This window comes from Saccharothrix longispora (genome assembly GCF_030852425.1).
Classification (GTDB): Bacteria; Actinomycetota; Actinomycetes; order Mycobacteriales; family Pseudonocardiaceae; genus Actinosynnema; species Actinosynnema longispora.
Map to the genome: position 1 here is coordinate 112,317 of NZ_NSDM01000007.1, position 112,589 is coordinate 224,905.

114 protein-coding genes, 1 tRNA gene, 1 pseudogene and 1 riboswitch (2 of these 117 cut by a window edge) are annotated in these 112,589 nt (G+C 73.3%); of the genes and pseudogenes, 57 read left to right on the forward strand and 59 right to left on the reverse strand.

Features of this window, described 5'->3' with window-relative positions; translation table 11 throughout:
• Positions 1-146, forward strand: partial view of a bifunctional 4-hydroxy-2-oxoglutarate aldolase/2-dehydro-3-deoxy-phosphogluconate aldolase gene (gene eda, locus CKY47_RS17625; RefSeq protein WP_306746934.1) — the final stretch only. 475 nt of this gene lie to the left of the window's left edge; 146 of the gene's 621 nt are visible here — the last part of the coding sequence; the start codon falls outside the window, past its left edge; the stop codon is at positions 144-146.
• Between the two features lie 134 nt (positions 147-280).
• On the opposite strand, the gene CKY47_RS17630 is transcribed toward eda, so the two are convergent.
• Positions 281-928, reverse strand: coding sequence for an HAD family hydrolase (locus tag CKY47_RS17630; RefSeq protein WP_306746935.1), 648 nt, complete (start codon positions 926-928; stop codon positions 281-283).
• A gap of 53 nt (positions 929-981) precedes the next feature.
• On the opposite strand from CKY47_RS17630, the gene CKY47_RS17635 reads away from it, so the two are divergent.
• Positions 982-1,668 (forward strand): YqeB family protein, encoded by a 687-nt coding sequence (locus CKY47_RS17635; RefSeq protein WP_306746936.1) that lies wholly within the window; start codon positions 982-984, stop codon positions 1,666-1,668.
• Positions 1,669-1,725: 57 nt separating this feature from the next.
• Here CKY47_RS17635 and CKY47_RS17640 read toward each other — a convergent pair whose 3' ends face one another.
• The 4 genes from CKY47_RS17640 to CKY47_RS17655 form a co-directional block, all read right to left on the reverse strand.
• Complete coding sequence (locus tag CKY47_RS17640; protein WP_306747218.1) at positions 1,726-2,202, reverse strand: regulatory protein RecX; 477 nt, start codon at positions 2,200-2,202, stop codon at positions 1,726-1,728.
• A gap of 143 nt (positions 2,203-2,345) precedes the next feature.
• Positions 2,346-3,389, reverse strand: a complete 1,044-nt coding sequence (gene recA, locus CKY47_RS17645; protein ID WP_306746937.1) for a recombinase RecA — start codon at positions 3,387-3,389, stop codon at positions 2,346-2,348.
• 181 nt (positions 3,390-3,570) lie between these two features.
• Positions 3,571-3,765, reverse strand: a complete 195-nt coding sequence (locus CKY47_RS17650) for a DUF3046 domain-containing protein (RefSeq protein ID WP_306746938.1) — start codon at positions 3,763-3,765, stop codon at positions 3,571-3,573.
• 10 nt (positions 3,766-3,775) lie between these two features.
• Positions 3,776-4,237 (reverse strand): cupin domain-containing protein, encoded by a 462-nt coding sequence (locus CKY47_RS17655; RefSeq protein ID WP_306746939.1) that lies wholly within the window; start codon positions 4,235-4,237, stop codon positions 3,776-3,778.
• Positions 4,238-4,308: 71 nt separating this feature from the next.
• On the opposite strand from CKY47_RS17655, the gene CKY47_RS17660 reads away from it, so the two are divergent.
• On the forward strand, positions 4,309-5,151 hold the full coding sequence (locus tag CKY47_RS17660; RefSeq protein ID WP_306746940.1) for a LysR family transcriptional regulator: 843 nt from the start codon (positions 4,309-4,311) through the stop codon (positions 5,149-5,151).
• Between the two features lie 10 nt (positions 5,152-5,161).
• Positions 5,162-5,287 (forward strand): hypothetical protein, encoded by a 126-nt coding sequence (locus CKY47_RS17665; protein ID WP_306746941.1) that lies wholly within the window; start codon positions 5,162-5,164, stop codon positions 5,285-5,287.
• A gap of 21 nt (positions 5,288-5,308) precedes the next feature.
• On the opposite strand, the gene CKY47_RS17670 is transcribed toward CKY47_RS17665, so the two are convergent.
• The gene (locus tag CKY47_RS17670) at positions 5,309-6,547 is read right to left on the reverse strand and encodes an MFS transporter (protein ID WP_306746942.1); all 1,239 of its coding nucleotides are present in this window, start codon (positions 6,545-6,547) and stop codon (positions 5,309-5,311) included.
• 61 nt (positions 6,548-6,608) lie between these two features.
• On the reverse strand, positions 6,609-8,489 hold the full coding sequence (locus CKY47_RS17675) for an Hsp70 family protein (protein WP_306746943.1): 1,881 nt from the start codon (positions 8,487-8,489) through the stop codon (positions 6,609-6,611).
• A gap of 69 nt (positions 8,490-8,558) precedes the next feature.
• Here CKY47_RS17675 and CKY47_RS17680 point away from each other — a divergent pair, with 69 nt between their 5' ends.
• Positions 8,559-13,154, forward strand: coding sequence for an ATP-dependent helicase (locus CKY47_RS17680; protein WP_306747219.1), 4,596 nt, complete (start codon positions 8,559-8,561; stop codon positions 13,152-13,154).
• A gap of 34 nt (positions 13,155-13,188) precedes the next feature.
• Here CKY47_RS17680 and CKY47_RS17685 read toward each other — a convergent pair whose 3' ends face one another.
• The 3 genes from CKY47_RS17685 to CKY47_RS17695 all read right to left on the reverse strand — a co-directional run bounded on the left by CKY47_RS17685 (position 13,189) and on the right by CKY47_RS17695 (position 15,603).
• On the reverse strand, positions 13,189-14,184 hold the full coding sequence (locus tag CKY47_RS17685) for a 1-aminocyclopropane-1-carboxylate deaminase (RefSeq protein ID WP_306746944.1): 996 nt from the start codon (positions 14,182-14,184) through the stop codon (positions 13,189-13,191).
• A 1-nt stretch (position 14,185) separates the two neighbouring features.
• Positions 14,186-14,824 carry a GntR family transcriptional regulator gene (locus CKY47_RS17690; protein WP_306746945.1) on the reverse strand — a complete coding sequence of 213 codons (639 nt, stop codon included), beginning with the start codon at positions 14,822-14,824 and terminating at the stop codon, positions 14,186-14,188.
• Between the two features lie 68 nt (positions 14,825-14,892).
• Complete coding sequence (locus CKY47_RS17695) at positions 14,893-15,603, reverse strand: VOC family protein (protein ID WP_306746946.1); 711 nt, start codon at positions 15,601-15,603, stop codon at positions 14,893-14,895.
• 23 nt (positions 15,604-15,626) lie between these two features.
• Here CKY47_RS17695 and CKY47_RS17700 point away from each other — a divergent pair, with 23 nt between their 5' ends.
• Positions 15,627-17,210, forward strand: a complete 1,584-nt coding sequence (locus tag CKY47_RS17700; protein ID WP_306746947.1) for an alkaline phosphatase D family protein — start codon at positions 15,627-15,629, stop codon at positions 17,208-17,210.
• Between the two features lie 46 nt (positions 17,211-17,256).
• On the opposite strand, the gene CKY47_RS17705 is transcribed toward CKY47_RS17700, so the two are convergent.
• Complete coding sequence (locus CKY47_RS17705; RefSeq protein ID WP_306746948.1) at positions 17,257-18,021, reverse strand: maleylpyruvate isomerase family mycothiol-dependent enzyme; 765 nt, start codon at positions 18,019-18,021, stop codon at positions 17,257-17,259.
• Positions 18,018-18,425: an SAV_6107 family HEPN domain-containing protein gene (locus CKY47_RS17710; protein ID WP_306746949.1), complete on the reverse strand. Its 408-nt coding sequence runs from the start codon at positions 18,423-18,425 to the stop codon at positions 18,018-18,020. The genes CKY47_RS17705 and CKY47_RS17710 overlap by 4 nt, the downstream gene beginning before the upstream one ends.
• 182 nt (positions 18,426-18,607) lie before the next feature.
• On the opposite strand from CKY47_RS17710, the gene CKY47_RS17715 reads away from it, so the two are divergent.
• Both CKY47_RS17715 and CKY47_RS17720 read left to right on the forward strand, forming a co-directional pair.
• Positions 18,608-19,108 carry a YbaK/EbsC family protein gene (locus CKY47_RS17715; protein ID WP_306746950.1) on the forward strand — a complete coding sequence of 167 codons (501 nt, stop codon included), beginning with the start codon at positions 18,608-18,610 and terminating at the stop codon, positions 19,106-19,108.
• A complete protein-coding gene (locus CKY47_RS17720) occupies positions 19,105-19,674 on the forward strand; it encodes a GNAT family N-acetyltransferase (protein ID WP_306746951.1) in 570 nt (189 codons plus the stop codon). Before CKY47_RS17715 ends, CKY47_RS17720 begins: the two co-directional genes overlap by 4 nt.
• A 21-nt stretch (positions 19,675-19,695) precedes the next feature.
• Here CKY47_RS17720 and CKY47_RS17725 read toward each other — a convergent pair whose 3' ends face one another.
• A complete protein-coding gene (locus CKY47_RS17725; RefSeq protein WP_306746952.1) occupies positions 19,696-20,319 on the reverse strand; it encodes a CHAP domain-containing protein in 624 nt (207 codons plus the stop codon).
• Between the two features lie 87 nt (positions 20,320-20,406).
• Entirely contained in the window at positions 20,407-22,086 is a 1,680-nt protein-coding gene (locus CKY47_RS17730) for a DUF885 domain-containing protein (protein WP_306746953.1), read from the reverse strand.
• 105 nt (positions 22,087-22,191) lie between these two features.
• Here CKY47_RS17730 and CKY47_RS17735 point away from each other — a divergent pair, with 105 nt between their 5' ends.
• Positions 22,192-22,842 (forward strand): DUF3153 domain-containing protein, encoded by a 651-nt coding sequence (locus tag CKY47_RS17735; RefSeq protein WP_306746954.1) that lies wholly within the window; start codon positions 22,192-22,194, stop codon positions 22,840-22,842.
• Positions 22,843-22,888: 46 nt separating this feature from the next.
• Complete coding sequence (locus CKY47_RS17740; RefSeq protein ID WP_306746955.1) at positions 22,889-23,332, forward strand: carboxymuconolactone decarboxylase family protein; 444 nt, start codon at positions 22,889-22,891, stop codon at positions 23,330-23,332.
• 79 nt (positions 23,333-23,411) lie between these two features.
• Here CKY47_RS17740 and CKY47_RS17745 read toward each other — a convergent pair whose 3' ends face one another.
• Complete coding sequence (locus CKY47_RS17745) at positions 23,412-24,296, reverse strand: methylenetetrahydrofolate reductase (protein WP_306746956.1); 885 nt, start codon at positions 24,294-24,296, stop codon at positions 23,412-23,414.
• A gap of 138 nt (positions 24,297-24,434) precedes the next feature.
• On the opposite strand from CKY47_RS17745, the gene CKY47_RS17750 reads away from it, so the two are divergent.
• The 3 genes from CKY47_RS17750 to mptB all read left to right on the forward strand — a co-directional run bounded on the left by CKY47_RS17750 (position 24,435) and on the right by mptB (position 28,723).
• Complete coding sequence (locus tag CKY47_RS17750; RefSeq protein WP_306746957.1) at positions 24,435-25,502, forward strand: polyprenyl synthetase family protein; 1,068 nt, start codon at positions 24,435-24,437, stop codon at positions 25,500-25,502.
• 3 nt (positions 25,503-25,505) lie between these two features.
• Complete coding sequence (gene crtI, locus CKY47_RS17755) at positions 25,506-27,026, forward strand: phytoene desaturase family protein (RefSeq protein WP_306746958.1); 1,521 nt, start codon at positions 25,506-25,508, stop codon at positions 27,024-27,026.
• A 299-nt stretch (positions 27,027-27,325) separates the two neighbouring features.
• On the forward strand, positions 27,326-28,723 hold the full coding sequence (gene mptB, locus CKY47_RS17760) for a polyprenol phosphomannose-dependent alpha 1,6 mannosyltransferase MptB (RefSeq protein ID WP_306746959.1): 1,398 nt from the start codon (positions 27,326-27,328) through the stop codon (positions 28,721-28,723).
• Positions 28,724-28,817: 94 nt separating this feature from the next.
• Here mptB and CKY47_RS17765 read toward each other — a convergent pair whose 3' ends face one another.
• Complete coding sequence (locus CKY47_RS17765; protein ID WP_306746960.1) at positions 28,818-29,183, reverse strand: Rv2175c family DNA-binding protein; 366 nt, start codon at positions 29,181-29,183, stop codon at positions 28,818-28,820.
• A 185-nt stretch (positions 29,184-29,368) separates the two neighbouring features.
• Between CKY47_RS17765 and CKY47_RS17770 the strand changes: the two genes are divergently transcribed.
• Positions 29,369-31,507, forward strand: coding sequence for a Stk1 family PASTA domain-containing Ser/Thr kinase (locus CKY47_RS17770; RefSeq protein WP_306746961.1), 2,139 nt, complete (start codon positions 29,369-29,371; stop codon positions 31,505-31,507).
• Between the two features lie 70 nt (positions 31,508-31,577).
• On the opposite strand, the gene CKY47_RS17775 is transcribed toward CKY47_RS17770, so the two are convergent.
• The gene (locus CKY47_RS17775; protein WP_306746962.1) at positions 31,578-32,969 is read right to left on the reverse strand and encodes a class II 3-deoxy-7-phosphoheptulonate synthase; all 1,392 of its coding nucleotides are present in this window, start codon (positions 32,967-32,969) and stop codon (positions 31,578-31,580) included.
• A 63-nt stretch (positions 32,970-33,032) separates the two neighbouring features.
• Between CKY47_RS17775 and CKY47_RS17780 the strand changes: the two genes are divergently transcribed.
• Positions 33,033-34,049, forward strand: coding sequence for a DUF2891 domain-containing protein (locus tag CKY47_RS17780; protein WP_306746963.1), 1,017 nt, complete (start codon positions 33,033-33,035; stop codon positions 34,047-34,049).
• Positions 34,050-34,217: 168 nt separating this feature from the next.
• Here CKY47_RS17780 and CKY47_RS17785 read toward each other — a convergent pair whose 3' ends face one another.
• From CKY47_RS17785 to CKY47_RS17795, 3 genes are all read right to left on the reverse strand, one after another.
• A complete protein-coding gene (locus tag CKY47_RS17785) occupies positions 34,218-35,243 on the reverse strand; it encodes a 6-phosphofructokinase (RefSeq protein ID WP_306746964.1) in 1,026 nt (341 codons plus the stop codon).
• 111 nt (positions 35,244-35,354) lie between these two features.
• Positions 35,355-35,867 (reverse strand): polyadenylate-specific 3'-exoribonuclease AS, encoded by a 513-nt coding sequence (locus tag CKY47_RS17790; RefSeq protein WP_306746965.1) that lies wholly within the window; start codon positions 35,865-35,867, stop codon positions 35,355-35,357.
• A 37-nt stretch (positions 35,868-35,904) separates the two neighbouring features.
• Positions 35,905-36,648, reverse strand: coding sequence for a lysophospholipid acyltransferase family protein (locus CKY47_RS17795; RefSeq protein WP_306747220.1), 744 nt, complete (start codon positions 36,646-36,648; stop codon positions 35,905-35,907).
• Between the two features lie 196 nt (positions 36,649-36,844).
• Between CKY47_RS17795 and CKY47_RS17800 the strand changes: the two genes are divergently transcribed.
• Positions 36,845-37,312, forward strand: a complete 468-nt coding sequence (locus tag CKY47_RS17800; protein WP_306746966.1) for a hypothetical protein — start codon at positions 36,845-36,847, stop codon at positions 37,310-37,312.
• Between the two features lie 70 nt (positions 37,313-37,382).
• Here the strand turns inward: CKY47_RS17800 and CKY47_RS17805 are convergent, their stop codons facing one another.
• The 7 genes from CKY47_RS17805 to CKY47_RS17835 all read right to left on the reverse strand — a co-directional run bounded on the left by CKY47_RS17805 (position 37,383) and on the right by CKY47_RS17835 (position 42,570).
• Positions 37,383-38,315, reverse strand: a complete 933-nt coding sequence (locus tag CKY47_RS17805; RefSeq protein WP_306746967.1) for an anti-sigma factor RsbA family regulatory protein — start codon at positions 38,313-38,315, stop codon at positions 37,383-37,385.
• Between the two features lie 91 nt (positions 38,316-38,406).
• Positions 38,407-39,378, reverse strand: coding sequence for an ROK family glucokinase (locus CKY47_RS17810; protein WP_306746968.1), 972 nt, complete (start codon positions 39,376-39,378; stop codon positions 38,407-38,409).
• Complete coding sequence (locus CKY47_RS17815) at positions 39,372-39,728, reverse strand: hypothetical protein (RefSeq protein ID WP_306746969.1); 357 nt, start codon at positions 39,726-39,728, stop codon at positions 39,372-39,374. Before CKY47_RS17815 ends, CKY47_RS17810 begins: the two co-directional genes overlap by 7 nt.
• Positions 39,729-39,733: 5 nt before the next feature.
• Positions 39,734-40,927, reverse strand: a complete 1,194-nt coding sequence (locus CKY47_RS17820; protein WP_306746970.1) for an ArsA family ATPase — start codon at positions 40,925-40,927, stop codon at positions 39,734-39,736.
• Complete coding sequence (locus CKY47_RS17825) at positions 40,928-41,362, reverse strand: SRPBCC family protein (RefSeq protein WP_306746971.1); 435 nt, start codon at positions 41,360-41,362, stop codon at positions 40,928-40,930.
• Positions 41,363-41,389: 27 nt separating this feature from the next.
• Positions 41,390-42,178 carry a metallophosphoesterase family protein gene (locus CKY47_RS17830; RefSeq protein ID WP_306746972.1) on the reverse strand — a complete coding sequence of 263 codons (789 nt, stop codon included), beginning with the start codon at positions 42,176-42,178 and terminating at the stop codon, positions 41,390-41,392.
• Between the two features lie 11 nt (positions 42,179-42,189).
• Positions 42,190-42,570 (reverse strand): polyketide cyclase / dehydrase and lipid transport, encoded by a 381-nt coding sequence (locus CKY47_RS17835; RefSeq protein ID WP_371320690.1) that lies wholly within the window; start codon positions 42,568-42,570, stop codon positions 42,190-42,192.
• 111 nt (positions 42,571-42,681) lie between these two features.
• Between CKY47_RS17835 and CKY47_RS17840 the strand changes: the two genes are divergently transcribed.
• On the forward strand, positions 42,682-44,490 hold the full coding sequence (locus CKY47_RS17840; protein WP_306746973.1) for an AMP-dependent synthetase/ligase: 1,809 nt from the start codon (positions 42,682-42,684) through the stop codon (positions 44,488-44,490).
• A 338-nt stretch (positions 44,491-44,828) separates the two neighbouring features.
• On the opposite strand, the gene CKY47_RS17845 is transcribed toward CKY47_RS17840, so the two are convergent.
• The 4 genes from CKY47_RS17845 to CKY47_RS17860 all read right to left on the reverse strand — a co-directional run bounded on the left by CKY47_RS17845 (position 44,829) and on the right by CKY47_RS17860 (position 50,078).
• Positions 44,829-45,959 carry a glycosyltransferase family 4 protein gene (locus tag CKY47_RS17845; protein ID WP_306746974.1) on the reverse strand — a complete coding sequence of 377 codons (1,131 nt, stop codon included), beginning with the start codon at positions 45,957-45,959 and terminating at the stop codon, positions 44,829-44,831.
• A gap of 9 nt (positions 45,960-45,968) precedes the next feature.
• Positions 45,969-47,273, reverse strand: a complete 1,305-nt coding sequence (locus CKY47_RS17850) for a hypothetical protein (RefSeq protein WP_306746976.1) — start codon at positions 47,271-47,273, stop codon at positions 45,969-45,971.
• A 117-nt stretch (positions 47,274-47,390) separates the two neighbouring features.
• The gene (locus CKY47_RS17855; RefSeq protein WP_306746977.1) at positions 47,391-48,431 is read right to left on the reverse strand and encodes a C40 family peptidase; all 1,041 of its coding nucleotides are present in this window, start codon (positions 48,429-48,431) and stop codon (positions 47,391-47,393) included.
• Between the two features lie 297 nt (positions 48,432-48,728).
• Positions 48,729-50,078: an NYN domain-containing protein gene (locus tag CKY47_RS17860; protein WP_371320691.1), complete on the reverse strand. Its 1,350-nt coding sequence runs from the start codon at positions 50,076-50,078 to the stop codon at positions 48,729-48,731.
• A 94-nt stretch (positions 50,079-50,172) separates the two neighbouring features.
• On the opposite strand from CKY47_RS17860, the gene CKY47_RS17865 reads away from it, so the two are divergent.
• Positions 50,173-51,873: a DEDD exonuclease domain-containing protein gene (locus CKY47_RS17865; protein WP_306746978.1), complete on the forward strand. Its 1,701-nt coding sequence runs from the start codon at positions 50,173-50,175 to the stop codon at positions 51,871-51,873.
• Between the two features lie 87 nt (positions 51,874-51,960).
• Positions 51,961-52,245, forward strand: a complete 285-nt coding sequence (locus CKY47_RS17870) for an Lrp/AsnC family transcriptional regulator (RefSeq protein ID WP_306746979.1) — start codon at positions 51,961-51,963, stop codon at positions 52,243-52,245.
• Between the two features lie 72 nt (positions 52,246-52,317).
• Here the strand turns inward: CKY47_RS17870 and qcrB are convergent, their stop codons facing one another.
• The 4 genes from qcrB to ctaE are packed head-to-tail and all read right to left on the reverse strand — an operon-like array spanning position 52,318 to position 56,571.
• Positions 52,318-53,991, reverse strand: coding sequence for a cytochrome bc1 complex cytochrome b subunit (qcrB, locus tag CKY47_RS17875; protein WP_306746980.1), 1,674 nt, complete (start codon positions 53,989-53,991; stop codon positions 52,318-52,320).
• The gene (gene qcrA, locus CKY47_RS17880) at positions 53,988-55,112 is read right to left on the reverse strand and encodes a cytochrome bc1 complex Rieske iron-sulfur subunit (RefSeq protein WP_306746981.1); all 1,125 of its coding nucleotides are present in this window, start codon (positions 55,110-55,112) and stop codon (positions 53,988-53,990) included. The genes qcrB and qcrA overlap by 4 nt, the downstream gene beginning before the upstream one ends.
• Positions 55,109-55,918, reverse strand: a complete 810-nt coding sequence (qcrC, locus tag CKY47_RS17885; protein ID WP_306746982.1) for a cytochrome bc1 complex diheme cytochrome c subunit — start codon at positions 55,916-55,918, stop codon at positions 55,109-55,111. The genes qcrA and qcrC overlap by 4 nt, the downstream gene beginning before the upstream one ends.
• Before the next feature lie 44 nt (positions 55,919-55,962).
• The gene (ctaE, locus tag CKY47_RS17890; RefSeq protein ID WP_306746983.1) at positions 55,963-56,571 is read right to left on the reverse strand and encodes an aa3-type cytochrome oxidase subunit III; all 609 of its coding nucleotides are present in this window, start codon (positions 56,569-56,571) and stop codon (positions 55,963-55,965) included.
• Positions 56,572-56,655: 84 nt separating this feature from the next.
• Between ctaE and CKY47_RS17895 the strand changes: the two genes are divergently transcribed.
• The 4 genes from CKY47_RS17895 (at position 56,656) to CKY47_RS17910 (ending at position 59,489) form a co-directional block, all read left to right on the forward strand.
• The gene (locus CKY47_RS17895; RefSeq protein WP_306746984.1) at positions 56,656-57,048 is read left to right on the forward strand and encodes a hypothetical protein; all 393 of its coding nucleotides are present in this window, start codon (positions 56,656-56,658) and stop codon (positions 57,046-57,048) included.
• Positions 57,049-57,100: 52 nt separating this feature from the next.
• On the forward strand, positions 57,101-57,511 hold the full coding sequence (locus tag CKY47_RS17900) for a hypothetical protein (protein WP_306746985.1): 411 nt from the start codon (positions 57,101-57,103) through the stop codon (positions 57,509-57,511).
• Positions 57,512-57,516: 5 nt separating this feature from the next.
• Positions 57,517-58,572 (forward strand): anthranilate phosphoribosyltransferase, encoded by a 1,056-nt coding sequence (trpD, locus tag CKY47_RS17905; protein WP_306746986.1) that lies wholly within the window; start codon positions 57,517-57,519, stop codon positions 58,570-58,572.
• Between the two features lie 233 nt (positions 58,573-58,805).
• The gene (locus CKY47_RS17910) at positions 58,806-59,489 is read left to right on the forward strand and encodes a lysophospholipid acyltransferase family protein (RefSeq protein WP_306746987.1); all 684 of its coding nucleotides are present in this window, start codon (positions 58,806-58,808) and stop codon (positions 59,487-59,489) included.
• A gap of 72 nt (positions 59,490-59,561) precedes the next feature.
• Here CKY47_RS17910 and CKY47_RS17915 read toward each other — a convergent pair whose 3' ends face one another.
• Together CKY47_RS17915 and ctaC are read right to left on the reverse strand one after the other, a co-directional pair.
• Complete coding sequence (locus CKY47_RS17915; RefSeq protein ID WP_306746988.1) at positions 59,562-59,978, reverse strand: cytochrome c oxidase subunit 4; 417 nt, start codon at positions 59,976-59,978, stop codon at positions 59,562-59,564.
• Positions 59,979-59,990: 12 nt separating this feature from the next.
• Entirely contained in the window at positions 59,991-60,926 is a 936-nt protein-coding gene (gene ctaC, locus CKY47_RS17920; RefSeq protein ID WP_306746989.1) for an aa3-type cytochrome oxidase subunit II, read from the reverse strand.
• 195 nt (positions 60,927-61,121) lie between these two features.
• On the opposite strand from ctaC, the gene asnB reads away from it, so the two are divergent.
• Positions 61,122-63,050 (forward strand): asparagine synthase (glutamine-hydrolyzing), encoded by a 1,929-nt coding sequence (gene asnB, locus CKY47_RS17925; RefSeq protein WP_306746990.1) that lies wholly within the window; start codon positions 61,122-61,124, stop codon positions 63,048-63,050.
• 100 nt (positions 63,051-63,150) lie between these two features.
• On the forward strand, positions 63,151-63,318 hold the full coding sequence (locus tag CKY47_RS17930; protein WP_306746991.1) for a hypothetical protein: 168 nt from the start codon (positions 63,151-63,153) through the stop codon (positions 63,316-63,318).
• Positions 63,319-63,637: 319 nt separating this feature from the next.
• Here CKY47_RS17930 and CKY47_RS17935 read toward each other — a convergent pair whose 3' ends face one another.
• From CKY47_RS17935 to CKY47_RS17945, 3 genes are all read right to left on the reverse strand, one after another.
• The gene (locus CKY47_RS17935) at positions 63,638-63,898 is read right to left on the reverse strand and encodes a hypothetical protein (protein ID WP_306746992.1); all 261 of its coding nucleotides are present in this window, start codon (positions 63,896-63,898) and stop codon (positions 63,638-63,640) included.
• Between the two features lie 90 nt (positions 63,899-63,988).
• Positions 63,989-64,360, reverse strand: a complete 372-nt coding sequence (locus CKY47_RS17940; protein WP_306746993.1) for a HesB/IscA family protein — start codon at positions 64,358-64,360, stop codon at positions 63,989-63,991.
• A gap of 87 nt (positions 64,361-64,447) precedes the next feature.
• On the reverse strand, positions 64,448-65,464 hold the full coding sequence (locus CKY47_RS17945; RefSeq protein WP_306746994.1) for a glycerate kinase family protein: 1,017 nt from the start codon (positions 65,462-65,464) through the stop codon (positions 64,448-64,450).
• 42 nt (positions 65,465-65,506) lie between these two features.
• On the opposite strand from CKY47_RS17945, the gene CKY47_RS17950 reads away from it, so the two are divergent.
• Entirely contained in the window at positions 65,507-66,145 is a 639-nt protein-coding gene (locus tag CKY47_RS17950; protein WP_306746995.1) for a DUF3043 domain-containing protein, read from the forward strand.
• A gap of 196 nt (positions 66,146-66,341) precedes the next feature.
• Positions 66,342-66,551 carry a hypothetical protein gene (locus tag CKY47_RS17955; RefSeq protein WP_306746996.1) on the forward strand — a complete coding sequence of 70 codons (210 nt, stop codon included), beginning with the start codon at positions 66,342-66,344 and terminating at the stop codon, positions 66,549-66,551.
• Positions 66,552-66,743: 192 nt separating this feature from the next.
• On the opposite strand, the gene CKY47_RS17960 is transcribed toward CKY47_RS17955, so the two are convergent.
• From CKY47_RS17960 to CKY47_RS17965, 3 genes and pseudogenes are all read right to left on the reverse strand, one after another.
• On the reverse strand, positions 66,744-66,944 hold the full coding sequence (locus CKY47_RS17960; RefSeq protein ID WP_306746997.1) for a DUF397 domain-containing protein: 201 nt from the start codon (positions 66,942-66,944) through the stop codon (positions 66,744-66,746).
• A 104-nt stretch (positions 66,945-67,048) separates the two neighbouring features.
• A pseudogene (locus CKY47_RS36935) lies at positions 67,049-67,213 on the reverse strand (hypothetical protein); the annotation flags it as partial.
• Positions 67,150-67,503, reverse strand: coding sequence for a Scr1 family TA system antitoxin-like transcriptional regulator (locus CKY47_RS17965; RefSeq protein ID WP_306746998.1), 354 nt, complete (start codon positions 67,501-67,503; stop codon positions 67,150-67,152). The gene CKY47_RS17965 and the pseudogene CKY47_RS36935, both read right to left, overlap by 64 nt.
• A 150-nt stretch (positions 67,504-67,653) precedes the next feature.
• On the opposite strand from CKY47_RS17965, the gene CKY47_RS17970 reads away from it, so the two are divergent.
• Complete coding sequence (locus CKY47_RS17970; protein ID WP_306746999.1) at positions 67,654-67,923, forward strand: hypothetical protein; 270 nt, start codon at positions 67,654-67,656, stop codon at positions 67,921-67,923.
• A 10-nt stretch (positions 67,924-67,933) separates the two neighbouring features.
• Positions 67,934-68,920: an aldo/keto reductase family protein gene (locus CKY47_RS17975; RefSeq protein WP_306747000.1), complete on the forward strand. Its 987-nt coding sequence runs from the start codon at positions 67,934-67,936 to the stop codon at positions 68,918-68,920.
• A gap of 21 nt (positions 68,921-68,941) precedes the next feature.
• Here the strand turns inward: CKY47_RS17975 and CKY47_RS17980 are convergent, their stop codons facing one another.
• The gene (locus CKY47_RS17980) at positions 68,942-69,157 is read right to left on the reverse strand and encodes a hypothetical protein (protein WP_306747001.1); all 216 of its coding nucleotides are present in this window, start codon (positions 69,155-69,157) and stop codon (positions 68,942-68,944) included.
• Between the two features lie 77 nt (positions 69,158-69,234).
• Between CKY47_RS17980 and cobU the strand changes: the two genes are divergently transcribed.
• Genes cobU through CKY47_RS17995 form a run of 3 tightly spaced genes read left to right on the forward strand, consistent with a single transcriptional unit; the run spans position 69,235 to position 71,559 of the window.
• A complete protein-coding gene (cobU, locus tag CKY47_RS17985) occupies positions 69,235-69,795 on the forward strand; it encodes a bifunctional adenosylcobinamide kinase/adenosylcobinamide-phosphate guanylyltransferase (RefSeq protein ID WP_306747002.1) in 561 nt (186 codons plus the stop codon).
• A complete protein-coding gene (gene cobT / locus CKY47_RS17990; RefSeq protein WP_306747003.1) occupies positions 69,792-70,829 on the forward strand; it encodes a nicotinate-nucleotide--dimethylbenzimidazole phosphoribosyltransferase in 1,038 nt (345 codons plus the stop codon). The genes cobU and cobT overlap by 4 nt, the downstream gene beginning before the upstream one ends.
• A gap of 28 nt (positions 70,830-70,857) precedes the next feature.
• Positions 70,858-71,559, forward strand: coding sequence for an adenosylcobinamide-GDP ribazoletransferase (locus CKY47_RS17995; RefSeq protein WP_306747004.1), 702 nt, complete (start codon positions 70,858-70,860; stop codon positions 71,557-71,559).
• A gap of 12 nt (positions 71,560-71,571) precedes the next feature.
• Here CKY47_RS17995 and CKY47_RS18000 read toward each other — a convergent pair whose 3' ends face one another.
• Complete coding sequence (locus CKY47_RS18000) at positions 71,572-72,672, reverse strand: branched-chain amino acid aminotransferase (RefSeq protein WP_306747005.1); 1,101 nt, start codon at positions 72,670-72,672, stop codon at positions 71,572-71,574.
• A gap of 75 nt (positions 72,673-72,747) precedes the next feature.
• Positions 72,748-73,956, reverse strand: a complete 1,209-nt coding sequence (locus CKY47_RS18005) for an APC family permease (RefSeq protein WP_306747006.1) — start codon at positions 73,954-73,956, stop codon at positions 72,748-72,750.
• A gap of 198 nt (positions 73,957-74,154) precedes the next feature.
• Here CKY47_RS18005 and CKY47_RS18010 point away from each other — a divergent pair, with 198 nt between their 5' ends.
• Positions 74,155-75,651: a leucyl aminopeptidase gene (locus CKY47_RS18010; protein WP_306747007.1), complete on the forward strand. Its 1,497-nt coding sequence runs from the start codon at positions 74,155-74,157 to the stop codon at positions 75,649-75,651.
• Between the two features lie 153 nt (positions 75,652-75,804).
• On the opposite strand, the gene CKY47_RS18015 is transcribed toward CKY47_RS18010, so the two are convergent.
• Entirely contained in the window at positions 75,805-76,122 is a 318-nt protein-coding gene (locus CKY47_RS18015; RefSeq protein WP_306747008.1) for an oxidoreductase, read from the reverse strand.
• A gap of 175 nt (positions 76,123-76,297) precedes the next feature.
• Between CKY47_RS18015 and lpdA the strand changes: the two genes are divergently transcribed.
• The 10 genes from lpdA to CKY47_RS18065 all read left to right on the forward strand — a co-directional run bounded on the left by lpdA (position 76,298) and on the right by CKY47_RS18065 (position 85,182).
• The gene (gene lpdA, locus CKY47_RS18020) at positions 76,298-77,668 is read left to right on the forward strand and encodes a dihydrolipoyl dehydrogenase (protein WP_306747009.1); all 1,371 of its coding nucleotides are present in this window, start codon (positions 76,298-76,300) and stop codon (positions 77,666-77,668) included.
• A gap of 55 nt (positions 77,669-77,723) precedes the next feature.
• Complete coding sequence (gene sucB, locus CKY47_RS18025; RefSeq protein WP_306747010.1) at positions 77,724-79,466, forward strand: 2-oxoglutarate dehydrogenase, E2 component, dihydrolipoamide succinyltransferase; 1,743 nt, start codon at positions 77,724-77,726, stop codon at positions 79,464-79,466.
• 52 nt (positions 79,467-79,518) lie between these two features.
• The gene (locus CKY47_RS18030) at positions 79,519-80,427 is read left to right on the forward strand and encodes a hypothetical protein (RefSeq protein WP_306747011.1); all 909 of its coding nucleotides are present in this window, start codon (positions 79,519-79,521) and stop codon (positions 80,425-80,427) included.
• On the forward strand, positions 80,424-80,960 hold the full coding sequence (locus CKY47_RS18035) for a hypothetical protein (RefSeq protein ID WP_306747012.1): 537 nt from the start codon (positions 80,424-80,426) through the stop codon (positions 80,958-80,960). The genes CKY47_RS18030 and CKY47_RS18035 overlap by 4 nt, the downstream gene beginning before the upstream one ends.
• 94 nt (positions 80,961-81,054) lie before the next feature.
• Positions 81,055-81,312, forward strand: a complete 258-nt coding sequence (locus tag CKY47_RS18040) for a hypothetical protein (RefSeq protein WP_306747013.1) — start codon at positions 81,055-81,057, stop codon at positions 81,310-81,312.
• An 87-nt stretch (positions 81,313-81,399) separates the two neighbouring features.
• Positions 81,400-82,287 (forward strand): TIGR01777 family oxidoreductase, encoded by an 888-nt coding sequence (locus CKY47_RS18045; protein ID WP_306747014.1) that lies wholly within the window; start codon positions 81,400-81,402, stop codon positions 82,285-82,287.
• A complete protein-coding gene (locus tag CKY47_RS18050; protein ID WP_306747015.1) occupies positions 82,284-82,883 on the forward strand; it encodes a phosphatase PAP2 family protein in 600 nt (199 codons plus the stop codon). The genes CKY47_RS18045 and CKY47_RS18050 overlap by 4 nt, the downstream gene beginning before the upstream one ends.
• On the forward strand, positions 82,870-83,613 hold the full coding sequence (lipB, locus tag CKY47_RS18055) for a lipoyl(octanoyl) transferase LipB (protein ID WP_306747016.1): 744 nt from the start codon (positions 82,870-82,872) through the stop codon (positions 83,611-83,613). The genes CKY47_RS18050 and lipB overlap by 14 nt, the downstream gene beginning before the upstream one ends.
• 59 nt (positions 83,614-83,672) lie before the next feature.
• Entirely contained in the window at positions 83,673-84,686 is a 1,014-nt protein-coding gene (locus CKY47_RS18060; RefSeq protein WP_306747017.1) for a serine hydrolase, read from the forward strand.
• A 1-nt stretch (position 84,687) separates the two neighbouring features.
• On the forward strand, positions 84,688-85,182 hold the full coding sequence (locus CKY47_RS18065; protein WP_306747018.1) for an ArsR/SmtB family transcription factor: 495 nt from the start codon (positions 84,688-84,690) through the stop codon (positions 85,180-85,182).
• Between the two features lie 24 nt (positions 85,183-85,206).
• Here the strand turns inward: CKY47_RS18065 and CKY47_RS18070 are convergent, their stop codons facing one another.
• Positions 85,207-86,133: an LLM class F420-dependent oxidoreductase gene (locus tag CKY47_RS18070; protein WP_306747019.1), complete on the reverse strand. Its 927-nt coding sequence runs from the start codon at positions 86,131-86,133 to the stop codon at positions 85,207-85,209.
• A gap of 70 nt (positions 86,134-86,203) precedes the next feature.
• Positions 86,204-86,869 carry a TetR/AcrR family transcriptional regulator gene (locus tag CKY47_RS18075; RefSeq protein WP_306747223.1) on the reverse strand — a complete coding sequence of 222 codons (666 nt, stop codon included), beginning with the start codon at positions 86,867-86,869 and terminating at the stop codon, positions 86,204-86,206.
• 132 nt (positions 86,870-87,001) lie between these two features.
• Between CKY47_RS18075 and CKY47_RS18080 the strand changes: the two genes are divergently transcribed.
• The 3 genes from CKY47_RS18080 to lipA are packed head-to-tail and all read left to right on the forward strand — an operon-like array spanning position 87,002 to position 89,438.
• A complete protein-coding gene (locus CKY47_RS18080) occupies positions 87,002-87,469 on the forward strand; it encodes a hypothetical protein (protein ID WP_306747020.1) in 468 nt (155 codons plus the stop codon).
• 19 nt (positions 87,470-87,488) lie between these two features.
• On the forward strand, positions 87,489-88,415 hold the full coding sequence (locus CKY47_RS18085; protein WP_306747021.1) for an oxidoreductase: 927 nt from the start codon (positions 87,489-87,491) through the stop codon (positions 88,413-88,415).
• A gap of 15 nt (positions 88,416-88,430) precedes the next feature.
• Positions 88,431-89,438: a lipoyl synthase gene (lipA, locus tag CKY47_RS18090; RefSeq protein ID WP_306747022.1), complete on the forward strand. Its 1,008-nt coding sequence runs from the start codon at positions 88,431-88,433 to the stop codon at positions 89,436-89,438.
• Here the strand turns inward: lipA and CKY47_RS18095 are convergent.
• The 6 genes from CKY47_RS18095 to CKY47_RS18120 form a co-directional block, all read right to left on the reverse strand.
• Positions 89,410-90,444 carry a saccharopine dehydrogenase family protein gene (locus tag CKY47_RS18095; protein ID WP_306747224.1) on the reverse strand — a complete coding sequence of 345 codons (1,035 nt, stop codon included), beginning with the start codon at positions 90,442-90,444 and terminating at the stop codon, positions 89,410-89,412. The two genes, lipA and CKY47_RS18095, sit on opposite strands and share 29 nt — an antisense overlap.
• A gap of 266 nt (positions 90,445-90,710) precedes the next feature.
• Positions 90,711-91,148 carry a hypothetical protein gene (locus CKY47_RS18100; protein ID WP_306747023.1) on the reverse strand — a complete coding sequence of 146 codons (438 nt, stop codon included), beginning with the start codon at positions 91,146-91,148 and terminating at the stop codon, positions 90,711-90,713.
• On the reverse strand, positions 91,145-91,327 hold the full coding sequence (locus CKY47_RS18105) for a hypothetical protein (protein WP_306747024.1): 183 nt from the start codon (positions 91,325-91,327) through the stop codon (positions 91,145-91,147). The genes CKY47_RS18100 and CKY47_RS18105 overlap by 4 nt, the downstream gene beginning before the upstream one ends.
• A 454-nt stretch (positions 91,328-91,781) precedes the next feature.
• Positions 91,782-91,853, reverse strand: a tRNA-Val gene (locus CKY47_RS18110).
• 37 nt (positions 91,854-91,890) lie between these two features.
• A complete protein-coding gene (locus tag CKY47_RS18115; protein ID WP_306747025.1) occupies positions 91,891-92,349 on the reverse strand; it encodes a peroxiredoxin in 459 nt (152 codons plus the stop codon).
• 84 nt (positions 92,350-92,433) lie between these two features.
• The gene (locus CKY47_RS18120) at positions 92,434-92,865 is read right to left on the reverse strand and encodes a DUF3052 domain-containing protein (protein WP_306747026.1); all 432 of its coding nucleotides are present in this window, start codon (positions 92,863-92,865) and stop codon (positions 92,434-92,436) included.
• 262 nt (positions 92,866-93,127) lie between these two features.
• On the opposite strand from CKY47_RS18120, the gene aceE reads away from it, so the two are divergent.
• The 3 genes from aceE to CKY47_RS18135 all read left to right on the forward strand — a co-directional run bounded on the left by aceE (position 93,128) and on the right by CKY47_RS18135 (position 99,311).
• Positions 93,128-95,914: a pyruvate dehydrogenase (acetyl-transferring), homodimeric type gene (aceE, locus tag CKY47_RS18125; RefSeq protein ID WP_306747027.1), complete on the forward strand. Its 2,787-nt coding sequence runs from the start codon at positions 93,128-93,130 to the stop codon at positions 95,912-95,914.
• Positions 95,915-96,087: 173 nt separating this feature from the next.
• Complete coding sequence (locus CKY47_RS18130; RefSeq protein ID WP_306747028.1) at positions 96,088-98,094, forward strand: nucleotidyl cyclase domain-containing protein; 2,007 nt, start codon at positions 96,088-96,090, stop codon at positions 98,092-98,094.
• Positions 98,091-99,311: an extracellular solute-binding protein gene (locus CKY47_RS18135; RefSeq protein WP_306747029.1), complete on the forward strand. Its 1,221-nt coding sequence runs from the start codon at positions 98,091-98,093 to the stop codon at positions 99,309-99,311. Before CKY47_RS18130 ends, CKY47_RS18135 begins: the two co-directional genes overlap by 4 nt.
• Here the strand turns inward: CKY47_RS18135 and pnuC are convergent.
• Positions 99,308-99,937, reverse strand: coding sequence for a nicotinamide riboside transporter PnuC (gene pnuC, locus CKY47_RS18140; RefSeq protein WP_306747030.1), 630 nt, complete (start codon positions 99,935-99,937; stop codon positions 99,308-99,310). The genes CKY47_RS18135 and pnuC overlap by 4 nt on opposite strands.
• 59 nt (positions 99,938-99,996) lie before the next feature.
• Positions 99,997-100,119, reverse strand: a riboswitch (FMN riboswitch).
• A 121-nt stretch (positions 100,120-100,240) separates the two neighbouring features.
• On the opposite strand from pnuC, the gene CKY47_RS18145 reads away from it, so the two are divergent.
• A complete protein-coding gene (locus CKY47_RS18145; RefSeq protein ID WP_306747031.1) occupies positions 100,241-101,509 on the forward strand; it encodes a phytase in 1,269 nt (422 codons plus the stop codon).
• 49 nt (positions 101,510-101,558) lie between these two features.
• Here CKY47_RS18145 and CKY47_RS18150 read toward each other — a convergent pair whose 3' ends face one another.
• Both CKY47_RS18150 and CKY47_RS18155 read right to left on the reverse strand, forming a co-directional pair.
• Positions 101,559-102,338 carry a mechanosensitive ion channel family protein gene (locus tag CKY47_RS18150; protein WP_306747032.1) on the reverse strand — a complete coding sequence of 260 codons (780 nt, stop codon included), beginning with the start codon at positions 102,336-102,338 and terminating at the stop codon, positions 101,559-101,561.
• A 197-nt stretch (positions 102,339-102,535) separates the two neighbouring features.
• Positions 102,536-104,080 (reverse strand): alpha/beta hydrolase, encoded by a 1,545-nt coding sequence (locus CKY47_RS18155; protein ID WP_306747033.1) that lies wholly within the window; start codon positions 104,078-104,080, stop codon positions 102,536-102,538.
• A 116-nt stretch (positions 104,081-104,196) separates the two neighbouring features.
• Between CKY47_RS18155 and CKY47_RS18160 the strand changes: the two genes are divergently transcribed.
• From CKY47_RS18160 to CKY47_RS18185, 6 genes are all read left to right on the forward strand, one after another.
• Entirely contained in the window at positions 104,197-105,372 is a 1,176-nt protein-coding gene (locus CKY47_RS18160) for a PucR family transcriptional regulator (protein WP_306747034.1), read from the forward strand.
• A 185-nt stretch (positions 105,373-105,557) separates the two neighbouring features.
• The gene (locus CKY47_RS18165; protein ID WP_306747035.1) at positions 105,558-106,502 is read left to right on the forward strand and encodes an ACP S-malonyltransferase; all 945 of its coding nucleotides are present in this window, start codon (positions 105,558-105,560) and stop codon (positions 106,500-106,502) included.
• Positions 106,499-107,476 (forward strand): beta-ketoacyl-ACP synthase III, encoded by a 978-nt coding sequence (locus CKY47_RS18170; protein ID WP_306747036.1) that lies wholly within the window; start codon positions 106,499-106,501, stop codon positions 107,474-107,476. Before CKY47_RS18165 ends, CKY47_RS18170 begins: the two co-directional genes overlap by 4 nt.
• A 62-nt stretch (positions 107,477-107,538) precedes the next feature.
• On the forward strand, positions 107,539-107,778 hold the full coding sequence (locus CKY47_RS18175) for an acyl carrier protein (RefSeq protein ID WP_204841757.1): 240 nt from the start codon (positions 107,539-107,541) through the stop codon (positions 107,776-107,778).
• Positions 107,775-109,010 (forward strand): beta-ketoacyl-[acyl-carrier-protein] synthase family protein, encoded by a 1,236-nt coding sequence (locus CKY47_RS18180; protein WP_306747037.1) that lies wholly within the window; start codon positions 107,775-107,777, stop codon positions 109,008-109,010. The genes CKY47_RS18175 and CKY47_RS18180 overlap by 4 nt, the downstream gene beginning before the upstream one ends.
• Positions 109,011-109,049: 39 nt before the next feature.
• The gene (locus tag CKY47_RS18185; protein ID WP_306747038.1) at positions 109,050-110,474 is read left to right on the forward strand and encodes an acyl-CoA carboxylase subunit beta; all 1,425 of its coding nucleotides are present in this window, start codon (positions 109,050-109,052) and stop codon (positions 110,472-110,474) included.
• 90 nt (positions 110,475-110,564) lie between these two features.
• Here CKY47_RS18185 and CKY47_RS18190 read toward each other — a convergent pair whose 3' ends face one another.
• Positions 110,565-111,143, reverse strand: a complete 579-nt coding sequence (locus CKY47_RS18190; RefSeq protein WP_306747039.1) for a hypothetical protein — start codon at positions 111,141-111,143, stop codon at positions 110,565-110,567.
• A gap of 514 nt (positions 111,144-111,657) precedes the next feature.
• Here CKY47_RS18190 and lanKC point away from each other — a divergent pair.
• Positions 111,658-112,589, forward strand: partial view of a class III lanthionine synthetase LanKC gene (gene lanKC / locus CKY47_RS18195; protein ID WP_306747040.1) — the beginning only. It continues 1,603 nt past the right edge of the window; only the first 932 of its 2,535 coding nucleotides appear in the window; its start codon is at positions 111,658-111,660; its stop codon lies beyond the right edge, outside the window.

A 112,589-nucleotide genomic window follows, 5' to 3' on the forward strand; every position in this document is an offset into this window, starting at 1 on the left:
GCATCACGCCCGAGTCGGCCCCCCGCTACCTGGCCCTGCCGAACGTCGGCTGCGTGGGTGGCTCCTGGCTGGCCCCGAAGGACGCCCTCGTCGCGGGCGACTACGCCCGCGTCGAAGCCCTGGCCCGAGCCGCAACCACCCTGTAACCCCTCCTGAACCGACGACACACCGGGCGCGAACGTACGACATACCGGGGCTGGGCTTACGACTCGCCGACACACCCGCGAGTCGTAAGCCCGCGCACCGCGTGTCGTCGGTTCGCGCACCGCGTGTCGTCGGTTCAGGTCAGGTGGGTCAGGGCTTCGGGGATCGAGTCGGCCACCGGGACGCCCGCGGAGCGCAGGACCCGGCGTGAGCTGGTGCCGGTGGCGACCAGGACGACCTGTGCGCCCACCGCGCGGGCGGCGTCGGCGTCGTCGAGCACGTCGCCGACGACCAGGACGTCCCGCGGGCGCAGGCGTTGGGCATCGAGGTGCGCGGCCAGGTGCTCGGCCTTCGAGTTGCCGCCCGGGTCGGGGGCGCGCAGGCCGTCGACCCGGGTGAACAGGTCGTGCAGGCCGAACCCCGCGACGAGCGGCACCAGTTCGTCGTGGAACCACATCGAGAGCAGCGACTGGGTCTGGCGCAGGGGCACCAGGAGGTCGGGCACGCCGTGCGCGAGGCCCACGCCGTGCAGCAGCGAGCGGTACTCGTGGTGGTACAGCAGGTCCACGCGCGCCCAGTCCGCCGCGGACAGCGGGCGGCCCAGGAGGCGTTCGTAGCAGTCCTTGACCGGCCGGGCGAACACCTCGCGCCACTGGTCGAGCGTGACGGCGGTGGTGTGCCCGAAGTCCGCGCACACCCGGTTCACGGCGGCGAGGACCGCGTCGTTGTCGGCGAGGAGCGTGCCGTTCCAGTCCCACACCACGTGCTCGGCCCTGATGCCCACGCGCGGAGCGTACGGCGGTAGGTTGAGCGCTCACTTCGGGGAGGGAGTGGGGGATGGACGTGCGTCGAGCCACGGTGGTCGCGGAACCCGGCCGGCAGGTCGGCCTGGTGTGGGCCGGTTTCCCGCTGGCGGGCGCGGGTGTGCTGTTCGGGTTGAAGTCGATCGCGGGCTGGGTGGCCGGGCTGTCGTGGGCGCCGATGCAGGGGCCGTTCCGACTCGTCGCGTCGATCCCCGAGCCGTGGGGGACGGTCGGCTCGCTCGGCGCGGGCCTGGTGCTGGGCCTGGTGGTGTCGGCGATCGCCGCGCACGAGCGGCTCACCGTCGAGGTGTTCAACGAGGGCGTGGAACTGGAGCGCGGCGGCAAGACCCGGAACTTCGACCGCACGCTGGTGTCCGGGGTGTTCCTGGACGGCAAGAAGCTCGTGCTGCTGGGCGTGGACACCGGCGAGCTGGTCCGCGAGAGCCACGACCTGGACGCCGGGGCGCTGGCCGACGCCTTCCAGACCCACGGCTACCAGTGGCTCGACGGCGACCCGTACGCGGCCGACTACCGGCGCTGGGTGTCGGGCACGCCGGATCTGCCGCCGGGGGCCGACGCGCTGCTCAAGGTGCGCGCCGACGCGCTGCGCAAGGACGACGGGGAGGACGCCGCCCAGCTGCGCGAGGAACTCGCGAGGTTGGGCGTGGTGGTCCGGGAGGACAAGAAGAAGCGTCAGTTCTGGCGCCTCACCCGACCCTAGGCCGCGATCCGCGGAGCCGCGGGTTCCGGGCGACGCGGAGGACGAGGGGGCGGGTGGTCAGTCCTGGGGCAGGTGCTCCAGGGCCTCGGCGTCCTCGCCCGCCCGGCGCAGCTCGTCCTTCACCACGCGGTAGGCGAGGCCCTCCGCGTAGCCCTTGCGCGCCAGTGCCGCGACCAGCCGGCGAATCCTGGTCGTGTCGTCCAGGCCGGACATCGTGCGCAGCTTCTTGCGCACCAGGTCGCGGGCCCGGTCCTCCTCGGCCTCGTCGTCGACCGCCGCGATGGCCTCGGCGGCCACCTCGTCGGCGACGCCCTTGCGGCGCAGCTCCAGGGCCAGCGCCCGCCGGCCCAGGCCCTGGTGGGTGTGCCGCGAGCGCACCCAGACCTCGGCGAACGCGGCGTCGTCGATCAGGCCCGCCCGGTCGAACTTGCCGAGCACGAGGTCGGCCGTCTCCTCGCGGATGCCCTTGCGCAGCAGCGCGTCGCGCAACTCCACGCGCGTGCGGGCACGGGCGGTGAGCAGCGCGTAGCAGATGTCCGTCGCCTTGCGCTGCTCCTTCGCCGGGTCGACCGGTGGCGGCTGCTCCCCGTCGACCTCGCCGTCGACGCCGAAACCGGGGTCGGCCGAAGGGTCGCGGGGCGTCCCGCGACCACGGCCACCTCGTCGTGCCACGAAACTCAGAACTCGACCGGCGCGGGCGCGGTCTCGTCGGCGTCGAGGGTGGCCCCGATGCCGAGCTTGTCCTTGATCCGCTTCTCGATCTCGTTCGCCACGTCCGGGTTCTCGCGCAGGAACTTCCGCGCGTTCTCCTTGCCCTGGCCCAGCTGGTCGCCCTCGTAGGTGTACCAGGCGCCCGACTTGCGCAGGATGCCCTGGTCCACGCCCATGTCGATGAGCGAGCCCTCGCGGCTGATGCCCTGGCCGTAGAGGATGTCGAACTCGGCCTGCTTGAACGGCGGGGCCACCTTGTTCTTCACGACCTTGACCCGGGTGCGGTTGCCGACCGGCTCGCCGCCGTCCTTGAGGGTCTCGATCCGCCGCACGTCGAGGCGCACGGACGCGTAGAACTTCAGCGCCTTGCCGCCGGTCGTGGTCTCGGGCGAGCCGAACATCACGCCGATCTTCTCGCGCAGCTGGTTGATGAAGATCGCGGTGGTGTTCGACGAGCTGAGCGCACCGGTGATCTTCCGCAGCGCCTGGCTCATCAGGCGGGCCTGGAGGCCGACGTGGTTGTCGCCCATCTCGCCCTCGATCTCGGCGCGGGGCACCAGGGCCGCCACCGAGTCGATGACCAGGATGTCGAGCGCGCCGGAGCGGACCAGCATGTCCGCGATCTCCAGCGCCTGCTCACCGGTGTCGGGCTGGGACACCAGCAGCGCGTCGGTGTCGACGCCCAGCTTCTTCGCGTAGTCGGGGTCGAGCGCGTGCTCCGCGTCGATGAACGCGGCGATGCCGCCGTTGCGCTGGGCGTTGGCCACGGCGTGCAGCGCGACGGTCGTCTTACCGGAGGACTCCGGGCCGTAGATCTCGACGACGCGGCCGCGCGGCAGGCCGCCGATGCCGAGCGCCACGTCCAGCGCGATGGCGCCGGTCGGGATCACCTCGATCGGCGCGCGCCCCTCCTCGCCCAGCCGCATGACCGAGCCCTTGCCGAACTGCTTGTCGATCTGGGCCAGGGCCAGTTCGAGGGCCTTGTCCCGGTCGGGAGCCTGGGGTGCCATCTGGGGTCCACCTCGGTTTGTCTTGGTTCTCTGTGCCATGTCGGGACCGACGGTACGGGTGGGGTCCGACATTTTCGGCCGGGGACCGAGTCACCCGCGGGGATGTGTCACCCGGTCGTGACGCGCAGCATAGCCGAACAGGTGTTCGACCACCGGGTCGACACGCCGCGTGACCGGCACGTCACCGGCGCTGTTCCGGCACGTCGAACGCGTCGCAGACGGCCAACCAGACCTCCTTCGGCGGGAAGCCCGCCTCCAGCGCCTCGTCCGCGGTGCGGCCGCCCAGCGCCGACATCACGTGCTCCCGGGCCACCATCTCCGCCCGGACCTGGCCGAACTCGTCCGCCATCAACTTGCGGAAGACCGTGTTGCGCATCGCACCCAGGCTAGCGCGCCGCCGCCCAGGCCCGGCTGTCGACGTAGTGGTTGTCGAACCGGTCCCGCGAGGCCCCGATCTCCGCCGGGTCCGCCTCGCCCCGCCCCACGCGGTCGAGCAGCCGGTAGTAGTCGAACCGGCCCATCCCCGGCGTGAAGACGCACAGCACGTCGGCGTCGGCGCCGCGGGCCGCGCCGAACGCGTGCGGCACGCGCGGCGGCACGACGAGCAGGTCGCCGCGCTCCAGGGTCGTCACGTCGCGGTCGAGCAGCACCTGGAGCGTCCCGTCGAGCACGAAGAGCAGCTCGGAGGCGCGGGTGTGGAAGTGCGGCGGCGCCCCGTCCGCGCCGTCGAGGAAGGTGGACCGGTTGGCGGTGAGCACGTCGAGGTCGGCCAGCAGGGCGACCGCGGCGGCGGGATCGGCGATGAGGCGTTCGGCCTGGTCGGCCCGGACGATCAGGGTGTTCTCCACGTCGACGACGATCGCCCGCCGGGCCGCCCGGAACAACGACGCGATCCGGCACGATCGATAACCTGGGTGTTATGGAACGGCGTGACCTGGAGGTCTTCCTCACCCTCGCCGAGGAGCTGCACTTCAGCCGCACCGCCGAGCGCCTGCACGTCTCGCAGGCCCTGGTCAGCCAGACCGTCAAGCGGCTGGAGCGGCACATCGGCGCGCCCCTGTTCGACCGCACGAGCCGCCGCGTCGCGCTCACCCCGATCGGCCGGGGGCTGCGCGACGACCTCGCCCCCGCGTACCGCCGGATCGCGGAGGGCGTCGCCCGCGCCCGCGAGTCCGCCCGGGGCACGGCCCTGCTGCGCGTCGGCTTCGAGGCGCCCGCGCTGGCCGACCTGGTGGCCCCGGTCCTGGACGCGTTCCGCACCCGCCACCCGGGCAGCGCGGTGCGGGTCCGCGAGGCCGCGTTCCGCGATCCGCTCGCGCTGCTCAGGGACGGCGAGGTCGACGTGCTGGTGACCCTGTTCCCGGTGGTCGAGCCGGACCTGGCGAGCGGTCCCGTGCTGCACGAGGAGCCCCTGGTCCTCGCGGTGGCCGACGGGCACCCGTTCACCAGGCAGCGCGAGGTCACCCTGGACGACCTCGCCCGCGACACGGTCTTCAAGGCCGCCTACTGGCGCGACGCGACCCCCGCCGGCCTGCCGGTCGCCAGGGGGCGGGACCACGCGACGTTCCAGGAGCTGCTCACGGCGGTCGCGGACGGCGAGGGCGTGTGCCCGCTGGGCGAGCACGCCGTCGGCTACTTCACCCGGCCCCGGATCGCGTTCCTGCCGATCCGCGACGCGCCCCGCCTGAGCTGGGGCGCGGTGTGGCCCAAGTCGGGTGAAACGGGCGTGGTGCGCGAATTCGCCGCCGCCGCCGCGCGGTAACCTCGGGGGTGTGCTGCTGCTCCAGGTGGACACCACCGGCCTGTCCTCGCCCATCGGCGCCATCGCGGTGATCGCCGCCCTCGTCGCGGCGATCGTGGTCGGCGTGCGCGCGCTCTGGCACAACCGCAAGCGCTGAGCCCGCCACCCCCGGTCCGACTCAGCGCACCCGCTGCAACGACGAGTGCAGGCACGCCGCCAGCAGCGGCAGCGCGGCGACCCCCAGGACCAGGCCCAGCGCGCCGTAGGACCACACCGTGACCACGATGCCCGCCGCCACGCCGCCGATCGCGCCGCCCGCGTTCATGCACAGGTCGGACAGGCCCTGGGCGGCCGTCCGGTCCACGGGCGCGACCGACTCGGTGAGCAGCGCGGACCCCGACACCACCCCCGCCGACCAGCCGAAGCTCAGCAGCACCAGCCCGACGGCGAGCTGCGGGGTGTCGTGCGCGGGCGCCATGCCCACGATCGCGGAGGCGGCGACCACCAGGGCCGCGCCGACCGCCAGCACGGGCACCCTGCCCACCCGGTCGGCCATCCACCCGAACAGGGGGCTGGCCGCGTACATCGCGGCCACGTGCAGGCTGATGACGACGCCCACCACGCGCAGCGACGAGCCCGCGTGGTCCATGTGCACGGGGGTCATGGACATCAGGCCGACCATCGCCGTGTGCGACAGCGCGACGCCGCCGAGGGCGAGCTTCGCGGTGGGCGACAGCGACCGCCACAGCGCGACGGAGCCGCGCGCGGCTCCCACCCCGCGACGCTCGGGCGGCGGGGTGGGCGCGGCGGACCGGGCGACGACCAGCGGGTCGGGCCGCAGGAACCGCAGCACGACCAGCGCGGTGGCGGCGAACAGCGCGGCGGACAGCAGGTAGGGGCCCGCGCCGACGGGCAGACCGGCCCCGGTGGCCGCGCGGCCGGCCGGGTCGGCGAGGTTGGGTCCGGCGACCGCGCCGATCGTGGCCGCCCACACCACCAGCGCGAGCGAGCGCGCCCGGCGGTGCGGGTGGGCGAGGTCGGTGCCCGCGTACCGGGAGGCGAGGTTCGCGCTGGACGCCGCGCCGAACAGCACGAGCGCGACCAGCAGCAGCGGCCACGCGCCGAGGACGACGGCGCACGCCGCCACCGCCGCGCCGACCGCGCCCGCGCCGTAGCCCAGCACCAGGGCCGGGCGGCGTCCGCGTCGACCGGCCAGCCGGGCCACGGGCAGGGCGAACAGGGCCGCGCCGAGCACCGCGCTCGTCTGCGCCAGGCCGCCGATCGCGTCGGAACCGGCCAGGGAGGCCGCGACGAGCGTGCTCACGGCGAGCCCGATGGTGGTCCCCGCCGACCCCAGCACCTGGGTCGCGACCAGCACCCGGAGCACCTTGCGCTGCAGGGCCTCCACGACGGTCATGATCATGATCGTGCCAGGGGACCACCCCGCCGACCAGCCACCGTCCGGGTTGCTCCCCTGGTCAGGCGCCGGGCTGGACCGAGGACTCGAAGAAGTCCGCGACCTCGTCGGCGGTCAGCTCCTCGCCACCGCTCTTGGTCACGATGCCCAGCAGCGGGCGGCCCTCGACGGTGAACACCAGCAGTCCCAGGCCGCCGTCGGCGGACGCCTGGTACTTGCCCGCGAACCCGTTGCCCGCCCACCTGGCCTCGACCACGTCGCTCTTGAGCGACCGGACGACGGCCACCGCGCCCTGCTCCGCGCCCGTGGTCGTCTCGGTCAGCACGTACTGCACCGAGTAGTCGTCCTGGACCGCGCAACTCACCACGGTGCCCTTGATGCCGTCGACGCCGCCCACGCCCGGCGTGCCACCGGCCTTGCAGGTGCCGGTGTCCGGGACCGTCCCCGCCAGCCGCCGCAGGCACTTGGTGAAGCCCCTGTCGTCCTGCGCGGTGTCGTTCTTGCAGTCCTGGGCGGTGGGGACGCCCTCCCCGCCGAACGCGAACCAGCCGCCGACGCCCGCCAGCGCCACCGCGAGGGCCGCGCCCACCGCGATCAGCACGTTCCTGCTCGGCTTCTTCCTCGCGGTCCTCGCGCGCGGGGAGGTGCTGGGGAAGTTGAACTGCTGCGGGCCGCTCAGCGCCGGGTTGACGGGGTACGGCCCGCTGACCGCCGGGTTCACCGCGTACGGGCCGCTGTGCACGGGGTTGGGCCCGCTCAGCGCCGGGTTCGGCCCGCTCAGCGCCGGGTTGACCTGGTACGGGCCGCTGTGCACGGGGTTCACCGGCCCGGTGACGACCGTGTCCGGCTCCTGCGGCCTCGCCGGTTCCTGCGAGCGCGGCGTGACGCCGTCCTTGGGCACGTGGTGCGCGCCGAGCGCGACGGCGGTCTCCGGCTGGTCCAGGCTCGTCGGCACCACCCGCACCTGCTCGGCGATCATGGTCGCGACCAGCGGGATGCGGCTGGAGCCGCCCACGAGGTAGATGCCCGCGAGCTGGTTCGGCGCGAGGCCGGTGGACCGGATCGTGGACGCCAGCAGCTCGACGCTGCGCAGCATGCTCGGCCGGACCAGCGCCTCCAGGTCGGACCGGTTGACCAGCACGTCCTCGAACGGCTCGGGCATCGGCACCTCGGTGTGCGCGTGCCTCGACAGCGACTCCTTGGCGGCCCGCACGTCCTCCTGCAGCGCACGGCGGGCGCGGCGGTCCGCGGTGGACACCGGGCGCAGCAGCCGCTGCCACGCCGCCGGGTCGCGGTGCGACACCTGCCGGCCGACGTGCTCCAGCAGCGCCTGGTCCACGTCGAGGCCGCCCAGGTCGGGCAGGCCGTCCTCGGCGAGCACGGTGAAGCCGTTCTGGGTGGCGCCGACGATGGCCACGTCGAACGTGCCCGCGCCCAGGTCGTACACGGCCAGGGCCTGGCCGACGGCCAGCGACGCGTAGTGCGAGGCGGCGGCGACCGGCTCCGGGACCAGCACGACCTCGCCCGTGACGCCCGCCAGCCGGGCCGCGGACAGCAGCACGTTGCGGCGCGTCGGGCCCCACTGGGCGGGGTGCGTGAGGCGGATCTCGTCGACGGGCTCGCCGCCGAGCTGGCGGGTGGTCTCGTCGAGCACGCGGCGCAGCACGGCGGCCAGCGCGTCGCTGACCGGCACGACGTTGTCGCCCAGCAGCAGCGCGCCGTCGTCCACTCGGCGCTTGGGGTTGGGCTCGAAGCGGGACGGGTCCAGGCGGGCGCGGCGCTCGGCGTCGCGGCCGACGACCAGCGTGCCGTCCTCCTCGCAGTAGACGGCGGACGGCATGGTGGCCGACCCGTCCACCTCCACGACCCGGGGCGGCCTGCCGTGCGCGGCGAGCACCGCGACGGTGTTGGAAGTGCCCAGGTCCACGGACAGGACGCGCACGGTTTCACCCTTTCGGTTCGAACGGGGTGATCGTGCCACAACCGGAAATTGTCGGACCGCTGGTTCAGGATGGTCGTCATGGACGTGCTCGACCGCTTCTCCCCCGCGACCCGGCAGTGGTTCGCCGGCGCCTTCGCCGCGCCCACCGCGGCGCAGGCGGGCGCGTGGGAGGCGGCGGCCGAGGGGGAGCACGCGCTGGTCATCGCCCCGACCGGCTCGGGCAAGACGCTGGCGGCGTTCCTGTGGGCCCTGGACAAGCTCGCGTCGACGCCGCCGCCGGACGACCCGAAGCGCCGGTGCCGGGTGCTGTACGTCTCACCGCTCAAGGCGCTGGCGGTCGACGTCGAGCGCAACCTGAGGGCGCCGCTGGCGGGCATCCGGCAGGCCGCGCACCGGCTGTCGCTGCCCGAACCGGGCACCACGGTGGGCATGCGCACCGGCGACACCCCGGCGGACGCGCGGCGCGCGTTCGCCAGGACACCGCCGGACGTGCTGGTCACCACCCCCGAGTCGCTGTTCCTGGTGCTCACCTCGGCGGCGCGGGAGTCGCTGCGCGGGGTGGAGACGGTGATCGTCGACGAGGTGCACGCGGTGGCGGGCACGAAGCGCGGCGCGCACCTGGCGCTGTCGCTGGAGCGGCTCGACGCGCTGCTGGAACGCCCGGCGCAGCGCATCGGCCTGTCCGCGACGGTGCGGCCGGTCGAGGAGGTGGCCGCGTTCCTCGCGGGCGGGCGGGCCGTGCGGGTCGTGCAGCCGAGGACGGCGAAGACGATCGAGGTGCGCGTCGAGGTCCCGGTCGAGGACATGTCGGTGCTGGGCGAGCCCACCGGCGAGGTGTCCGGGTCGGCGGCGGGCGCGGAGCAGCGGGCGTCGATCTGGCCGGCGGTGGAGCGGCGGGTGCTGGAGCTGGTGCGGCGGCACCGGTCGACGATCGTGTTCGCCAACTCGCGACGGCTCGCGGAGCGGCTCACCTCCCGGTTGAACGAGCTCGCCGAGGAGGAGGCGGAGCTGTCGGGCGCGCCCGACCTCGACGGCGCGCCCGGCGCCGACCCCGGCCGGTTCCCGGCCGAGGCGGTCGGCCAGTCCGGCGTCACCGTGCAGCGCGCCGCCACGATCGCGCGCGCCCACCACGGCTCGATGTCGCGTGAGCAGCGCGTCGTGGTCGAGGAGGAGCTGAAGTCCGGGCGGCTGCCGTGCGTGGTGGCCACCTCGTCGCTGGAGCTGGGCATCGACATGGGCGCGGTCGACCTGGTGGTGCAGGTGGAGGCGCCGCCCACTGTGGCGTCCGGCTTGCAGCGCGTCGGCCGCGCGGGTCACCAGGTGGGCGCGGTGTCGCGCGGGGTGGTGTTCCCCAAGTTCCGGGGCGACCTGGTGTCGTGCGCGGTGGTCGCGGAGCGGATGCGGGACGGCGCGATCGAGGCCGTGCGGTACCCGCGCAACCCGCTCGACGTGCTCGCGCAGCACGTCGTGGCCATGGTGGCGATGGAGACGTGGACGGTCGGGGCGCTGGCGGGGCTGGTGCGGCGGGCGGCCCCGTTCTCGGCGCTGCCCGAGTCGGCGCTGCACGCCGTGCTCGACATGCTGTCCGGCCGGTACCCGAGCGAGGAGTTCGGCGAGCTGCGCCCGCGCATCACGTGGGACCGGGTCGGCGGCGAGCTGCGCGGCCGGCCCGGGTCGCAGCGGCTGGCGGTGACCTCGGGTGGCACCATCCCCGACCGGGGGCTGTTCGCGGTGATGACGCCGGCGTCCGAGCGCGGCCCCGGCTCGCGGGTGGGCGAGCTGGACGAGGAGATGGTGTACGAGTCGCGGGTCGGCGACACGTTCCTGCTCGGCACGTCGTCGTGGCGCGTCGAGGACATCACCCACGACCGCGTGGTCGTGGTGCCCGCGCCCGGCCAGCCCGCGCGGATGCCGTTCTGGAAGGGCGACGCGCCGGGCCGCCCGCTGGAGCTGGGCCGCGCGCTGGGGAAGTTCCTGCGCGAGGTGTCCGCGCTGGACCGGGCCGAGGCGGAGGAGCGCACCGCCGCCGCGGGCCTGGACGCGTGGGCGACGTCGAACCTGCTGGCGTACCTGGGCGAGCAGCGCGAGGCGACCAGGCACGTGCCGAACGACCGCACCGTCCTGGTCGAGCGGTTCCGCGACGAGCTGGGCGACTGGCGGCTCGTCGTGCACTCGCCGTTCGGCGCGCAGGTCAACGCGCCGTGGGCGCTGGCCATCGCGGCGCGGCTGCGCGAGCGGCGCGGCATCGAGGTGCAGGCGGCGCACTCCGACGACGGCATCGTGGTGCGGCTGCCGGACGCGGTCGACCTCGACGGCTCGCCGGTGGTCGCGGGCGCCGAGGACGTGCTGCTCGACCCGGAGGAGGTCGACCGGGTCGTCGTCGCGGAGGTGGGCGGTTCGGCGTTGTTCGCGGCCCGGTTCCGCGAGTGCGCGGCCCGGTCCCTGCTGCTGCCCCGCCGCGACCCGAGGCGGCGCACCCCGCTGTGGCAGCAGCGGCAGAAGGCCGCGCAGCTGCTGTCGGTGGCGGCGAAGTACGAGAGCTTCCCGGTGGTGCTCGAAGCGATGCGCGAGTGCCTCCAGGACGTCTACGACGTGCCGGGGCTGCGGGAGCTGATGACGGACGTCCGGGCGCGCCGGGTCCGCGTGGTCGAGGTGGAGACGCCGTCGCCCTCGCCGTTCGCGCGCAGCCTGCTGTTCGGCTACGTCGGCATGTTCCTGTACGAGGCGGACGCGCCGCTGGCCGAGCGGCGGGCCGCCGCGCTGTCGCTGGACTCGACGCTGCTGGCCGAGCTGCTGGGCTCCGAGGCGATCCGCGAGCTGCTCGACCCGGAGGTCGTGGAGGAGGTCGAGCGCACCCTCCAGCGCCTCGTCCCCGACCGGCGCGCGCGCGACGCGGAGGACGCCGCCGACCTGCTGCGGTTCCTGGGCGACCTCACCGAGGCGGAGGCCGCCGAGCGCGGCGTGCGGCCGGAGTGGCTGGCGGACCTGGTGGCGCAGCGCCGGGCGATCCGCGTCCGCGTCGCGGGCGAGGACCGGGTGATCGGCATCGAGGACGCGGGCCGGGTGCGCGACGCGCTGGGCGTGGCGCTGCCCGTGGGCGTGCCCGAGGCGTTCACCGAACCGGTCGCCGACCCGCTGGGCGACCTGCTGTCCCGCTACGCCCGCACCCGGGGCCCGTTCCCGGCGGCGCGGGCGGCCGAGCGGTTCGGCCTGGGCGTCGCGGTCGTCACAGGCGTGCTGGAGCGGATGGCGGCGGCCGGTCGCCTGGTGCGCGGCGAGCTGAGGCCGGGTGGCACGCACACCGAGTACTGCGACTCCGAGGTGCTGCGCAGGCTGCGCCGGGCGTCCCTGGCCCGGCTGCGGGCCGAGGTGGAGCCGGTGGAGCCCGCCGCCCTGGGCCGGTTCCTGCCGACCTGGCACGGCGTGGGCCGCCGGCTGCGCGCCGCGCCCACCGTGGACGACGTCTACGCGGTGGTGGAGCAGCTGGCCGGCGCGCCGCTGCCCGCCAGTGCCGTCGAATCCCTCCTGCTGCCCGCCCGCCTGCCCGGCTACAGCCCGGCGCTGCTGGACGAGCTGACCGCGTCCGGCGAGGTCACGTGGACGGGCTGCGGCTCCCTCGCCGGTGGCGACGGCTGGATCGCCCTGGCGCCGACGGACGTGGCCGACCTCCTGCTGCCGGACCTGGTCCCCGAGGCCGCGCCCGACTCGCCGCTGCACACCGCCGTGGTCGAGACCCTCGCCGGCGGCGCGCTGTTCTTCCGCCAGGTGGTGGACCGCGTCTCCCTCCAGGGCCCGACGACCGACGGCGAGGTCGTGGGCGCGCTGTGGGACCTGGTGTGGGCGGGCACCGTCACCAACGACACCCTGGCCCCGCTGCGCGCCCTCGTCGCCGGTGGCGGCACGGCCCACACACCGCGTCGCGCCGCACCGCGCGGCCGCTACGCCCGGATGCGCTCGGGCAGGCCGGACATGCCCAGCCGCACCGGTCCGCCCACGGTCGCCGGCCGCTGGTCCCTCGCCGTCGTCCCGGCCACCGACCCGACCCGCCGGGCGCACGCCCGCGCCGAGGCGTTCCTGGAGCGCCACGGCGTGCTGACCCGGGGCGCCCTGGACACCGAGCGCGTCACCGGCGGGTTCAGCGGCGTGTACCGGGTGCTGCGGGCGATGGAGGAGTCCGGCCAGGTGGTGCGCGGCTACGTCGTCGAGGGCCTGGGCGCGGCCCAGTTCGCCGCGCGCGGCGCCGTGGACCGCCTGCGCGCCCTGTCCCGCCCTCCCGGCCAGGAGCACGCGGGCACGCCCGACGCCGTCGTGCTGGCCGCCGCCGACCCGGCCCAGCCGTACGGCGCGGCCCTGTCCTGGCCGGCCCCGGTGGGCGAGGGCAGGCACCGGCCGGGCCGCAAGTCCGGCGCCCTGGTCGTCCTGGTCGACGGGGTGGCGGCGCTGTACGTCGAGCGGGGCGGCCGGTCGCTGCTGTCGTTCACCGAGGACGAGGACGCCCTGCACGCCGCCGCGCGGGCGCTCGGCCGCGCCGTGCGCGACGGGTGGTTGGGCCACCTGGCCGTGCAGCGGGCGGACGGCGAGGTGGCGCTGGGCTCGCGACTGGCGGACGTGCTCCAGGAGGCCGGGTTCCGCGCCACCCCGAAGGGGTTGCGACTGCGGGCGTGACGCCGGGCGCGTCCGTGGGCACGCCCGCGCCCCGTCAGCGGAACAGCGAGCTGTAGGCGTTGAGGGCGGGCTGGCCGCCCAGGTGCGCGTACAGCACCGTCGAGTCCCGGGGGATCTCCCCGGTCTCCACCAGCCGGACCAGACCGGCCAGGGACTTGCCCTCGTAGACCGGGTCCGTGATCATCCCCTCCAGCCTGGCGCCGAGCCGCATGGCGTCCACTGTGGACTCTCCGGGCACGCCGTAGACGCCCTCGTGGAACCGGTCGTCCAGGACCACCTCGGACTCGGCCACCTCCACCTCCAGCAGCCCGGCCGTGTTCCGCGCGATGCGCAGCACCTGGTCGCGGGTGGCGTCCGGCTTGGCCGACGCGTCGATGCCGACGACCCGCCGGCCGCTCCCGGCGAAGCCGGCGACCATCCCGGCCTGCGTGCTGCCGGTCACCGAGCACACGACGATCGTGTCGAAGCGCACACCCAGCTCCGCCTCCTGCCGCTCGACCTCGGCCGCCCAGCCGGCGAAGCCCAGCCCGCCCAGCCGGTGGTCGGAACCGCCCGCCGGGATCGGGTACGGCGTGCCGCCCGCCGCCCGGACGCCCTCGACGGCCTCCTCCCACGCGGGCTTCACGCCGATGCCGAACCCGGCCTCCACCAACCGGACCTCGGCGCCCATGAGGCGCGACAGCAGGATGTTGCCCACCCTGTCGTACACCGCGTCCGGCCAGTCGACCCAGCTCTCCTGCACCAGCACGCACTTCAACCCGGCGCGCGCCGCCGCCGCCGCGACCTGGCGGGTGTGGTTGGACTGCACGCCGCCGATGGAGACGAGCGTGTCGCAGCCGGTGGCCAGGGCGTCGGCGACGAGGTACTCCAGCTTGCGGGTCTTGTTGCCGCCGAAGGCGAGGCCGGAGTTGCAGTCCTCGCGCTTGGCCCACACCGACGCGCCGCCGAGGTGCCGGGTGAGCCGTTCCAGCGGGTGCACCGGCGACGGGCCGAACGTCAGCGGGTACCGGGGGAAGTCGGACAGCGCCATCTCAGTTCTCCTCCAGCAGTTCGAGCAGGGTCGCCCAGTTGCGCTCGACGAGCCGGGACGCCAGGTCGGCGTCCCGGGCGGCGCAGGCGGTGGTGATCTCGTCGTGCATGGCCACCGAGTGGCGGCCGGTGGGCGCGGCGAAGCGCAGGCGTTCCAGGCGGCGCACGAGCGGCGTGTAGCGCTCGATCGTGGCGATCACCGCGAAGTTGCCGCTGCGCCGCACGGCCACGGCGTGGAAGTCGTCGTCCGCGGCCAGGGCGGCGGGCACGTCCCCGGTGGCGAGCGCCTGGGCGAACGCCGCGTTGGCCGCGCGCATCCCGTCGAGGTCGGCGGCCGTCAGCGCGGGCACGGCGAGGCGCGCGGCCAGGGCGTGCATGCTCTGGATGACGACCTGAGCGTCGCGCACGGCGGTGGTGTCGAGCGGCGTGACGCGGGTGTAGCTGTGCGGCTTGGTCTCGACCAGGCCCTCGTCGGTCAGCCGGGCCAGCGCCTCGCGCACGGGGGTGCGGGACAGGCCGAGGCGTTCGGCCAGCTCGACGTCCTTGATCGGCGTGCCGGGTGCCAGGTCGCCGCCCAGGATGGCCTCGCGGATCGCGGTCAGCGCCTGGTCCCGGTACAGCGCCCGACTGATATATTGCATATCGGCACTGTAGACGACGGCACCCCGGAGTCACAGGGCGCCGACCGGAATCGCCTGCCGGCGGGCGGTCAGCGGGGCGTCAGCACGCAGAACTCGTTGCCCTCGGGGTCCGCCAGCACCACCCACGGCACGTCGCGCTGCCCGACGTCCACGCGCACCGCGCCCGCCGCCTCCAGTCGCGCCACCTCGGTCGCGATGTCGCCGTCGGCGAACGGCGCCGCGTCGAGGTGCACGCGGTTCTTGCCCGTCTTCGGCTCGGCCACGCGGACGAACTCCAGCCACGGTCCGCTGTCCCGCCGCAGCGACGCGCAGTCGTCGTGCTCCCGCACCACCGGCAGCCCGCTCACACCGGCCCAGAAGGCGGCCTGCGCGGTCGGGTCCAGCGCGTCCACGACCACCGCGGCGACCGGCCCGATCCCGGTGTACTCCGCACGCGGCTCCAGCACGCAGAACTCGTTGCCCTCCGGGTCCGCCAGCACCACCCACGGCACGTCGCGCTGCCCGACGTCCGCCCGCACCGCGCCCAGTTCCAGCGCGCGCGCCACGATCTCCGCCTGCTCCTCCGCCGACGACGACGCGAGGTCGAGGTGCACGCGGTTCTTGCCCACCTTCGGGTCGGCCACCGGCACGATCACCAGCTCCTGCCCGTCCGCCACCGCCACGTCCACCTCGTCGGGGCTCTCGTCGACGACCTCCGTGCGCAGCAGCGACGCCCAGAACCGGCCGAGCGCTACGGGATCGCGGGAGTCCATGACGACATCGGTCCACCTCGTGGTCATGGACCGAAGGTAACGTCTGCCCCATGGCGGAGTTGGTGCTCGGTCCGGTGCTCAGGCACGTCGACCCCAGGTCGGCCACGCTCTGGGTGGAGACGGACACGGCGTGTGAGGTCGAGATCGCGGGACACCGCGCGGCCACGTTCCAGGTGGGCGAGCAGCACTTCGCCCTGGTGGTGGTGGAGGACCTCGAACCCGGCACGACGATCCCCTACGACGTGCGGATCGGCGGCGACGTGGTGTGGCCACCGGCGGAGTCGCCGTTCCCCGCGCCGGTGATCCGCACGGGTCCGGTGCGGCGCATGCTGTTCGGCTCGTGCCGCGCGGCGAAGGCGATCCCCAACCCCACCAAGGCCGACAAGCTCGGCGTGGACGCGCTGGACTCGTACGCGCTGCGGATGAAGGACGAGCCGGTCGAGCGGTGGCCGGACGCGCTCGTGCTGCTGGGCGACCAGGTGTACGCCGACGAGCCGACGCCGCGGATCACGGAGTGGTTGGCGGAGCGGCGGCCGGAGCCCGTGGGCGAGGTCGTGTCGTTCCGCGAGTACGCCGAGCTGTACCACGAGTCGTGGGCCGACCCGGAGATCCGCTGGCTGATGTCGGTGGTGCCGACGTCGATGATCTTCGACGACCACGACGTGCGCGACGACTGGAACACCTCCCGCACCTGGCGGGAGCAGATGGCGACCAAGAAGTGGTGGCCCGAGCGCATCCGCGCGGGGTTGGCGTCGTACTGGGTCTACCAGCACCTGGGCAACCTGTCGCCGGACGAGCTGGCGCGCGACCCGCTGTACCAGAAGGTGCGCACGACGGGCGGCGACGTGCAGCAGCTCCTGGAGGACTTCGCCGAGGAGGCCGACCGGGAGGTCGACGGCCACAAGTCGACGCGGTGGAGCTACAAGCGCGACTTCGGGCCGATCCGGCTGCTGGTGATCGACACCCGCAGCGGGCGCATCCTGTCCGGGCCGGAGCGGCTGATGGTCGGCAACGGCGAGTTCGAGTGGATCGAGGAGAACGCCACCGGCGACTTCGAGCACCTGCTGATCGGGTCCTCGCTGCCGTGGCTCATGCCGCACGGGTTGAGCCACCTCCAGTCGTTGAACGAGCGCATGGCGGGCCTGCCGGGCCTGCGCGGCCGGATCGGCGAGACGGTGCGCCAGGTGTCGGACCTGGAGCACTGGCCCGCGTTCCGCGCGTCGTTCGAGCGGTTGGCGAGGCTGCTGGAGCGCGTCTCGAAGGCCGAGGACGCGCCGGGCACGGTGTGCGTGCTGTCGGGCGACGTGCACCACAGCTACGCGGCGCGCGCGTCGTTCGCCTCGAAGGTCGACGCCAAGGTCTACCAACTCGTGTGCTCGCCGGTGCACAACGACCCGCCGTGGATCTTCCGCCCCGCGTTCCGCCTGTCGTGGTCGAAGCCGATCGCGCGGTTCCTGCGCTGGTTGGCCGACCGCCGCGGCATCTCGCCGGACCCGGTGGCGTGGCACAAGCTGAGCGGTCCGCACTTCGGCAACTCGGTCGGCATCCTGGAGTTCGAGGGCCGCGAGTCCCGCTTCCGCCTGGAGACCGCGAAGACCGACGGCCTGCACGAGGTGGCGTCGCTCACCCTGTAGCGACGAGGGGTCCTCCCGGGACGGCGCCCGCCCCGGGAGGACCGGCCTACTTCGTGGCCAGCCTCAGCAACGCCCACAGCTGCGCGATCGCGTCGTGGTCACCGCTCGCCGGCGGCAGCTCGCGGTCCGGGATGCGGCCCCACAACCAGCGGTAGACCTGCATCGGCGTGCCACCGACCCGACCGTCCGCCACCGCTTCCCCGCCGGGCGGCACCAGCCGCGCCGTCGCCGGTTCCGGCCCCGCGACGGCGATCCACGTCCGCTCCCCCGCCCGCACCGCCACCGACCCGGGCCGCGTGCCGCGCACGCCGAGGACGTCCAGCCGGTGCCCCAGCCACAGGGTCAGCACCTCGTCCACGCCGTCCTCGGCGATGTCGTCGTCCACCGGGTCGATCGGCAGCCCGGCCGCCGACTGCACGTCCATGCGGTGCACGGTGGACTCGTGCGCGAGCCGCCTCGCCCAGAACGCGGCCGTCCGCTCGGCGGGCCACCACGTCTCGCAGAAGTCGTCCGGGTCGCGCACCCGCAGCGCCCGCACCAACGCGGGCACGCCGGCGCGCACGTACTCCTCCAGGGGCTGCCCGCGCCCCGGGTCCTGCTGCCACACCAGCGGCTGCCTGCCCTCCCTCAACCAGGTCGACACCATCCGGTAGGTGCTGCCGACGTGCCGCGCCGTCTCCCCCAGGTTCAGGCCGGGGCACGCGGGCACCTGGCGTTCCGGGCGCTGCCCGGCCACCGAGGCGGCCAGGCGTTCGGCCTCCAGCTCGACGACGTCGATCAGGCGGTCGTAGTCGACCAGTCCCCTGCTCACAGTGTTCTGTCCTCGTACATGATCTCGTCGACCAGTTCGGTGAACTGCGCCGCTTGGCGCACGAGGTCGTCGGCCGCTCTCGGCGTGACCCGCCCGGTGATGCCCGCCAGGACGGCCGCGCGCGTCGCCGAGCACTCGGCGAAGTACGCGGCCCACTCGCGCAGCTCCGGCGCGAGCCGGGGCAGCAGGACCCAGACGCTGGTCGGCTTGGCGCGTCCCCGGTGGGGACGGCCCCGCGCCGCCAGCACGGCCGCCGCCGCGCGCATCGCGGCCAGGTACGCCTCCGCGAAACGAGCGGCCGGGTCGGCCTCCCGCCCGGCCTGCGCGAGGCAGGAACGGGCCTGGGCGAGCAGGTGCACCGCCGACGCCGGCGGGAGTGGGAGGCGGGGGAAGGTCGAAGTCATCTCGCGGCCTCCTCGCGGCGTCGGGACGGCGACGACCGCCGCGGGGAGACGGCGGCACTTGGTGGTGGGGCGCTTCCCCCGCCCCACCACCAAGGCATTGCTCGAACAGACGTTCGAGCAGACCAAGACTATCCTGCCGGCCCGGCACTCCTCAACCCGACCGCGCGTGGTCTCATGAACGGGTGAGCGCACTCGACCACCCCGGCATCCGCAAGGTCTCCGCCGCCCTGGCCGAAGCAGGGCACCACGACGCGGCGAACGGCATCCGCGTGCTGGCCGACGCCGTCCGCACCGCCGCCGCGGCGGCCGAGGCGGTCGGCGTGCCGGTCGGCGCGATCGCCAACAGCCTCGTGTTCGCCGCCGTCCGGGGCGACGAGGCGACACCCCTGCTCGTGCTCACCTCCGGCGCGCACCGCGCCGACACCGCCACGCTGGCCGCCCTGGCCGGGGCGGACCGCATCGAGCGCGCCACCCCGGACTTCGTCCGGCAGCACACCGGCCAGGTGATCGGCGGCGTCTCGCCGGTCGGCCACCCCGCGCCCATCCGCACCTTCGTGGACGTGGCCCTGGAGCAGTACGACGTGGTGTGGGCCGCCGCGGGCCACCCGCACGCCGTCTACCCCACCACCTACGCCGGCCTGGTCGAGCTGACCGGCGGCACACCCGCCGAGGTGGCGCGGTGACCGCGGCACCGTCGCAACGGCTGGTCGAGCTGTCCCCCCGCGAGCTCAACGCCCGCCTCGGCGAGGCCCTGGCGCTGTACGTGAGCGCCATGGGCTACCCGCCCGGCACGGCGGAGCAGCGCGCCCCCATGTGGTTGGCGCACATGCTGCGCGAGGGCTGGCGGTGCGTGGTGGCCCTGGGCGAGGAGGACGAGCTGATCGGCATCGGCTACGGCTACCGCGGCTCGGTGGGCCAGTGGTGGCACGAGCAGGTGCGCCACGGCCTGACCACCGTCGCCGGGCCGAACGCGGTCGAGGAGTGGATGCGCGACTACTTCGAGCTCACCGAGCTGCACGTCCTGCCGCGCGCCCAGGGCCGCGGCGTCGGCGAGCAGCTGCTGCGCAACCTGCTGGCGGGCGTGCCGACGTCACGCGTCCTGCTGTCCACCCCCGAGGGTCCGAGCAAGGCGTGGCGCCTCTACCGGCGCATGGGCTTCGCGGACGTGCTGCGGCACTACCAGTTCACCGGCGACCCGCGCCCCTTCGCGGTCCTGGGCCGCACCCTGCCGATCGACCGGGACGACTAGGACGGCGGGGACGCCGGACGGCTAGAACGGCGACACGAACCCGGTGGCCTTCAGGTACTTGCCGGCGTTGAGCCCCTCGATGCTGCGCAGCTTCGAGTAGACGACCCGGTCGCCGAAGTTCCCCTCGACCGTCCGCACGTGCGTGGCCTTGCGCCCGGTCCGGTCGTACTTGACCTCGACCACCAGCCCCACGTGCGCGTGGAAGTCGGGGAAGTTGCCGTACACGACGGCGTCACCCGGCTCCACGTCCCGCTCGGAGATGTCCTTCCAGCGGCCGGTGGTCTTGCCCCACTTCTGCCAGTACGTCGCCCAGTGGCCCTGCTCCAGCACGGACGCGCCGGGGGCGGGCCGCATCGACGGCTTGTCCACCACGCCCGCGGTCGCCCACGCCCAGTTGACGAAGACGCCGCACCACTCGGCGGGGCGCAGGACGCCGGGTTCCACGTCCCGGTACTTCTCCGGGTAGAAGTTGCCCTTGCCCTCGCGCTGGCCGACCTCGCGCAGCGCGTGGTCGACGATGTCCTGCCGGATGCGCCACTGCGCCTGGTCGCCCACCCCGGGCTGCGCCTGTGCGGGAGCCGCGCCGAGCAGCACCAGCGCGACCGCCAACGCCCCGAGCGCCGCGCGCCTCGTCCGTCCGCCCACAGGTCCCCCCTCGCTCGTCCACAGGACATCAAACACCGGAACCGGTGACCTGTGCGTGAGGCCACCGGTTCCGATCGAATCAGAACGTCACAGTTCCGCCAAGCGCTCGCGCAGCGTGTCCAGGCCCATCGCGCCCATCTCCAGCGCGTCCTTGTGGAACACCTTCAGGTCGAACGAGGACCCGTGCCGCGCGCGGGCGTCGTCGCGCGCCGCCAGCCACAGCCGCTCGCCGAGCTTGTACGACGGGGCCTGGCCGGGCCAGCCCAGGTAGCGGTCGATCTCGTCGCGCACGTGCGCCGGGTCGGTGATCGTGCGGGTGAGCATGAACTCCAGGCCCAGCTCCGGCGTCCACCGCTCGCCCTCGTGGAAGCCGGCGCCCCTCGGGATCTCCAGCTCGAGGTGCATGCCGATGTCGATGATCACCCGGGCCGCGCGGAACAGGTGGGCGTCGAGCATGCCCAGCAGGTCGCCGTCGTCCTCCAGGTAGCCCAGCTCGCGCATCAGCCGCTCGGCGTACAGCGCCCAGCCCTCGCCGTGCCCGGAGACCCAGCACAGCAGCCGCTGGAAGTCGTTGAGCTTCCCGGCCTGGTAGACCGCCGTCGCGACCTGGAGGTGGTGGCCGGGCACGCCCTCGTGGTAGACGGTCGTGACCTCGCGCCAGGTGGAGAACTCCTGCTTGTCGTCCGGCACGGACCACCACATGCGGCCGGGCCGGGAGAAGTCCGGCGTCGGGCCGGTGTAGTAGGCGCCCACGCCGCCGCCGGGCGGCGCGATGCGGCACTCCAGCGCCATCAGCTCGTCGGGCAGCTCGAAGTGCACGCCCCGCACGTCCCGGAGGGCCCTGTCGGACAGCTCCTGCATCCACGACCGGAGGCCGTCCTTGCCGTGCACCAGGTACCGCGGGTTCGCGTCCAGCGCCCCGGCGGCCTCGGCGAGCGAGGCGCCCGGCTTGATCCGGCCCGCGACCTGCTTCATCTCGGTCTCGATGCGGGTGAACTCCGCCCAGCCCCACTCGTAGGCCTCGGCCAGGTCCAGCTTCGACCCGGTGAAGTAGCGCGACTGGAGGCGGTACACGTCCTCGCCGACCGCGTCCTTCTCCGGGGCCCGGGGCGCCAGCTCGGCCCGCAGGAACGCCGCCAGGTCCCCGTACGCCGAGGCGGCGGCCTCCGCGCCGGCCAGCAGCTCCGTCCGCAGCGCGCCGTCACCGGGGGCGCCCGCGACGAAGTCGGCGAAGAACGACGACTGCCCGCCGCGCCCGGCCCACGTGTCGCACTGCTCGGCGACCCGGGTGACCTGGCGCAGGGCCGAGACCCGCCCCTTGTCCGCGGAGGACGCCAACCCGGCGCGCAGGTCGGCCAGCGCCCGCGGCACCGCCTTGAGCCGCTCGGCGATCACGGCCCAGTCGTCCGGGGTCGCGGTGGGCATCTGGTCGAACACCTCGCGCAGCGACTGCACCGGGCTGGCGATGACGTTGAGGTTGCCCTCCACCAACCCGGCCTCGTACAGCTCGACCTCGAGCCCGACCCGCTCCAGGAACACGGCCTTCGCGTCGGCCTCGGACTTGTCCGCGGGCTCCGCCGCCTCCACCGCGGCGAGCGCCTTGCGGGCCAGTTCCTCCCGCGCCGCGTGCCCCTCGGGCGAGTAGTCGGGCAACCTGTGGTCGTGGCCGGGCAGGCCGATGGACGTGGCGACCAGCGGGTCCGCCGCCGCGTAGTCGGCTACGAACTGGTTGCTGATGCCGTGCACGCCGGCCGAGGAGGTTGACATGCGCCGCACGTTACCTGCGGCCCCTGTACCACCGACAGGTATTTAGCGAGGCTCACGATTACGGACCGCAGGTCAACTTTTGACGGCAGCCGGCAGGATGACCGCGTGTCCAGGGCCTCCGCGCTCCTCCTCCCGGTTCTCCTCCTCGCGCTGCTGTCGCTGACGGGGTGCGTCCGGCTGCACGCCGCCATGGCGTTGTCGCAGGACGACCGCGTGTCGGGCGAGATCACCGCCGCCACGCCACCCACCCGGGACGACGACCCGGGCCCCCGGCTGAAGGTGCCGGGCGAACTGGCCGGCCGCGTCACGACCAAGCCGTACGCCGCCGACGAGTACGTGGGCACCCAGGTGTTCTTCAGCGGCCTGACGTTCGACGAGGTCCGAGCCCTGTCGATCGCGACCAGCGCCTCGTCCAGCCGCTACCAGCTGAACTTCCGCCGCTCCGGCGACCTGGTGACGCTGTCCGGCTCGGTGGACCTGACCCAGGTGCCGCCGGAGCGGGCCGACATCCAGGTCAAGATCAGCTTCCCGGGTGAAATCATCGACACGAACGGGCGAGAAGAAGACAACGCCACGATCGCCTGGGCACCCAAACCCGGCCAGGCGTCGATGCTGAACGCCACGGTGCGCTACGCCGGGGCGAACTCCGTGTCGTACTTCGGCTGGACCATGCTGGTGGCCGGACTCACCGGCGGCGCGGCCCTGATCGTCGTGGTGCTCGCGGCGGTCGCCCACCGCCGGAACGCGGTCGCCTGACGCGCCGGGCCTGTCACACCACCGGCCGCCGTCTCGTCCTCCCCGCATGAGGATGAACTTCGCCGAGGTCGCACCCCGTGCGTACAAGCTGATGATCGCCCTGAACACCTACACCACCGAGCACGTCGACCACACCCTCCTCGAACTGGTGAAGCTGCGCGCCTCGGTCCTCAACGGCTGCGCGTTCTGCGTCGACATGCACACCGAGGACGCGCTCAAGGCGGGCGAGAACCCCCAGCGCCTCTTCGCGGTCTCCGTGTGGCGCGAGTCGCGGTTCTTCAGCGACACCGAGCGGGTCGCCCTCGAGCTGACCGACGCCGTGACGCGCCCGGGCGAGCACGGGGTGCCCGACGACCTCTGGGAGCGGGCGTCGAAGGCGTTCGCCGAGAAGGAGCTGGCCGACCTGCTGGCGCTGATCATCAGCATCAACGGCCTGAACCGCCTCGGCGTGACCCTCGACTCGGCCACCGAGCGGCACCTGCACTCCTAGGGCGGCCACGCCCTGCACGGTCCCGGTCGGGGTGCCGTCACCACGACACCCCGGCCGGGGAAGCCGACCCGGCCCCGGCTCACGCCCGGGCGGGCACCAGCCCCAGCCGCCCGACGACCTCGCGCGTCGCCTTCGACCGGTTGAACGTGTAGAAGTGCAGCGCCGGCACGCCCTCGGCCAGCAACCGCTCCCCCATCTCCGTCACCAGGTCCACCCCGGCCTCGCGGAACGCCGCCGCGTCACCCGCCAGCGGCTCCAACCGCCGCGCCACGGCGGGCGGCAGCGGCGCCCCCGACAGCTCCACCGTCTTGGCCAGCGTCCGCGGTGTCGTCAACGGCATCAGCCCCGGCAGCAACGGCGTGTCGCAGCCCACCGCCCGCACCCGGTCGCGCAGCCTGAGGAAGTCGTCCACGTCCAGGAACAGCTGCGCGATGGCGAAATCCGCCCCCGCCCGCAGCTTGCGCACCAGGTACCGGGTGTCCTCGTCCAGGTCGGCCGACCGCGGGTGCCCGTAGGGGAACGCCGCCACGCCCACGCAGAAGTCGCCCAGCTCCCGGCACAGCCGGACCAGCTCCTCCGCGTACGTCAGCCCGTCGGGGTGCGGCACCCACTCGCCGTTGGGGTCGCCGGGCGGGTCGCCGCGCACCGCCAGGATGTTCCGCACGCCCACCGCCGCGTACCAGCCGATCACGTTCCGCAGCTCGGCCACCGAGTGGTCGACGGCCGTCAGGTGCGCCATCGGCACCAGCGTCGTCTCCTGCACCACGCGCCCGGTGGTCCGGATGGTCCGGTCGCGCGACGAGCCGCCCGCCCCGTACGTGATGGACACGAACGCCGGGTCGAGGGGCTCCAGCTCGCGGATCGCGCGCCACAGCACGGTCTCGTCCGCCGCGTCCCGGGGCGGGAAGAACTCCACGGAGAACACGGGGGAGCCCCCGCTCAGGCGTTCGACCACCGACGTCATGCCACCAGCCTAAAGGCACACCCACAGCGTGGAAGGAGGCTTTCACCAGATGGGACCAGCGGAACGGCAAGCAGGGATCAGCGGGGCGTCCACCCACCCGGTTGGGCCCCCCGAACCGGCAGAGGCGACGATAGGCGGGTGCCGCTCCACCCGCTGGACCTAGAACTGCCCAAGCACGTCGACGAGGCGTTGGCAGGTTACCTCGCCGACCGCCGGGCCCTCGGGGCCCGCATGGAGGAGAGCTTCACCGGCGCGGTCGACGCGCTGGCCGACTTCGTCCTCGGCGGCGGCAAGCGCATCCGGCCGACGTTCGCCTGGTGGGGCTGGCGCGCCGCGGGCGGCGACCCGGAGAGCCCGGAAGCGGCGGCCGTGCTCACCGCGGTCAGCTCCCTCGAACTGATCCAGGCGTGCGCCCTGGTGCACGACGACCTGATGGACGCCTCCGAGACGCGCCGCGGCATGCCGACCGTGCACGTCCGCTTCGCCGCGCAGCACCGCGCCGAGGACTGGCTCGGCGCGCCCGAGCGCTTCGGCTTGGCCGCGGCCGTGCTGATCGGCGACGTCGCGCTCGCCTGGGCCGACGACATGCTCTTCGCGGCGGGCCTGCCCACCGACGCGCTCCAGCGCCTCAGCCTGCCGTGGCGGGACATGCGCACCGAGATGCTGGCCGGCCAGTACCTCGACGTGCTCACCCAGGCCCGGGGCGACTCCTCCCCGGACGCCGCGCTGCGCATCGACCGCCTCAAGACCGCCGCCTACACCGTCGAACGCCCGCTGCACATGGGCGCGGCCATCGGCAGCGGCTCCCCCGCCCTCGTCGACGGCCTGCGCGCGTTCGGCCGGGACATCGGCGTGGCGTTCCAGCTGCGCGACGACCTGCTCGGCGTGTTCGGCGACCCGGCCGTCACCGGCAAGCCCGCGGGCGACGACCTGCGCGAGGGCAAGCGCACCCTCCTCGTCGCCCTGGGCATGCAGCGCGGCGCGGACGTGCTGCACGAGGCGCTGGGCCGCCCCGACCTGGACGCCGCCACCGTCGACGAGGCCCGCGCGCAGCTGCGCGACGTCGGCGCGGTCGACGCCGTCGAGCGGCGGATCACCGAGCTGACGGCGTCCGCGCTGAGCGCCCTGCACGCCGCGCCCGTCGCCGAACCCGCCGCCGAGCGCCTCGCCGAACTGGCGGTCAGCGCCACGAAACGGACCCGCTGAACGATGCCCCCACGCACGACGCGGACGCGCACCGTCACCGGACCCACCGACCACGTCGTCGTGGTGGGCGCGGGCCTCGCGGGGCTGTCCGCGGCCCTGCACCTGCTCGGCGCGGGCCGCCGCGTCACCGTGGTCGAGCGCGACGCCGTGCCCGGCGGCCGGGTCGGGCGGCTCGACCTCGGCGGTTACCGCTTCGACACCGGCCCCACCGTCCTGACCATGCCCGAGCTGGTCGACGAGGCCCTGCACGCGGTGGGCGACTCGCTGCGCGACCGGCTCGACCTGCTCCCCGTGGACCCGGCCTACCGGGCCAGGTTCGCCGACGGCTCCGTCCTCGACGTGCACGCCGACGCGGACGCCATGGAGGCCGAGGTGCGCAGGTTCGCCGGGCCGCGCGAGGCGCTGGGCTACCGCGACCTCCGCCGCTGGCTGACCGAGCTGTACCGGGTGGAGCGCGACGCGTTCATCGGGGCGAACTTCGACTCGCCGCTGTCCCTCCTGACCCCCCAGCTGGCCCGGCTCGCCGCGCTGCGCGGGTTCGGCCGCCTCGGCCCGTCCGTCGCCCGGTTCCTGCACGACGAGCGGCTGCGGCGCGTCTTCTCCTTCCAGTCCCTGTACGCGGGCGTGCCGCCCCGCCGCGCGCTCGCCGCCTACGCCGTGATCGCCTACATGGACACCGTCGCGGGCGTCCACCACCCGCGCGGCGGGATGCGGGCGCTGCCGGACGCCCTCGCCGCCGCGGCGACCGACGCGGGAGCGGACCTGCGGTACCAGACCCAGGTGGCGTGGCTGGAGCGGATCGGCGGCCGGGTGACCGCCGTGCGCACCACCCACGGCGAGCGCATCCCGTGCGACGCGGTCGTGCTCACCCCCGACCTGCCCGCCTCCTACCGGCTGCTCGGCCACCAGCCGCGCCGCCCGCTGCCGATCACCTGGTCCCCCTCCGCCGTCGTGCTGCACGCGGGCGTGCCGCGCACCTGGCCCGAGCTGGCCCACCACACGATCTTCTTCGGCGACGCGTGGGACCGGACGTTCGACGAGCTGACCCGCCGCGGCACGCTGATGAGCGACCCGTCGCTGCTGGTCACCGCCCCGCCCGACGAGGGCCAGGGCATGTTCGTGCTGGCCCCGGCGCCGAACCTGCGCACCGGCCCGATCGACTGGGAGCGCGTCGGCCCGGCCTACCGGGACGAACTCGTCGGCGTCCTGGAACGACGGGGCCTGACCGGGTTCGGCGACTCGATCGAGGTGGAGCAGCTCGTCACCCCGCGTGACTGGGCCGGGATGGGCCTGGCGGCCGGCACCCCGTTCTCCGCGGCGCACACGTTCGCGCAGACCGGGCCGTTCCGGCCGCGCAACCTCGTGCTCGACAACGCGGTGCTGGCGGGCTGCGGCACCACGCCGGGTGTGGGCGTGCCGCCGGTGCTGGTCTCCGGGAAGCTCGCCGCGCAGCGGATCACCGGGCAGGGCGCCGGCTGCCGCCGTCACCTCCCGCTGTCGTCCCGGGCGCACGCGCGCTCCTGACGGGCTCGCCCCGCCTCACCCGAACCGGATGAACGCCCACGTCGAATACTCCATGTGGTCACTCGCCCGGGTGAGCGCCACGTGCGAGGATCGCTCCGGGTGTTACGAGCCTGTCACCAGGTTGGACCATCACGTGCCGCTCCCTCCTGGGCTTGTGCAACGATGTTCCCGCGATGGCCGCGACCCCGTCCCCTCCCCGATCGAGCGCCGCACCTGTCGAGCCGGTGCGGTCGTCGGCTACCCAGGCGCGGGATCGACCGGACCCCGGTGGCATCCCCATCCGCACGATCCTGCTGGGTGTGGCCGGCGTCATGCTGGTCGCGCTGGGCGGGACCGGCGCGGGCGCGATCCTCAAGCGCGACCCGCTGCTCGCCGACACCTCGCTGAGCTGGATCAGGTACGGCCACGGCCACGACCTGGCCACCGCCGTCCTCTACATCGGTCTCGGCATGGTGATCTGGTCGTGGATCAGGCTCGGCCGGATGGTCCGCAACGGGCACGTGGGCAGCGCCGCCGTGCTCACCGCGATCGTCGCCTGGACCCTGCCGCTCCTGTTCGCGCCACCGCTGTTCAGCAAGGACATCTACAGCTACCTCGCCCAGGGGCAGATCGCGCTCAACGGCCTGGACCCGTACTCGGTCGGCCCGGCGGTGCTCCAGAGCCCGCTGTCGGACAACGTGAGCTGGGTGTGGCAGAACACGCCCGCGCCCTACGGGCCGCTGTTCCTGATGCTCGCCGAGGGCGTCGTCTGGTCCACCGGCGCGAGCGTGATCGGCGGTGTCGTCGTCATGCGGTTCGTGCTGGCGTGCGGCCTGTTCCTGCTCTGCTGGGCGCTGCCGGGCCTGACCCGGCACCTCGGCGGCCGGCCCGCCACCGCGCTGTGGGTGGCCGCGGCGAACCCGCTGATGCTCGTGCACCTCATCGGCGGGGCCCACAACGACCTGCTCATGGTGGGCCTGCTGGCCGCCGGCGTGCTGCTGGTGCTCGACCGCAGGCACGTCCTGGGGCTGGCCGTGGTGACGCTCGCGTTCGCGGTGAAGGCCACGGCCGCGGTCGCCCTGCCGTTCCTCATCCTCGTCTGGGCGCGGCGGCTGCACGGGTCGCGCACGGCCCAGCTCGGCAAGGCCATCGCGGGCGGCGTGGCCGTGTTCGTCGCCGTGTTCGCCGCCACCACCCTGGTCTCGGGGCTGGACCTCGGCTGGATACCCGCGCTCAGCTCGTCGTCCACGATCGTGAACTGGCTGTCGCTGCCCAGCGCGGTCGGCGACTTCGCGCACACCGTGGTCGACTCGTTCGTCCGGGTCGAACCGGGCTGGTTCATGACGATCGCGCGCGGCCTCGGGTCGCTGCTGCTCGTCTACATCGCGTGGCGGCAGTGGTGGGCGGCGCAGGACGGCGGCCCCGACGCGGTGCGGCGGGCCGCGATCACCATGCTGGCCGTCGCGCTGCTGTCCCCCGCCACGCTGCCCTGGTACTTCAGCTGGCCGCTGGTGATGGCGGCGGCGTTCCACTGGTCCGGGACGGCCCTGAAGGCCGGCGCGTTCTTCTCCGTGTGGATGCTGCTGGTCACCTACCCCAACGGCGACACGGCGCTGTACTCGTGGGGCTACCTGGCCTGCACCGCGCTGGTGTCGGCGCTCGCGTGCGCCTCGCTGACCAGGCCCGACCCGCTGAAGCTGTCGAGCCGGTACACGTGACCGGGCGGGGGTGAGCGCCGGAGCGCGCCGTCCGGGCGCCCCGGGGTGGGGCCGCCCGGACGACGATCGGCCCGGTCGACGGGGAGGAGCGTTCCTAGAAGCCCATCGCCTGGGCGCGCCGCTTCACCTCACGGCCGCGGTCGCCGCGCAACGCCTCGATGGGCGTGCCCGGCAGGGTCTCGTCCTCGGTGAACAGCCACCGGAGGATCTCTTCGGTCGAGTAGCCGGAGTCCCGCAGCACCGTGATGGTGCCGGGCAGCCCCTTCACCACGCCCCCGGCGGCGAGGAAGTCGGCGGGGACGACGAGGACGCCGTTCCGGCGCTCCGCGAGGAGTTGACCGTCGCGCAGCAGCTGGTGGACACGGTTGATCGGCAGGCCAAGGCGCTCGCCGACCTCGGGGAGGTCGAGGACCTCGAGGTCGGGAGCCAGCACATCCGCAGCGGCAGGAATCGCACTCACGTGCGTCACGATGCCACAACGCCGGGAGCAACGCCCTGCGCCAACCGGGTGGTGGGGGTGCACCTGCGGGTCACCTCGCGGACACCCCCTGTTTGGTGCGACTTTGACGCGGACCCCACACGCGCGCGTGCGACGATCCAGCGCACAGCTCCGATCGGCACCACCCCACCGTACGATCCACGGCTGTGGAAAGGTCGGCGACGAACGTGATCGGCGGGCTGCTCGAACAACGCTACCGGGTCGGTGCCCTGGTGGCCCGAGGCGGCATGTCCTCCGTGTACCGCGGTGTGGACACCCGCCTGGAGCGCGCCGTGGCCATCAAGGTCATGGACCCGAGGTTCTCCGCGGACCCGCAGTTCGTCGCGCGGTTCGAGCGCGAGGCGCGTGCCGCGGCGAAGCTGCACCACCCCGGTGTCGTGCAGGTGCACGACCAGGGCGTGGACGAGGACCGGGTCTTCCTGGTGATGGAGCTGGTCGAGGGCGGCACGCTGCGCGACCTGCTCAACGAGCGCCGCACGCTCGACGTGCCGCTGGCGCTGACCGTGCTGGAGAAGGTGCTCTCGCCGCTGGCCGCGGCCCACCGCGCCGACCTCGTGCACCGCGACGTGAAGCCGGAGAACGTGCTGGTCGGGCGCGGCGGCGCGGTGAAGGTCGCCGACTTCGGCCTGGTGCGGGCGGTGTCCACGGCGGGCGTGACGAGCGACTCGGTGATCCTCGGCACGGTCGCCTACCTCTCGCCCGAGCAGGTCACCACCGGCAACACGGACGCCCGCAGCGACGTGTACTCGGCCGGCGTGCTGCTGTACGAGATGCTGACCGGCGCGCCGCCGTACGTGGGCGACAACGCGATCTCCGTGGCGTACCGGCACGTGAACGACGAGGTGCCCCCGGTGCCGGGCGTGCCGGCCGAGGTGGCGGAGCTGGTGCGCCGGGCCACCCGCAAGGAGCCGTTCCTGCGCCCCGCGAACGCCGAGTCGTTCCTGGCCGAGGTGGAGGCCGTGCGCGCCCGGCTCGGCATGGTGAGCGCCGACGTGCCGGTGCCCGCCGCGGCTTCCCCCGCCGACCCCGCCGCCGAGGCCGAGCCCTCCGCGGACGGGCGGACCGTCCTGCACCCGATCACTCCCCAGCCGACGGCCTTCGTCGACCCGGGCACCCGGCAGATCCCCGCGCCCGGCCCCACCGAGCAGACCGTGCGCGTGCAGCCGGTGCGGGTCGGCGCCGCGGTGGGCACGGCGTTCGCCGACCCGACGGTGCCCGTGCACCGGCCCAACCCGCTCGTCACGCCGGTCACCGGCCCGCAGGGCACCCGGGCGATCCCGCGCGGCGCGTTCCAGCCCGTGCCGCCCGTCGAGGCGCCCCGGACGGCCCCCAGGCCGAGGCCGCGCCCCCGGCGTGCGCCGAAGAAGAAGACGCCCGAGCAGCTCCAGGCGGAGCTGCAGGCGCGCGGCAAGCGCCAGCTCATCACCGTGATCAGCGTCGTCGCGGTCGCCACCCTCCTCGTGGGCGTCACCACCTGGTGGTTCACGATCGGCCGGGTCACCAACGTGCCCGAGCTGGTCGGCCAGCGGGAGGACACCGCCATCGCGCTGATCACCGCCGCCTCGCTCAAGCACACCGTGCGCCGGGAGAACAGCGACACGGTGCCCGCGGGCGAGGTGATCAGCGTCGACCCGCCGGCGGGCACCGAGACCACGCAGGGCGAGCTGGTGCGGGTCGTGGTGTCCGCGGGCAAGCCCGTGGTGCCGCAGGTCCAGTCCGGTGTCGAGGTGGCGGCGGCCGAGCAGGAGATCAGGTCCGTCGGGCTGCAACCGAAGGTCGACCCCGCCAAGGAGGCGTTCAGCGACCGCGTGCCCAAGGGCAAGGTCGTGACGCTCGACCCGGGCCCCGGCACGCCGGTGCCGATCGGCTCGACCGTGTCGATCGTGCTCAGCAAGGGTCCCCAGCCGAAGCCCGTGCCGAGCGTCACCGGCAAGTCGAAGGACGAGGCGTTCGGCGAGCTGTCCGCGGCCGGGTTCGACCCGGTGGAGGGACCCGCCGAGTTCTCCGAGTCCGTCGACGCGGGCAAGGTCGTGCGCACCGACCCGGGCGCGGGCTCGAACGTGTCGGGCACCGACCGGCGGGTGACCGTGTTCCTGTCGAACGCGGTGACCGTGCCGCAGGTCGAGGGCAAGCGGGTCAAGGAGGCCAAGGAGGAGCTGGAGAAGGCCGGCCTCAGGGTGGACGTGCAGTTCAACGGCCGTGACCGGGCCAAGGTCGTCAACCAGTCCGTGCGCGCCGGTCAGCGCGTGCCCAAGGACACCGAGATCACCCTGATCGCGCTCTAGCCGGCCCCGGTACGCGGAGCGGCCCCCGACCTCGTGAGGTCGGGGGCCGCTCCGCGTACCGGGGCCGGGATCAGCTGCGCAGCATCTCCGCGACGAGGAACGCCAGCTCCAGCGACTGCTGGGTGTTCAGGCGGGGGTCGCACGCGGTCTCGTAGCGACCCGCGAGGTCCAGGTCGGAGATCTCCTGCGCGCCGCCGAGGCACTCGGTGACGTCCTCGCCGGTCAGCTCGATGTGGATGCCGCCGGGGTGCGTGCCGAGGCGGCGGTGCACCTCGAAGAAGCCCTGGACCTCGTCGACGATCCGGTCGAAGTGCCGGGTCTTGTAGCCGGTGGACGACTCGTGCGTGTTGCCGTGCATCGGGTCGCACTGCCAGATGACCTGGTGCCCGGACGCGGTGACCTTCTCGACGATGGGCGGCAGCACGTCGCGCACCTTGCCGTTGCCCATGCGGCTGATCAGCGTGAGCCGGCCCGCCTGGTTGTGCGGGTCGAGGCGCTCGACGTACTCGACGGCCATCTCCGGCGTCGTCGTCGGGCCGATCTTCAGGCCGATCGGGTTGGACAGCAGCTCGGCGAACGCGATGTGCGCGCCGTCCAGCTGCCGGGTCCGCTCGCCGATCCACAGGAAGTGCGCCGACAGGTCGTACAGCCTCGGCTGCCGCTCGTCGGTCGCGTCCAGGCGCAGCAGCGCCCGCTCGTAGTCGAGCAGCAGGGCCTCGTGCGAGGCGAAGATCTCGGTGGTGTGCAGCGACGTGTCGCTCACGCCGCACGCCGACATGAACCGCAGGCCCCGGTCGATCTCGCCGGCCAGCGCCTCGTACCGCTCGCCCGCCGGCGAGGTGCGCACGAAGTCCTTGTTCCAGTCGTGCAGGCGGTGCAGGTCGGCCATGCCCGCGCTGGTCATGGCGCGCAGCAGGTTCATCGCCGCGGCCGCGTTGGCGTAGGCGCGGATCATGCGACCCGGGTCCGGCACGCGCGCCTCGGGCGTCGGGACCAGCGAGTTCACGATGTCGCCGCGGTAGGACGGCAGGCCGAGCGCGTCGATGCCCGACGAGCGCGGCTTGGCGTACTGGCCCGCGATGCGGCCGATCTTCACCACCGGCAGGCTCGCGCCGTAGGTGAGCACGACGGCCATCTGGAGCAGGGTCCGGATGTTCGCGCGGATGTGCGGCTCGGTGTTGTCCGCGAACGTCTCCGCGCAGTCGCCGCCCTGCAGCAGGAACGCCTCGCCGCGGGCGACCTCGGCGAGGTTGTCGCGCAGCCGGTCGATCTCGGCGGGCACGGTGATGGGCGGCACGCTCTCCAGCACGGCGCGCACGCGGCGCACCTGCTCCGCGTCCGGCCACTCCGGCTGCTGCGCGGCCGGGCGGACCAGCGCGTCGTCGAGCCGGTCGCGAAGCTCGGGCGGGAGGGGCGGAAGCTCGGGAAGCGTGTCCACGGGCACGTCCACGGTCCAGTTCACACGTTAAAGATAGCCGTCCACATGGAGAGACGGACCCGGGTCCGGCTGTGCATGATGTGGCCCATGCCCGAGACCCGATTGGATGACGACACGGCGGCGCGCCTGCTGGCGACCGCGGTGGAGAACGTGCGCCGGGACCACCCCGTGCACTGGAGCCACATCGTCTCCTCCGACGCCGACCTGGTCCCGCAGCGGGTGCTGCACCCGATCTTCGCCGGGTCGTTCGACTGGCACTCGTGCGTGCACCAGACCTGGTTGGCGGTCCGGCTGCTGCGGGTGCGCCCCTCCGTCGCGGGTGCCGACGAGGCGCGCCGGACGCTCGACGGGCTGATCACCCGGGCCAACGCCGAGGTCGAGGCGGCGTTCTTCGACGGGCCGGGCGGCGGGTTCTGGGAGCGGCCCTACGGGTGGGCGTGGCTGCTGGTGCTGGACGCGGAGCTGCGCACGTGGGGCTCGCCGTGGGCGGGTGGGCTGGCGCCGTTGAGCGCGGTGCTGCGTGACCGTTATCTCGTGAAGGTGGCCGGGTCGCGGCTGCCGGTGCGGACCGGGACGCACGGCAACACCGCGTTCGCGACGGGGCTCGTGCTCGACGCGGCGCGCGCGGTGGGCGACTCGGAGCTGGCGGCGGCGTGCGCGGGGGCGGCGCTGCGCTGGCACCGCGAGGACGCCGGGTACGGCGGGTTCGAGCCGGACGCGTCCGACTTCCTGTCCCCGGCGCTGACCGAGGCCGACCTGATGCGGCGCGTGCTGCCGGCCGACGAGTTCACCGCGTGGTTCGAGGCGTTCCTGCCGGACCTGGAGGAGGCGCGCTGGAAGGTGCTGCGCGAACCCGTGCCGGTGGACGACCCGGGCGACCCGCACGGCTCCCACCTGGTCGGCCTGGCCCTGTCCCGCGCCTGGCAGTGGCGTGCCGTGGCCGAGGCCCTGCCGCCCGCCCACCGCTACGCCGACCTGGCCCGCACCGCCGCGGCCGAGCACCGCGCCGCCGGCCTCCGCCACGTCTTCGGCCACGGCTACTACGCCGAGCACTGGCTGGGCACGTTCGCCGCCTACCTGCACCTGAACGCCTTCGCCCCCTGACCCGGACTTACGACACGCGGGCCCTGAACGCACGACACGCGGGTCCCGGACCTACGACACGCGCGTGTCGTAGGTCCGGGACCCGCGTGTCGTGCGTTGGGGGCCCGCGTGTCGTGCGTCCAGGCCCCCGGACCTGGTGTTCGGGGGCCTGGACGGGGAGGCGTGGGTTCAGCCGAAGAAGACTTCGGCTTCCTGGTAGCGCTCCAGCGGGACGGTCTTCAGCTCGGCGGTGGCCTCGGCGAGCTTGACGCGGACGATGTCCGTGCCCTTCAGCGCGACCATGACGCCGAAGTCGCCCTCGGCGACGGCGTCCACGGCGTGCAGGCCGAACCGGGTGGCGAGCACGCGGTCGTACGCGGTGGGGACGCCGCCGCGCTGCACGTGGCCCAGCACGACCGCGCGGGACTCCTTGCCGGTGCGCGCGGCGATCTCGTCGGCCAGCCAGGTGCCGACGCCGCCCAGCCGCACGTGGCCGAACGCGTCCTTCTCACCCGAGTGCAGCACCTCGGCGCCGCCCTGCGGGATCGCGCCCTCGGCGACGACGATGATCGGGGCGTACTGGCGCTCGAAGCGGCGCTCCACCCACTCGATGACCTGGTCGACGTTGAACTCGCGCTCGGGCACGAGGATCACGTTCGCGCCGCCGGCGAGGCCGGAGTGCAGCGCGATCCAGCCGGCGTGGCGGCCCATGACCTCGACGACCAGGGCGCGGTGGTGGGACTCGGCCGTGGTGCGGAGCCGGTCGATCGCCTCGGTCGCGATGTGCACGGCGGTGTCGAAGCCGAACGTGTAGTCGGTCGCACCCAGGTCGTTGTCGATGGTCTTCGGCACGCCCACGACGCCGATGCCGTCGTCGGTCAGGCGCTTGGCGACACCCAGGGTGTCCTCGCCGCCGATGGCGATCAGGGCGTCGACGCCGTTCTCCTTGAGCACCTCGCGGATGCGGTCGACACCACCCTCGACCTTGTACGGGTTGGTGCGCGACGAACCGAGGATCGTGCCACCCCGGGTCAGGATGTCCTCGACGTCGGCGAGCCCGATCGGCTTGGTCAGGTTCTCGATCGGCCCCTGCCACCCGTTGCGGAAGCCCACGATGTCCCAGCCGTGGGCTTCGATGCCCTTGCGGACCACACCGCGGATGACCGCGTTCAGGCCGGGACAGTCGCCACCGCCGGTGAGCACACCAATACGCATTTGCTTAGCCAATCTCTCTCGTGGCGCGGGTCACCCAAGCGTGACACGTGCTGGATCGGTGCAGCAAGGCAGGGTCCACCCACCGGACGTGACGAACGGGGGAACGCCGCGTCAACGCTGGGAGAACCCGCGGCGCAGGCGCTCCAGCTCGATCACCTTCCACCGCGCCAGGTTGTGCCGCGCGTCGGCCAACGCGTCGTGCGCGTCGGCGGGCGGCTGGGGCAGTCGCGGCTTGCCCACGTCCTCCCAGCGCTGCCGCAGGTCGCGGGTGAAGCGCGGCAGGGAGCGCGGCAGCGCGGGCATCGGGCCCCACAGCTGCGCCAGCGCCACGTGGTCGTAGGCCGCGAACCACGCCCACAGCTCGATGTCGTCCCGGTTGGCCTTGGCGCCGCCGAGGAACTCCAGGAGGTCGTTCCTGATCCGCTCCCGGCTGCGCCACGCCTGGCTGGAGGGCGGCGGCAGCTGGTTCAGCACGTTCGCCCGCACCCAGGGCCCGGCCTTCGCCGGGTCGAACTCGGTGGACACGGCGTAGAACTCGCGGCCTTCCTCGTCGACCACCCCGATGGAGACGAGGTCGATGGTGACCCCGTCCTCGATGAACTCACAGTCGTAGAAGAACCGCACGCGCACACCCTAGGGGTGCGGTTCGCCGGGGTGCTGGTCAGCCCGCCTTCGTCTCGGGCAGCCGGTCGGGCGGCGCGGGCTTGTCGGCGGCCTTCCCGTCGGAGCCGGGCGCCTCCTTGGCCTTGGCCGCGTAGACGTCCACGTACTCCTGCCCGGACAGCTCCATCAGGGCGTACATGATCTCGTCCGTGATGGACCGCAGCACGAACCGGTCGCCGGACAGCCCCTCGTAGCGGGAGAAGTCCAGCGGCTTGCCGATCTTGATCCGGATCGGGTACGGCTTCCACATCTTCGAGCCGATGGGGTTGGCCTTGTCCGTGCCGAACATCGCGATCGGGATGACCGGCGCGCCGGACTCCAGGGCGATCCACGCGACGCCGACCTTGCCCTTGTAGAGCCGGCCGTCCGGCGAGCGGGTGCCCTCGGGGTAGATGCCGAGCAGCTTGCCCTCGCGCACGATCCGCACGCCGGTGTCCAGGGCCCCCTGGGCCGCCGAGGCGCTCGACCGGTCGATCGGCACCTGGCCGACGCCGGAGAAGAACCAGCGCTGGAAGGCGCCCTTGAGGCCCTTGCCGGTGAAGTACTCGATCTTGGCCGGGAAGGTGACCCGGCGCGACAGCTTGAGCGGGAGGAAGAACGAGTCGGAGACCGCGAGGTGGTTGCTCGCGAGGATGGCTCCGCCCTCCTTGGGGATGTTCTCCGCGCCCTCGATGATCCGGGGTCGGAAGAACAGCTTCAGGAGCGGCCCGAGAAAGATGTGTTTCATCAACCAGTACAGCACCGCTGGGAGCGCCTCCTCGACGTGCTTGATCCCCACGCCAGCCTACGGAGCCGACACCACAGGGCACAACGAAGACCCGTGTGGAAGGGGTACGGTCCGTTGATCGGCCACTTGGCGCGATCCGCGACACACCGCGCCGTGGGACGATGGGACCTGGTACCCGCCTGTGAAGGGCCCGGAGGGCTGGAGCACGCCGATGAACTCCCGACGCGACCCGACCGACGGCCCCGAGGACGTGGACGCGACCTTCGCCGAGATCGTGGCGGGGTTGGAACGCGAGGGCGTGGGCAAGCGCGCCTGGTCCGACGACGAGGTGGACGACACCGAAGCGGAGGACGAGGCCGAGCCGGCGAAGCCGACGCGCCCCGAGGGCGGGCCCGCGGTGGCCACCGCCGAGGACGACCCCGAGGACGACCCGGACGACCACTACGTGCCGCCGGAGCCGCCGCCGCTGCCCGTGCTGCGGCCGGGGACGATCGCGGCGCTGGTGCTGATCCTGCTGGGCGTGGTGCTGCTGGTCGCACCGGGCCTGTTCGGGTTGACCGGCGCGATCGGGACGCCGTTGGCGCTGGTCGTGATGTGCTCGGGCGCGGGGTGGCTGGTGCTGCGGATGCGCAACGGGCCGCCGCCGGACTCCGGCTGGGACGACGGGGCGGTGCTCTGACCGGCGGCGGCACCACGACCGACGGCACCCCGACCGACGACACCCTGGCCGGCGGCAGCGCCTCGGGCCGTCAGGAACCGACGGTCAGGCGGATCGTGTAGCCCTCGTCGTCGCGCGCCAGCGCCACGTCGCCGCACGTGCGGTGGGTGAGCCACAGGCCGATGCCCGCGCTCGTGGTGTCCGTGGTGGGCACCAGGCCGGCCAGCGGCGACGACGGGCCCGTGCCGCGGTCGGTCACCGCGACGACCAGGCGCGCGCGGCCCGACCAGGCGCGCACGGACACCGGCGGCTTGCCGTGGCACAGCGCGTTGGTCACGGCCTCGCTGGTCGCGTACACGATGTCGTCGCGCTCGTCCCCGGTCAGCCCGGTCGTCGAGGCCGCGGCGGTCACCGCGCGCCTGGCCTCGGCCGGCGACGGGTCGGTCAGCGCCACGGTGGGCGGCACGGCCTGGAGCGGGTCGGGGGCGACGTCGGACCACGTCCACGACGCCGAGTACTCGGGGTTGGCGGCGTGCCCGCCGTCCGCGCCCGTCACGTGCGGGTGGGTGCGCAGCACGTCCACCAGCACGCCCGCCGGGGTCGTGCGCAGGTCGTAGGGGCACAGGCCCCACAGCGGGAACTCGGCGAAGACCTGGTTCACCGCCGCCTCGTAGCGCGCCCACCAGTCCCACGACGCACCGGTGCCGGGGTGGGGAACGTCACCCACCACGCGGATCTGGGGCGCGCCCGCGTACTCGGTGAACAGCTTGCGGTAGGCGATGATCGCCTCGGTCGGGCGGTCGTACTGCTCGGTGTGCGGCACGAACACGACGCCCGACGGGTCGGACACCGCCTCGCGCAGCAGGCGCTCGTTGGCCGCGCCGCACGCCACCAGCACCGGTTCGCCGTGCGCGACGCCCTCGTCGAGGAAGGGGACGACGAGATCGCGGAAGCCGGCGTCGCTGCCGTAGAACGCCGTTTCGTGGAAGTAGCCCGCGTGCCCGCTCGGCGCGCCGGTCCTCATGCCGACCCCGACACGTCGGGCGATGACACCGGCCCACAGCCCGGGACACCGCTGGTGCGCATGACGCGACTGTACGCGGAACGCCCGCGGCTCAGCGGGTCCGACCGTTGCGCGCGGTGCGGTCGGCCACGTCCCGGGCCAGCGTCGCCACGCCCACGATGCCCGCGTCGTCGCCGAGCTGCGCGGGCCGGATGCGGGCCAGCGGGCGGTGCCCGGCGCCGGTCACCACGGTCGCGTAGTGGTCGCGGGCGTCGTCGAGGAACAGCGGCGCGGACTCCGACACCCCGCCGCCGATCACCACGACCTCCGGGTCGTACACGTCCGCGACCAGGGCCAGGCCCTCGCCGAGCCAGCGGGCCAGGTCGGCCACGGCGCGCAGCGCGAGCGGGTCGCCGTCGCGGGCGGCGGCGGCGACGCGCCGGCCGGTGACCGCGCGGGAGTCGCCCAACGCCTCGCGGGTGAGCAGGGTCGACGCGCCGGGGTGGCGGGCCAGCAGTTCGACCGCGGTGGTGCTCAGCGCCGTGCCGCTGCAGTAGCGCTCCCAGCAGCCGCTCTTGCCGCACGGGCAGGGCCGGCCGCCGGGCACGAGCCGCAGGTGGCCGAGTTCCGGCGCCACGCCGTGCGCGCCGCGGAACACCTCGCCGTCGACGAGCAGCGCGCCGCCGATGCCGGTGCCGATGGCCACCAGCGCGGCCACGCGGGCGCCGCGGGCCGCGCCGAACCGGTGCTCGGCGAGCGCGGCGGCGTTCGCGTCGTGCTCCAGGACGACGGGCATGCCGACGCGGCGGGCGATGCGGTCCGCCACCGGCGCCTGCCGCCACGCCAGGTGCGGTGCGAACCGCACCGTGCGGCGGTCGGAGGCGACGAACCCGGCCACGGCCAGGCCCACCGCCGTCACCCGGTGCCGCGAGGCGACCTCGGCGACGGTCGCGCCGATGGCCTCCTCCAGGGCTTCCTCACCGCTGGGGGTCGCCGCGCGCGCCGTGTCGAGGACCGCGCCGTCGCCGTCGACCACGCCGGCGCGGACGCTCGTCCCGCCGACGTCGACGCCGACGGTCAGCACTGCTGTCCCCGCGCGCGGCGGACCACCGGGATGTGCTGCACGCGCGGCTTCTCCGGGCGCGCCCCCTCCTCCGCGGGAGGGGCGGCCCGCTCGGGCTCGGCGAGCGCGGCGCGCAGCACGGCGATGAGGCCGGCCAGGTGCTCGGCGGCCTTGGAGGCCAGCTCGGAGCGGTCGCCGCGGGCCAGTGCCACGGCGTTGCACACGGGGCACCAGCCGCAGGTGCGCGCGTCGTGCCCGCCGTCACCGGACCGGTCCGCGTCCTGCTGGGCGATCCGGTGCAGCCACGGCTGGGCTCTCTCGGCGGCGGCGTCGAGCAGCAGGCGCAGTTCCTCGGCGAGCTTGGCGTCCACGTGCCTCACCGCATCCACAGGTCGGGGTCGGATTCGAACCGCACGGCCAACCCGGTGTCGTCCAGTTCCGCGCCGGTCACCAGGCAGCGCTTGAGCAGCGACGGCAGGGCGACGAGCCGGCGGCGGCCGTCCACGGTCACGGCCAGGTCGTCGCCGACCCGGGCCAGGTCCAGCTCGGAGTCGCCCACGGGCAGCGCGACGCGCAGCGTGTACTCCCGCTCACCGGTCCGCACGACCTCCAGCAGCGGGCCGTCGTCGGCCTCGCCCTCCAGCGGGTCGCGCCCCCGGTAGAGGCCTTCGGCGACGTCCAGCAGGGCGGCCGTGCCGACGGGTTCGGCGGCCCGGTGCCCGACCGTCCGCAGCGCGGCCAGGTCGGCGAGTTCGGCGAGCACGGCGTCCTGCTCGGCGCGGCGGGTGCGCAGCCAGTCGGCGGCCGGGCCGCGGTCGTCGCCGGGGTCCGGGACGACTCGGTTGGCGACGACGCCGTCCACCCGGATGCCCTGGAGGGCCAGCGCCGTCACGGTCCGCCTGGTCTCGGCGGCGACGACCCGTTCGGGGGTCAGCACGAGCCGGACGGCGGTCGTCGGCGAGGTCAGCAGGTCGCGCAGCTGCTCCAGCTCCTCGGCGAGCCGGCCGAGCGCGTCGGCGGTGGCGTCCCACCTCTCCACCGACGTGCTGCCCGCCACGCCGGCGAGCAGGCCGCGCACCACGCGGCGGTGGGTCGGGAACAGCCGCTCCAGGTAGGAGGCGAACGCCTCGGGCAGCGCGAGCAGGCGCAGCGTCTCGGCGGTCGGGCCGCAGTCGACGACCACCACGTCCCACGGGCCGCGCTCGGCCAGCCGCCGCACCTCCGACAGCGCCAGCAGCTCCTCGACGCCGGGCAGCACGGTCAGCTCCTCGGCGTCCAGCTCGTCCACGCCCGCGCCGGCGAGCACGGTCCGCAGGTGGCCGCGCAGGTCCCGCCACGCGTCGTCGACCAGCGCGCGGGGGTCGACCTGGGCGGCCCACAGGCCCGCGTCGACCTCGGCGACCCGCCCGGACAGCGGCACGTCGAGCGCGTCGCCCAGGGAGTGCGCCGGGTCGGTGGACACGACCAGCGCCTTGCGGCCACCGGCGGCGAGCGCGGTGGCGGTGGCGGCGGCCAGGGTGGTCTTGCCGACCCCGCCCTTGCCGGTGAACAGCAGCAGCCGGGCGGTCATCTACGCGTTTTCCACCCTGCGCTTGAGTTCCTTGAGCGCGGTGTCCATGATCATCTTCTCGGCCTTGCGGCGGAACAGGCCGATCATCGGCACCACCAGCTGCACCGACAGCGTGTAGACCACCTCGGTCGAGCCGCCCTTCGGGGTCAGCGCGTAGCTGCCCTCCTGCGACTTCTGCATCTGGCCCTTGACCAGGCGCCACGAGATGCGCTCCGGCGACCACTCGTCGTAGGCCAGCACGTACTCGTCCTTGATCGGACCCTGGTCGATGTTGAACTTCACCTGGGCCGCGCGGCCGTCCGCCCCGGTCTCCAGCACCTCGGCGCGCTTCACGCCGTTGGCCCACTCGGGGTACGCGTCGAAGTCGGCGATGACCGCCACGATCTCCTCGGGCGTCGCGTCGATGACGATGGACTGGGTGGACTCGTCGGCCATGCCGGGGAGGCTACCCGGTCGTCGGCCTCACCATCGCAGCACGTGGGGCGTGCCGGTGCGCTGGAAGTGGCCGACGTTGACGCATTCCGTCCACCCCACGCGCACGCGCCGCGCCAGCGGCTGGTGGACGTGCCCGAACACCGACCAGCGGGGTTGGTCGCGCTCGATGACCCCCAGCAGCGAGGGCGACCCCAGCTCGGGTCGGCGGGCCACCACGTCGTAGGTCAGCTCGGCCACCGCGGGCGGCACGTGCGTGCACAGCACGTCCACCTCGCCCAGGCCGGCCAGGGCCGCGCCGAAGTCCTCCTCGGTGCGCAGGTAGGGCCGCCACGGGCCGCGCCGGTTGGGCACGAAACCGGGGTGCAGCACCGCGCCGCCCGCGAAGCCGAACCGCAGCCCGCCGATCTCGGCGACCTCGCCGTCCAGCACGTGCACGCCGTCGCGGGCGAAGTCCGGCCACAGGTCGGGGTCGTCGACGTTGCCGGGGGTCGCGTAGGTCGGGGCGGTCATCGCGGAGAACAGCTCGGCGTACTGCTCCTGGACGGCCTCGCGGACCACCTCCGCGGCGTTGTCCAGGCCGGCCCACAACGACCGCATGTACCGCACGGTCTCCGCGCCCGCCCTGCCGCGCCGCAGCCGGGCGAACACCTCGACCTTCTCCGGGCCGAAGACCCTGCCGAGGATGCCCTTGCCGTGGTCGTAGTAGTCGACGAAGTCGACCAGGTCACCGAGCACCACCAGGGCGTCGGCGCCGTCCCCGGCCCGCGCGAGGGCCTCCGCGTTGCCGTGGACATCCGAGACGACGTGAACCCGCACGATGTCCGAATCTACGGCAGGGCCGGCGCGACCCCGGGCGGCCGACCGGCCTCCAGGGTCGCCTTGAGGCCGAGCGACACGCCCTTGGCGGCCAGTTGGCGGCGCCTGACCTCCTGCCTGACCCGCTTGGGCGACGGCTCGCCGGGCAGGTCGGCACGCAGGAAGTAGTGCAGCAGGGTCCCGTCGAGGACGGGTTCCAGCCACACCTCCATCGTTCCGACCAACGCGCCCGCGACCGTCCAGCGCAGCCCCTGGGTCCCCCGGTCGAGGTAGACCTCCAGGGTCAGGTCGGGCCACAGCTCGCGCCACGTCGAGGGCGGCGCGAAGGCGGCGGCGACGACGGCCGGGGGCACCGCGAGGAAGGTCTCGTCCACGACGTCAACGGTGGGCACGGGTGGCAAGAGTGCCACGACACGGTCACGGAACCACGCCCCGGCCTGGTGTATCGCCGGAATCACAGGCTAAGTTTCCCCACCGGTAACAAACAACGTCCGGAGGTCGACGTGCGCGAGTTCAGCGTTCCCGCCACCACCACTGTGGCCGCCGAGGAGAACCTCACCGACATGGTGTGGGCGAACGCGGAGCGCTTCGGCAACGCCGTCAGCTTCCGCCGCCGCGTGGACGGCACGTGGGTGGACGTCACCGCCCGCGACTTCGCCGCCCAGGTCCTCGCGGTCGCGAAGGGGCTGGTCGCGGCGGGGCTCCAGCCCGGTGACCGGGTGGGCCTGATGTCGAAGACCCGTTACGAGTGGACCCTGCTCGACTTCGCGATCTGGCACGCCGGTTGCGTCGTCGTGCCGATCTACGAGACGTCCTCCGCGGAGCAGGTGGAGTGGATCCTCTCGGACTCGGGCGCCAAGGCCGTGTTCGTGGAGACCGCCGTCCACCGCGCCTCGGTCGACTCGGTCGTGGCCGGCCTGCCCGAGGTGCGGCACGTCTGGCAGGTCGAGGGCCCGTCCGGCGACGCGGCGGGCGCGATCGACGAGCTGACCGCGCTCGGCGCCTCGGTGTCCGACGACGACGCCCGCGCCCGGCGCAAGGAGGTCGGCGCGGACGACACCGCGACCATCGTCTACACCTCCGGCACCACCGGCCGCCCCAAGGGCTGCGAGCTGACCCACCACAACCTGCTGTCCGAGATCCGGGCCGACATCAGCGCGTTCCCGCGGCTCATGCAGGCGGGCAACTCGCTGCTGCTGTTCCTGCCGCTCGCGCACATCCTGGCCCGCGCCATCGCGCTGTGCGGGGTCTACGCGCGGGTCACGCTCGGCCACACCGACGACATCAAGAAGCTCGTCGAGGACCTCCAGTCGTTCCGGCCGACGTTCGTGGTGGCCGTGCCGCGCGTGTTCGAGAAGGTCTACAACGGCGCGAAGCAGAAGGCGCACGCCGGCGGCAAGGGCAAGATCTTCGACGCCGCCGAGGAGACCGCGGTGGCGTACAGCGAGGCGATGGACACCGGCGGCATCCCCCTGGGTCTCAAGATCAAGCACGCGGTGTTCGGGAAGCTCGTCTACAGCAAGCTCCAGGCGGCGCTGGGCGGCCGGTGCATCGCGGCGGTGTCCGGCGGCGCCCCGCTGGGCGCGCGGCTGGCGCACTTCTTCCGCGGCGTGGGCGTGCCGGTGCTGGAGGGCTACGGCCTGACCGAGACCAGCGCGGCGGCGTGCGTGAACACCGAGACGGCGTTCCGCGTCGGCACGGTGGGCCGCCCGGTGGCCGGCACCTCGGTGCGCATCGCCGAGGACGGCGAGATCCTGATCAAGGGCGGCGTGGTGTTCCGCAGCTACTGGAACAACCCGACCGCCACGGCCGAGGCGCTGGAGGACGGCTGGTTCCACAGCGGCGACCTCGGCGAGCTCGACGCCGACGGCTTCGTCAGGATCACCGGCCGCAAGAAGGAGATCATCGTCACCGCGGGCGGCAAGAACGTCTCCCCCGCCGTGCTGGAGGACCGCCTGCGCGCCCACCCGCTGATCAGCCAGTGCATGGTGGTCGGCGACGCGCAGCCGTTCATCGGGGCGCTCATCACGATCGACCCGGAGTTCTTCCCCGCGTGGCGCGAGCAGAACGGCAAGCCGGCGGGGACCACCGTGGCGGACCTCGTGGACGACGAGGTGCTCCGCGCCGAGATCCAGGCGGCGGTGGACGAGGCCAACCAGGCGGTGTCCAAGGCCGAGGCGATCAAGAAGTTCCGCATCCTGCCGGTGGACTTCACCGAGGCGGGTGGCGAGATCACGCCGAGCCTCAAGCTGAAGCGCTCGGTCGTGGCGTCCACGTACAAGCAGGACATCGAAGCGATCTACGGCGTCTGACCGGCCAGGAGGTCTACACTTCGCCGAACCGGACAAAAAAGACGAGTGGCCCGCACCGTCGCGGTGCGGGCCACCCGACCCCCAGTGATCGCGTATCCGCTGACGCGGACCCGAGAAGTCCTGCACCCCGGTCCCCCGACCGGGATGGCCCAAGCCTGCCGCACAGCGCTGTCGTATCGCTGACGCGGCGACGACGCGTGCCGTCAGCGGCTGCCCGGTGCCGTGCCCGGACCGGCGGACCGGGGGTCGCGAGCGGGCGGGACAAGGGCCGTGATCCCGCCCCCGAAGCCTCCTGACGTGCGCGTACGGAGTCACCCGGTCCCCGGGCGCGGGCCCGCTCAGCCGTTGATCAACGCCGCCAGCCGGTCGGCCAGCGCGTCCCAGCGCCACTCCCGCGTCACCCACTCCCGACCGGCCGCGCCCATCTTCGCCGCCAGGCCGGGGTCGGCCAGCAGGCCCGCCACCGAGGACGCCACCTCCGCCACGTCCCGCCCGTCGACCACGCGCCCCGTCACGCCGTCGCGCACCGTCTCCGGCGCGCCGCCCGACCGGCCGGCCACCACGGGCAGCCCGGTCGCCGACGCCTCCAGGTACACGATCCCCAGGCCCTCGACGTCCAGCCCCCGCCCGCGGGTCCGGCACGGCATCGCGAACACGTCACCGGCGTTGTAGTGCGCCGCCAGCTCCTCCCACGGCACCGACCCGGTCAGCACCACGTGCTCGGCGACGCCGACGTCCGACGCCAGCCGCTCCAGGGTCTTCCGGTAGGGCCCGCCGCCCACGACGAGCAGCACCGCGCCCGGCACCTGCCGCAGGATCTCCGGCATCGCCCGCACCAGCACGTCCTGGCCCTTGCGCGGCACCAGGCGGGACACGCACACGACCACCGGCCGGTCACCGAGGCCGTAGCGGGTGCGCAACGCCTCGCGCGCGCCGGCGTCCGGTTTGAAGACCGACGTGTCCACCCCGGACGGCAGGTGCTCCAGCGCCGCCATCGGCCCGAACGCCGCCGCGAACCGCGACCGGGTGTACCGGCTCACGTACGTCACCACGTCCACGCCGGCCCCGATCCGCCGCAGCGCCTGCCGCGCGCCCGGCAGCATGGACCAGCCCACCTCGTGCCCGTGCGTCGACGCCACGACCCGCTCCGCGCCGGCCGCCCGCAGCGCCGGCGCCATCAGCGCCAGCGGGGCCGCCGCGCCGAACCAGGCGGCGTCGCAGCGCTTGCCGCGCAGGATGTCCGACGCGCGGCGCAGCACGTCCGGCGTCGGCAGCATCAGCGTGCCGGGGTGTCGGACCACCTCGAACGGCTGCACCTCGTCGAACTCGGGGTGCGAGCCGGCGGGCGAGGTCCACGACGGGGCGTACACGACGAGCTCGGGCAGCCGCACGGCCAACGCGTGCAGGTAGGCCTGGATGCCCCCGGGCCGGGGCGGGAAGTCATTGGTCACCAGCAGGGTCCGACGCACGCGCCCACGTTACGGGAACGTCGCCCGCAGGAATCCGCGCCAGCCGGATACGAGGGCGGCGGTGTCCAGGCCGGTCTCGGCGCGCAGCACGTCGTCCACCCGGGACGCGGGCGCCCGCGCCAGCCGCCTGTAGAGCGCCACCAGCCCCGGCTCGCCCAGCGAGGACGCCAGGTACAGGTTCAGCGACCACGCCTGCTGGTAGGCCAGCTCCATCCCGGCGCCACGGAAGTCCTCGTCCGGGGGCAGCGCCTCCGGCGGCGACTCGCGCACCTGCGCGGCCAGCAGCGGGGCGGCCTTGCGCGGCGGCACGTCGCTGCGCCGGTAGCCCACGTAGTCGGCGAACCCCTCCAGCAGCCACATCGGCGCGCCGTCCACGGTCTCGCCGCGCGTCGCGACGTGCGTGATCTCGTGCCGCAGCAGCACGCGCAGCGCCAGCGGCGACAGCACGCCCGCGCTGTCGGGGTTGAGCACGACCCGCTGACCGCGCGCGGTGCGCGTGTCGGGGTCCACCCGGTCGGCGACGGCGACACCCGCGATGCTCCCGGTGGCGAACCCCGGTCCGACCAGGGCGCGCATCTCCTCCACGCTCGCCGGCACGAACACCGCGACCTGCCGCGACCACGCGTCCCCCCACACCTCGGAGACCGCGCGCACGGCGCCGTCCAGCTCGGCGAGCACCCGCGCGGCCAACGCCTCGCCGCCGGGGTGGCTGAGCACGAACCCGCCGGTCCCGGTGATCACGTGGCACGGCCCGAAGTCCCACGGCCCGCGCCACGTGCGCCTGCCGAGGGGTTCCAGCGCGGTGTCGGAGTTGAGGTACCAGCGGTCGCCGCGCCGGGTGAACAGGTAGGCCATGCCCCGGGTGCTCGGCGCCACGTCGACACCCCGCAGCCGGTAGGACAACCGCACGCCGGGCGCCCACGACTCGTCGGCGGCGGGCGGGGTCGGGGTCGCCTCGTCGGAGGTGGCCTCGTCCGGGGTCGCCTCGTCCGGGGTGGCCTCGTCCGGGTCGCCGAGCAGGTAGTCCCACTCGGCCAGCGGCACGGCGGCGAGGTTGCGGAACAGGTCGCGCTGCCGCTGCCGGAACGCCGGGTCCGCGTCCGGGTCGAGGTCGGCGGTGAACGCGGTCTCGTCGCGCTCCCGCAGGGCCTCGGCCCGCCGGTCGAGCAGCGACCGGACCGCCTCCTCGCGCGCCGACGGCACCGCGGCAGAGGCCGACGGCGCGGGCGTGCCCGGCGGCACGACGGCCACCGCGACCCCGGACAGGAACGTCACGGCGACCAGCACGGCCAGCAGGACCCGGTAGCGGCTCACGAACCTCCAGTCGACGTGCCCGGCGGGCGGTGCGGCCGGACCCGGGGACGGGACAGGGCCACCCCGTTGCCAGGATGGCCCTGTCCCGCGTCCGGCGCCGGCCCCGACCGGTGGTGCTCAGCCCGCGATGCGCCGCATCGCGTAGATGGAGCCGGGCTCGTTGAGGCCGACGACCTTGACCGGGACGCCGTCGGTGGAGGCGTGCACGACGCGGCCGTTGTCGACCGCCATGCCGACGTGCATGCCGCCGTTGTAGATGATCAGGTCGCCCGCGGTGACCTCGCCGCGGCTGACCGCGCGGCCCGCGCCTGCCTGGCCCTGGCTGGTGCGCGGGATGCTGATGCCCGCCGCCGCGTAGGACTTCATGGTCAGGCCCGAGCAGTCGTACACGTTCGGGCCGGTGGCGCCGTACGAGTACATCTTGCCGATCTGGGCGAGCGCGAAGTTCAGCGCCTCGCCGGCCTTGCCGGCCGGGACGGCCACGTTGGGGCGGTCGCCCGGGTCGGCGAGGGTGGTGCGCTCGGCCGTGGTGAGGCGGTTGAGCTGGGTCTTGACCTCGTCGATCTGGCCCTGGAGCTCGCTCTGGCGCTTCTTGATGTCCTCGGCGATCTTGTTCGCCTCGTCGGTCGCGGTCTGCGCGCGGCCCTGGGCGTCGGCGGCCTTGGAGCGGGCGTCCTCGGCGGCGTCGACCGCCCCGGAGAGCCGTTCGAGGGCCTCGTCGTTGTCCGAGGCGAGCACGCCCAGCGCGGACATGCGGTTGAGGAAGTCCTGCTGGGAGTCCGACACCAGCAGCGCCGACAGCTGGTTGAACCGCGCGCCCTCGAACGACGCCTCGGTCAGCTTGTCGACCTGGACGCGGAAGTTCTCCTCGTCGGCCTTCGCCTGGTCGCCCGCCTGGGTCGCCTGGGCGAGGTCGGCGTTCGCCTGGTCCAGCAGGGTCTGGTTGGCGTTGCGCTGCTCCTCGGCGCGCAACAGCTCCTCGTTGAGCTTGGTGGCCTGCTCGGCCAGCTCGTTGTACTTCTTCAGCGCCTCGGAGGCGTTCGCGGGCGTGTTGGGCTGGGCCCCGGCGGGTACGGGCAGCACGCCCACCGCGGCAGCGGCCACCGCCGTGGCCGCCATCGCCCCGCGCAGGCCGCGCTTGAGTCGTTGCGACGCCACAGTCGCGCGTGTCTCCTTCAGTGTGGACCGCCTACCGGTGCGGGCGCGTGACGCGACCCGACAGCTCGAATCCGCATGTCCGGCTCGGCTCCCCGACAGGCCGATTCGGCGGTGAACCCGTGTCGCCGGCCAGGATGACCGACATGCTCGCCACGAGATCTCGGCTAGGTTACGAAAGACAGGTGTCTGCGTCCACCACCGGGGTCCCCTAAACACGCAAAGTTCACATCCGAGCCTGGGCGACGCGTCCGTGACCTTGTCGTGTGACACCCAGTGGTGTGAAAAATACGGTGGGTTTCACACCCGGCCAAGTCGTGCCAGGAGCACCGCCGAGGGCACCGGGTGCGCGCCCCGCCGTCTGACGGAGTCCGCGACCGCCCGATCGGACGTCACCACGACGACCGGACGGCCCTCGGGCTCGGCCGTCACCAGGGCCCGGATCACGTCGTCCGCGAGCACGCCGGGATCGCTGAACAGCACGCGCACCCCGCGCGGAGCGGACGTCGGCACGGCCACCACGCCGGCGCCGTCGAACACCAGCGTCACCTCCGCGCCGGTGCGGGCCGCCAGCACGGCCAGCTGGTGCACGAGCCGGTCCCGCTGGTCGGACAGCGACAGCTCCGGGTAGCCGGTCTTGGTGACGTTGTAGCCGTCCACGATCAGGTGGACCGCGGGCAGCGCCAGCAGCCGGTCCAGGGCCGCCGGGTCCTCCACCCGCCCGACCGCGCCCTGCCCCGCGCTGGCACCCCGGACGAGGTCGGCGGGGCGCGGTCCGGCGCCGCCCAGCGCCAGCTCGCGCCGCAGGCCGTTCACCGCGCCGTCGAGCGTGTCCACGAGCAGCGCCAGCCGCACCTCGTCGGCCTGGCGCGCCTCCTTGGCCGACTGCCGCGCCACCTCGGCGTCGGCGATCGCCCGCTGCGCCTTGGCGCGCTCGTTCTCGGCGCGCTCCCGCTCGCGGTCCCGCTCGGCGGCCAGCCGCCGCACCTCGGCCGCCGCCTCCGCGCGCACCCGCTCGACCTCGGTCGCCGCCGCCTCGGCGCGGTCCTTGGCCTCCTTGAGCCGCACGCCCTGCTCGCGGTGCCTCTTGCGCAGCCGGTCCAGCTCGACCTCGACCTCCTCGCGCACCTTCTCCGCCGCACCGCCCGCCGCGACCCGCTCCGCCCGGAGCCGCTCCAGCTCCGCCTCCAGGCGTTCGAGCCGCTGCACGGCACCGTCCCGCTCGGTGCGCAGCGCCGCGTCCGCGCAGCGCCGGGCCACCAGCTCGACGAAGTGCGCCGCGACCTCCTCCCCCCGGAGGATCGCCGCGGCACCGGCCGCGACCGGGTCCGGCGAGGTGGTCTCCAGCGCGGCCGGCCGGTTGCGCTCCAGCCACTCGACGACCGCCGCGCGGAAGTTCGACGACGACCGGAGGCCGTTGACGAGCGGACCGGCGCCGAGCCTGGCACGCTTGGTGGGGGCGAACCGCGCCACCGCGCGCAGCGACTGCGGCACGTCGACCTTGGCCAGGTCGCCCAACGCGTCCGCGCTCAGCTCCGCGAGCCGCGCGCGCAGCGGCTCGGGCAGCGAGGACCAGTCCACAGTGGACTCGACGGCCTGCTCCGGCTCCAGGTCGTCGTCCTCGTCGAGGGGCGCTGTCGGGTCTTGCACCCGTACAGGCTACGGCCCGCACCCCCCATCCACCGACCCGGTAACACGAGGTCGTCCCGGGAGTGTCGGACCGCCCGACTACCGTGCTCGGCTGATGACTACTCAGCTCACGTTCGACGAACTGGGCACCCCGCTGCGCGATACCACGTTCGTGGTGTTCGACCTGGAGACGACGGGGGGCCGGCCGGACGAGGACGCGATCACCGAGATCGGCGCGGTCAAGGTCCGCGGCGGCCGGGTGATCGGCGAGTTCGGCACCCTCGTCGACCCCGAGCGCGGCATCCCGCCGCAGGTCGTCGCCCTGACGGGGATCACGCAGGTGATGGTGACGGGCGCGCCGCCGATGCGCACCGTGCTGCCCGCGTTCCTGGAGTTCGCCGCGGGCGCGGTGCTGGTCGCCCACAACTCGGGCTTCGACGTCGGCTTCATGAAGGCCGCCTGCGCCCGCCTCGGCTACGCCTGGCCGAAGCCCACGGTCGTCTGCACGGTCCGCCTGGCCCGCCGCGTGCTGACCCGCGACGAGGCGCCCAGCGTCCGCCTGTCCGCGCTCGCCGAGCTGTTCCACGTGCCGGTCGCGCCCAACCACCGGGCCCTGGTCGACGCCCAGGCCACCGTCGAGGTGCTGCACCGGCTCCTCGAACGCGTCGGCAACCTCGGCGTGCACTCGCTGGAGGAGCTGCTCGCCTACCTGCCCGAGGTCACCCCGGAGCAGCGCCGCAAGCGCACCCTGGCCGCCGACCTGCCGTCCACGCCGGGCGTCTACCTGTTCCGCGGCCCGTCCGAGGAGGTCCTGTACGTCGGCACCGCCTCCGACCTGCGTCGCCGGGTCCGCCAGTACTTCACCGCGAGCGAGGGTCGCAAGCGCTTGCGCGAGATGGTCGCGCTGGCCACCAGGGTGGACGTCGTCGAGTGCTCGCACCCGCTGGAGGCGCAGGTCCGCGAGCTGCGCCTGATCACCGCGCACAAGCCGGCCTACAACCGCCGCTCGAAGAACCAGGCCGGCGCGTGGTGGCTCGTGCTCACCGACGAGCTGTTCCCGCGCCTGTCCGTGGTCCGCACGCCGCGCGACGGCGCCCTGGGCCCCTTCCGGACGCGCCGGGTCGCCGAGGCGGCCCAGGAGACCCTCCAGGACGCCGTGCCGCTGCGCGCGTGCTCCCAGCGCATCCCGCGCAAGGCCACCGCCTCCCCGTGCGCCCTGTACGAGCTGGGCCGCTGCAAGGCGCCGTGCGCGGGCAGGCAGTCGCCGGACGACTACGCCCCCGCCGCCGCGGCGTTCCGGGCCCTGGTGGCGGGCGAGGACACCACGTCGCTGACCACCCTGGCCGCCCACCTGGACGACCTGTCCGCCGCGCACCGCTTCGAGGACGCCGCCACCCACCGCGACCGGGTGTCGTCACTGGTCCGGGCCCTGGACCGGGCACAGCGCCTGGCGGGCCTGGCCGCCCTGCCCGAACTGGTGGCCGCCCGCCCCGACGGCACCGGCGGCTGGCACTTCGCCGTGGTCCGGCACGGCCGCCTGGCCTCGGCCGGCACCGCGCCCCGGGGCGTCCGCCCCATGCCCGTGGTGGACGCCCTGGTGGCCGCGGCGGAGACGGTCGTGCCGGGTCCGGGGCCGTTGCGGGGGGCGCCACCGGAGGAGACCGGGGTCGTCCTGCGCTGGCTCGACCAGCCGGGCACCCGGCTCGTGCGCTGCGACACCCCGTGGACCTCGCCGGCCGGCGCGGCGGGCGCCTGGCGGCACTGGGTGGCCCGGGCCGAGGCGGGCCGCGACCAGTACCGCCCGGCGGGGCACTGACCGGACGGCCTCCCGCACCGGGCCGCGGGCGCGGCGGGCCACTAGCATGTGGCCGTCGACACCCCGACTCCCCCCAGGAGGACCCCCGTGATCACCGCGATCGTGCTGATCCAGGCCGCCGCCGACACCATCCCGGACGCGGCGCAGGCGATCGCCGACATCGAGGGCGTCACCGAGGTCTACTCGTGCGCGGGGGACGTCGACCTCATCGCCCTGGTCAAGGTGGCCCGTCACGAGGACCTGGCCGACCTGGTCCCCGGCCACATCTCCAAGGTCCCCGGCGTGCTCGACACCGACACCCACATCTCGTTCCGCTCCTACGCCAAGCGTGACACGGAGGCGGCGTTCGCGATCGGCCTCGACGACGCCTGACCAGGACGGACCCCACTGCGACGAGAGCCCCGCACCGGATCGGCGCGGGGCTCTCGTCGCAGTGGGGGCGGATCAGCCCTCGGGCTGGGACGGCTTGCCCGCCAGCTCGCCGGCGGACGCGTTCTCGCCGCTCAGCGCGTCGTTCCCGGACACGCCGCGCGCCGCGCGGGCACGGGTCAGCGCCGCGGTCTCCTCCGGCGCGTCCGGTGTCAGGAAACTGCCCGGCACCGGGTGCCCGGCCGAACCGAACTTGTTCATCTTCTTCGGCACCGACGCGCCCTGGTAGGCCAGCGGCAGCGGGTGGCCGTGGTCGTCCACCGGGCCCAGCGGCTGGTGGACCTCGATGAACTCGCCGTGCGGCAGGCGCTTGATGATGCCCGTCTCCACGCCGTGCTCCAGCACCTCGCGGTCGGCCCGCTGGAGGCCGATGCAGATCCGGTAGGTGATGAAGTAGGTGATCGGCGGGATGAGCAGCATGCCGACGCGCCCGATCCACGTCATCGCGTTCAGCGAGATGTCGAACTTGAAGGCGATGATGTCGTTGCCGCCCGAGATCAGCAGCACCATGAAGTACGCGATGGCCATCGCGCCGAGCGACGTCCGGACCGGCACGTCGCGGGGCCGCTGGAGCAGGTTGTGGTGCGCGTAGTCCTTGGTGAGCTTCCGCTCGATCCACGGGTACACGGCCGCGAGGCCGGTCAGCAGCGGCAGGCCCAGCATGAACGGCAGGAACGGCTCGGGCACCGTGTAGTCGCCCAGGTACAGCTCCCACGCGGGCCACAGGCGGATCAGGCCGTCCGTCCAGCCCATGTACCAGTCGGGCTGCACGCCGGCGGACACCTGACCCGCGTTGTACGGACCGAGGTTCCAGATCGGGTTGATCTGGAAGACGCCGCCCATGATGGCCGTGACCGCCACGACGACGGCGAAGAAGCCACCGCCCTTGGCCGCGAACACCGGCATGATGCGCACGCCGACGACGTTCGTCTCCTTGCGCCCGACGCCCGGGAACTGGGTGTGCTTCTGGTACCAGACCAGGCCCAGGTGGACCGCGATGAGCGCCAGCAGGATCGCCGGGATGACCAGGATGTGCAGCGTGTAGAGCCGCGGGATGATCTCCGTGCCGGGGAACTCGCCGCCGAACGCCAGCCAGTTGATCCACGTGCCGACCACCGGGATCGACAGCATCAGCGCCGCCATCACGCGGAGGCCGGTGCCGGAGAGCAGGTCGTCGGGCAGCGAGTAGCCGAGGAAGCCCTCGATCGCGCCCAGCAGGAACAGCAGGATGCCGATGACCCAGTTGATCTCGCGCGGGCGGCGGAACGCGCCCGTGAAGAAGATCCGGAACATGTGGACGACGATCGCGCCCATGAACAGCAGCGCCGCCCAGTGGTGCACCTGGCGCACGAACAGGCCGCCGCGCACGTCGAACGAGATCTCCAGCGTCGACTCGTACGCCCGGGACATCGGGATGCCCTGGAGGTTCGTGAACGTGCCGTCGTAGATGATCTCTTCCATCGACGGGTCGAAGAAGAGGGCGAGGTAGGTGCCGGACAGCAGCAGGATGATGAAGCTGTACAGCGCGACTTCGCCGAGCAGGAACGACCAGTGGGTCGGGAAGACCTTGTTGAGCTGCTTCCGCATGCCACCGGCCATGTGGAACCGGTCGTCAGCCCACTTCGCGGCACCGCCGGCCAGGCGGCCGCCGGCTCCCTGCCGCTTGGTCGGCGTGGTGATGCCGCTCATGACTTACGCTCCCAGAACGCCGGACCCACAGCCTCGATGAAGTCGCTGCGGGCAATCAAGTATCCGTCCTCGTCCACCGTGATCGGAAGCTGCGGGAGCGCCCGGGTGGCCGGACCGAACCGCGGCTTGCCGTAGTGGAAGACGTCGAACTGCGACTGGTGGCAGGGGCACAGCAGCAGACCGGTCTGCTGCTCGTACAGCGAGGCCGGGCACCCGAGGTGGGTGCAGATCTTCGAGTACGCGTACAGGTCACCGTAGTTGAAGTCCTCCTGGCCCGCCCGCTTGACGATCGGCTGGTTCGGGCGGAACTTGATCAACAGCACCGGGTTGTCGACCCGCTTGGTGGCCATGATGAGCTCGTGCTCGTCGTCGCGCTCCGACTCCCGGAACGGGAACACGGTCAGGTAACCGCCCGCGTCCAGGTCCTCGGGCCGCACCAGGACGACCTCGTGCGGGTCGCCGGTGTAGTTGCGCAGGTAGACCTTCTCGCCGTTCTCGGCCTTCCAGCCGGTGTGCCACAGCGAGTCCTTGGAGTCGCTGTCGGCCCACGGGTCGCGGATCAGGCCGCCCAGCGGCACGGCCAGGACGCCCAGGCCGAACACGCCGGCGCCGAGGCCCGCGGTGCGCTTGATGAGCGACCGGCGGCCGAGGGTGGAGCGCTCGCCCGCGTCGGCCAGCTCGGCCAGGACGGTGGCCTTGTCGACCTCGGAGGACCCGCCGTCGTGGCGCTGCTGGACGGCCAGCTCCTCCGGGATGAACTTCTTCGTGTAGAGCAGCGCGCCGATGCCCAGGCCCAGGATCGAGATGCCCAGGGTCAGACCGATGACCGGCGTGTACAGGCTGTACAGGAAGTGGTGCTCGGTGTTCGGGGCCTCGTACTTCCACGGCCACCAGATGAAGGCGACCAGGAACGCGATGCCGCCGAGCGCGGCGATGAGGAACCACAGGGCCACGGTGCGCTCGGCGCGCTTCTCGGCGCGCGTGCCCTTGACCGGCCAGCGCTCCTCGTAGTGGACCAGCTCCACGCCGTCCAGGTTCGTGCCGAGCTTGACCAGCTCGTCCCTGCTCATGCCGGCGAGTTCGGCCTCACCGGGCACGTTGGTCGGCTTCTCGCCGCTCATGCCTTGGCTCCGATCCAGAGGGTCACGCCGATCAGGGCGGCGATACCCACGATGAACGCGATCAGTCCCTCCGGAACCGGCCCGAAGCCGCCGAGGGAGGCGCCGCCGGGGTTGTTGTTCCCGTCGGTCACCGACTTGATGTACGCGATGATGTCTTCCTTCTCCTCCGGCGTGAGCTGCCGGTCGGAGAACTTCGGCATGTTCTGCGGGCCCGAGAGCATCGCGGTGTAGATCTGCTCCTCGGTCACGCCGTCGAGCTCGGGCGCGAACTTGCCGGACGACAGCGCCCCGCCGCGGCCGGTGAAGTTGTGGCACGCCGCGCAGTTCAGCCGGAACAGCTCGCCACCGCGGGCCGGGTCCTCGCCGCGCAGCGCCTCGCCGCGCTCCTCGGGGGTCGTCGGACCGCCGCCGCGGGTCTGGATGAACGCGCCGAGCGCGTCGACCTCCTCCGCGGTGAACTTGGCGGGCTTCCGCTGGGCCTGCGCCTCCTGGCGGGCCAGGGGCATGCGGCCGGAGGAGACCTGGAAGTAGACGGACGCCTCGCCCACGCCGATGAGGCTGGGGCCGCGGTCCTCCACGCCGTCCAGGTTCTTCCCGTGGCAGGAGATGCAGGTGTTGTTGTAGAGCTGCTCGCCCAGTCGCACCTGCGCCGGGTCGTCCTGCGCCTGCGCGGTCTGCGGCTGCGGCGCCAGGGCGCTGAACAGGAAGCCCGCGGTCAGCAGCGCGAAGCCCAGCGCGAGCAGGCCCGAGATCCGCCGGCGCAGCTTGGTGCCGCGCTTCCGGGCCCGTGTGGTGTTGGTGGTCATGTGTGCGGCAACCCTTGCTGGTGTGAGTTCGGGGTTCGAGCTGGTCAGGGCACGATGTAGATGACGGCGAACAGGCCGATCCAGACCACGTCGACGAAGTGCCAGTAGTACGACACGACGATGGCGGAGGTCGCCTGGGCCGGCGTGAACTTGCTCAGCTTCGTGCGGACCAGCAGGTAGCCGAACGCGATCAGACCACCGATCACGTGCAGGCCGTGGAAGCCGGTCGTCAGGAAGAACACGGTTCCGTACGCCGAGCCCGGGATGGTCGTGCCGTTCTCGACCAGCTCGATGTACTCGTACGCCTGGCCGCAGACGAAGATGGCGCCCATGATCAGCGTGACGAGGTACCAGCGGCGCAGCCCGAAGACGTCACCGCGCTCAGCCGCGAAGACACCCCACTGGCAGGTGAACGAGGACGCCACCAGGATGGTCGTGAAGACCAGGGCGTAGGGCACGTTCAGGTGCGTGGGCGCTGGGGGCCACGGTCCTTCGTTCTGGGCCTTCACCGTGAAGAACATGGCGAAGAGCCCCGCGAAGAACATGAGCTCACTGGACAGCCAGACGATCGTGCCGACGCTGACCATGTTCGGGCGGTTCAGCGAGTGCACGCGCTGGCCGATTGAGGGCGCTGCCGTTGTCACACGACGCATTATTGCTTGCAGGTTTTCGCCCCGCCCATCGGGTCCGGGGCGGTGCCGCAGGTCATCTGGGTCACACACGTGGTGGGGAGCGGCATGGGACTGCTGGAGCGGTTGCGCGATCGCCTGTTCGGGCGCGGCGAACCCGCACTGCGGATCGATTCACCCGGACTGGTGGTGGTCGTGGAGGCGTTCGACCTCGTGGAGGCGGACTCGGCGGTGCTGGCGCGGTCGCCGGAGTGGCGGTCCGGCGAGCCCGCGGTGCTGCGGCACCACCTCGTGCTGCCGCCTGACCAGGTGGAACGCGCGCGCGAGCTGCTCGCGCCGGACGGCTGGGAGCTGGTCGTGGGCGAGCGCGTGCACGCCCTGCGGGTGCAGGAGCTCGACGCGCTGCACTGCGCGCAGGAGCGCGCCAGGATGGCCGGCCTCGCCCAGCGGCTGGGTGGCGACTGGATCGGGTGGGATGCGCTTCAGGTCACACACCGTTAGCCGGATAACATCTGCGTCACCTGGCACCCGACCCGGCCGGAGGATCGCGCACATGAGCACGCAGACGACCAAGATCCTGGTGTTCAGCCACCGCCCCGAGGTGCGTGAGACGATCATCACTGCGGTGGGTCGCCGTCCCGCGCCGGACCTGGGCCGCGTGGAGTACGTCGAGGTGGGCGGCATCGCCGACGTCCTGTACGAGATGGACAACGGCGGCGTCGACCTCGCCATCCTCGACGGCGAGGCCCAGCCCACCGGCGGCATGGGGCTGTGCCGCCAGCTGAAGGACGAGATCACCGACTGCCCCCCGATCGTGGTGGCCGTGCGGCGCAAGGACGACCGGTGGCTGGCCACCTGGTCGCAGGCGGACGCGGTGCTCGTGCACCCGCTCGACCCGCTGGCCGCCGCCGAGACCGTGGCCGAGGTGCTGCGCTCGACGGCACTGCCCGTCGTCCGGGGCTGATCGCCGTGGCCGACCGCACCTGGCCGTTACTGCTCAACCAGCTGATCGACCGGGTCGACCTGGGCGAGGCCGACACGGCCTGGGCCATGGACCAGGTCATGACCGGCGCGGCGACCCCGGCGCAGATCTCCGGGTTCCTGGTGGCGCTGCGGGCGAAGGGCGAGACGTCCGAGGAGGTCGACGGCCTGGCGCGGTCGATGCTCCAGCACGCCCGGCGGTTCACCGTGGAGGGGCGCGTCGCCGACATCGTCGGCACGGGCGGCGACAACTCGGGTTCGGTCAACATCTCGACGATGGCGACGCTGGTCGCGGCGGCGGCGGGCGTGCCGGTGGTGAAGCACGGCAACCGCGCGGCGTCGTCGAAGTGCGGCACGGCGGACGTGCTGGAGGCGCTCGGCGTGGCCATCGACCTGCCGCCGCTGGGCGTGCAGGAGACGGTGGCCGAGCTGGGCATCGGGTTCTGCTTCGCGCCGGTGTTCCACCCGGGCTTCCGGCACGCCGGCGTGCCGCGGCGGGAGATCGGCATCCCCACGTCGTTCAACCTGCTCGGGCCGCTGACGAACCCGGCGCAGCCGACCGTCGGCCTGATCGGGTGCGCGCGGGCGGCGGCGGCGCCGCTGATCGCGGGCGTGTTCGCGCGGCGCGGCAGCACGGCGCTGGTCGTGCGCGGCGACGACGGGCTGGACGAGATCACCACGACCACCACCACGACCGTGTGGGTGGTCGACGGCGGCGAGGTGCGCGAGGACCGGGTCGACCCGTCGGCGCTGGGCATCGCGCCCGCGCTGCCGGAGGACCTGCGCGGCGGTGACGCGACGCTGAACGCCGAGGTCGTGCGCGACCTGGTGGGCGGCAAGCCGGGGCCCGTGCGCGAGGCCGTGCTGCTGAACGCGGCGGGCGCCGTCGCGGCCCACGCGGGCCTCTCCGGGGACCTGCACGCGGACCTGGCGGCCGGCCTGACCAAGGCGGCCGGGTCGGTCGACTCGGGCGCGGCGGCCGACCTCCTCCGCCGCTGGGCGGCCCGCTCCACCGAGCTGAAGCGCACCCTGTCCGACTCCTGACCCCGAACGCAGGACTCAAGCCCCCCGGACGCAGGACTCTCGCGACCCGGACTTGCGACTCGCGGGTCCCGGACTTGCGACTCTCGCGTGTCGTAAGTTCGCGGCCCGCGTGTCGTGCGTTCAGGTCGCGAGAGTCGTGCGTTCGGGAGGCTTGAGTTCTACGCTCGGGGGGATCGCGAGACTCCGGCCACCTTTTTCACCGCCGGGTAACAGGGGACGGTCATGCTGTGGGCATGCTCTACACGGTGATGAAGCGGGTGGTGGCGCCCACCGCGCGGATGGTCTACCGGCCGCGGGTCGAAGGACTGGGGAACGTGCCCGCCGAGGGGCCGGTCATCCTCGCCCCGAACCACCTCTCGTTCATCGACAGCATCGTCATCCCGATGGTGGTGCCGCGGCGGGTGTCGTTCCTCGCCAAGGCGGAGTACTTCGAGGGCTCCGGCCTCAAGGGCACCCTTTCCCGGTACTTCTTCGGCTCGCTGGGCCACGTTCCCGTGCGCCGGGGTATCGGGAGGGCGGCACGGGCCTCGCTGGACACCGCGAAGGAGATCCTGGACGGCGGTGGCGCGTTCGCCATCTACCCGGAGGGCACGCGGTCCCTGGACGGCCGCCTGCACCGCGGCCGCACGGGTGTGGCGCGGATGGCGCTGGAGTCCGGCGCGCCCGTGGTGCCGGTCGGCATCATCGGCACCGACCAGGTGCAGCCGGTGGACGCGAAACTGCCTCGCATCAGGCCCGTGACCATCCGGTTCGGCCGGCCCCTGAACTTCGACCGGTACGCCGGCATGCACGAGTCGCTGCCGGTGCTGCGGTCGGTCACCGACGAGATCGTCTACCGGATCCTGGAACTGTCCGGGCAGGAGTACGTCGACAGCTACCAGAGCAGTGGCGGCGGGAGCGGGCAGCAGGCCGCCTGAGGGCGGCAGAGGGTGGAGGACGACGAAGGCCACCACCCCCCGGAGGAGTGGTGGCCTTCGCTCACGAGCAGGTCACTCGTGGTTCGGGCCCGTGTGGTACTCGAACACCAGGCCGCCGATGGCGATGAGCAGCAGCACGACCGCGATCACCAGCAGCCACACGTGCCAGAACGCCAGCGCCACGCCCGCGACCGCCGCGGCGGCGGCCAGGCCGATCGGCCAGTAGCTGCCCGGGCTGAAGAAGCCCAGCTCACCGGCACCGTCGCTGATCTCGGCGTCCGCGTTGTCCTCGGGCCGCACCTCGATGCGCCGGGCGACGAAGCGGAAGTAGGTGCCCACGATCAGGGCCAGGCCACCGGTGAGGGCCAGCGCCACCGTGCCGATGGGCTCGACGGCGTCCGTGTCCGCCCACGTCCAGTAACCGTAGACGACGGCGATCAGGAACGAGAACGCCATCACCAAGTCGAAAATGCGGGCTTCGACCTTCATCGCGGCCTCCTCCTACTTACCCGCGCCGGACGACGCCTCGCGGACGGTCCGGTCGGTCTCGAAGGGCGTGGTGGTCACCGCGTACGGCGTGCACAGCTCGCCGCAGTCCATCTCGGTCAGCGCCTCGGCCGCGGTGTAGGGCGTGCCGGTCTTCTCGTTGGTCTGCTGACGCAGTTCCATGTACCGGTCGAAGTCGGCCGACTCCAGCGCCCTGACCTCGAAGTTCATCACCGCGTGGTAGGTGCCGCACAGCTCGGCGCACCGACCGACGAAGGACCCCGTCCGGTCGATCCGGTCGATCTGGAACTCGTTGTCCTGGTTGTTCTTCTTCGGCTGCGGGAAGACGTCCCGCTTGAAGTGGAACTCCGGCACGAAGAACGAGTGGATGACGTCGGTCGACTCCAGCCGGAAGCGGATCGACTGGCCCTGCGGCACGACCAGCAGCGGGATCTCGCCGGACGAGCCGACCGTGCTCACCGGCAGGTCGGACGTCTCGGTCTTGTAGTCCGGGTAGCGGAACTCCCAGTTCCACTGGAACGCGACCACGTCGACCGTGACGTCCGGGTCCTCGCTCTGGTCGTTGACGTAGTTCTGCGTCACCGCGGTGAAGTAGAACAACACCGCCACGATGACCGTCGGGACGACGAGCAGGACCAGCTCCAGCGGCAGGTTGTAGGCGACCTGGCGGGGCAGTTCCTCGCTCTTCTTGCGGTGGAACGCGACCGACCAGAGGATCAGGCCCCACACGATCACGCCGACGGCGAGAGCCGCGACGACCGACCAGGTCCACAGCTCGCGCATCGCCTCGGCCTGGGGCGTCACAGCCACCGGCCAGCCGAAGCGCAGCACCTCTTCCGTGGAGCAACCCGTGGCCCCGACGCCGACCAGGCCGACCAGCCCGGTGACCTTCGCCAGCCGCGCTGCCCTGGTGCCCTCCTTCAGGCCCACTGCTCGCCGCCTCCTCGCTTAAAGCTTTGCGGGCAGGGATGTTGGTTGCACCCCATGCCGGATCATGCGGGAGCGTAGCCCAGGACACGGCAGGTCACCCGCCGGGGGCCGCCCCCGTGCGGTGCAGTTTCGGTCACACGGAGGGGTCCCGGCATACTGGGGGCTTAACCACACGACTCGAAAGGTGTCTACCGCGTGTGTGGCCTGGTAGGACTGGTTTGCCCTAGTGAGCACGAGGCCGAGCGGGCGCGTTCGGCGGTGGCGGGCGCCCTGCGCTGCATGCGGCACCGCGGCCCGGACGAGAGCGGCACCTGGCAGGGCGGTGAGGTCGTCTTCGGCTTCAACCGGCTGTCGATCATCGACATCGAGCACTCGCACCAGCCGCTGCACTGGGGTCCGCCCGAGGCGCAGGGCCGCTACGCGATCCTGTTCAACGGCGAGATCTACAACTACGTCGAACTGCGCGCGGAGCTGACCAAGCAGTTCGGCGCGGTGTTCGCCACCGACGGCGACACCGAGACGATCGTGGCGGCCTACCACTACTGGGGCCCGACCGCGGTGGCCCGGCTGCGCGGCATGTTCTCGTTCCTGATCTGGGACAAGGCGCGGCGCGTGGTGTTCGGCGCGCGCGACCCGTTCGGTATCAAGCCGCTGTACTACGCGGCCGGCCCGGGCGGCGTGGCGTTCTCCAGCGAGAAGAAGTCCGTGCTGGAGCTGGCCCCGGCCATCGGCATCCAGCCGGAGGTGGACGAGAAGGCCCTCCAGCACTACTTCATCCTCCAGTACGTGCCGGAGCCGGAGTCGCTCCAGACGCACGTCCACCGCATCGAGTCCGGCACCTCGTTCACCCTCACGCCGGGTGGCCGACCGGTCGTGGAGCGGTACTTCCCGGCGACGTTCCGGCCGCGCGCGGTGCGCGGGCAGGCCGACGAGGACCGCCTGTACGACGAGATCACCGAGGCGCTGCGCGACTCCGTCGCCAAGCACATGCGCGCGGACGTGACGGTCGGCTCGTTCCTGTCCGGCGGCATCGACTCGACGGTCGTCGCGGCGCTGGCCAAGGAGCACAACCCGGACCTGATCACGTTCACCACCGGGTTCCACCGCCAGGGCTACTCGGAGATCGACGTGGCCGCCGAGTCGGCCGCGGCGATCGGGGTGAAGCACGTGGTCAGGGCGGTGACGGCGCAGGAGATGATGGACGCGCTGCCGCTGATCACCTGGTACCTGGACGACCCGGTGGCCGACCCGGCGCTGGTGCCGCTGTGGTTCATCGCCCGCGAGGCGCGCGAGCACGTGAAGGTCGTGCTGTCGGGCGAGGGCGCGGACGAGCTGTTCGGCGGCTACACGATCTACCGCGAGCCGCTGTCGCTGGCCCCGTTCGAGAAGGTGCCGGGCGCGCTGCGCAAGGCCATGGGCCGGGTGTCGACGAAGATCCCGCAGGGCGTGCGCGGCAAGGACCTGCTGCGGCGGGGCGCGCTCACCCTGGAGGAGCGCTACTACGGCAACGCCCGGATCTTCATGGACGACCAGCTGCGGCAGGTGCTGCGCACCTACGACCCGCGGGTGTCGCACCAGGACGTGACGGCGCAGCCGTACCGCGAGTCGGCGAGCTGGGACCCGGTCACCCGCATGCAGCACGTGGACCTGTTCACGTGGCTGCGCGGCGACATCCTGGTCAAGGCCGACAAGATGACGATGGCGAACTCGCTGGAGCTGCGGGTGCCGTTCCTGGACCCCGAGGTCTTCAAGATCGCCTCGCAGGTGCCGTCGGAGCTGAAGCTGACCCGGGAGACGACGAAGCACGCGCTGCGCCGGGCGATCCGCGACATCGTGCCCGCGCACGTGCTCAACCGGCGCAAGCTGGGCTTCCCGGTGCCGATCCGGCACTGGCTGAAGGACGAGATGCACGACTGGGCCGTGGACCACGTGCGCCAGTCGCAGACGGACCGCTACATCGACAAGGGCGCGGTGCTGCGGGTCATCGAGGAGCACCGGTCGGGCGTGGCGGACAACAGCCGCCGCATCTGGGCCCTGCTGGTGTTCATGATCTGGCACGGCATCTTCGTGGAGGGGCGCATCCGGCCGGTCGTGCCGGAGCCGCACTACCCCGTCAAGCTCTGACGTCCTCCGCGGACCGGCTCACGAAGACGAGGCCCTACCGGGCGGTACTACCACCCGGTAGGGCTTTCGTCAAGCAGTTCACGCGCATACGGTCGTCAGCGTGAGGAACACCGAGGAACACACGCTGGCCGAGCTGATCGAGGACTGCACCGCGCTGCCCGAGGAGCTGATGGGGCGACCCGCCGAGGTCCGGGAGTCCCGGGCGGCGACGTGGGAGGTCGACGACGCCCACTACGCGCAGGTCGCGGAGCTGGAGGCCTACGTCTGAGCGGCGGGTTCCCGCCCCGGTGACCGGGGTGGGGACCTCCGGGCCGCCCCGCTCACCCCTTGAGGGTCGTGGCCCACTCGGCCGGCCGGCGCCAGTCCTCGGACCCATCGGCGGGGAAGGTCCAGCGGTGGGTCCACCAGATCGGGAAGGGCCCGGTGGGGACTCGCCCTCCGGGTACTCGTCCTCCGGGTCCTCAGGGGGCACCCGCTCGGAGGTCACCGCGTCCACCGGGACGCGCACCACCCGGCCTTGCCGCTCCGGCGGCGTGCAGGATCGGCAGTAGCAGTCCTCCTCGTGGTTCGTCCCGGAGAAGAGCAGGTCACCGTCCGCCGGGAGGGAAGTCCGGCAGGTCGCGCGGCAGGGTGGCGCAGTCGATCGACACCACGAGGTCGAGGCCCCGTCCCACTCGACGTCGGCGGGGAGGCGGGTACCCGCCGCAGGTCCCGGCGACCGGCACGCCCGCCGCGCGGTGCGAGTCCTGGTACCGGTGGCACAGCAGCCGGGGACGGGCCCAGTCGACGACCGGCTCGGGGGTACCGCGTTCCAGCGCGGCCCGTCGGAAGACCTGAAGATCATTCATGGCGCGCGTGGTGCCGGCGAGCACCGACGGCCACCGGAACGCGAAAGGCCCCCGCCGGGGCGGGGGCCTTTCGCGTGGAGCAGCGGTCGATCAGTGGAACGAGTCGCCGCAGGCACAGGAACCGCCCGCGTTCGGGTTGTCGATCGTGAAGCCCTGCTTCTCGATCGTGTCCACGAAGTCGATCACGGCGCCCTCGACGTACGGGGCGCTCATGCGGTCGACGGCCACCTTGAGGCCGCCGAAGTCGCGCAGGGCGTCGCCGTCCAGCGTGCGCTCGTCGAAGAACAGCTGGTAGCGCAGGCCCGCACAGCCGCCGGGCTGTACGGCGATGCGCAGGTGCATGTCGTCGCGGCCCTCCTGGTCGAGCAGCGCCTTGGCCTTCACGGCCGCCGCGTCGGTGAGCGTCACGCCGTGGGTCGGCGGGGCGTCAACAGGAGTGGTGGCTGCGTCAGCGGTCGTCATGGCTCTCCCTCAGAGGTCCTTTGCGGGCGTCTATTCCCTGGCAACACGGGCAGTACCCGCTTTGTTCCTCCCCCCATGCTCCCACAGCTACCGGGAGCGGAGGTGTGACCACTGCCTCGCCACGTGTCCGGCCAGGTCGGCGAGGGTGCCGGCCGGGTCCGCCAGGCTCGCCTCGACCGACCCGGCGTGGTCGGCCACGGCGTAGCTCTCGGCCACGCCGGCGGCCGAGGCCTCGCGCCGACCCACCGAGACCTGGCCGGCGAGCACCACGCACGGCACGCCCCGGTCCGCCGCGCCGCGCGCCACGGCCGTCACCAGCTTGCCGCGCAGCGACTGCCAGTCGAAGCTGCCCTCGCCGGTGACCACCAGGTCGGCCCGGTCCAGCGCGGCGTCGAGGCCGGTGAGGTTCCGGACCAGGCCGGCACCCGACTCCACGGTCGCACCGAGGGCCATCAGGGCGGCGCCGAGGCCACCGGCCGCGCCCGCGCCGGGCAGGTCGCGGACGGCGGCCAGCTCGTCCATGCCGGCCAGCCTCGCCTCCAGCCGTTCCACCGCCTCCGGGGACGCGCCCTTCTGCGGGCCGAACGTGCGCGCGGCGCCGTGCGGGCCGAGGAGGGGGTTCTCCACGTCGGCCGCAGCGACCAGGCGGGCGGTGACCGGCAGCACCGCCTCGCGCAGGCCCGCGCCGCCGTCCGTGGTGCCCGAGCCGCCGAGGCCGACGACGATCACGCGCGCGTCGCGGGCCGCGTTCAGGAGTTCGCCGACGCCCCTGGTGGTGGCCGTCTCGGCGGAGTGCGCCCGCCGGTCGGCCGGGACGAGGTGCAGGCCGCACGCCTGCGCGGACTCGACGTACGCGGTGCCGTCGTGCTCCAGCCAGGTCGCCTCGACGGGGGTGCCGAGCGGGCCGGTGACGGTCGTCACGCGCAGGTCACCGCCGAGGGCGGCGTGCAGGACGTCCACGAACCCCGGTCCGCCGTCGGCGAGCGGGCGTCGGTCCAGGTGGTCGCCGGGCGCGGCGCGCAGCCAGCCGTCGGCCACCGCGCGGGCGACCTCGCGGGCGGTCAGGGTGCCGCCGAAGCAGTCGGGGGCGATAACAACTCGCACCTCGCGAACAGTACTTATCGGGGCATCTCCTACTCTGGTCAGGTGAGGTTCCTGCGCCGCAACGCCGACGAAGCCGCCGAGACCGCCCCCGAGGTCGAGACCTCCGACTCGGAGGTGACCTCAGCGGACCCGTCGCGCACACCCGGCAAGGGCAGGCCGACGCCGAAGCGCCGCGAGGCGGAGGGCAAGCGCCGCGGCCCCGTGCCGCCGCCGCCCCGCACGCAGCGCGAGGCGCTCAAGCGCGCCCGGGGCAGCAAGGTGTCGAAGGAGGAGCGCCGCGCCGCGGCCGTCGAGCGGCGGCAGCGGATGATGGCGGGCGAGGACAAGTACCTGCTCCCCCGCGACCGCGGCCCGGTGAAGGCGTACATCCGCGACGTGGTCGACTCGCGCCGCAACCTCATGGGCCTGTTCATGCCGCTGGCGATCCTGGTGTTCGTGGCGCTGCTGGTGCCGTCACCGGCGATCCAGCAGTACGCGACCCTGCTGACCACGTTCATGCTGCTGGCGATGATCGTGGAGGGCTTCGTGCTGGGCCGCCTGGTCACCCGCCGGGTGCGCCTGAAGTTCCCGAACGACACCACGCGCGGCCTGTCGATCGGCTGGTACTCGTTCATCCGGGCCAGCCAGCTCCGCCGCCTCCGCGTCCCGAAGCCGCGCGTGGCCGCGGGCGCGAAGGTCTGACGCGCGGAGGTCCGGCGGCGGGTCAGGCGCGGTAGGGCAGGAGCAGCGCGTCCCACTGCGCCTTCGGGGCACCCCCGTTGTCGCTGAACCACTCGTCCGCGGGGCCCACGGCCCTCCGGACGGCGATGCGCGCGGGCCTGCCCGCCGTCAGGGACGCCAGTCCGGCCCGGAGCGGGTCGGGGAGCGTGTTCGCGGGGTGGGCGAGTTGCTCCAGCAGGTCCGCGGGGACGGCGGCGAGGGTCGCGGCGTGGGCGGTCAGCTCGGCGAACGTCGCCTCGCGGTGGGCCGCCGGCCACGTGAGGAGCGGGCGCGGGCGGGCGAGGCGGAGTGGTCGGTCGCGGGTCCGGTGCTCCGCGTGCGGCTGGACCGGGACGTGCCGTCGGGGTTGTCGGCGATCGACGCGTAGGCGTAGCCGTCGTAGCCGAACGCGGGGTCCCCGGCCTGGCTCCGCCCGCGTCGAACAGCACCTCCTCCGAGCTGACGACGTTCACGTTCTGCGCGTTCGACGCGGTGGTCACGGTGACGATCCGCACGGCGGTCCCCTTGCCCGGGGGATGTGCCCGAGCGGGCACGGTGTGGGAGACCGGCGGCGCGGGCCTCAGTCCCGGCGCACGTGGTCCAGGAACGCCGCGAAGGCCACGCCGGGGAAGCGCAGGACGGGCCCGGCGGGGGCCCTGCTGTCCCGCACCGCCCGTCCGGGGTCCGGGCACGCCAGCTCGACGCACTGGGCGTCGTTGCCGCCGTTGGTCCGGCTGCTCGTGCGCCAGCGGACACCCGACAGGTCGGTTTCGGTACCCATGGTCTCGACTCCTCGGTGTCGGCGAGGTCGCCGATCCTGCGGTCGAGTATCCCGAGCGCCCCCACTCCCGGGACAGCCGTGTCCCACGCCTGGTCGAACGCGGCGATGTAGGGCGCGGTGGCCTTGATGTAGTCGGGCCTCGTCAGGGACGAGACGTAGGTCAGCGTCCTGCCCGGTTCGACGTGGAGCAGGGCGAACGGGCAGCTCAGCGCGGAGATGATGCCGTTTGCGGTCGACCTCGGCAGCACGCGGAACCGGACGTTGGGCATCCGGGCGACCCCGCGCAGGTGTTCGAGCCGGCGCGGAGGATTCCGGGACCGCCGTTGGAGCGGTGCAGCGCGTCCTCGCCCAGCACGACCCAGACGCCGGGACCACCGGGGCGGACGATCTTGCGACCGCGCGCCGCCCGTTCCGCGGCGAGCCCGAGCACGTCCGACGCGACGATGACGGGTGACGTGGACAAGGCCGCGAACGCGAACTCGGCGGTCTGGAGCAGTTGCCGGACCAGTTCGCCGAACTGGACGCGGGCGATGACGGGGTCGGACTCCTCCTCCGCCACGTCGGGCAGTCTCTCGCGGCAAGCCGCGCCGACCGGCCAGGATCGTGTCACCTGACCGGTCGGACATCCCGGCAAGTCAAACCGATCGCCTCTCGACGGTGGTCAACTTTGCCTTGCTTCTCCCAAGTGGACACAACCGAGGACGGGCGCATGTCGAGCACGGCGCTGGGCGGCGAGGTCGCCTCGTGGGCGAGTTTCACCGACGGGACGGCGCTGCGGTGCGAGGTCGGCCCCGACGTGGCCGAGTTCAGCTTCGCGGGCGGTCAGCTCGAAGCGTCGTTCCCGCGGGGCGCGCTGGTGACGCTCATCGCCAGGAGCCAGGCGCCAGGCGCCAGGAGGCCTGGCCACGCTGGACGAGACCCGGGAGCGGTCGGCGGGCGACCGGCGAGTTCATTAGCAACCCGAACGACCCGGTACTAGGCTTGACCCCATGGAGTTCCGACGCCTCGGCCGCAGTGGCCTGAACATCAGCGAGATCTCGTACGGCAACTGGCTCACCCACGGTTCCCAGGTCGAGGAGGACCAGGCGACCGCCTGCGTCCGCGCGGCGCTCGACGCGGGCATCACCACGTTCGACACGGCCGACGTGTACGCCAACACGAAGGCCGAGGAGGTGCTCGGGCGCGCCCTCAAGGGCGAGCGCCGCGAGTCCCTGGAGGTGTTCACCAAGGTCTTCTGGCCGACCGGCCCCGGCGGCCCCAACGACAAGGGCCTCGGCCGCAAGCACATCTCCGAGTCGATCAACGGCTCGCTCAAGCGCCTCCGGACCGACTACGTCGACCTCTACCAGGCCCACCGGTTCGACCGGACGGTGCCGCTGGAGGAGACGATGCTCGCGTTCGCCGACCTGGTCCGGCAGGGCAAGGTGCTCTACATCGGCGTCTCCGAGTGGAACGCCGAGCAGATCGCGCGCGGTGCGGAGCTGGCGCGCGAGCTGAAGGTGCCGTTCATCTCCAACCAGCCGCAGTACTCGATGCTGTGGCGCGTCATCGAGTCGCAGGTCGTGCCGACCTCCGAGCGCGAGGGCATCAGCCAGATCGTCTGGTCCCCGATCGCGCAGGGCGTGCTGACCGGCAAGTACCTGCCGGGTCAGCCGGTGCCCGAGGGCTCCCGCGCGACCGACGCCACCGGCTCGAAGTTCATCCAGCGCTTCATGAGCGACGACGTGCTGGAGAAGGTGCAGCGGCTCAAGCCGCTGGCGGAGGAGGCCGGGCTCAGCCTCGCCCAGCTGGCCGTCGCCTGGGTGCTCCAGAACCCGAACGTGGCGAGCGCGATCATCGGCGCGTCCCGTCCCGAGCAGGTGCACGAGAACGTGAAGGCGGCCGGTGTGAAGCTGGAGGCCGAGCTGCTGGAGAAGATCGACGCGGTGCTCGGCGACGCGGTCGAGACCGACCCGCGGATGACCGTCACCCCGTGACGCGCGCCCTGTCCCCGGCCGCTACCGGAGCTGGTCGTCCCCGGCCGGGGACAGGGACATCGGGCCGTAGACCTCGGCCTCGCTGCGCAGCAGCGTCACCCGGGCGACGCCGGCCTCCCGCAGCTCCTCCCACGACGTGCCGAACCACTCCTCGGCCTCCGTCTGGTCGACGAACGCCACGACCGGGCCGTCGACTTCCTGCCCCTGCTCGTCCTGGTACCGCCAGCGGTACTCCACGACGGCCTCCTCGCGCTGCGTCCTGCGGGTAGCGTTCCCGGTCAGGCTATGTCCTCGTGGAACGGATGGGGTGCGGTGTGACGCGTCGGACACTGGTGCTCGGCGGCGCGCGGTCGGGGAAGTCCGCGCACGCGGAGGGGCTGCTCACCGACGACGTCGTGACCTACGTCGCGACCGGCCGCCGCTACGCCGACGACGCGGACTGGGAGCAGCGGATCGCGCGGCACGTCGCCCGCCGCCCGACCACGTGGACGACGGTCGAGGCGTCCGTCGCCGGCGACCTGACCGCCGTGCTCACCGCGACCCTCGGCACCGACCCGCCGATCCTGGTGGACGACCTGGCCACGTGGCTCACGGGCGTCATGGACGACGCGGGCGCGTGGGACGGGACCGGTGACCTCGGCCGGGTCGAGGACGAGTGCGCCGCGCTGGTCCGCGCGGTGGGCGGGACGCGGACCCGACTGGTCCTGGTGTCCGCCGAGGTCGGGCTCGGCGTCGTGCCCGGCACCCGCTCTGGCAGGCTCTTCCGCGATCACCTCGGCTCGCTCAACGCGCGGCTGGCCGAGGTCTGCGACGAGGTGCTGCTGGTCGTCGCCGGAATCCCACTGCGACTGCGCGAAGCCGGAGGTAGTCGGTGACCATCGAGTTCCTGTCCGTCGAGCCCCCCAGCGAGGCCGCGCGCCGCGAGGCCGCCGCCCGCCACGCCGTGCTCACGAAGCCCGCCGGGTCGCTGGGCAGGCTGGAGGAGCTGGGCGCCTGGGTGGCGGCCTGCCAGGGCGAGTGCCCGCCGCGACCGTTCACCCGGCCCCGGGTCGTGGTGTTCGCGGGCGACCACGGCGTGGCGAAGCACGGCGTGTCCGCCTACCCGAGCGAGGTCACCGGTCAGATGGTGGCCAACTTCCTGGCGGGCGGCGCGGCGGTGAACGTGCTGGCGAACGTGGCCGGCGCGACCGTGCGCGTGGTGGACGTGTCGGTCGACTCCGACACGGCCGTGGGCGACCTGAAGGTGCGCCGGGGCTCGGGGTCGATCGACCGCGAGGACGCCCTGACGCCCGAGGAGGCGGTCAAGGCGGTCGAGATCGGCCGCAAGCTGGTGGACGACGAGGTGGACGGCGGCGCGGACCTGCTCATCGCGGGCGACATGGGCATCGGCAACACCACGCCCGCCGCCGTGCTGATCGCCGCCCTGACGGGCGCGGAGCCGGTCGCCGCGGTGGGTCGCGGCACGGGCGTCGACGACCAGGGGTGGATGCGCAAGACCGCCGCGATCCGCGACGCGCTGCGCCGCGCCCGTCCGGTGATCGACGACCCGGTGGCGCTGCTGGCGGCGGCGTCCGGGGCGGACATCGCCGCGATGGCCGGTTTCCTGGCGCAGGCGGCCGTGCGGCGCACGCCGGTGATCCTGGACGGCGTGGTCGTCGGCGCGGCGGCCGTGGTGGCCGAGGAGCTGGCGCCGGGCGCCCGCGAGTGGTGGGTGGCCGGGCACCGGTCGGCGGAGCCGGCGCACGCGCTGGCGCTCAACCACCTGGGCCTGGAGCCGCTGCTGGAGTTCGACATGCGGCTGGGCGAGGGCTCGGGCGCGGTCGCGGCGCTGCCGCTGGTGGTGATGGCGACCCGCGTGCTGGCCGAGATGGCGACCTTCGAGAACGCGGGCGTCTCCGGGCCCGCCTGATGGGCGCCCGCCCGGCGGGGGTCCGCTGATGCGGTTGGCGCTGTCCTGGCTGACCGTGCTGCCCGTGCGCGTCGGTGGCGTCGACGCGCGGGCGGCGCGGCGGGCCATCGCCTGCGCGCCCCTGGTCGGCGTGCTGCTGGGCGCGGTCGTGGTCGCGCTGCTGCGCCTGCCGCTGCCACCGCTGCTGGGCGGGTTCCTGGTGGTGGGCTTCCTGGCCCTGGCCACCCGGGGGATGCACCTGGACGGGTTGGCCGACACCGCCGACGGCCTGGGCTGCTACGGCCCGCCGGAACGCGCCCTCGCGGTGATGAAGGACGGCGGGGCGGGGCCGTTCGCGGTGGTCGCGCTGGTCGTGGTGCTGGGCGCGCAGGCCGCCGCGTTCCCGGTCGTGCCGTGGCCCGCGGTGGTGCTCGCGCTCGTGGCGGGCCGCGCGGCGTTCCCGCTGTGCTGCCTGCGCGGGGTGCCCGCGGCCCGGCCCGAGGGCCTGGGCGCGCTGGTGGCGGGCAGCCAGCCCGCGTGGGTCGCCGCGCTGTGGTGGACCGCGCTGGCCGCCGCCGGGTTCCTGGTGGACCCGTGGCGCGGCCCGGCCGCGGTGCTGCTCGCGGCCGGGCTCGTGCTGCTCCTGGTGGCGCACACGCGCGAGCGCTTCGGCGGGATCACCGGCGACGTGCTCGGCGCGGCGTGCGAGACGGCCACGGTGGCCGTGCTCGCGGTGTGCGCGCTGGGGTAGGCGGTCGCCGGGTCAGGCGATCGTGGTCATCCAGCCGTGCTCGTCGGCCACCCGGCCCTGCTGGATGCCGGTGAGGTGGTCGCGCAGCCTCATCGTCACCTCGCCGGTCAGGCCGCCGGAGACGTCGAACTCGCCGCTCGCGTGCTTCACGTGGCCCACCGGGGTGATGACCGCGGCCGTGCCGCAGGCGAAGACCTCGGTCAGCTCGCCCGACTCGGCCTTCTTCTCCCACTCCTCGGTGGAGATCCGGCGCTCCTCGACGGCGTAGCCGAAGTCCTGCGCGACGCGCAGCAGCGAGTCCCGGGTGATGCCGGGCAGCAGCGCGCCGGACAGCTCGGGCGTCACCACGCGGGCGTCGTCGCCGGAGCCGAAGACGAAGAACAGGTTCATCCCGCCCATCTCCTCGACCCACCGGCGCTCCACCGCGTCCAGCCAGACGACCTGGTCGCAGCCCTGTTCGGCGGCCTGCGCCTGCGCCACCAGGGACGCCGCGTAGTTGCCCGCGAACTTCGCCGCGCCCGTGCCGCCGGGCGACGCGCGCACGTACTCGGCGGACAGCCACACCGTCACCGGCTTCACCCCGCCCGCGAAGTACGACCCGGCGGGCGAGGCGATCAGGGCGAAGAGGTACTCGGACGCCGGCCGCACGCCGAGGCCCTTCTCCGTGGAGATCATGAACGGCCGCAGGTACAGCGACTCGTCGGCCGCGGACGGCACCCAGCGCTCGTCGACGGCCACCAGTTCCCGGATGGCGCCGAGGAACAGCTCGTCGGGCAGTTCGGGCATCGCCATGCGGCGCGCCGAGGCGCGGAAGCGCTCGGCGTTCGCCTCGGGGCGGAAGGACGCGATCGTGCCGTCGGGCCGGCGGTACGCCTTGAGCCCTTCGAAGATCGCCTGGCCGTAGTGCAGCACCATCGCCGCCGGGTCCAGTTCCAGCGAGCGGTACGGCTCGACGGTCGCGTCGTGCCAGCCCTGCTCGCGATTCCAGCGGATCGTCACCATGTGGTCGGTGAAGTGCTGCCCGAAGCCCGGCTTCGCGAGTACCTCCGCGACGCGCTCCGGGGTCGCCGGCTGCGGGTGGGAGGTCCGGGTGAAAGGCAACGCTGTCGTCATGACAGCACGATAGCCGCTGCGAGGACGTCGGAAAATCGCTGTCCCGACGCTCGGACGTCCGACCATCCGGATGGGCTACCCCGCCGCCTGTCGCACCCGACCGAGCGCGAGCAGACCGGTACCGAGCGCGAGCGCCACGAGCGTGACGACGAGGGCCGCGGTGGGCGCGCTCATGGCCAGCAGGACCGACAGCCCCAGCCCGAGGCACGCGGTGCGCATCGGCCACGTGCGGTCCTCCTGGAGCAGCACGCGGGCGGAGGCGTTCGTGAAGCCGTAGTAGAACGCCGTGCCGCAGGCGCCCACGGCGAGCGCGGTCGACGGGGGCAGCGCGACGACGACGAGCGCGGCCGGCGCGGCGGCGAGCACGTCCAGGGGCCAGGCCGCGCGGACGGCGGGCAGGTCGCCGGTCTCGGTCAGGCCGACGAGCGTGCGCCGGCCGGAGGCGAGCACGGCGTGCAGCGCGGTCACGGCGGCCACGGCGGCGCCGACGCCGAGGACGGGCAGCAGCGAGCGGCCGTCGGCGGCGACCAGGGCGTCGCGCAGCGGCGCGGGCGACAGGGCCAGGCGCGCCGGGCCGAGCTGGCGCAGCAGCGCCGCGCCGACCACGACCATCAGCACCAGCACGGTCACGACCACCACCGGCACGGCGACGCGCAGCGCGCGCGGGTCGAACGCGGTCTCGCCGCGGTGCGGGGCGGTGATCCGCTCGAAGCCGACGAACGCCACGAACAGCACCGACGCCGCACCCATCACGCCGTCGAAGCCGGGGGTCGCGGACACCGCCGGTGACCCGACCGGGTTACCCGGAGGGCTGACGGAGAAGCAGACCAGCACCACGAGCAGCAGCACCCCGACCACCACGACCGCGGAGGCCGCGGACATCCGCGCGCTCCAGCGGACGCCCGCCGCACGCAGTGCCGCGATCGCCGCGAGGAGCCCCAGGGCCGCGACGACCCGGTGCTCCGGCACCACGTGCGCGCCGAACGCGCCGGCCAGCGCCGCGGCCACCCCGGCCCGCCCGACGAGGTGGGCGCAGGCCGTGATGCGCGCGGGCCACGGGCCGAGCTGATTGCGGGTGTAGGCGTAGCCGCCGGGCGCGTCCGGGTAGGCGCGGTGCTGGTCCGCGGTGGAGAACGCGCAGCACAGGGCGGTCACGGCGGCGAGGAGCAGCGCGGGGAGGAACCAGGGACCGGCGACCGCCGCGGCGGGGGCGAAACCCGTGAGCACACCGGCGCCCAGCGTCGCGCCGAGAGCGAGCGCGACGGCACGGGCTGTGATTGTCACCGGTACACGATCGCAGAAAAGGACCGATTGAACGCTGACCCCCGCACGGTTTACCCCCGAACGTGTTAATTGTTACTCGGTGCAATCGCGAGTGCGATGACCGAGCGTGTCGGCCGGACCTTTAGCATTCGTCACGATCCACCCCCGTTCCCGCCGCACGACCAGGAAGTGCCGGGAGGACCGCATCGAGGAGCCGCCGTGATCGCGCCGAAGCTGGCCATCACCGACAGTGACCTGAGCAGCACCGCCGCCGACGTCGTGGTGATCGGGACCACCCAGGGGCCCGCCGGCCCGGTCCTCGCGGGCGCCTCCGAGGCGGTCGACGCCGCGTTCGACGGCGGCCTGCTCGGCGTGCTGGAGACCCTGGGCGCCGGCGGCAAGGCCGAGGAGGTCGTGAGCGTGCCGACGTTCGGCAAGCTGGCCGCCCCGGTCGTGCTCGCGGTCGGCCTGGGCAAGCCCGCCGCCGACGGCTCGGTGTCCGAGGACCAGGTGCGCAAGGCGTCCGGCGCGGTCGCCCGCGCCCTCGCGGGCCGCAAGCGCGCCGTCACCACGCTCTCCGCGCTGCACCTCGGCCCGGCCGTGGAGGGCACGCTGCTGGGCGGCTACGCCTTCACCGACTACAAGTCGGCCAAGGGCGACGGCCCGGTGGCCCGGGTCGACCTCGTCGCGCCCGCCGAGGGCACCAAGCGCGCCCACAACGCCACCGTGAAGGCGTCCACCGCCGTCGCCGAGGCCGTCGCCGCCGTGCGCGACTTCGTGAACACCCCGCCGAACGACCTCTACCCGGCGTCGTTCGCCGAGCGCGCCGCCGCCCTGGCCAAGGCCGAGGGCCTCGACGTCGAGATCCTGGACGAGAAGGCGCTGCGCAAGCAGGGCTTCGGCGGCATCCTGGGCGTCGGCGGCGGCTCCAGCCGTCCCCCGCGCCTGGTGCGCATCACCTACCGGGGCGCGAAGGCCGCCAAGAAGGTGGCGCTGGTCGGCAAGGGCATCACCTTCGACACCGGCGGCATCTCCATCAAGCCGGCCGCGGGCATGGACGAGATGACCTCGGACATGGGCGGCGCGGCGGCCGTGATCGCCACCGTCGTGCTGGCGGCGAAGCTGAAGTACCCGCTGGAGGTCACCGCCTGGGCGCCGATGGCGGAGAACATGCCGTCCGGCACCGCCTACCGACCCGGCGACGTGCTGACCATGTACGGCGGCAAGACCGTCGAGGTGCTCAACACCGACGCCGAGGGCAGGCTGATCCTGTCCGACGCGATCGTGCGGGCCTGCGAGGACGCCCCGGACTACCTGATCGAGACGTCCACGCTGACCGGCGCCCAGGTCGTGGCCCTGGGCAAGCGCACGTCGGGCGTCATGGGCACCGAGGAGTTCCGCGACCGGATCGCCGAGCTGGGTCGCGCGGTGGGCGAGCAGGCGTGGGCCATGCCGCTGCCCGACGAGCTGCGCGGCGACCTGGACTCGCGGGTGGCGGACATCGCCAACGTGGCCGGCCACCGGTTCGGCGGCATGCTCACCGCGGGCGTGTTCCTGCGCGAGTTCGTCCCCGAGGGCGTCACCTGGGCGCACATCGACGTGGCCGGCCCGTCGTTCCACAGCGGCGGCCCGTACGGCTACACGACCAAGGGCGGCACCGGCGTGCCCGTGCGCACCCTGGCCGCGGTGCTGGCGGACATCGCCGCGAACGGCTGATCCCGGACGGCCCCGGTCCGGTCGCGCACCGCGTGACCGGACCGGGGCGCCCGACCGTCCACTTCGGACGTCGCGGTCACCGGTGACCAACAGTCCGTGACCGGCCCGTGACCGCGCGCGACCGCTCGTCGCGTCCCGGTGGACCGGCCCGCCCTACCCCTGGTTCTTGCGGCGCGAGTACTCGCGCATCCGCTTCGGGTACCCCACGATCCCCGCGTCGTAGATCGGGATGCCGAGCTTCTTCGCGAACTTCTTCGCGCCGTCCGCGCCGTCGATGCGGCGGCGCGTCCACTCGCCGTCGTGCGCCACGAGCACGACCGTGGTCTCGGTCACGGTCGTCTTGGGCTCGACGTACGCCTCCACGCCGCGCCTCGCCGCCGCCCACTTCTCCAGGTGACCGGTGTCCGCTGACGTGGACTCCCTCAGCACGCCGGGGCGCTTCTTCCTGCGAAAACGGTCGAACAGGCCCACCAGGGCACCTCCTGCCGCGACTCCTGGCGACCATGGTGCCGGCGCGCGGGTAAAGGGGAGGCCAAATCCTCCGAACAGGACACCGCGTCGCCGTCCCCCCCGAGGTAGTGACAAGATGGAAACCACACGCGCGCACCCGCGCGGAGTAAGGCATCAAGCTCTCCAGGGAGATCCCGTGACCGACACCTCCGCCGACCTCGTGATCCTCGGTGGCGGCTCGGGCGGCTACGCCTGCGCGTTCCGCGCGGCGGAGCTCGGCCTGTCCGTCGTCCTGGTCGAGAAGGACAAGCTGGGGGGCACCTGCCTGCACCGCGGCTGCATCCCGACCAAGGCGCTGCTGCACGCGGCGGAGGTCGCGGACAACGCGCGCGAGGGCGACCAGTTCGGGGTGAAGTCGTCGCTGGAGGGCATCGACATCGCGGGTGTGAACTCCTACAAGGACGGCGTGGTCGGCCGGCTCTACAAGGGCCTCCAGGGTCTGGCCAAGGCCAACAAGGTCACCCTGGTCGAGGGCGCGGGCACGTTCGTCGGCGACAAGACCGTCGAGGTGAACGGCGACCGGTACACCGGCAGGAACGTCGTGCTGGCCACCGGCTCGTACGCCCGCAGCCTGCCCGGCCTGGAGATCGGCGGCCGGATCATCACCAGCGACCAGGCGCTCAACCTGGACTTCGTCCCGGAGAAGGTCGTCGTGCTCGGCGGCGGCGTGATCGGCGTCGAGTTCGCCAGCGTGTGGTCCTCGTTCGGCGCGGACGTGACCATCGTGGAGGCGCTGCCCCGCCTGGTCCCCGCCGAGGACGAGTACGCGTCCAAGCAGCTGGAGCGCGCGTTCCGCCGCCGCGGCATCAAGTTCAAGACCGGCGTGAAGTTCACCGGCGCCACCCAGACCGGGACCGGCGTCTCGGTGACCCTGGAGTCCGGCGACGTGCTCGACGCCGACCTGCTGCTGGTGGCCGTCGGCCGCGGCCCCAACACCGCCGGCCACGGCTACGAGGAGGCGGGCGTCGCGGTCGAGCGCGGTTTCGTCACCACGAACGAGCGCCTGGAGACCTCGCTGCCCGGCGTGTACGCCGTCGGCGACATCGTCCGCGGCCTCCAGCTCGCGCACCGCGGCTTCCAGCAGGGCATCTTCGTGGCCGAGGAGATCGCGGGCCAGAACCCGAAGGTGATCGACGAGGCGGGCATCCCGCGCGTCACCTACTGCAAGCCCGAGGTCGCGTCGGTGGGTCTCACCGAGGCCGCCGCGAAGGAGAAGTTCGGCTCCGTCGAGACGTTCGTCTACGACCTCGCGGGCAACGGCAAGAGCCAGATCCTGAAGACCGCCGGTGGCGTCAAGCTCGTGAAGGCGCCCGATGGCCCGGTGGTCGGTGTCACCATGGTCGGCGAGCGGGTCGGCGAGCTGATCGGTGAAGCCCAGCTGATCTACAGCTGGGAGGCGTACCCCGAGGACGTGGCTCCGCTGATCCACGCCCACCCGACCCAGACAGAAGCCCTCGGCGAAGCCTTCCTCGCCTTGGCCGGCAAGCCGCTGCACGTGCACGGCTGACCGTCGCACCCCAGTCAGCCGAACTTCGACCCACGCACGAGGAGTCAGCGAAAAGATGGCCTTCTCCGTCCAAATGCCCGCACTCGGCGAAAGCGTCACCGAGGGCACGGTCACCCGCTGGTTGAAGCAGGAGGGTGACCGCGTCGAGGTCGACGAGCCGTTGCTGGAGGTCTCGACCGACAAGGTCGACACCGAGATCCCCTCGCCCGCCGCCGGCGTGCTCCAGAAGATCGTCGCCCAGGAGGACGAGACCGTCGAGGTCGGCGCCGAGCTGGCCGTGATCGGCGACGGTTCCGGTTCCGACTCCGGTTCCTCCGACTCGACCTCCGGCGGCGGCACCGCGCCCGCCGAGGAGGCGCAGCCCGAGCCGCAGTCCGAGCCCGAGCCCGAGCCGGCGCGGACCGACTCCGGTTCGGGTTCGTCCGGCTCCGGTTCGTCCGGCTCCGGTTCGGGTTCCGGCCCGGCCGAGGGCACCCCGGTGACCATGCCCGCCCTGGGCGAGAGCGTCACCGAGGGCACCGTGACCCGGTGGCTGAAGGCCGTCGGCGACTCGGTCGAGGTCGACGAGCCGCTGCTGGAGGTCTCGACCGACAAGGTCGACACCGAGATCCCTTCCCCGGTCGCCGGCACCCTGCTGGAGATCACCGCGGGCGAGGACGAGACCGTCGAGGTCGGCGGTCAGCTGGCCGTGGTCGGCTCCGGTTCGCCGGCCCCCGAGGCCGAGCAGCCGAAGGCCGAAGAGCCGAAGGCCGAGCTCAAGGCGGAGCCGAAGCAGGAGGCCGCGCAGCCCGCTCCCGCCGAGGCCCCCGCGCAGGCCGAGGCCGCCCCGTCCGGTGACGAGTCGTCGAACGGCGCGCCTTATGTCACGCCGCTGGTGCGCAAGCTGGCGTCGGAGAACGGCATCGACCTGAACGCCCTCAAGGGCACCGGCGTCGGCGGTCGCATCCGCAAGCAGGACGTGCTGGCCGCCGTCGAGGCGAAGAAGGCCCCGGCCCCCGCGCCGGCCGCTCCCGCCGCCCCGGCCGCGTCCGCCCCGGCGCAGCGCACCGCCACCCCGGCCGCCGACACCAGCGGCAAGCGCGGCACCGTGCAGAAGCTGCCCCGGCTGCGCCAGATCGTGGCCCAGCGGACCCGCGAGTCCCTCCAGGTCTCGGCGCAGCTCACCCAGGTGTTCGAGGTGGACGTCACCAAGATCGCCCGGTTGCGCAACCGCGCCAAGGTCGCGTTCGAGCAGCGCGAGGGCACGAAGCTGACGTTCCTGCCGTTCTTCGCCAAGGCCGCCGTGGAGGCGCTGAAGCAGCACCCGGTGCTGAACGCCTCCATCGACGAGGAGAAGAAGGAGATCGTCTACCACGGCGCCGAGCACCTGGGCATCGCGATCGACACCGAGCGCGGCCTGCTCAACGCGGTGATCGCGAACGCGGGCGACCTGAACCTGGCGGGCCTGTCGCACAAGATCGGCGACCTGGCCTCGCGGGCGCGGGCGAACAAGTTGACGCCGGACGAGCTGACCGGCGGCACGTTCTCGCTGACCAACCTGGGCAGCAACGGCGCGCTGTTCGACACCCCGATCATCCAGCAGCCGCAGGTCGGCATCCTGGGCGTCGGCGTGGTCAAGAAGCGCCCGGTCGTGATCACGGACGAGAGCGGCGACGACACCATCGCCATCCGTTCGATGGCCTACCTGGCCCTGACCTACGACCACCGGCTGGTGGACGGCGCCGACGCGGGCCGCTTCCTCACCACCGTGAAGAACCGCCTGGAAGAGGGCTCTTTCGAAGCCGACCTCGGCCTCTGACGGCAGCTCTTCCGAGGGCCGCTCCCGCTGTCGGCGGGGGCGGCCCTCGCCGTTGTCGGGACATCGCTACCCTGCGTGCGTGGATGAGGACTTACCACCGCCCGATGTCGATCGCGTGCACAACCACATGGCAGGCGACGCGGGGACCGTGCTGCAAGCGGGATCGATCATGGTCAGCCAGCTGTCGTCGAGGGTCGTCCGGGTCATCGTCGCCGTGCTGAGCGTGATCGCCCTCGCGGCGGTGTCCATCACGGTCTGGGTGTGGTGGCCCCGCCCACCAGTCGCAGCACCGACTTCCTCCCCACCCGGGGGCACGTCGTCCTCCACCGCCGAGGCCGCCTCGGCACCGTTGGTCGTCGCCGCGCAGTCCATGAACTGGAAGTGCTCGATCGACTGGCTGGTGCCGCGGGCTCCCGACCAGGTCGACCTGACCAGGTCGGAGGATCTGGTACTGCGCTGGAACGACTGGCCGGCACTGGCCGACGGCGTGGCAGCCGACCGGGGACAGGTGCAGCTCACCGTCCAGCCCAAGGGCACCGCGAGCGTGGTGCTCACCGGAATGCGCATCAGGGTCACTGATCGGCGGCAGCCGATGGCGGGAACGTCCTTGGACGGGCGGTGCGGGGGCCCGGAGACATTTCGATGGGTCGATGTCGACCTGGACGAGGAGCAGCCGGAAGTTCGCGGCAGGCCGCTGGACGCGAGGGCGCTCGCCGAGGCCGAGACCAATGGGTGGCGGGTCGACCCCGTGACGTTCCCCTACGAGATCACCGCTCAGGACAGCGAGACGTTCTTCATCTCTGCTTCCACTTCGGCGTGCGACTGCTCGTGGGTGGTCGAGTTCGACTGGGCGGCGGGCGGCGAGACCGGTCAGTTCGTCGTCGACAAGATGTTCCGCACGAGCGCGAGTTCACGAGCGGTGCGGTGCTCAGTGCTCAGTGAGCGGGTGACGTGCCCGTGAGCCCCGTGATCGGGAAGAGGGATCTCGCTGTCATCCGGGGTTTGGCGGGTGTCACCGCCCTGTGCGCGGTGCTGCTCACAATCGCACCGGACGACGGCGAACGAGCAGCGCCACCACCAAGCCACGCGGCGCCCACCGCCTCCTCATCGACGACGACCGACTCGGTGCCGTGCGGCGAGCCGGGAGGCGGTGCAACGCTGCCCGCCGGGTACGCGGACATGATCCGCGCGGTCCACGACGCCGCCTGCCGCCGAGACCACGACGGGCTTGTCCCGTTCATGACCGATCCCTTCGACGCTGCGGGCAGGAGCCCGGCGGAGGTCGTCGCGGCATGGCGCGAGGCGTACCCCGACGGCACCGACCTGGCGGTGCTGGCCGCCACGTTGGAGACCTTGCCCCGGTCCGATCAGGGCGGGGTGGTGTTCTGCCAGCCCAGTGGCGCGATCGTGGCTTTCGCCCGGGGCACACACGACCGACCTGGCGGGCTCAGCGAGTTCAGCATCACGCGTTACCTGTCGTCGACGGCCTGCTGAGCGACGACAGGCGGTTCTCCCGAGGGCAGCTCCCGCGCCGTGTGGGGGGGCGGCCCTCGCCGTTCCGCCGGTGTCCGCCGGCAGGATGTGCGGCATGGACCCGGACATGCGCCTGGAAGTCCCGCCGGGCTTCGACGACTCCGACGACGACGGGCAGGTCCACCCGGTCGCCCGCCGGCTGTTCAGCGGCGCCACCAACGCCGACGCCTTCCGCAAGGCGATGGAGTGGGTCGGTGCGCACGACGTGTTCATCATGGGCCTCGACTGGGACCGCGCGTTCGACGAGCCCGAACCCTTCACCCTGTCCCTCTTCTTCCGGTTCGAGCTGCCGGACGAGGACGACGAGGACTGACGGACGGCGCAGGACGACCGCTTCGGGTGATGTGGACGACTCGCCGGCCGCTGTGCAACCCGACGCCCCCTGCGGGACGATCAAGGCATGCGGGTGGTCGTGGCGGGTTCGTCGGGTCTGATCGGCACGAGTCTGGTGGCCGCGTTGCGCGGCGCCGGGCACGAGGTCGTGCGGTTGGTCCGCCGCCGCCCGGCGGCCCCCGACGAACGCGGCTGGGACCCGCCCGCCGCGCGGATCGACGCGGGCTGCCTCGACGGCGCGGACGCGGTGGTCAACCTGTGCGGCGCCGGGGTGGCCGACAAGCGGTGGACGGACGCGCGCAAGCAGGTGCTGCTGGACAGCCGCACGGTGCCGACCGAGGTGCTCGCCGCCGCGGTCGTGGAGCACGGCGTGCCGGTCCTGGTGAACGCGAGCGCCATCGGCTACTACGGCGACACCGGTGACGAGCTCGTCACCGAGGACACCTCCTCGGGCACCGGCTTCCTGGCCGACCTGTGCCGCCAGTGGGAGGCCGCGACCGCGCCCGCCGAGGCGGCCGCGCGGGTGGTGAAGTTGCGCACCGGGCTGGTGATCAGCCCGTCCGGGGGGCTGTTCGGCGCGATCAGGCCGCTGTTCACGTTCTTCCTCGGCGGCCGCCTCGGCGACGGCCGCCAGTACATGCCGTGGATCTCCCTCGACGACGCCGTGTCGGCCATCCGGTTCGTCCTGGAGCACGACGACGTGCGCGGGCCGGTGAACCTGACGGCGCCCAGCCCGGTCACGAACGCCGAGTTCACCCGCACCGTCGGGCACGCGCTGCACCGCCCGACGCCGTGGGTGGTGCCCGGCTTCGTCCTCAGGGCCGTCCTCGGCCAACTCGCGGAGGAGGGCGTCCTGGCCGGTCAGCGGGCCGTCCCCCGCGTGCTCGACCGGAACGGCTTCACGTTCCTGCATCCCGCGCTCGGGGCGGCCGTGGCGGCGGCCGCGGGACGATGATCCTGCTCCCGGTCGGCGCGCTCCTCGCGCTGGCCTCGCTGGTGCTGGGCTTCTCGGTGCGCCAGGACGTGCCGGCGGTGGACCGCGGCCTGCACCTGGCCGCGGCGGACCTGGAGCCGGGGTTCACCCACTCGGCGACGGTCGTCAGCTTCGTGCTGAGCCCCGGCCTGGCCACGATCGCCCTGCTGTCCCTGGTCGCACGGGCCGCGCTCGCGCGGGACCCGCTCGTCCTCAGGGCGGCCGCGCTGCTCGGCGCGTGCTGGTCGACGGTCTTCGCGCGTCACATCTACCAGCGGGTCCGGCCGATCGACTTCCCGAAGTGGAGCTACCCGAGCGGGCACGTCACCGCGGTCGCGGCGGTCGCGTTCACCGCCGTCGTGCTGACCGCCCACCTGGCCCGCAGGCACCTGCGCGCGGCCGTCGCGCTGGCCGTCGCGGCCGTCGGCGCCACGGCCGCGAGCCGCGTCGTGCTGGAGATGCACTGGTTCACCGACACCGCGGGCGCGGTCCTCGCCGTGACCGGCGTCGGACTGCTCGTCGCCCACGCCCTGCGGCTGCTGCCGCTGGGCGTAGGGTCGAGACGTGAGCAGTCCTGACCTCTCCTGCCGCGCCTCGACCGACCCGATCGACGTGCGCGAACTGGGCACCATCGACTACCTGGCCGCCTGGGACCTGCAACGCGAGCTGGCCGAGCGGCGCGCCGAGGGCGCCATCGGCGACACGATGCTCCTGCTGGAGCACCCCTCGGTCTACACCTGCGGCCGGCGCACCGAACCCGAGGAGCGCCCGACGGGCGGCGACATCCCGGTCGTCGACGTCGACCGGGGTGGCAAGATCACCTGGCACGGCCCCGGCCAGCTGGTGGGTTACCCGATCGTGGCCCTCACCGAGCCGCTGGACGTCGTGCGGTACGTGCGCCGCCTGGAGCAGGCGCTGATCCACGTGTGCGACCAGCTCGGCGTGCCCACGGGCCGTGTCGAGGGTCGCAGCGGCGTGTGGATCGCGGCCGACGACAAGGGCGGCGAGCGCAAGGTGGCCGCCATCGGCATCCGGGTGCAGCGCGGCGTGACCATGCACGGCTTCGAGATCAACTGCAACGCGGACCTGGACGCGTTCGGCGCCATCATCCCGTGCGGCATCCGGGACGCGGGCGTCGCGTCGCTGTCGCACGAGCTGGGCCGGGACGTGACCGTGGACGAGGTGCGGCCGCTGGCGCGGGCGGCCGTCATCGACGCGCTGAACGGCGACCTGCCCTTGACCGACCGCACGTTGGCGCGTCGGGACCCCGTGGCGGCGGGCGTGACGTTCGCGGTGCGGACCGGCTGACAAGGACACCCCTCCCCTCTAGTATTCCGGAATTACGGACTACCGGAGGGAGATTCGTCGTGCTCCTGACTCGACGGCACCTGCTCTGCGCCTGGGGCGCCGCGGGCGCGGCCACCCTGCTGCCCGCCACGACCGCACAGGCCCGAACCGGGCCGGACGACTGGCTCGCCTGGTTCCGCGCGAACCGGCGGCACGTCGCCGCGGTCGTGGACGACGGCCGCGGCGGGCGGGTCGCGCACCGCCCGCACGAGCCGCAGCCCCTGGCCTCGGCCGTCAAGGTCGTGCACCTGGCCGGGTACTCGGCGGCCCTGCGCGCCGGCCTGGTCCGCGCGGACGAGCCGGTCCGCGTCGGCGACTGGGAGCAGTACTACCTGGGCCTCGACGGCGGCGCGCACCCCGCGTCCCTGCGCGCCCTGGGCATCCGCTCGACCAACGGCGTCACCGCCGACGACCCCGACCACCTCGTCACGCTCGACGACCTGGTCGCGTCGATGATCCGGTTCAGCGACAACGCGGCCACCGACTTCCTGCGGTACCGGCTCGGCGAGGGCCTGCTGCGCGCCGCCGCCGCCCGCCACGGCTGGCCCACCGCGCCCGTGCCGGAAATCCTCGGCGAGGTCCTGGCGTTCATCCTGGGCCGGCGGGTCGACGTCCGGCGCTACCTGGAGGACCCGCGGCTCCAGCTGGAGGTGGTCGGGAAGTTCCCCGACCTGCCCGCCACCTACGACGGCCAGCGGCCTTGGGCGCGCACGACGTGGGCCGGCACCGCCGCGGGCCTGAACCGCGCGCACCGCTCGCTGACCTCCGACGAGGTCGCCCGCACCCACCTCGAACGCGGTCGCCCGACGCCGCCCGGCGTGGTGGGCGTCGGGTTCAAGGGCGGGTCGCTGGCGGGAATCCTCACCGTCGGCACGACGGTCCGCTGGGCGGACGGCCGGGTCGGGTCGGCCGCGGTGCTCGTGCGGGAGGTCGACGAGCAGCGGTTCGCGACCTCGGGCGAGCTGGTCTCGCTGGTGCGACAGACCCTGCTCGACCCCGCTGCGCTGCGCCGATTCCAGGTCAGCCTCTCCTAGGATGGCAGCGGTGGACCTGGTGCAGCGACTTGCCGAGCTGGAGCAGCGCGTGGCCGCGCTGGAGGGCGACGCGCGGGCGACCACCGCGCCGCCCGAGGCCGGTGACGGCGGGGGCGACTGCGGCGAGGTCGGCTACGGGGGTCGGGTGGCCGTGGGCGACGGGCGCGTGACGTGGCGGATCGACGTGACGCCGGAGCACGCGCTGGCACTGGCCGACCGGCCGCGGATCGAGGTGCTGGCCGCGTTGGCGCACCCGGTGCGGGTGGAGATCGTGCGGACCCTGCTCGGGCAGGGCGCGCAACCCTCGGCGGCGCTCCAGGAGGCCGCCCGGCTCGGCTCGACGGGTCAGCTGTACCACCACCTGAAGGCGTTGACCGCGTCCGGCGTGGTGGAGCAGGACAAGCGCGGGAGCTACCGGCTGCGGAGCGAGGCCGTCGTCCCCGTGCTCGTCCTGCTCACCGCCGCGTCGGACGTGGCGGGTCAGCTGCGGGCCTGACCCCCGACCGGGATCTGGACGCGGTCAGAGCTGCGGCGCGACCTCGGCGGCGACCAGTTCCACGTGGTCGAGGTCGGCCAGGTCGAGCACCTGGAGGTAGACGCGGTCGACGCCGGTCCGCTCGCGCCACGTGCCGAGCTTGTCGACCACCTCGGCGGGCGTGCCGGTCAGCCCGTTCTCCCGCAGCTCGGCCTCCTCGCGGCCGATGCGCCCCGCGCGCCGGGCGACCTCGGCGCCGTCGCGGCCGACGCACACCACGAGCGCGACGGACCGGGTGATCTCCCCCGGGTCGCGCCCGGCGGCCTCGCACGCCGCGTCGACGCGGGCGAACTGCTCGACGGCGGCGTCCACGCCCGCGAACGGCAGGTTGAACTCGTCGGCGAACTTCGCGGCCAGCGCGGGCGTGCGCCTGGGGCCGAGGCCGCCGACGAGCACCGGGATCTTCGCCTGGGCGGGCTTGGGCAGCGCGGGCGAGTCGACGAGGCGGTAGTGCGCCCCCTCGAACGAGAACGTCCCGCCGTCCGGCGTGCCCCACAGGCCGGTGACGACCTCCAGCTGCTCCGCGTACCGCTCGAAGCGCTCCTTGGTGGACGGGAACGGCAGGCCGTAGGCGGTGTGCTCGGCCTCGAACCAGCCCGCGCCCAGGCCGAACTCGACCCGCCCGCCGGACATCGCGTCGACCTGCGCGACGCTGATCGCCAGCGGACCGGGGTGCCGGAACGTCGCGGCTGTCATCAGCGTGCCCAGGCGGATGCGCTCGGTGTCGCGGGCCAGGCCCGCGAGGGTGATCCAGGCGTCGGTGGGGCCGGGCAGCCCGTCACCGCTCATCGCCAGGTAGTGGTCGGACCGGAAGAAGGCGCCGTAGCCCGCGGCCTCGGCGGTTCGCGCCACGGCCAGCAGGTCGTCGTAGGAAGCCCCCTGCTGGGGCTCGGTGAAGATGCGGAGTTCCACGTCACCACGCTAATCCCCGCTCCGGTCCGGCCGCGATCCGAGCGCCGGCGCGCGGGCCCGGCGACCGGCCTCAGCGGCGGCGCGACCGGGACGACCGGCGGTCCTCGCGCGCCGGCGGCTCCGCGGGCGCCCGCGCCCCCTCGTCCGGGCGCACCCGCAGCCCCTCGACCACGCGCACGATGGTCCGCTCGACCTCGGCGCCGGCCTTGCGCGGGTCGGACGAGCCGGCGATCGTGCTGGCGCCCGCCGACAGCGCGCCGAACAGCAGCCGCGACATCGTCTCGACCGGCAGCTGCGCCAGCTCGCCGGACTCGACCAGCACCTCGATCGTGGAGCGCAGCAGCCCGTAGCTGAAGTGCTCCTCGGCCTCCCGCCAGCGCTCCCAGCCCATCACGACCGGCGCCTCGTGGATGACGATGCGCTGGTAGGGCGCCTCCAGGCACACCCGGACGTAGGCGCGCAGGCCGGCGATGGCGGTGTCCCACGGGTCGCCGGGGGCGCTGACGATCTCGGTGAGCGTGCGCATGAACGCGTTCTCGACCGAGTCGAACGCGGCCTCGAACAACGCCTGCTTGCCGCTGAAGTGGTGGTACAGCGCGCCTTTGGTGAGCCGCGCCCGCTTGGCGACCTCGTCGAGCGAGGTGCCCGCGTACCCCCGTTTGGTGAACAGCTCCACCGCGCTGTCGACGAGGGCCTGCCTCGTGGACTCGGAGTACTCCAACCGCCTCGACCGCACTGTCACCACGTTCACAACCGTACGACATACCGACGGTACGTACCCGTGGTATGTTCGCCTCATCGGCCATACCGCCGGTATGTGGGAGACCAGGGGTATGACGCCGGTCACCACGACGAGGGAGGCGTGATCATGAGTTGGACCGACTTCTACCGACGGCGTGACGCCCTGGACGCCGTGCTCGCCACCGCGGCGGCCGATCCCGCGGCACCGCCGACCTTCGACCGGGACGTGTTCGCCACCGAGGACGAACTGCTCCTGGCCCTGCACTACCGCTGGATGCAGCAGCTCACCGGCCGCCTGGGCGTGGCCCTGGGTTCCGACGACGACGACGACCGCGTGGAGATCGTCACCCGGACGTGGCGCGCGCTGGCCGCCGAGCAGCCGGTGCTGCGCGCCGTGCTCGACGAGCGCCCCACCCCCGCCGAGGCCGTGGAGCGGGAGCAGCGGATGCTGGCCCTGACCGCCGGGCTCGCCGACCTGTCCGAGCCCGCCGAGGAGATCACGCGCGTCGGCCGGGCGTTCACCCGGCTGGTCCGCGGCGCCCCGACGGGCGCGTTCGTGCCCGGTCGGCACCGCCGGCTCGCCAAGAGCGCCTGAACACCGGTAGGAAATGCGCATGGCGAAGTGGACGGAAGCCGACATCCCCGACCAGCACGGGCGCACCGTGCTGGTCACCGGGGCGAACTCGGGCCTCGGCCTGCGCACCGCCGAGGTGCTGGGCGCGAAGGGCGCCCGCGTGCTGCTCGCCTGCCGCTCGCCCGAACGCGGGCGACGCGCGCTGGAACGCGTGCTCGCGTCCGGCGCCGAGGCCGAACTGGTCCCGCTGGACCTGGCCGACCTGGCCTCGGTCCGCGCCGCCGCCGCGCTGGTCCGCGAGCGCACCGGTGACGCACTGGACGTGCTGGTCAACAACGCCGGCGTGATGGCCGTGCCGCTGGGCCGCACCGCCGACGGCTTCGAGCGCCAGTTCGGCACCAACCACCTCGGTCACGCCGCGCTGACGTGGCTGCTGATGCCCGCCCTGCGCACCCGGCCGGGCGCGCGGGTCGTCACCGTGTCGAGCCTGGCGCACGCCATGGGGACCGTCGACCTGGCGGACCCGGACTACGAGGTCCGCCCGTACACCGCGTGGGGCGCCTACGGGCAGTCCAAGCTGGCGAACCTGCTGTTCGCCCGGGAACTCGACCGGCGCACCCGCACCGCCGGCGTGGACGTGACGTCCGTCGCCGCGCACCCCGGCATCACCGCCACCGAGCTGAGCGCCAACATGGCCCGCGCGCAGCGCAACCGGTTCGTCGACGTCGGTGCCAAGATCAGCGACTTCTTCGCCCAGCCGGTCGCGAAGGGGGCGTTGCCGCAGCTCTACGCGGCCACGTCGCCGGACGTCGAGCGGGGCGGCTACTACGGTCCGGACGGGTTCCGCGGCATGCGCGGCCACCCCACCCGCGTCGGGTCCACCGCGGCGGCCCGCGACGACCTCGCGGCCGGCCGGCTGTGGGCCCTGACGGCCGAGCTCACGGGCGTCGCGCCCGACCCCTCGTGACGTAAAGTCGGTGACGTGACCGTCGTACCTGAAGGTCGGAAGCTGCTGCGGCTCGAAGTCCGCAACAGCCAAACGCCCATCGAGAAGAAGCCCTCGTGGATCAAGACCAAGGCGAAGATGGGCCCCGAGTACCGGGAGCTCAAGGGCCTGGTCAAACGCGAGGGCCTGCACACGGTGTGCGAGGAAGCCGGTTGTCCCAACATCTACGAGTGCTGGGAAGACCGTGAAGCCACCTTCCTGATCGGTGGCGAGCAGTGCACCCGACGCTGCGACTTCTGCCAGATCGACACGGGCAAGCCCGCCGACCTGGACCGCGACGAGCCCCGGCGCGTGGCCGAGTCCGTGCAGGCCATGGGGCTGCGCTACTCGACCGTGACCGGTGTGGCCCGTGACGACCTGGCGGACGGCGGCGCGTGGCTGTACGCGGAGACCGTGCGGCAGATCCACGCGCTGAACCCGGGCACGGGCGTCGAGCTGCTGATCCCGGACTTCAACGCGGTGCCGGAGCAGTTGGCGGAGGTCTTCTCCTCGCGGCCCGAGGTGCTCGCGCACAACCTGGAGACCGTGCCCCGGATCTTCAAGCGCATCCGGCCGGCGTTCCGCTACGAGCGGTCGCTGGAGGTCATCACGGCCGCCCGCGAGGCGGGCCTGGTCACCAAGTCCAACCTGATCCTGGGCATGGGCGAGACGCCCGACGAGGTCACCGAGGCGCTGTCCGACCTGCACGACGCGGGCTGCGAGATCATCACGATCACGCAGTACCTGCGGCCCTCGCCGCGCCACCACCCGGTGGAGCGGTGGGTGAAGCCGGAGGAGTTCGTCGTGCACAAGGAGACCGCCGAGTCGATCGGCTTCTCCGGCGTCATGGCCGGTCCGCTGGTCCGCTCGTCCTACCGCGCGGGCCGGCTGTACGCGCAGGCCGTGCAGAAGCGCGGCGACGTGCTGCCGGACAACCTGCGCCACCTGCTCGACGCCGGCGGCGCGGCGCAGGAGATCACCTCGCTGCTGTCGTCCCGCCCGTAGGGCCGTCGACCACCACGCCGTCCAGCGCCCGGACGTACTCCGCCCCGAACGCGCTGGACGGCGTGTGCGCGCCCGGGGTCACGTCGGAGACGCGCCGGGCGGCCTCGACGACCGAGTCGGCGGTGAGGTCGTAGGCGTTGGGGCCGGTGAGCGCCACGCGGACCCGGTTGCCGTCGTCGTCCCAGGCCTCGCCGAACACCTCGCTGCGCGTGCGCGCCCGCTTCGCCGCGTCCGGTCCGCCGACGCGCTTCGCGAGCGCCGTCCCGAGCTTCCGCGCCGCGCTCGTCCGCAGCAGCGGCGCGGTGAGCGGCTGGAGCTTGCCGAGCAGGCTGGGCACCGTCGTGAACGTGGTGACGTTCGGGATGCCCGTCGAGCGGTAGGCGGTGCTCACGTCGCCCCACGGGATGGCGCCGACCTCCCGGTCCCGGTCCCGGAAGTGGGCCGTGCGCCGGCGGTGGCCGAGCGGCACTCCCCGGATCACCCCGCCCACCCGCGCCCGACCGCCGACCCCCGAGCCCTCGACGGCGGTCAGCGCCGTGCCCGAGCTGGCCCCGCCCTGGACGACGAACGCGAGGTCGAGGTGCGTGGCGGACGGCAGGGCCCGCTTGAGCATCGCCGCGGCGCAGTCGGTCGGCACGACGTCGAAACCGACGCCGGGCAGCAGCACCACCCCGGCTGCCACGGCGTCGTCGTGCCTCCGGGCGACGGCCTCGAAGACGTCGATCTCACCGGTGATGTCGAGGTAGTGGGTGCCGGTCGCCAGGCACGCGTCGACCATCGGCCCGGACGTGGCCGAGAACGGCCCGGCGCAGTGCGCGACGACGTCGATGCCCTCCAGTCCTTCCGCGGCCCTGCCGAGGGGGAAGACCCGGTGGTCGAGCCCGAGTCGCTCGGCGACGGGCCGGACCTTCTCCGCGGACCGCCCGGCGAGCACCGGCCGTTCACCGCGCGCCACCGCGAGTTCCGCCACCAACGCCCCGGTGAAGCCGCTGACCCCGTACACCATCCACGTCACAGGGCGGACCCTACCAACGGGTAGCCAGGTTCGCCGCCGACGCGCCACGGCCGCGCCCGCGAGGAGCAGCACGCCCACCGCCGTGACGGGTGCGGCCCACGGCAGGAGACGGAATCCCGGACGGACCGCTGGTGCGGAGGGGCAGCAGCACGATCAGCAGCCCGGCCGGGAGGAACGCGACACCGACCACCGCGACGACCACCCCGGGCGACATGGCGTCACGTTGCGGGCCGGCGACACCCCGGAACAGGGGGATGTCACATGCGGGGAACGGTGAACGCCCCCTGGTGCGCCGATCGGTCGTCCCGATCGCGCCGGGCGGAAACGCACGACCGCAGGGTGCGCGCGACGAACGTCCCCCCGGCGTTCAGCACGAACAACCCGCCGACCCGGACGCAGGCGCTCTCGTGCCGCCCCATCTCCCCCACCAACCGCCCGACCCGCCCCAGCCCGGCCGCCCCGGCCACCACCCCGCGCACCGCGCACCCGATCCGCTCCACCGCGGCGTCGGCCTCGACCGCCGACCCGGGCCGGCGTGCCCGAGCCACCCGGAACGCCCCCGCGGGCGTGGGCACGGCCCCGGTGATGTCCAGGCCGAACGCGTCGAGCACGTCGACGAGCGCCAGTTCGACACCGCCGACCCCCGCCTCCCCCGCGAGCCGGATGGTGACGGGCAACAGCACCCGTCCGCTCACCGGACCACCCCTGCGGTCGCGCCGACCTCGACGAGGAGGACGCAGGACCCGCCCGCGTCCTCCTCGCGGCTGCCCACGTCCCACAACTCCAGGAGGCTGACGACGGCACGCCGGATGTCTTCGCCTTCGTCGCGGGGGAACCCGGCGGGCAGCGTGGCGCGAATCTCGAACGAGCACATGGCCGGACAGCATCACGGGGTGATCGCGACCCCGTAAGCCCCGGATAGTGGGACATCGGCGCCCGCCATCCCCACCGGGGCACGGACGATCACCGGTCGCGGCACGTGGGGAAGCCGACACCACGTCCCGCACGTGGCCACCGGGGATGGCCGACCCGACCCACGACACCCGAACAGGCGATACGACGCGGCGGACGGGTCGACTCGGGGACCGGTCGTCTCACGACCGGGGCGTGCGCAGTCGGAACAGTGAGACGTCGACGCCCGTGCTGGTCAGGCTGCTGGAGAACGCCTTGCCGTCCGACGCGCCGAACGCCGGCGCGGTCACGTGGTCGTCGGGGAGGAAGGCGCCCTCGACCTCCGCCCGTGCGCTGCCGCACGGCTCGCTGTCGCGGGTGCCCGGGGCGGTGTCACACGACGACCCGGGCTCGGGGGCGTCCCCGCACCGGTGCGGTGGGCGCGGCAGGATTCGAACCTGCGACCGCTCGGGTGTAAACCGAGTGCTCTTCCGCTGAGCTACGCGCCCCTCCCGGGCACCCTGGGGTGCCCGAAGGAGTGAAGATTCAGGACAGGGCCGCCACGGCCTTCTTCCACGCCTCCTGGTCGCGGGGTTCACCCGGACCGTTGACCTCGGCGTAGCGGACCACCCCGGCCACGTCCACCAGGAACGTGCCGCGCACCGCCATGCCCGACTTCTCGTCGAACACGCCGTACGCCCGGGCGACCTCCCCGTGCGGCCAGAAGTCCGACAGCAGCGGGAAGCCGTAGCCCTGCTCCGCCGACCACGCCTTCAGGCTGAACGGTGTGTCCACCGACACACCCAGCACCTGGACGTCCCCCGCCTCGTACGCGGCCAGCTCGTCCCGCACCCGGCACAGCTCGCCGGTGCAGATGCCGCTGAACGCGAACGGGTAGAAGACCAGCAGGACGTGCTTCGACCCGCGGAACGACGAGAGCGCCACCCGCTGCCTGTTCTGGTCGTGCAGCGTGAAATCGGGCGCGACGGCCCCCACTTCCACCACGTCAGCGTCCTCTCCGAGCGCACAGCCCGAGCACGGGCCCCCCGAACGCGCGGGAGCCCGTCCACGAGCCTAGGACATCCCGGCTCAGCGCTTGGCCTTGACCGACTTCGGCGACACGAGGCGGGTCGCCGACCAGTCCCCGCTGAGGTTGATGTTGGAGGTCTGCGCGAGGCCGGCGGTGGACGCGGCCTCGGCGATGTCACTGGGCTCGACGTGCCCGGACCTGCCGGTCTTGGGCGTGAGCACCCAGATCAGACCCTCGTCCGCCAACGGCGTCGTCGCGTTGATCAGGGCGTCCGCCAGGTCGCCGTCGTCCTCGCGCCACCACAGCAGGACCACGTCCACGACCTCGTCGGCATCCTCGTCGAGCAGATCACTCCCGACCCGCTCTTCGACCGCCGCACGGAGGTCGTCGTCGACGTCCTCGTCCCAGCCGATCTCCTGGACAACGGTGCCCGGTTCGATCCCGAGCCTGTCGGCGACACCGATCTTGCCGGCGTCTTCCGCGGCGACCACGGCTTCCACTCCTCCAAGTACACAACAGCGGCAGTCGGGGTACGACTGCCGCGCGGATGTCACTACCAGTCGCGGACAGCGAACACTGTCAGCCCTGCCACGCGCAACCGTAAGGGCGAAGACACGCCGCATCGGGTACCCCCGAGTGCGGGCCCCCAACACCATGAGGCACGCTCTACATACCTCCTATTCGCGCGCGCGAGGGACACGATCCAGAACTACTCACCGGTAGCGGTGTCGGGACCGAGTCCACCGGGTGACGATGGGAGCCGAGAAGACACCGGAACGAGGAGATCCCTTGGCCCCGCACAACCCCCCCGAGCGGGTACGCGTCATCCGTGACGGCCTGGCCGCGCACCTCCCGGACATCGATCCGGAGGAGACCGCGGAGTGGCTGGAGTCGTTCGACGCCGCGCTCAAGGGCGGCGGGCAGCAGCGCGCCCGCTACCTGATGCTGCGCCTGCTCGAACGGGCCAGGGAGAGCCACGTCGGCGTCCCGTCGCTGACCAGCACGGACTACGTCAACACCATCCCCACCGAGCGGGAGCCGTGGTTCCCCGGCGACGAGGAGGTGGAGCGCCGGTACCGCGCGTGGATCCGGTGGAACGCCGCCATGACCGTGCACCGCGCGCAGCGCCCCGGCGTGGGCGTCGGCGGGCACATCTCGACCTACGCGTCGTCCGCGAGCCTCTACGAGGTCGGTTTCAACCACTTCTTCCGGGGCAAGGACCACCCGGGCGGTGGCGACCACGTGTTCATCCAGGGCCACGCCTCCCCCGGCGTCTACGCCCGCGCGTTCCTGGAGGGGAGGCTCTCCGAGAACCAGCTGGACGGCTTCCGCCAGGAGTACTCGCACGCGGGTCCCGGCGGGGGCATCCCGTCGTACCCGCACCCGCGGCTGATGCCGGACTTCTGGGAGTTCCCGACCGTGTCCATGGGCCTCGGCCCGATGAACGCGATCTACCAGGCCCGGTTCAACCGCTACCTGCGCGACCGCGGCATCAAGGACACGTCCGACCAGCACGTCTGGGCGTTCCTCGGCGACGGCGAGATGGACGAGCCGGAGTCGCGCGGCCTGCTCCAGGTCGCCGCGAACGAGCAGCTCGACAACCTCACGTTCGTGGTGAACTGCAACCTCCAGCGCCTCGACGGCCCCGTCCGGGGCAACGGCAAGATCATCCAGGAGCTGGAGGCGTTCTTCCGCGGCGCGGGCTGGAACGTCATCAAGGTGATCTGGGGCCGCGAGTGGGACTCGCTGCTGCACGCCGACCGCGACGGCGCCCTGGTCAACCTGATGAACACCACGCCGGACGGCGACTACCAGACGTACAAGGCCAACGACGGCGCGTACGTCCGGGAGCACTTCTTCGGGCGCGACCCGCGCACGAAGGACCTGGTCACGCCGATGTCCGACGACGAGGTGTGGAACCTCAAGCGCGGCGGCCACGACTACCGCAAGGTCTACGCGGCCTACAAGGCGGCGGTCGAGCACCACGGCCAGCCGACGGTCATCCTCGCCAAGACCATCAAGGGCTACGGCCTGGGCCCGCACTTCGCGGCGCGCAACGCCACGCACCAGATGAAGAAGATGACCCACGAGGACCTCAAGAACTTCCGGGACAGCCTGCGCATCCCGATCGAGGACAAGGACCTCGACCCGTACCTGCCGCCGTACTACCACCCCGGCGAGGACTCCCCGGAGATCAAGTACCTGCTGGAGCGGCGCAGGCAGCTGGGCGGGTTCGTACCGGAGCGGCGCACCGAGTCCAAGGCGCTGGTGCTGCCGGGCGACAAGGTCTACGACGTGATCCGCAGGGGTTCGGGCAAGCAGGAGGTCGCCACCACCATGGCGTTCGTCCGGCTGGTCCGCGACCTGGCCAAGGACCCGGAGATCGGCGGCCGGATCGTGCCGATCATCCCGGACGAGGCGCGCACGTTCGGCATGGACTCGATGTTCCCGGCGCAGAAGATCTACAACCCGAACGGGCAGATGTACACCTCCGTGGACGCCCAGCTGATGCTGGCGTACAAGGAGTCGGAGCAGGGCCAGATCCTGCACGAGGGCATCAACGAGGCGGGTTCGACCGCGTCGTTCACCGCGGCCGGCACGTCGTACGCGACGCACGGCGAGCCGATGATCCCGATCTACATCTTCTACTCGATGTTCGGGTTCCAGCGGACCGGTGACGGCCTGTGGGCGGCGGCCGACCAGATGGCGCGCGGCTTCGTGCTGGGCGCCACGGCGGGCCGCACGACGCTGACCGGCGAGGGCCTCCAGCACGCGGACGGCCACTCGCTGCTGCTCGCGCACACCAACCCGGCCGTGGTGGCGTACGACCCGGCGTGGTCGTTCGAGGTGGCGCACATCGTCCGGGACGGCCTGCGGCGGATGTACGGCGAGGACGCCGAGAACGTCTTCTACTACATGACCGTCTACAACGAGCCGTACCAGCAGCCGGTCGAGCCGGCGGACCTGGACGTGGAGGGCCTGCTCCGGGGCCTCTACCGGTACAAGGTCGCCGAGGGCGAGGGCGGCCCGCGGGCGCAGCTGCTGTCCTCCGGCGTGGCCGGGCCGTGGGCGGTGCGGGCGCAGCGGATGCTCGCCGAGGAGTGGGGCGTGCGGGCCGACGTGTGGTCGGCGACGTCGTACTCGGAGCTGCGCCGCGAGGCGGTCGAGGCGGACCGGCAGAACCTGCTGCACCCCGACCGGCAGCCGCGCGTGCCGTACGTGACGCAGGTGCTGTCCGACGTCGAGGGCCCCGTGATCGCGGTGTCGGACTGGATGACGGCCGTGCCGGACCTGATCCGGCCGTACGTGCCGACCGACATGACGACGCTGGGCACCGACGGGTTCGGCTTCTCCGACACCCGCCCGGCGGCGCGGCGGCACTTCCTGGTCGACGCCGAGTCGATCGTGGTGGCCACCCTGGCCGCGTTGGCGAAGCGCGGCGAGGTGGAGCGGGACGTGGTCGTGGAGGCGGCGCGCAAGTACCGCATCGACGACGTCGGCGCGGCGGGCCCGTCCACCTCGGACGCCGGCCCGGCCTGATCGGCAGGACATCCGAGGGGCGGTCCCGGTTCGCCGGGGCCGCCCCTCGGCGCATTCCCGCCCGACTGTCCGCACTAATGCGGCCGACCAGCGGAAACACCGCGAACCTCCCGCGATCGATGTGATCCACCCCATAGGATGGGACGGTCCACCGGCATCCGACGAGGGGTCTGATGGGGACGCCGACGCACCCCCTGCACCGCACGGTGCTGGCCGTCGACGTGTCCTCCTTCGGGCGGCGCGCGGTCAACGGCCAGGGCGAGACCAGGCGCGGCCTCTACGCCGCCCTCGTCGGCGCCTTCGACGTGTGCGGCCTGGACTTCGCCGCGACGCACCACGAGGACCGCGGCGACGGCGTGCTGGTGCTGATCCCCCCGGACGTGGCCAAGAGCCGGCTGGTCCGGCTCCTCCCGGAGGCGTTGGCGGGCGAGCTGCGCCGGCACAACGCGACGCACCACGAGAGCGCCTCGATCCGGCTGCGCGTCGCGATCACCGCGGGCGAGGTGCAGCACGACGCGCACGGCGTGGTCGGCGACGACGTGAACCTCGCGTTCCGGCTGCTGGACTCCCAACCGCTGCGCCGGGCACTGGAGCGCACCGACGACGTGCTGGTCCTGATCGTGTCGCGCCGCTTCCACGAGGACGTGGTGCGCGACGACCCGGCGGTGCCGGCGGGCGCGTTCCAGCGGGTCGAGGTCGGCGTGAAGGAGGTCCGCGACCACGCCTGGCTGCGGGCGACCGGTCCGGTGGCCGCGCCGGGGCCCCGGCACCGCTCCCGGCACCGCCGCACGCGGTCCGGACCGCGCTCGACCGCCCTGGGGCTGGTCGCGGTGCTGCTGGGGATCGCCGTCACGGACGCCTCCGCCGCGGACCCGCCCGCCGTGCCGCCGTGCCCGGCGCCGGTGCAGCTGGTCGTGCTGACCTCGCGGGACAAGGAACCGGTGGTCACGCGCACCGCCGTGGAGTTCGAGGAGGAGTCGCGCGGGTTCACCGAGCGCGGCTGCAAGGGCGCGAGCGTGCAGGTCACGACCGGCTCGTCGGCGCACGGCGCGGCGGCGGCGCTGGGCGGCGGGTGGGAGGGCGCGCAGGACCTCACCGAGCAGGGCGCGCAGCCCCACGTGTGGCTGCCGGACTCGTCGTTCGAGGTGGAGCGGGTGCGGACCGCCCTGGACCGCGACCCGCACGTCCACGTGCGGCTGGACCCGCGGCCGTCGATCGCCCGCTCGCCCGTGGTGGTGGGCGCCTCCCCCGAACTGGCCGAGCGGATCGGCGAGGTCGACGGGGACGTGCGGTGGTCGGCCGTCGACCGGTTCGCGACGCCGGACGTGTCGGAGGGCGCGGGTGTGGCGGTGGTCGCGGCGCTCGTGGACGGGCAGCGCGGCGGCGTCCACCCCGTCGCGCCCGGTGCGGCGCTGGCGCTGCGCGACCTGGTCCGGCGCGGCACGACGACCGCGCCGCCGTGCACGGGCGACGTGGCCCTGGTGGCGCCGGAGCAGGAGGTGGCGACCACGCGCGGCTGCCGGCTGCTCTACCCGACCGGCGGGCTGGTGGTGCTCGACCACCCGTTCGTCGCGGTGGAGTGGACGGCGCTGCCGGAGAACCCCCGCAGGCGGCGGGTGGTGGACCTGTTCGAGGCCCACCTGCGCGACGGCGGGTCGCAGGGCGCGATCCGGCGCGAGGGGTTCCGCGACATGAACGGCGCGCCGGGGCTGGTGGGCGAGCCGCGGACCGGGCCGCCGTCGGAGGTGGTCGGGGTGGACGACGGGGAGGCCCTGCGGCGGGCCTGGGAGGCGGCGGTGGCGCCGGGGGTGGTGGCGGTGGTCTCGGACGGCTCGCCGGACGCGGTGGCGTTCACCGCCTCGCTGGAGGGCCTGCTCGGCCCCCGGGACCGGGTGGTGGCGGTCGCGCCCGGACCGGGTTCCCTGGAGGAGGCGGTGCGGCGGGACGCGGACGCGGTGGTGCTGCTGGCGTCCTCCCCGGTGCCGCAGCAGGCGCCGGGGACCAGCGCGCCGGTCCGGGTCGTCGCCGTCGGCTTCGGCGACGGGTCCTGCGCGGTCTCCACGGCCCTCTACGCGGCCGTGAAGGCGCACGACGGCGAGTGCGCCGAGGTGGACGCCGGGTCGGGCCCGCAGGGCGCCCTGGAGACCGTCGCGCGGGGGATCTGGGGGCAGGGGAGGTGATCCGCCTGCTCGCGGCCCTGGTGCTGCTCCTGACGGCCTGCACGGGCGCCTCCGGCGAACCGCCCGGCACCACGGGGGCGATCACGTTCGTCGACGGCCTGGACACCTCGGCCGGCGGGCAGGTCGCCCGGCTCGTGGCGCGGTGGAACGACGCGCACCCGCTGGAGCCGGTGACGTTCAGGGAGATGGCGCAGTCCACCGACGTGCACCGGGCCCAGCTCATGGCGCGGTCCCAGGACCTGGCGGGCGCGGACGACCCGCGCTACGACGGCCAGTGCTACGACGTGATGAACCTGGACTCGGTGTGGACCGCGGCGTTCGCCGGGTCCGGCTACCTCGAACCGCTGCCGGCCGACGCGTTCGACGCCGACCTGATGCTGCCGCAGGCGGTGGAGAGCGCCCGGCGCGACGAGAACTCGCTGTGGGCGGTGCCGTGGCGGGTCGACGCGGGGCTCCTGTACTACCGGAAGGACGTGCTGGAGCAGGAGGGCGAGGCGCCGCCGCGCACGTGGGCCGAGCTGGAGCGGCTGGCGTCGGAGCTGGGGCCGGCGCACGGCCTGGCGGGCTACGTGGGCCAGTTCGCCGAGTACGAGGGCGTGACGGTCAACGCGCTGGAGGCCGTCTGGGCGCACGGGGGCGATCCGCTGCGGCCGGACGGTCCCGGCGCGAAGCAGGGCGTCGACGTCCTGGCGCGCGGCTTCGCGGAGGGGTGGATACCGCGCGAGGCCCTGGACTTCCGGGAGGAGGAGAGCCGCGTCGCGTTCCAGTCCGGCAGGGCGCTGTTCATGCGCAACTGGCCCTACGTGCAGCCCAGGCTGGCCGGACCGGACTCGGACGTGGCCGACCGGTGGGGCGTCACGCGGCTGCCGGGGCCCAGTGCGCTCGGCGGCTGGAACCTGGCGGTGTCGCGCTGCTCGGCGAACCAGGAGACCGCGCGGGCGTTCATCCGTTTCCTCACCGGCGCGGACACCCAGCGGGCGCTGTTCGACGCCGCCGGGTGGGCGCCCAGCCTGGAGGCGCTGTACCGGGACGAGGTCCCGGCCCTGCTCGCCGAGGCGGTGCGGGCCGCGAGGAGCCGCCCCACCTCGGCGCACTACGACGAGCTGACCAGCGTCATGCGCCAGCGCTTCCGGTTGGCGCTGCAGAACCCGAAGGCGGTGGACAGCCTGCTCGACGGGCTCGCCGACGAGGTCCGCCGGGTGGGGGGTGGCCGCTAGGCGGTCTCCACGGCACGGGCCGCGGTGCGCTGGGCGGCGCGCTTCCAGTCGAGCCAGCCGCGGACGACGAGGACGGCGAAGATCGTGTAGACGAAGGCGCTGAAGTACAGGCCCGAGCCGAGCTGGAGCGGCACGCCGATCGCGTCCACCACGAGCCAGACCAGCCAGAACTCGACCAGGCCGAGGCCCTGGAGGCTGAAGGCGAGCACGGTGCCGACGAAGATCGCGGCGTCCGGCCACGGCGCCCAGCTCGCGTCCAGGGCGTCGAGGACCAGCGCGAACGCGGTCGTGCCGACGACGAACGCGACGGCCACGGCGATCCGCTCGCGGGTCGTGCCCTCGTGCACGACGACGCCGAACACGGGGTCGCGGCGGCGGCTCCACGCCCACCAGCCGTAGAGGGTGATCAGCCCGATGACGACCTGCCGCGCGGCCGTGCCGCCGAGGTGGGCGGACAGGTAGACCACGAACAGCAGGGAGACCGAGACCAGTTGCACGGGCCAGGTCCAGATGGTGCGGCGCTGGGCCAGGTAGACCACGACCAGGGCGAACACCTGGCCGGCGAACTCGGCCCAGGAGACCTTCTGGCCGAACAGCGTGAAGCCCTGCTCCAACAAGACGTGCACCGCGTCCTCCATCCCCGGACAGGCTCCTCCGGGGCGACGGCGCGTGGGCACGCCGACGGCACGCGCGCCTCCCATCCGGACTCTCACCGTCGGCCCCGGAGTTCCACCGGGTCAACCGCCCCGGTGGGCGGGTCGCGGGCTGTCACCGCCGGTTCGGACTTCCACCGACCCCGGAGCGCATGTCTCTTCACCCGCGTGAACAACGGCGCGCGCCACCTTGTTCCCCCGGCGGGCGGCACCGCACGATCGGAGACGTCACCCGGACTTCGGCCGCCGTACACCGGCGGCCGATAGCGTGCGCGAATGCGAATCCTGCTCACGGTCGTCCTGGTGCCGGTGCTGGTCACCGCCGCGCCGGGCCCCGCCGCCGCATCCGGGACTCCCCCCGTCGTCGTGCCGGTCGCCCAGACCCGGGCGTTCGTCGACGACCCGTCCGGGACGCCCGCGAACGCCGACGCCGACGACCCCGCCGTCTGGGCGCACCCGCGCTCGCCCCTCCGGAGCGTCGTGCTCGGCACCCTCAAGGAGGGCGGGCTGGCCGCGTTCGACCTGACGGGCCGCACGCTGGGCACCTACCCCGCGCCGGCCGCGCCGTCGCCGGGCGCCGCGCCCGGTCGGTTCAACAACGTCGACGTGCTCGGCGGCGCGCGGGTCGGCGGCCGGGAGCGGTCGCTGGCGTTCGTCAGCGACCGGGGCCGCGACCGGGTGCGGGTCTACGAGGTGGACCCGCGCGGCGCGGCGGCGGGCGCGGGCGCGGTCCGGGACGTGACCGACCCGGCGGCGCGGCCGGTGTTCTCCGCGACCGAGGCCGAGGTGGACGGGCAGCGCACCGCCTACGGCCTGGCCGCCGGGTCGGTCGGCGGCACGCCGGTCGTCGTGGTCAGCCGGCGGAGCACGACCCGGCTGGCGCTGCTGCGGGTGGTCCCGGCGGGCGGCGCCCGGGTGGGCACGTCCGTCGCGTCCACCGTGGACCTGCCGTCGTCGTTCCCGCTGCCCGACGGCACCACGTGGACGCCGTGCGGCGACCCCGGCGAGGGTCCGCAACTGGAGGGCATGGTCGTCGACTCGCGGCACGGCGTGCTGTACGCGGCGCAGGAGGACGTGGGCATCTGGCGCATCGCGCTGGGCGCGTCGGGCTTCGGCACGCCGGTGCTGGTCGACCGGGTCCGCTCGTTCGGCGTGCCGCGGACCTACGACCCGGGGACCGACGAGTGCGTCGCCTCCGGCCCGGACCCCGGCTTCGGCGGGCGGCACCTGGAGGCCGACGCGGAGGGCCTGACCGTGGCCGACGGCTACCTGGTCGCCTCCAGCCAGGGCGACTCGCGGTTCGTGGCCTACGAGCGGACCGGGCGCAACCGGTACGCCGGCGAGTTCGTCGTCGGGCGCGGCCGGGGCGTCGACTCGGTGGAGCACTCCGACGGGGCGCACGTGGTGACCGGGAACCTCGGGCCGCGCTACCCCGAGGGGCTGCTCGTCGTGCACGACGGGGAGCGCACGCCCGCCGCCGGCGACCTGCCGACCACCGGGTTCGCCTACGTCAGCTGGGCCGACGTGCTGGACGAGCTGGGCTGACCAGGGGTGCGGGACCCAGCCCGTCCGCCCGGGCGGGGTCCCGGCCGGTCTAGTGGTCGCCGGGCGCGGGCATCCCCGCGGGCGGCGTCGGCGCGTCCGTCGAGCTGTGGCGGGCGGTCCGGGCGGCGGCGGTCACCGGTTCCTGCGAGCGGCGCGGCTCGGGCGCCGAGGCCTCCTCCTGCGCCCGCTGGAGCCAGCCCTCCCAGCGCTGCTGCATCGGGCGGACCAGACCGCCGCCGACGCCGACCACGATGACGCCGGCCACCGTGGCCAGGACGGCGATCAGCACCGGCATGGTCACCGACACCGCGATGCCGAGCTGGTTGAGCGCCGCGATCACGCCGAGCGCGACGACGAAGCCGTAGGTGATCGTGCCCAGCATCCGCGTGTACGAGCGGGCTCCCAGGGCGCCGGTGACGAGCCCGCGCATCGCCTTACCGACGGCGGCGGCCACGAGCACCAGCACGATCGCCACGACGATCCGCGGCAGGTAGGCGATGACGTCGTTGAGCAGCGCGCTGACCGCGTTGCCGGTGCCGAACGCGCCGAACGCCAGCTGGAGCGCGATCAGCAGCACGAAGTAGTAGACGAGCTTCACGATGAGGTTCGAGGCGTCGATCGGGGACTGCTTCATCGCGCCGCCGAGGCCGGAGCGCTCGACCAGCCGGTCGAACCCGACCTTCTGGAGCAGGAAGCCGACCGCCTTGGCCAGCGCCTTGGCGATCAGCCACCCGATGAGCAGCACGAGCAGGAAGCCCAGGAGCTTCGGCACGAACGTGGCCACCACCGCCCACGCCTGCCCCAGACCGTCGGTGATCCGTGTGCCCATGACGTGCCTTCCTTCTGTTGTCCTGTCGGGATCGTGTCCCCGCCCGGTTCACCCGGCAACCTGAAGTGTTGGCTCGAAAGAGTGACTGACGTGGCGGTCCGCGGTGGAACAGTCCAGAGTGGAGTCACCGGTGGGGACCGGGGAGAGGGAAACCCCCGGCGCGAGGTTCTCGCGCCGGGGGTTTTCGCGTTGCACCCCTAGAGCCGCACGGGTCCCAGCGCCAGCTCGTCGAGGTAGGTCTGGACGTGCTGCGGCGACGCGGCCGCGGCCGGGTCGGGCCTCGCTTCACCCGGGCAGGTGGAGCTGCTCGACGGCAGCAGGCCGTCCAGCAGGTAGCGGTCGACGAGCCGGTTCACGCAGGCGTTGCCGGTGCCGTAGATGCCGTGCCTGCCTTCGTCGACCACGGTGACCAGGTTGTGCCGCAGGCGCTCGGCCATCGCGGGGCCGCTCTCGTAGTGGGTCTGCGTGTCGCCCTCGGCCTGCACGACCACGCCGACCGGGTAGCCGTCGCGACGCAGCTGGACCGGCGCCTCGGGTGGGGTGAAGCTGCGGAACGTGCAGTTCGTCGGGGCCGCGCGCGCAACGCCGAAGCCGTACGGGTAACGGTCGCGGAAGACGCGCATGTCCTCGTAGTAGGTGTCCAGGTCGGTGGGCCAGTCGGCCTCGCAGATCACCGTGATGAACACGCCCGAGACCAGGTCGCGCTCGGCGCTGCGGGCCATCGGCGCGGTCGCCTCCGCCGGTTCGCCCGCCCTCAGCCGCACGACGGATTCGGCCGTCTGCGCCCACAGTGGACGGTAGCGGGCGCCGACGCCCATGGCGGCGTCGAAGTCGGTGCGCGCCTGCACGCCCGCCGGCTTGGCGGCGAGGTCCTCCGCCACGCCCTCCAGCGTGACGAGCACCTCCTCCGCCGTCGCGCCGAGCCCGTAGCGGGCGTGGTGCCCGGCCACCCAGCCCGCCCACGCCTCGACGTTGCGGCGCAGGGCGATGGCCTGGGCGCGGAACTGCTCGCGCCAGATCCACTCGGGGTGCACCGCCGAGTCGAGCACGCTGCGGTCGAGCCGCTGCGGGAACAGCGAGCCGTAGACCGCGCCCAGGTAGGTGCCGTAGGAGTACCCCAGGTAGTTGATCTTCTCCTCGCGCAGCACGGCGCGGACGATGTCCATGTCGCGGGCCGTGTTCGGGGTGTTGACGAACGGCCGGATGCCACCCGCGGCCTCGCGGCACGCGTCCTCGGCGGCCCGCGCCTCGGCCGCCCACTTGGGGAACTCGTCGTCCCGCGGACGGGTGTCGGCCGAAGCGATCGACGGGATGGTGCGGCAGTTCAGCGCCGTCGAGCGGCCCACCCCGCGCGGGTCGAAGCCGATGATGTCGTAGGCGCGCGCCACCTCGGTCTTGGCCAGGTACGTGGGCATGGACAGCCCGGAGCCGCCCGGTCCGCCGGGGTTCACCACGAGCACACCGCGCCGCCGGGCGGGCTCCGTCGCCTTGCTCCGGCTGATCACCATCGAGATCCGCTCACCCGTCGGCCGGAGGTAGTCGAGCGGCAGCACGACCTCGGCGCACTCCAGGGTCTGCTTGCACGGCTTCCACGTCGGCCGCTGCGCGTGGAACTCGGCCAGCGGGTCGGGGCTCGCCGAGCCCGGCGGCTCCGCCGGCGGGGAGGGTGTCCCGAACGACGGGACCACGCCCGCCGCCAGCACCACGGCGACCACCACTCCGACTGACAGGTACCTGCGCACGGAACACCCCTCTCGCTCACGCTCCGGACGCCACCGAACGTAGGACCGCCGGCGCGCACCGTCAGGGCGAGTCACTCCATCGTGGCCGGTCGCGACCGACGTGCGATCGTGGGCGCATGAGCGGTTCCACCGCGCTGTCGCGGGCCACCCTGCGGACGCTGAGCCGGGCGTCGGGCGACCTGGCCGCGGCGAGCGTCGCCGAGATGGAGGAGCGCCTGCCGTGGTTCCGGCGGATGCCGGCCGACCAGCGCGCGGGCGTGCTGCTGCTGATCCAGAACGGGGTGGCCGGGTTCGTGTCGTGGCTGGACGACCCGCAGCAGGCGATCCGGCTGACCGCCGAGGCGTTCCGGGCCGCGCCGAAGGACATCTCGCGGTGGGTGAGCCTGCGGCAGACCGTCGAGCTGGTGCGCATCGCGCTGGAGCTGTTCGAGCGGCAGCTGCCGCGGCTGGCCGGGAGCGACGCCGAGCGCGCCCTGCTCAGCGAGGGCGTGCTGCGCTACGGGCGGGAGATCGCGTTCTCCGCGGCCACCTCGTACGCGGCGGCGGCCGAGGCGCGCGGCGCGTGGGACGCCCGGCTGGAGGCCCTGGTCGTGGACGGCATCGTGCGCGGCGACGCCGAGGAGTCGCTGCTCTCGCGGGCCACCGCGCTGGGGTGGGACCCGGCGGCGGAGGCGACCGTGCTGGTGGGCAACCCGCCGTCGGACGACCCGCCCGCGGTGGTCTTCGAGGTGCGCAGCCGGGCCGCGCGGATCGGGCGCCCGGTGCTGCTCAGCGTGCAGGGCTCGCGGCTGGTGGTGGTGCTGGGCGGGGACACCGAGCGGGGCGACGCGCTCGCCCGCATGGCCGACGCGTTCGGCGACGGCGCGGTGGTCGCGGGGCCGACGGTGACCAGCCTCGCCGACGCCCACCGCAGCGCGAGCGACGCGCTGTCCGGGTTGCGGGCGGTGGTCGGCTGGCCGGCCGCGCCCCGGCCGGTGCGGTCACTGGACCTGCTGCCGGAGCGGGCGCTGGCGGGCGACCCGGAGGCCGAGTGGCAGCTGGTCGACCGGGTGGCGCGGCCGCTGGAGGAGGCGAGCGGCGCGCTGCTGGAGACCGTGGACGCCTTCCTCGAGGTGGGCGGTGTGCTGGAGGCGTGCGCGCGGAAGCTGTTCGTCCACCCGAACACGGTGCGCTACCGGTTGCGGCGTGCGGCCGAGCTGACGGGGCGCAACGCCACCGACCCCCGTGACGCCCTGGTACTGCGCGTCGCCCTGTCCGTGGGGCGCCTGGCCCGCGCTCGCGGGTTGTGGTGACCCCCGACCGGGTGTGACCGAACACGCACGTCCCATTTCGGGTGGTATGGGTTCCGATCGACAACACGCCACGTCGTTCGACGTTCATGCCACAGTCACAATTGTAGGAACCCTACAAATCGAGGTCCCGGGTTTCGTGACTGCCAGCATCACCGCAAGTGCGCGTCAGAGTGTTCAGTGAGCGGGTGATCGCGCTTCTCGCCCCCGGACAGGGGTCCCAGGCACCCGGCATGCTCACCCCGTGGCTCGACGTCGACGGGGCCCGTGAGCGCGTCGCCGCGTGGTCCGCGGTGACCGGTCTGGACCTGGAGCGCCTGGGCACCACCGCCGACGCGGACGAGATCAAGGACACGGCGGTCACCCAGCCGCTCGTCGTGGCGCTGGCACTGCTGGCCTACGAGGAGCTGCGCCGCCGGGTCGAGCTGCCCGCCGACACCGTCATCGCGGGCCACTCCGTCGGCGAGCTGGCCGCCGCGGCCGTCGCGGGCGTGCTGAGCACCGACGACGCCGTCGCGCTGGCCGCCGTGCGCGGCGCCGAGATGGCCGCCGCCTGCGCCCTGACGCCCACCGGCATGGCCGCGGTGCTCGGCGGCGAGGAGGACGAGGTGCTGGCCCGGCTCGACGAGCTGGACCTGGTCGGCGCGAACCGCAACGGCGCCGGCCAGATCGTAGCCGCCGGCCCCCTCGACGCCCTCGACGCCCTCGTCGAGGAACCGCCCGGTCGGGCGAAGGTCCGCCGCCTCCCGGTGGCGGGCGCGTTCCACACCCGGTACATGGCGCCCGCGGAGGAAGCGCTGCGCGCCCGGGCCGCGGGCATCACCGTCGCCGACCCGGCGCTGCCGCTGCTGTCCAACGCCGACGGGGCCGTGCTGACCGACGGCGCCGAGGTGTTGGGCCGACTGATCTCCCAGGTGACCCGCCCGGTGCGGTGGGACGCCTGCCAGGCAACCCTCGCCGGCCGCGCGGTGACGGCCGTGGTGGAACTGCCACCGGCGGGCGCGTTGACCGGCCTGGCCAAGCGCGAGATGAAGGGCACCCCCACGTTGGCCCTCAAGACCCCCGAACAGCTCGACCAGGTCGTGGAACTGCTCGCCGCCGCCGAGCGGGGCGAGGCGGTGGCGGCCAAGTGAGGACGTTCTCCCTCCCCACCGGCCCCGTCGGCACCCGCATCGTCGGCCTGGGCAGCTACCAGCCGGACACCGTGGTCAGCAACCACGACCTGGCGCAGCGCATGGACACCTCCGACGAGTGGATCCGCGACCGCGTCGGCATCGCCAACCGCCGGGTGGCCAAGCCCGACGAGAAGCTCACCGACATGGCGGTCGAGGCCGGCGCCAAGGCCGTCGCGGACGCCGGGCTCGCCCCGTCCGACATCGGCGCGGTCGTCGTGGCCACCTGCACCATGCCGTCCCAGATCCCGAACGCGGCGGCGCAGGTCGCCGACCGGATCGGCGTCAAGGCCGCGCCCGCGTTCGACCTGAACGCCGCGTGCGCCGGCTTCTGCTACGCCCTGGGCACCGCCTCGGACCTGGTCCGGGCGGGCACCGCGGCGAACGTGCTCGTGATCGGCGCGGAGAAGCTGACCGACTGGGTGGACCCGAACGACCGGTCCACCGCGATCATCTTCGCCGACGGCGCGGGTGCGGCCGTGGTCGGACCGTCCGACGAGCCGGGCATCGGCCCGGTGTCGTGGGGCAGCGCGGGCGACCTGGTGGACATGATCCAGGTCGCCGACCGCGAGTCGTCCATCTTCCAGGAGGGCCAGTCGGTCTTCCGCTGGGCGACCACGCAGATCGCGCCGATCGCGCTGCGGGCGATCGAGGCGGCGGGGCTGGAGCCGTCGGACATCGACGTCTTCGTGCCGCACCAGGCGAACCTGCGGATCGTCGAGGCCATCGCGAAGCGGTTGCGCGCCAAGGGTGCGCGCGAGGACCTCGTGATCGCCCGTGACATCGTGGACTCCGGCAACACCTCGTCGGCGTCGATCCCCCTCGCGCTGGACCACATGCGCGCGGCGGGTGAGGTGCGCAGCGGTGACGTGGCGCTGCTCGTCGGCTTCGGGGCCGGCCTGTCCTACGCCGGACAGGTCGTCCGGCTGCCGTGACCGCTATCCAGGACTCCGGTGGGCAAACCACCCGGGATGAGCAAGATGGGAAGGGACTTTCAGTGAGCAACGAGGACATCCAGAAGGGGCTCGCCGAGATCGTCGAGGAGGTCGCCGGCGTCGAGGCGGCCGACGTGTCGGCCGACAAGTCCTTTGTGGACGACCTGGACATCGACTCGCTGTCCATGGTGGAGATCGCGGTGCAGGCCGAGGACAAGTTCGGCGTGAAGATCCCGGACGACGAGCTGGCCAACCTCAAGACCGTGGGCGATGCGGTCAACTACATCGCCAGCCACGCATGAGTGGTAGCAACGACGTCGTCGTCACCGGGCTGGGTGCCACCACCCCGCTCGGTGGCGACGTCGCCACCACCTGGGACGCCCTCCTGTCCGGGCGCAGCGGCGTCCGGACCCTGACCGCCGACTTCGTCGAGCGGTTCGACCTGCCCGTCAAGATCGGCGCCCCCCTCGCGGTCGAGCCGACCGAGGTGCTGCCCCGCGTCGAGGCCCGCAGGCTGGACCGCTGCGAGCAGGTCGCCGTGGTGGCCGCCCGCCAGGCGTGGGCCGACGCGGGGATCGCCGAGGGCGACGTCGACCTGGAGCGGTTGGGCGTCGTCGTCGGCACCGGCATCGGCGGCGCGATGACACTGCTCGACCAGGACGACCTCATCGAGCAGTCCGGCCTGCGCAAGGTCTCGCCGCTGACCGTGCCCATGCTGATGCCCAACGGCCCGGCCGCGCACGTGGGCCTGGACCTGAAGGCCCGGGCGGGCGTGCACGCGCCGGTGTCGGCCTGCGCGTCCGGCGCCGAGGCGCTGGCCTGGGCGTGGCGGATGCTGAGGTCCGGCGAGGCGGACGTGGTCGTGGCCGGCGGCGCCGAGGCGTGCATCACCACGATCACCATGGCGGGCTTCATCCAGGCCCGGACCATGAGCACCCGCAACGACGACCCGACGGCCGCGTCGCGCCCGTTCGACGCCGGCCGCGACGGGTTCGTGCTCGGCGAGGGCGCGGGCATCATGGTGCTGGAGCGCGAGGAGTTCGCCCGGGCCCGCGGCGCGCGGATCTACGGCAAGCTCGCGGGCATCGGCACCAGCTCCGACGGCCACCACATCACGGCGGCCGACCCGGAGGGCATCGGCCAGTCGCGCGCCATCGCGGCGGCGATCCGCACCGCGGGCGTCGACAAGGCGGACGTGGGGCACGTGAACTGCCACGCGACGTCCACCCCGGTGGGCGACGTGATCGAGCCGCAGGCCGTGCGCCGGGCGATCGGCGACCACCCGCTGCTGACCGCGCCGAAGGGCCACCACGGGCACCTGCTGGGCGCCTCGGGCGCGGTGGAGGCGATCACCACGCTGCTGTCGGTCCGCGACGGCATCGTGCCGCCGACGCTGAACCTGGAGGACCAGGACCCGAGGGTGCAGTTGGAGGTCGTCACGGGCGAGCCGCGCAAGGTGGACCTCGTCGCGGCGGTCAACAACTCGTTCGGCTTCGGCGGGCACAACGTCTCGCTGGTCTTCACCCAAGCCTGAACCGGCCCACCAGAGCCGAGATCCACTAGGAGCTTGCCGATGACTGCCCTTGCGTCCCGACCGGCGACCCCGGAGGCGGGCGAACCCGATCCGCGCGACCCCGAGGTCCGGCTCGCGCAACTGCTGGACCCCGGTTCCGTCGCACCGCTGCGCCCGCGCGACGGCAGCGGCATGTTCGCCGTCCGCGGCCGGATCAACGGCGCGAAGGTCGTGGCCTACTGCAGCGACGCCACCCGGATGGGCGGCGCGCTCGGGTCCGAGGGGTGCAGGCACATCGTGGAGGCGATCGACACCGCGGTGCGCGAGCGCACCCCGGTGATCGGCGTGTGGCACTCCGGTGGCGCACGGCTGCCGGAGGGCGTGGAGTCGCTCGACGGCATGGGTCAGATGTTCGCCGCGATGATCCGCGCGTCCGGTCGGGTGCCGCAGATCTCCGTGGTGGTCGGCCCGGCGGCCGGTGGCGGCGCCTACGGGCCCGCGCTGACCGACGTGGTGATCATGGCCCCGGCCGGCAAGGTCTTCGTGACCGGACCGGACGTGGTGCGCTCGGTGACCGGTGAGCAGATCGACATGGACGGCCTGGGCGGCGCGGAGGCGCACGGCCGCAAGTCGGGCGTGGTGCACGTCATCGCCTCCGACGAGCCGGACGCCTACGCCCGCGCCCGCCGGATCACCGGCCTGTTCGCCCAGCCGGGCGTGTTCGACCTGCACTCGGTGCAGGACGGGGACGACCTGCGGGCGCTGCTGCCGGAGCAGCCGCAGCGGGCCTACGACGTGAAGCCGCTGGTCAACGCGATCCTCGACGACGACTCGTTCGAGGAGCTCCAGGCCAAGTGGGCGCCCAACATCGTGGTCGGCCTCGGCCGGCTCGGCGGGCGCACGGTCGGCGTGATGGCGAACAACCCGATCCGCAAGGGCGGCTGCCTGGACTCGCTGTCCGCGGAGAAGGCGGCGCGGTTCGTGCGCATGTGCGACGCGTTCGGCGTGCCGCTGCTGGTGCTGGTGGACGTGCCGGGCTACCTGCCGGGCGTCGGCCAGGAGTGGGACGGCGTGGTGCGGCGCGGCGCGAAGCTGCTGCACGCGTTCGGCGAGGCCGTGGTGCCGCGGGTGACCCTGGTGACCCGCAAGTCGTACGGCGGCGCGTACATCGCGATGAACTCGCGCTCCCTGGGCGCCACGGCGGTGTTCGCGTGGCCGATCGCCGAGGTGGCCGTGATGGGCGCCAAGGCGGCCGTCGGCATCCTGCACCGCAAGAAGCTGGCTGCGGTGCCGGACGAGGAGCGCGAGGCGCTGCACGCGCAGCTCGTCGAGGAGCACGAGCGCATCGCGGGCGGCGTGGACCGGGCCATCGCGATCGGCGTGGTGGACGAGGTCGTGGAGCCCACCAGGACGCGGCGCAAGCTGGCGGAGGCCCTGGCGGCGGCGCCGGCCGGCCGGGGCGCGCACGGCAACATCCCGCTGTAGGTCGTTCCGCGGTCATCCGCGCGCAGGTGTCGATGGGGTCGCTCACGTCGGGGGGCGACCCCATCGCCGTGCCCGGGGTCGGGCCGGGCGTCAGCAGGCCTCGGACTGGGACGAGCGCCCCTCGGTGCCCAGGTCGACGCGCCACGCGCCGCGCTCCAGCTCCAGCGGGTAGACCACGCGCCACTCGATGCAGTCCGACTGGAGGTCGGCGGGCGCGTCGGCCAGGTCCTGGGTGCTGGTGAGCGTCATCAGGACGCGCAGCCTGGTCGGGCCGACCACCTCGATGCGGTGCACGAGGATCGAGCCGTCGGCGGACGTGCGGTAGTCGTCCAGCCACTTCTGCCGGCTCAGCGTGGCGACGCGCTCGGCCGTGACGGCCTTCGTCCACAGCTCGTAGTCGCGGTTGTTGATCGAGTCGAACAACCGCTGGAGCACCTCGTGGACGCGCTGCCCCTCCGGGTGGAGGGAGGCGTCGACGCTCAGCTGGACGACGCCGCTGCCCGGTTGGGCGCTGCGCGGCACCGACTCGTCGGTCCCGGTGCCCGGCACCGCGATCTGGTCGCCCGGCACGACGGGGGGCCGCTGGTACACCTCGCGCGCGGCCACGCCGACGCCGGCGGTCGCGGCGGCGATCACGAGCACCAGGGGCAGCAGCACGCGCGAGGACACGTCCCGAGCCTGCCACAGCCCTCCCGCCCACCCCGCTGTCACCCGCAAGTCGCAGCACCGACCCCGAGTTCTGCGGTTTGGGCGGGTTCGGGTGCGGTTCTCCATCGGAGTTCGGCGGATAGTTTTCAAGAACCACACACCCCATCGGCGGATCAAGCAGGAGGAGCAAGCCGCAAATAATGTGGACGTCCCCCGTTGGGAGCAACTCCGCCACAATCGGTGATCACCTCGACGATTAAGCCGAGGTCGTCACATAACTCCTGGTCGGAAGGTTTGCCGACAAATGAACGAGCCCGTACCGTTTAGGCGTGGCGCCAGCCCTCTGACCTCACCCGACCGGAGCTAAACATGGCGTTCGGGTAATGTTTCCGACGGGTGACCACCACTGGTGTGAGATCCGCCGAAGTCGACCTTCACGAACGGACGCAAAGAATCCCCGATATGGCGGATTGGCACTCTAGTGACAAGCGTGCGGGAATATCCCGGTCGCCACAACACGAGGAGGCGAATTCCGGTGGATCTCCGCTATGAGGCCTACTGCTTCGCGGATCGTCTCTTCTACGACGTACAAAACGGCACGGAAACGTCCCGGGACGATTTCTCGCAACTGCTCCCCGCCGTGCCCGAGGGCTGGACGCAGGCCGACCGCAACATCTGGCGCCACCTGCACCCGAACGGCGTGGTGCTGCCAAAGCAGGGGTGGAAGATCCACGTCTCGGCGACCGTCCTGAACGCGGCCGAAGTCCTGCTGGAGTCCTTCGAGTACCTCACCGCCCGCCGCATCCCGTTCAAATACCTGCGCACCCACTCGATCGTGCTGGCGCGCAACTCGAAATACGCCCCGCGGGAGGGCAGCGGAAAGCTCATCACGATCTACCCGGCCGACGACGACCAGTTGGAACGCGTCCTCGCCGAGCTGTCGGAAATCCTGAGGGGACAGCCGGGCGCGTACATCCTCAGCGACCTGCGCTACGGCGCCGGCCCCCTGTTCGTCCGCTACGGCGGGTTCGTCGAGCAGTGGCTGGAGAAGGACGGCAAGCGCGTGCTGGCCATCGAGGGGCCGGACGGCGCCCTCGTGCCCGACCAGCGCAAGCCCGTGTTCTGGGTGCCGGCCTGGGTGACGGTGCCCGCGTGCCTGGAAGAGCACCTGGCCGCTCGCCGGGCCGGCAGCGCGGACGACTTCCCGTACCGGGTGCTCCGCTCGCTGCACTTCTCCAACGGCGGCGGCGTGTACGAGGCGGTCCGCAAGTCCGACGACCGGCGGGTGGTGCTCAAGGAGGCCAGGCCGCACTCGGGCCTGGACCGGATGAACGTCGACGCCGTCTCCCGGCTGCACCGCGAGCACGAGATGCTGAGCAGGGTCGCCGGCGTCCCCGGCGTCCCCGAGGTGTTCGAGCGCTTCACCGCGTGGGAGCACGAGTTCATGGCCATGTCCGAGGTGCCCGG

Coding starts and splice junctions, on each gene's coding strand:
- CKY47_RS17635 (WP_306746936.1), top strand. CDS start 982: ATGGACGTGCGTCGAGCCACGGTGGTCGCGGAACCCGGCCGGCAGGTC.
- recA (WP_306746937.1), bottom strand. CDS start 3,389: ATGGCACCCCAGGCTCCCGACCGGGACAAGGCCCTCGAACTGGCCCTG.
- CKY47_RS17650 (WP_306746938.1), bottom strand. CDS start 3,765: ATGCGCAACACGGTCTTCCGCAAGTTGATGGCGGACGAGTTCGGCCAG.
- CKY47_RS17660 (WP_306746940.1), top strand. CDS start 4,309: ATGGAACGGCGTGACCTGGAGGTCTTCCTCACCCTCGCCGAGGAGCTG.
- CKY47_RS17670 (WP_306746942.1), bottom strand. CDS start 6,547: ATGACCGTCGTGGAGGCCCTGCAGCGCAAGGTGCTCCGGGTGCTGGTC.
- CKY47_RS17680 (WP_306747219.1), top strand. CDS start 8,559: ATGGTCGTCATGGACGTGCTCGACCGCTTCTCCCCCGCGACCCGGCAG.
- CKY47_RS17685 (WP_306746944.1), bottom strand. CDS start 14,184: ATGGCGCTGTCCGACTTCCCCCGGTACCCGCTGACGTTCGGCCCGTCG.
- CKY47_RS17690 (WP_306746945.1), bottom strand. CDS start 14,824: ATGCAATATATCAGTCGGGCGCTGTACCGGGACCAGGCGCTGACCGCG.
- CKY47_RS17695 (WP_306746946.1), bottom strand. CDS start 15,603: ATGACCACGAGGTGGACCGATGTCGTCATGGACTCCCGCGATCCCGTA.
- CKY47_RS17700 (WP_306746947.1), top strand. CDS start 15,627: ATGGCGGAGTTGGTGCTCGGTCCGGTGCTCAGGCACGTCGACCCCAGG.
- CKY47_RS17710 (WP_306746949.1), bottom strand. CDS start 18,425: ATGACTTCGACCTTCCCCCGCCTCCCACTCCCGCCGGCGTCGGCGGTG.
- CKY47_RS17730 (WP_306746953.1), bottom strand. CDS start 22,086: ATGTCAACCTCCTCGGCCGGCGTGCACGGCATCAGCAACCAGTTCGTA.
- CKY47_RS17740 (WP_306746955.1), top strand. CDS start 22,889: ATGAGGATGAACTTCGCCGAGGTCGCACCCCGTGCGTACAAGCTGATG.
- CKY47_RS17745 (WP_306746956.1), bottom strand. CDS start 24,296: ATGACGTCGGTGGTCGAACGCCTGAGCGGGGGCTCCCCCGTGTTCTCC.
- crtI (WP_306746958.1), top strand. CDS start 25,506: ATGCCCCCACGCACGACGCGGACGCGCACCGTCACCGGACCCACCGAC.
- CKY47_RS17780 (WP_306746963.1), top strand. CDS start 33,033: ATGCCCGAGACCCGATTGGATGACGACACGGCGGCGCGCCTGCTGGCG.
- CKY47_RS17785 (WP_306746964.1), bottom strand. CDS start 35,243: ATGCGTATTGGTGTGCTCACCGGCGGTGGCGACTGTCCCGGCCTGAAC.
- CKY47_RS17800 (WP_306746966.1), top strand. CDS start 36,845: ATGAACTCCCGACGCGACCCGACCGACGGCCCCGAGGACGTGGACGCG.
- CKY47_RS17805 (WP_306746967.1), bottom strand. CDS start 38,315: ATGAGGACCGGCGCGCCGAGCGGGCACGCGGGCTACTTCCACGAAACG.
- CKY47_RS17820 (WP_306746970.1), bottom strand. CDS start 40,927: ATGACCGCCCGGCTGCTGCTGTTCACCGGCAAGGGCGGGGTCGGCAAG.
- CKY47_RS17825 (WP_306746971.1), bottom strand. CDS start 41,362: ATGGCCGACGAGTCCACCCAGTCCATCGTCATCGACGCGACGCCCGAG.
- CKY47_RS17865 (WP_306746978.1), top strand. CDS start 50,173: ATGACTACTCAGCTCACGTTCGACGAACTGGGCACCCCGCTGCGCGAT.
- qcrB (WP_306746980.1), bottom strand. CDS start 53,991: ATGAGCGGCATCACCACGCCGACCAAGCGGCAGGGAGCCGGCGGCCGC.
- qcrA (WP_306746981.1), bottom strand. CDS start 55,112: ATGAGCGGCGAGAAGCCGACCAACGTGCCCGGTGAGGCCGAACTCGCC.
- qcrC (WP_306746982.1), bottom strand. CDS start 55,918: ATGACCACCAACACCACACGGGCCCGGAAGCGCGGCACCAAGCTGCGC.
- ctaE (WP_306746983.1), bottom strand. CDS start 56,571: ATGCGTCGTGTGACAACGGCAGCGCCCTCAATCGGCCAGCGCGTGCAC.
- CKY47_RS17895 (WP_306746984.1), top strand. CDS start 56,656: ATGGGACTGCTGGAGCGGTTGCGCGATCGCCTGTTCGGGCGCGGCGAA.
- CKY47_RS17900 (WP_306746985.1), top strand. CDS start 57,101: ATGAGCACGCAGACGACCAAGATCCTGGTGTTCAGCCACCGCCCCGAG.
- CKY47_RS17910 (WP_306746987.1), top strand. CDS start 58,806: ATGCTCTACACGGTGATGAAGCGGGTGGTGGCGCCCACCGCGCGGATG.
- CKY47_RS17915 (WP_306746988.1), bottom strand. CDS start 59,978: ATGAAGGTCGAAGCCCGCATTTTCGACTTGGTGATGGCGTTCTCGTTC.
- CKY47_RS17935 (WP_306746992.1), bottom strand. CDS start 63,898: ATGAATGATCTTCAGGTCTTCCGACGGGCCGCGCTGGAACGCGGTACC.
- CKY47_RS17940 (WP_306746993.1), bottom strand. CDS start 64,360: ATGACGACCGCTGACGCAGCCACCACTCCTGTTGACGCCCCGCCGACC.
- CKY47_RS17960 (WP_306746997.1), bottom strand. CDS start 66,944: ATGGGTACCGAAACCGACCTGTCGGGTGTCCGCTGGCGCACGAGCAGC.
- CKY47_RS17970 (WP_306746999.1), top strand. CDS start 67,654: ATGTCGAGCACGGCGCTGGGCGGCGAGGTCGCCTCGTGGGCGAGTTTC.
- CKY47_RS17975 (WP_306747000.1), top strand. CDS start 67,934: ATGGAGTTCCGACGCCTCGGCCGCAGTGGCCTGAACATCAGCGAGATC.
- CKY47_RS17995 (WP_306747004.1), top strand. CDS start 70,858: ATGCGGTTGGCGCTGTCCTGGCTGACCGTGCTGCCCGTGCGCGTCGGT.
- CKY47_RS18000 (WP_306747005.1), bottom strand. CDS start 72,672: ATGACGACAGCGTTGCCTTTCACCCGGACCTCCCACCCGCAGCCGGCG.
- sucB (WP_306747010.1), top strand. CDS start 77,724: ATGGCCTTCTCCGTCCAAATGCCCGCACTCGGCGAAAGCGTCACCGAG.
- CKY47_RS18040 (WP_306747013.1), top strand. CDS start 81,055: ATGGACCCGGACATGCGCCTGGAAGTCCCGCCGGGCTTCGACGACTCC.
- CKY47_RS18045 (WP_306747014.1), top strand. CDS start 81,400: ATGCGGGTGGTCGTGGCGGGTTCGTCGGGTCTGATCGGCACGAGTCTG.
- CKY47_RS18050 (WP_306747015.1), top strand. CDS start 82,284: ATGATCCTGCTCCCGGTCGGCGCGCTCCTCGCGCTGGCCTCGCTGGTG.
- CKY47_RS18065 (WP_306747018.1), top strand. CDS start 84,688: ATGGCAGCGGTGGACCTGGTGCAGCGACTTGCCGAGCTGGAGCAGCGC.
- CKY47_RS18080 (WP_306747020.1), top strand. CDS start 87,002: ATGAGTTGGACCGACTTCTACCGACGGCGTGACGCCCTGGACGCCGTG.
- CKY47_RS18085 (WP_306747021.1), top strand. CDS start 87,489: ATGGCGAAGTGGACGGAAGCCGACATCCCCGACCAGCACGGGCGCACC.
- CKY47_RS18095 (WP_306747224.1), bottom strand. CDS start 90,444: ATGGTGTACGGGGTCAGCGGCTTCACCGGGGCGTTGGTGGCGGAACTC.
- CKY47_RS18105 (WP_306747024.1), bottom strand. CDS start 91,327: ATGTGCTCGTTCGAGATTCGCGCCACGCTGCCCGCCGGGTTCCCCCGC.
- aceE (WP_306747027.1), top strand. CDS start 93,128: ATGGGAGCCGAGAAGACACCGGAACGAGGAGATCCCTTGGCCCCGCAC.
- CKY47_RS18130 (WP_306747028.1), top strand. CDS start 96,088: ATGGGGACGCCGACGCACCCCCTGCACCGCACGGTGCTGGCCGTCGAC.
- CKY47_RS18145 (WP_306747031.1), top strand. CDS start 100,241: ATGCGAATCCTGCTCACGGTCGTCCTGGTGCCGGTGCTGGTCACCGCC.
- CKY47_RS18150 (WP_306747032.1), bottom strand. CDS start 102,338: ATGGGCACACGGATCACCGACGGTCTGGGGCAGGCGTGGGCGGTGGTG.
- CKY47_RS18160 (WP_306747034.1), top strand. CDS start 104,197: ATGAGCGGTTCCACCGCGCTGTCGCGGGCCACCCTGCGGACGCTGAGC.
- CKY47_RS18180 (WP_306747037.1), top strand. CDS start 107,775: ATGAGTGGTAGCAACGACGTCGTCGTCACCGGGCTGGGTGCCACCACC.
- CKY47_RS18185 (WP_306747038.1), top strand. CDS start 109,050: ATGACTGCCCTTGCGTCCCGACCGGCGACCCCGGAGGCGGGCGAACCC.